The following is an 86,266-nucleotide window of genomic DNA, read 5'->3' on the forward strand; positions in this document are numbered from 1 at the left end:
GTGGGCGGGCTGCGCCTGGCGAGCCAGTTCGCCCACGTGCGCGACCTGGAGACCGGCGCCCATCTCGACCGCATGGCGCGCTATGCCCGTCTCATCGCCCGCGAGATCGGACCTTCCCACGGCAAGACGGACGACTACGCGGAAAACATCTTCCTGTTTTCCGCCCTGCACGACATCGGCAAGGTCGGCGTGCCCGACCGCATCCTCCTGAAGCCCGGCAAGCTAGACGACGCCGAACGCGAGGAGATGCGCCGGCACGTCATCGTCGGCCTGCAGATGGCCGAGCGACTGATCAACGACTTCGGCCTCGCCTCGCTGTCGAACATCGACATGCTGCGCAACATCGTCATCGCGCATCACGAGCGCATGGACGGCAGCGGCTATCCGCACGGCCTCACCGGCGACGCCATCCCGCTCGAAGCACGCATCGTGGCCACCGCGGACGTCTTCGACGCCCTAGCCTGCGCGCGCAGCTACAAACCCGCCTGGACGCTGGAGAACGCCTTCCAGGAAATCGAACGCATGTCGGGCACCCAGCTCTATGCGCCTGCGGTACAGGCCCTGCTCGACTGCCGCGAGGAAGTCGAAGCGATCTATCAGCGCTTTCAGGACGCCATCGTTACGCTATAATCCGGCCCGCGCCGGCATAGCTCAGTTGGTAGAGCAACCGCCTTGTAAGCGGTAGGTCATCTGTTCGAGTCAGATTGTCGGCACCAATCAAGTCAATGCGTTAGCCCGGTCAGTTTGATCGGGCTTTTTGCTTTCCGGGGCCCGTCGGCCGGCGCGACGTCTTCACTTCAGTGCCGCAGCTGCACGCGCTGGGCGCGTTCCGAGCGCCACGCTGCGAAGGCCTCGGCGCGGAGCGGCTCGCTGATGACGTAGCCCTGCGCGACGTCGCAGCCCTGCGCCGACAGGTGTTCCCAGCCGGCACGATCCTCGACCCCTTCCGCGACGACCTCCAGTTCCAGGTCATGCGCGAGATCGATGGTCGAGCGGACGATGACGTTCGAGTCGGTGTTGGACAGCATGTCCTGCACGAAGGACTTGTCGATCTTGATCGCGTCGACGGGCAGCCTCTGAAGGTAGGCGAGCGAGGAGTAGCCGGTGCCGAAGTCGTCGATGAACAGGGCGGTGCCGAGATCCTTCAGGCGCTGCAGGCACTCCAGGCTGCCCTGCGGGTCCTGCATCAGCGCGCTTTCGGTGAGTTCGAACTGGATGTCCTCGGGCTCGGCGCCCCAGGTCGCGAAATGGTTGCGCACGCGCTCGATCAGCTTGGGATCGCGCAGGTCGCGCGCGGAGAGGTTCACGGCCACCGGCACGCTGAGCCCGTCCTGGCGCCAGACGTAACTCTGGCGGAAGGCGGCCTGCATGACCCAGTCGGTGAGCGGGCTGATGAGTCCGCTGTGTTCGGCGAGGCTGATGAACTCATTGGGCCACAGGGTGCCGCGCTGGGGATGCTCCCAGCGTACCAGCGCTTCGACGCCGCACAGCTCGCCGCTGGCAAGCCTGGCCTTGGGCTGGCAGTAGAGGCGCATCTCGCCGTTGTCGATCGCGCGGTGCAGGTCGCCAATGAGTGCGAGCCGGCGCGCACATTCGCGGTCGCGCCCACCGGTGTAGAGCGCGTGCCCGTGACCCTGCTGGCGCGCCTGGTGCATCGCGACGTTGGCGCGGCGGATCAGTGCGTCCGCCTCGGTGCCGTGGCCGGGGAACACCGCGATGCCGATGCTGCCGCCCGCGTCGAGCATGATCTCGCCGATCGTCACGGGTTCGAGCAGTTCGGTCAGCAGGCGTTGCGCCGTGCGCGACGCGGCGGCGGCATCCGAACGGGGCAGCAGGATCGCAAACTCCGATTCGCCGACGCGGGCGATGGCGGAAGCGTCCTGGACGACGCGCCGGATGCGGGTGGCGACCTCGCACAGCATCGCGTCGCCCTGCTGGTAGCCGAGGGTTTCGTTCACCTCCTGGAAGTGATTCACACCCAGCACGAGCAGCGCCAACGGACCGCTGTGCGACTTCGCGGCGTCGATTTCGGTGCCGAGGCGCATGCGCAGCCTCCAACGGTTCGGCAGACCGGTGAGCGCGTCTTCCTCGGCCATGCGCTTGATCGTTTCCTGCGCTTGGCGGCTCCGTTCGCGCAGGCGCAGCGTGGCGATGCCGAAGGAGAGATCCTCCGCCAGCTCGCCGAGCAGGCTGGCTTCGGCCTCGTCGAAGGCGTCCTCCTCGGTCGCGGCGATCGTCAGGTTGCCCAGGATCTCGTCTCCGTGCCGCAACGGAAATGCGCTGACTGCCGCAATGCCGCGCCGCAGGTCCTCGTCACGCCACGGAGCCAGCGCTGCGTCGCTGCGGATGCTGCGGCCGATGCTGGGTTGGCCGGTACGGATCGCCACGCCGGTGGCACCATGTCCGCGTTCGCCTTCCCCCCATGTGAGACGCTGCCACTCGAGGAAGGCGCGATCGATGCCATGAAAGGCCATGATCGCGACGCTCTTCGCTTCGTCGTGCTGCGCGTAGCCGACCCACGCGAAGCGGTAACCGCCATCCTCGACGATGATCCGGCAGATGTCCTGCAGCAGCCCCTGCTCCTCGGTGGCGCGCACCAGCGCGCGGTTCGCCTCGCTGAGCGTCTTGCGTGCGCGGTCGACGCGGCGCAGGGCCTCCTCCACCACGGCGTGACGCTCGGCCCAGCGCAGCACGACCATGCCGTAGGCGAGTGCATTCGCCGCCTCCTGGAGGAGGTCGACGGAGCCGGCAGTGAAGTCGCCCACGCGCGCGGACACGATCTGCAGCACGCCGAGCACCTGCGTCGCATCACGCAGCGGCAGCAGTGCAAGAATCGACGCCTGCCCGGCCGCGACGAGGAAGGGTCGTCCGGCCTGCAGGGCTTCACGCGCGGCAAGGCCCCACGGCGAATCGTCGAGCTGCGGGGAGCTGCTCTCCCCGACGTCGTCGGGCAAGGGGACGGAGGATGCGACGCGCTGCAGCGTGCCGCACTCCGCATCGGCTCGAGCGATCGCCGCGTATCGGAAGGCGGCCACATCGACAATCGCCTGGCAGACATCACGCACCAGTCCGGGTTCGTCCATCGCGGCCTGCACGGCGGCGTGGGTCACGCGCAGCACGGTCAGGGCGCCGCTCGGCTCCGACCCTGCCGCCGAAGGAAGCGTCGGCGGCATCTCTTCCCTCTCCGACAATTGCTCGTCCATCGCCATGGCACGCCCCTGTCAGCCGCTGGCCGCCCATTCGCGGATCAGCGCCAGATTTAGACACTTCGTGCGCCGCAAGGTTGATGCGACCGCATCGCGGCAATGGCCCACGGACCACAGCCACCGAGGCGCGCGATCGCCGCCGTTACCGCGCTCAGAGCTTGTAGCCGATCTGCCGCAGCAGCTTCTTGCGCGCGTCGATCTTCTGCTCGTCCTCGATCCCGAGCGGCGGCGAGCCGTCCACGACGCCGATGATGCCCCGCCCCTGCCCCGTCTCCGCCAGCAGGACCTCGACCGGATTGGAGGTCGCGCAGAAAATGCGGCACACCTCGGGCACCTGCTTGATCGCGTTGAGGACGTTGACCGGATAGAAACCTTCGCCGAGGAAGACGATGAAGCTGTGACCCGCGGCGATGGCGCGGGCGTTGGCCTGGGCCAGCAGGACCATCGCGTGGTCCGTGCCAGACCAGCGGATCAGGCAGTCGCCCGATGCCTCGCAGAACGCGAGTCCGAAGCGGATGCCGGGCACGGCATTGACCAGGGCTTCGTGAATGTCCTCGACCGACTTGATGAAGTGCGTCTGGCCGAGGATGAAGTTGATCGGTTCGGGTTTGTCGATCCTGACTGCTATCAGATTCATGATGTCTCGCCTCCCCGATATGGGGCCGCGCCATGTCGTCATGCGTGAACGATGCCTGCGGGCGCGGCCATCCATTTCACCATAGCACCCGGCCGGGCCAGGCGCGGGCCAGCCGCGCAAGCGCCGGACGGCCCCGGGTGATCAAGCGCGGGCGAGCCAGCGCCCGAGCAGTCCGTTCAGTTCGTCGGGCGAGAACGGCTTGCCGAGAAAGTCGTCCATACCAGCCTCTCGACAGCGTTGCAGGCTCTCGTCGCGCTCGCCGGCCGTAAGTGCGACGATCGCCGTGGGCGTCTGGCCGCGTTCGCGCTCGTGCTCGCGCCATGCCCGACTGGTTTCCCAACCGTCCATGCCGGGCATGCGGCAATCCATCAGCACGAGATCGAGATTTGCATCGCTGCGTGCGACTGCGAGCGCCTCTTGCCCCGACGCGGCCACCTTGACCTCGCAGCCCAGCGCTTCGAGCAAACCACAGCTCGCTTCGCGGATACCCGGATCGTCATCGACGAGCAGCACCCGCCCGGTGAACTCCGCCACCGCCGGCGGCTTCACCGCCTCGCGCCGCAGCCACCTGACGAGCGTCGCGAGCAGGACGTCGCGATCGACGGGCTTCGACAGGTAGTCGTCCATGCCGGCCTCGATGCATTTTTCGCGATCCCCAGTCATCGCGGACGCGGTGAGGGCGATGATCGGCGTGCGGCGTGCCGGATCCTCGACCAGACGGATGCGGCGCGTCGCCTCGTAGCCGTCCGTACCCGGCATCTGGCAGTCCATCAGGACCAGGTCCGGCCTCCATTCATGCACCAGCGCAACGGCCTCGTCGCCGTTGCGGGCCGCCTGCACGACACAGCCGCCGGCGCGCAGATATTCGCCGAGCACCTCCAGGCTCACTTCGACATCGTCCGCGAGCAAGACGCGCACACCCGCCAGTCGCGTGGCGACCGCGTGCGGCACCGCTCGCGGCACGGGCGCGGGAAGCGGATCGCCCGGCAGCAGAGGCAGCTCGAACCAGAATGTGCTGCCCCTGCCCTCGTGGCTATTGACTCCGAGTTCGCCGCCCATCAGTCCCACCAGCTGGCGGCAGATCGTCAGCCCCAGGCCGCTGCCGCCGAAGGTGCGGGTGGTCGAAGCGTCGGCCTGCGCGAACTTTTCAAAGATGTGCTCCTGACAATGCCTCGGGATCCCGATCCCGGTGTCGCGCACCTCCACCCGGAGCCGTCCGCCGGCAGCATCCTCCGACTGCCACCCGACGTTCAGGGTCACGCCGCCGGACGGGGTGAACTTCACGGCATTGCCCAGCAGGTTGTCGACCACCTGTCGTATCCGCACCGGATCGCCCTGCAACAGTGGTGGGACGTCCCCGCTCCAGGAGATCCTGAAGCGCAGGTTCTTCCGCCCTGCAGCAGCCTCATGGATCAGCGCGACGTCGCCGAACAGCGAACGCGGCTCGAAACTCTCCGGCCGGATCGCGAGCTTGCCGGCCTCGATGCGCGAAATGTCGAGAATATCGTTGACGATGTCGAGCAGCTGCCGGGCGCTGTCGTTTGCCAGGCGGACGTACCGGTCCTGCGTGTCGGTCAGGGAAGTGTGACGCAGCAGATCGAGCACGCCCAGGATGCCTGTAAACGGGGTGCGGATCTCGTGGCTCATGTTGGCGAGAAACTCGCTTTTTGCCCTGCTGCACGCCTCCGCTCGCTCGCGCGCACCGCGCACTTCGGTTTCGGCGGCCTTGCGCTCGGTGACATCGTCGAAGGTCAATACCACACCGCGACCGAGATCCGCGGGATCGATCGCCTTGCACGACAGTGCGCACCAGAACACCTCGCCGCTGCGACGCCGCATCTGCGTTTCCATTCGCAGCACTTCGCCTGCCATGAGCCCGGGCAGCGCCCGGCTGGCAACCTGTTCGTGGGTTGCCGCATCGGGAAACAGGTCCGCCGTCCTGAGGCCGATCAGGCCGCCTTCCGAATGGCCGAAGATCTCGGCCATCTGGCGGTTCGCGCGGGTGATGCGGCGGTCAGCAGGATTGCTCGCGTCCACGTAGGCGATGCCGACGGCGGCCGCATCCAGGGTGGTCTGCTGGACGGCCTCGAGCTGGTCCTTGGCGCGTCGCAGGCCGAGCTCGGCCCGGCGCGCATGCAGCAGGGCCCAGCCGAGCACCCACATGAGCAGCGCGAAACCCGCGATGATCGCGCCGATGATCAGCCGCATGCCGTCCATCCGTTCGGCGAGTTGCGCGTTCAGGGAGGACAGCATGCCCCAGCGGTCGAGTTCGGCCGCCTCGAAATCGTCCGCGAGCCGGTGCACCTCGACGGTGGCCTTGGCAAGAAGCTGGTCCGCGGACTCGCGGTCGAGGAGCGCGACACGTGATACCGCTTCGTGGATCGGGGCGATACGGGCAAGCAACTCGCGACGCAATCCGGGAGCCTCATCCAGCCCTTCCGCCCCGTAACTCTCGGCAAGCGCGAGCGCTTCCGCAGCCCGAGCGAGATGCTCGCTGCGCTTCAGGACGTCGTCGTCGGCACGCTCGATGCGCTCTTGCGCATGGCCCAGGAAGTAGCGCGCCTTCAGCAGCGTGCGCGCACCATGCACGGCGTTGAAGTTCGCGCCGAGAAACTCCTCGTGCAGGGTATTGAATCGCGCGAAGCCGATGATCAGCATCACGCCCGCCAGGACCGCCACGATGTAGATGATGAGCGGCAGGCGCTGCGCGCCCTTCGAATCGTCCTTCAATCTGAACATCCCTTATGTTCCGGGCAGGCGCGGAGCTCGCAGGTTGTACCCGGTGAAAACCCCTTTTATTATCACGGCTATTTTCCGCTCAGGATACCCGGATGGACAATACGCGCGACGCCGGTTTTCAGCCTGCGAAGCCCGCGCGCCTGCCGCGCCGCATCGGCCTGTTCGCTGCCGCAGCCTTTGGAGCGATGGCCTGCTGCAGCGCCGGGCCGGCCACGGCCGCGATTTCGGACGACGAAGTGCGCGTCGGACTCCTCGCGGACATGAGCTCCATCTACGCCAACATTTCCGGCCACGGCTCGGAGACCGCCGCACGGATGGCGATCGAGGATGCCGGAGGGCAGGTCGCCGGCCGGCCGATCAGGCTTGTCGTCGCCGACCACGGAAACGATGTCGTGCAGGCGGTCGAAACCGCCCGCCGCTGGCTGGACGACGACGGCGTGGATGTGATCGCCGACGTTGTCGCCTCGCCCGCAGCACTCGCCGTGCAGGAGCTGAACCGTTCGCGCGGCGCGGTAGTCTTCTACAACGGCGTGATGACTTCCGACCTCACCGGCTCCGCCTGCGCCCCCACCGGCATTCACTGGATGTACGACGGCTACGCCTTCACGACCGCGATCGGGCGCGAGCTCACGCAGCGCGGGGCGCGTTCGTGGTATTTCGTCACGGTCGATAACGCGTTCGGCCAGAACGTGCAGGCCGACCTGACCGCAGTGATCGCGGCCAACGGCGGACACGTGATCGGCGCAACCCGGCACACGCTCGGGCAGGAGCAGCTCTTCGCCCAGCTCCGTCAGGCCGCACAGTCGGGCGCCGACGTGATCGCACTGGTCAATGCCGGCGACGACATGATCCGCGCCGTGCGCCAGAGCTACGACCTGCTCAGCGTCAGCAAGGGCCAGACGGCGCTCGCCGCGGTCGCGACGACGCTCAACGACGTGCACCTGATGAAGCCCCAACTGGCTCAGGGGCTCAAGCTCGCGCACGCCTTCTACTGGAACCGTGACGCCGAGGCGCGCGCCTGGTCGGAGCGCTTCCGCGCGCGCACCGGGGCAATGCCGAACGACATGCAGGCCGGGGTGTACTCGGCCCTCACGCATTACTTCAAGGCCGTAGCGGCGAGCGGCAGCGACAAGGGCACGACCGTGGTGGCGAAGATGCGCGAACTGCCGATCCGCGACCCCATCGTACGCAATGCCAGCCTGCGCGAGGACGGCCGCATGGTGCACGACACCTACCTGATGGAAGTGAAGAAGCCCGCCGAGATCACCGTCCCGTGGGACTACCTGCGCATCCTGCGCACCATTCCCGCAGAAAAGGCATTCAAGCCGCTCGCCGAGGGCGGCTGCCCCCTCGTCAAGCACTGAACGGCGATCAGCTGCCCCCGTTACCGCCGCACGGCGGCAACGGGGGGAGCGACTACTGCCGCTATTCGGTCAGTTCGACCCGATCGCGGAAGAACCCGAGCGCCTCCGGATTCGCGAGCGCCTCCAGGTTCTTCACCGGCCGGCCATGCACCACGTTGCGCACCGCGAGTTCGACGATCTTGCCGCTCTTGGTGCGCGGGATGTCGTCGACCTGCAGCACTTTCGCCGGCACGTGGCGCGGCGTGGTGTTGTCCCGGATGGTCTGCCTGATGCGCGCGACGAGGGCGTCGTCGAGCACGAGCCCCTCGCGCAGCTTCACGAACAGCACCACGCGCACGTCGTTCGGATTCTGCGGCGGCCAGTCCTGCCCGATCACGAGCGACTCGACGACTTCCGGCAGGCGCTCGACCTGGCGGTAGATCTCGGCGGTGCCGATGCGCACGCCGCCGGGGTTCAGGGTCGCGTCCGAGCGGCCGTGGATGACGAGACCGCCATGCTCGGTGATCTCGCAGAAATCGCCGTGACACCACACGTTGGGAAAGCGGTCGAAATAGGCGGCGTGGTACTTCGAACCGTCCGCGTCGCCCCAGAAACCGATCGGCATCACCGGGAAGGGCCTGGTGCAGACGAGTTCTCCCTTGGCCTCGCGCAGCGGCCTGCCCTCGTCGTCCCAGACGTCGACCGCCATGCCGAGCCCGCGGCATTGGATTTCCCCGCGCCACACCGGCAGCACCGGCGAGCCGAGAACGAAGCACGAGATGATGTCGGTGCCGCCGGAGATCGAAGCGAGCTGCAGATCGGCCTTGATGTCGCGATAGACGTAGTCGAAGCCTTCCGGCACGAGCGGGCTGCCGGTGCTCATCATCACACGCACGGAGGCGAGGCTGTGCGTCTCGCGCGGCTTCAGATTGAACTTCGCCGCAGCGTCGATGAACTTCGCCGAGGTGCCGAAGTGCGTCATGTGCTCGGCGTCGGCGTAGTCGAAGAGGATCTGGTTGTCGGACGCGAAGGGCGATCCGTCGTAGAGGAGCAGCGTCGCCCCCGCGGCGAGGCCCGACACGAGCCAGTTCCACATCATCCAGCCGCAGGTGGTGAAGTAGAACAGGCGGTCGCCGGGCTTGACGTCGGCGTGCAGGCGATGCTCCTTCAGGTGCTGCAGCAGCGCCCCGCCCGCGCAGTGCACGATGCACTTCGGCACCCCGGTCGTGCCCGAGGAGTACATGATGTAGAGGGGATGATCGAAGGGCAGCTGCTCGAAGGCGATGTCGTCAACGAAATGGAACGGCGCGATGTACTCGGCCCACATATGCGCATGCGGGATGCCCTTCAGATCGTGTTCGGCGTGGACGTACGGCACGACCACCACATGCTTCACGGATGGCAACTGGCGCACGATGTCGCCCAGCTTGCCGAGGATGTCGATGGTCTTGCCGCCGTAGAAGTATCCGTCGCAGGCAATCAGCACCTTGGGCGCCGTCTGGCCGAAGCGGTCGAGCACACCCTGCACGCCGAAGTCGGGCGATGCGGACGTGAAGATCGCACCGATGCTCGCCGCGGCCAGCATCGCGATCACCGTCTCGGGCATGTTCGGCATGTAGGCGGCGACGCGGTCGCCCTTCTGCACGCCCATGTCGCGCAGCGCCGCGACGAAGTGGGCGACGGCACGGTACATCTCGCCGTGGGTCATGCGGTTCTGCACGCGGTCCTCGCCCCAGAACACGAGCGCATCGTGAGCGTCGCGCGAGCGCAGCAGGTTCTGCGCGAAGTTGAGGCGCGCGTCGGGGAACCACCTTGCACCGGGCATGCGGTCGCCATCCACCAGCACGCGTTCGCCGCGCTCGCCGATCACGCCACCGCCGGTCTTGTCACCCTCCCAGACGCTCACCCAGAACTCCTCGGGCGAAGCGACGGACCACGCATGGAGCGTATCGTAGTCCGGCAGCGACCGCCCCCAGCGTTTCTCGGCGGCGAGGCGGAAGGCCGTGACGCCGGCGGATGCGATGCGTTCGGCGGAAGGGGTCCAGAGCGGAGCGGCAAGTTTGTCGGTCATGGGAAGCACCATCCGTTTTAGTGTCACTCCATTCTATCCTTGCAGCATCACATTGATTATCCCGGCGATCAAATACCTTGCGGGCTGAGCCCTTCGACGCGGCTCAGGACGAACGGAGGTGATTGATCACCGCCTTGATTGCACCGCACCCGATCAGGAGACGAGCTTCGCGACGGTGTTCTCGATGCGACCGAAGATGCTGCGGCCGGCGGCGTCGAACATCTCGATGCGCACGGTGTCGCCGTCGCGCATGAAGGGCGTTGCGGGCTTGCCCTGCTCGATCGTTTCCCAGGTGCGGACTTCGGCGAGGCAGCAGTAGCCCACGCCCCCGTGCTCGATCGACGAGCCCCACAGGTTGCCGGCCTTGTTCGAGACGGTGCCCGAGCCGATGATCGAGCCGGCTTCAAGTTCGCGCGTCTTCGCGACGTGCGCGACGAGCTGGCCGAAGTTGAAGCTCATGTCGACGCCGGCATTCGGCTTGCCGAAGAGGCGCTCGTTGAGATGCACGACGAGCGGCAGATGCACCTTCGCGTCGCGCCAGGCATCGCCCAGTTCGTCGGGCGTCACCGCGACGGGCGAGAAGGCCGAGGCCGGTTTCGACTGGAAGAAACCGAAGCCCTTCGCGAGCTCGTTCGGGATCAGGCCGCGCAGCGACACGTCGTTCACCAGCATGACGAGACGGATCGCCTTCGCGGCCTCGTCCGGCGTCGCGCCCATCGGCACGTCGCCGGTCACGACCGTGACTTCGGCCTCGAAGTCGATGCCCCAGCTCTCGTCGGCGACGACCTTGTCGCGCGGGCCGATGAAGCTGTCCGAGCCGCCCTGGTACATCAGCGGGTCGGTGTAGAAGCTCTCCGGCACGTCCGAGTTGCGCGCCTTGCGCACGAGCTCGACGTGGTTCAGGTAGGCCGAGCCGTCTGCCCACTGGTAGGCGCGCGGCAGCGGCGAATGGCACGCGGCTTCGTCGAAGGGCTGCGCATCGACGGCGCCGCTGTTGAGCGCCTCATACACCTGGCGCAGCTGCGGCTCGCAGTCGGACCAGTTGTCGAGCGCCGCCTGCAGCGTGCGGGCGATCGCGGGAACGGCGCGGCAGCGGGCGAGATCGCGGCTGACGACGACGAGGGTGCCGTCGCGCCCGCCTTGCTTGAGGGTCGCGAGTTTCACTTGAACATCTCCTTGTAGCGTCCGTCGTGCATCCAGGCGGCGTGCTTCGGCGCGCGCTTAGTCTGCGCCCATTCTTCCAGCATGTCCCATTTGACCTTGTCGAGCGCCTCCAGCATCTTCGGCGAACCGGTGTTGGCGGCGAGTTCGAGCCGGTGGCCGTTCGGGTCGAAGAAATAGATCGACTTGAACAGTGCGTGGTCGGTCGGTCCGATCACCTCGATGCCGGCGGCTTCAAGGCGTGCCTTGGCGGCCATCAGCACATCCATCGACTCGACCTGCAGCGCGAGGTGCTGCGTCCACGCCGGGGTGTTCTCGTCACGCCCCATCCTAGGACGGGTCGGCAGCTCGAAAAACGCGAGCACGTTGCCCATGCCGGCGTCGAGGAAGATGTGCATGTAGGGGTCGGCCTCGCCCGTGGAGGGTACGGCATCCTCGGCGATCGACAGGATCAGCTTCATGTCGAGGTGCTTCTCGTACCAGCGTGCGGTTACGAGCGCGTCGTGGCAGCGATAGGCCACGTGGTGGATCTTCTGGATCAGCATTCCGGTCTCCGTAGCGTTTGTCAGGCGCCTTCGCGCGCGATCTGCATCGCCTCGCGCAGCACCGAGATGTCGCCGATGTGGTTCGCGAGCAGCAGGATCAGGCGCGCATTCACCATCGCGCTCTGCTCGTCCGTAAGATCGCGGTGGGTGTCGATCAGTGCCTCGTAAAAATCGTCGCCTGGCGAAAAGGCGCGGAAATGGCGTTTGCCGGGTTCGTGCAGGTTCGGTTGCGTGTTTAGGGCCATGGCAGTCTCCATCAGGCGTTGCAGGTGGCGCGCGCCACGGCGGCACGCACTCGGGCGACGTCCAGCACGCGCCAGCGGGCGGCCACGTGCTGGTCCGGGCGCAGTAGGTAGCTCGTGCCTTCGCGCAGGTCGTAGCGCTCGCGCACACGGCCCTTTGCGTCGATCAGCGTCTTCAGGCCGGCCGGCGCGGTTCCACGCTCGGCGACGACTATCGCCTCGACCGGGATCTGCGCGTCGACGAGGCTGCGCAGGGCCTGGGCAGTCGGCGCGTCGAGTGCGCTTGCGTCCGGGATGTAATGCAACAGTTGGAAGCGGTTCCCGACGGCGCGGAGCAGCCATTGCGTGCCGTCGGCCATCGCGACGGGGGCGTCGTCCATCGGTGCTCCGGGGATCATGGTGCCGGCGAAGACATCGCTATCGGCCGTGTTCAGGCGCGAACCGACAAGGAAGCTCGGCACCGAGAGGCGCCCGGAATTGACCAGCGCACGGGCGAACGGGAATTGCTCCGCCAGCCCCAGCACCGCATTGCGGAAGGTCGTGCTCACTGTGCTTTTCGGCGTGATGAAGTCGGTCGAGCGCGTCGAGTTCATGATGTTCTCGTCGGCGGCGTAGCAGCGCTCCTCCGAATAGGTGTCGAGCAGCGTCGCCGGCGCCTTGCCGTCCATCACGAGCTTGAGCTTCCACACGAGGTTGTCGGTGTCCTGGATGCCGGAGTTGGCGCCGCGCGCACCGAAGGGGGAGACCTGATGCGCGGCGTCGCCGACGAAGAGCACGCGGCCGTGGTTGAAGCTGTTCATGCGACGGCACTGGAAGGTGTAGACGCTGACCCACTCCAGCTCGAATTCGCGATCATCACCCAACATCGCCTTGATGCGCGGGATCACCTTTTCCGGCTTCTTCTCTACCTCCGGATCGACGTTCCAGCCGAGCTGAAAATCGATGCGGAACACGTTGTCCGCCTGGCGGTGCAGCAGCACCGACTGGTTGCGATGGAAAGGCGGGTCGAACCAGAACCAGCGCTCGGTCGGGAAATCCGCCTTCATGACGACGTCGGCGATCAGGAAGCGGTCCATGAAGATCTTGCCGTCGATGTCCAGGCCGAGCATCGTGCGGATCGGGCTGCGTGCGCCATCGGCGACGATCAGCCAGTCGGCACGCACCGTGTAGGCGCCGTCCGGCGTCTCGACGCGCAGGGTCGCGCGGTCGTCGGCCGGCGTCACGCCGATCACATTGTTCTTGAAGCGGATCTCGAGGTTCGGCAGCTGGCGTGCGCGCTTGATCAGGTCGTCTTCGAGGTAGTACTGCTGCAGGTTGATCATGCCCGGCCGGTGGTGGTCCGGCTCGGGGCAGAGGTTGAAGTTGAACACCTCCTCCTCGCGGAAGAAGGTGCGCCCCACGTTCCACGACACGCCCTTTTGCACCATCTCGTCGGCGCAGCCGAGACGGTCCAGCACTTCCAGCGTGCGCTTCGCGTAGCACACGCCGCGCGAGCCGATCGACACCGTGTCGTCATTGTCGAGCAGCAGCACGCTCTGGCCTTGCTGGGCGAGGTCGATCGCGGCCGAAAGGCCCACCGGGCCCGCGCCGACGATCACCACCGGGTAGTAACCCTCTTTACCTTCGGCGATCTCCGGCGGGCGGACGTATTCGAACTTCGGGTACTGGAACGTGCTCAGCACGGGTGTCTCCTCCATGTGTTTCGTCGCTCCGGCGCCGCATCTGGACGTGCGTTGGGCCGGAGTCCTGCACCGGTGAAGGTGCGACTTTGATCGGCTGATTGCTCAGCCCTGAAAATCGGGGATCGGAGCCGTCAGCGGGCGGACGGCCCCGCAACCATCACTCCTGCAGCGAGTGCCACATCTGCTGGTCGCGCTCGGCGGTCCAGATGCGCGGATCGCGGATGCCGCTCGCCTCGTCGTGGGCGCGAGTGACATCGAAGGGCAGGCAGTGCTCGTAGATGAAGACCTGGCCGAACTTCGGGTCCATGTTCTTGCGCGTGTGCGCCATCGTCGCCTTCAGGTCGAAGCCCTGCGCAACCGCCTCCTGCGCACTGCGGTACAGCGTCGAGACGAAGTCGCGCGTGTAGGCGAGACCGGCATCGACCGCCTCGCGGCCGATCAGCGCGGGGCCGCGGCCCGGGACGAGCTTGTCGAATTTCATCGCGGCGAGCCTGTCGAGCGTCTGCGGCCAGTCGGCGAGGTAGGCGTCGCCGGTGTAGCAGGCGGCATCGGCCTCGACGAGGTCGCCCGAGAAGCAGATGTTCTGCGACGGCAGATACACGATGGTGTCGCCCTTCGTGTGGCCGCGGCCGACCTGCTTGATCTTCACTTCGAGCTTGCCCAACCAGACCGTCATCTCGCCTTCGAAGGTGATCGTCGGCCAGGTCAGGCCCGGCACGCTCTCGACGGCCTGGAAGAGGCGCGGGAAGCGGCCGATCTCGGAATCCATGTCCTGCTGTCCGCGCTCGACGATCAGGTCCCAGGTGTCGCGGCTCGCGATGATCTGTTCCAGGCCTTCGCTCTTGTAGCCCGACGCGCCCAGCACGCGCACCGCGTGGTAGTGCGTCAGCACGACGTACTTGATCGGCTTGTCGGTGATCTCGCGCACCTTGGCGATCACGCCCTGCGCGGCGACGGGGGTCGCGGTGGCGTCGATGATCATCACGCCGTCGTCGCCGATGATCACGCCGGTATTCGGGTCACCCTCGGCCGTGTAGGCATAGGCGTTGTCCGAGAGCTTGTCCCAGCTGATCTTCTTTTCTTCGAGGTCGGCCTGCGAGGCGAATTTCTTGGTGGTCATGGTTTTGGGGTCTCTGTGGGTGTGGGGGACGATTTGAATCCTAGACACAAATTCGTCTATGGTCAATTGCTTCGGTATTATCGAATCGCAGAATGCAGTCACCGCTGACTCGTGCTCCCACTGTCCGCTCGAGGACGTGCGAACGCCGATCACTGTTGTAACGTGATCAGCGGTATCGGGTAACACAGGGAGAGGGAGACGGAGCGTCTCTCACCGACTGGCGGCAGGACGCCGGCACCGGACGCGGTCACGACCTTCGTCGCGGCAGTCCGGGCGCAAGGATGCGCTTTTGACCTCCGACGGCGCGGAGGCAAATCGGAGGATGTTGCGTGTGCAGCCGGGACTTCGGACGCGGGCCCGATCCAGGAACGGATCGTGCCGCGCAAACTCCGACTCAGGCCGCCTTGTTCAGGTGACGATACTTCGCAACGGACGATGCCCAGGCCTCACCGGCTTCGCCGAATGATCCCGCCGCGGCTGCGGAAAGATCCCTCAAGCTGCGCTCGAAGAGATTGAACGCCCCTTTCCAGGCTTCCGGCGCCGGGAACGTCATCGCGGGGATGGCAAGCTGATAACCGAGCAGTCGCGCAGACTCGAGTTGTGCGGCCGTCACCGTCTCGTAGCTATCCTTGGCAAGCGCCAAGGTCTTCTCCAACAGTGACTGCCCTAACGCCAGTGGCAAGCCGGCCGGGTCAGCGGCGGGTTTTCCGCTTGCGGCGGCTTTCGTCGCCGCAACACACTCCTCGAGCGCTGCGCGCGAAACCGCAAGGGTGCTGCGAGTGAGATGCTCGGTGCAATCCAGATAGACGCGGGACGATGCCATGAAGGCGTCGACCGTGTTCGCGAAGGATCGCTCAATGCTGGTGTGGGGTTTGGTGGTCATTGTGATTCCTTTCTTGAATCTTCCGGCAACAAGCAACCCTGACATATGACTTGTCATTGATCCTGCTGCTCGGGATGTGCCACTCGCAGGCGGATGCCTGCGGCGGATTTGGGGGATAAATCGAGTATGGCCCTTTACTACTGCGAGTCCACCATTTGTTTGTAACGCCGGCAGACGGTCGAATCCGCGGCAAGCTCAAGTGTCGGAGACTCGTTTCCGCTTCTGCTCATACATCAATTGATCCGCACGCAGGAGATACTCCGACAGGCTCAGTTCGGAGCTCGGATCACATTGCACGATCCCCGTGCTGAATGAGATCCGGTAGGAACAATCCGGCCGCGGCGTGAAGTCTGCGAGGCTCTGTCGTATCCGGGCCTGGAGCACGTCGGGCTGCGAGGTATCGATCGTGAACACGGCAAATTCGTCGCCGCCGATGCGGGCAAGGACGTCGGCATCGCGAAAGCACCGCTGCAGTATGCGCGCCACATCTTCGATGAGATCATCTCCGACATCGTGCCCATATGCGTCGTTGATCGCCTTCAAGCGATCGATATCGATGAAGACGAGAGCACTTGGCACCCGCTGGCGACGGGAAAGCTTGAAACTGCGCTCGGCGTGAAGGAAGAAGCCGCGCCGGTTCAGGAGGCCCGTCATCATGTCGGTCACCGAGATCCTGTGGATTTCCTCTTCCACGGAGTCCCGCCTCAGCAACTCGACCGCATGAAGACGGGCGGCTTCTGCAATCTCGGTCGACTTTGTCTCGATCCGGTCTTCGAGCGTTTTCCGGAAATTGACGTTGCCGAGTGCGGCTCCCGTGATCTCACCAAGCAGGCGCAAGGTCGGAACCAGCCGTGCGAGTTCCTTGCGGTACCCCTGCCGATACCACACCGACACCAGCGCCCCCATCGGCCTGACGGGCGGGAACGGATATGCGATCAGGCTTGCGATGCCAAGCGCAGCGAGTTCGTCCTCGCGCATGCCGGAATCCGGTGCAATATCTGGAAGCAGGATCGGTGTCCGGTCGGCCATTGCGCGTCGCGCAATCCGCAGCAAGGCCGACGCTTCCTGCGTCGGCATGGGCCGTCGGTGATGGCCGAATTCCGTGACGAACTCGCGCTCGCCGTCATGAACGACCAAGAGGCTCCCGTCCGAATGGAGAAGATCGGGGATGGCCTGCCCCGCAAGTTCGAGGACTTCCCCGAGGTCGGATGCCTGCAGGAAATCACGTCCAAGGGCAAGGAGACGTCGCAGCACCACGGAGCTCTCCGCCGGTCCCTGTGCCATCGCAGTTCCCCCTCAATGATTGCCCCTCGACGTCGAGCGACAAAGGCCGGTCCGGACTACCCGCCTGCGGCTGCAATGGGTCAGGACTTGATCAACGTTAGCAGAATATCCGCGTACCAGGCGCAGTTCAGGCCCAGCGCCTCGTCCTGAGCGAGATCGCGCGTCCCGACGTCGAGCCTCGCCGAATGCACACCGAGCAACATCCACGGCAGATCGCCATAGCTCGCTGGCGGATTGGCCACTCGCATCACCACCGGCGCACCGCTGGTGCCGCGGTGGGTGCGCGCATCGGTCAGGAAATAACCCTCGCCCTTGAAGCGTAGTCCGAACGACGACGCGACGACTGCGTGGCGCACCACCGGCATGTGATGCAGGGTGTCGTGAAAGCCGAGCGGGAAGCCCACCACCAGCAGCGAAGTGCCGATTTCGACGCGGTCGAGCAGCCCCGGCAGATGCGCGGGCATAAAGGCGCGGTAAACCAGCTGTGCGGGGAGCGCCCCACGCTCGACTTCGAGAACTGCCACGTCGATATTGCCCGCGGCGTCGAATCCCTGGCGCCACAAGGCTCGACCGTTGCGGTACAGCGGCATCGAGAAGCCCGTCGATTCCGCGAGGTTGTCGGGATTGTTGTGCAGCTCGAGTTCGATGCGGTCCGGGAAGTGCCGGGTCGGCTTGTCGAACAGCACGTGGCGGCTGGTGACGACGAACAAGCGCTGATCCATCGCGAAGAAGAACCCGCTCGCATTCGTCAGTGGCCGCTGCCGATCGAAGGTGACGATGGGCACGGTCGTCAGGAGCAAGGATTCGATCATTCGCAGGGCACCGTCATGGATCCAGGCTGGCCGCCGCCGGACCCGTGCAGCGATTTCGATCGCGAAACGACCGGCGGGCGGATTTCGATCTACTGCAGCATACGCCACAATGGCCGACGGGCCCGGGCGCGCAGTCTCGATCGAGTGCGCGTCCCGGGCCCGTCCATGCCGCAAACGCGGATCAGGCCGCGATCGCCTCCAACGCCGGATAGTCGATGTAGCCTTCCGGGCCGGGCGCGTAAAAGGTCTTGGGGTTCGGCGCGTTGAGCACCGTGTCGTGCCGCAGGCGATGCACGAGATCCGGGTTCGCGATGAACAGGCGACCGAAGGCCACCGCGTCCGCCCTGCCCGACTCGACCGCGTCGATCGCCATCGCGCGGTCGTAACCGTTGTTCGCGATGTAGGTGCCCTTGAAGGCCTTGCGCGCCCAGGCGAAGTCGAAGCCCGGCACGTCACGCGGCCCGCCCGTCGCGCCTTCGACGAAATGGATGAACGCGATGCCGCGCTTGTTCAGTTCCTCGACGAGATAGCCGAAGACCGCCTGCGGCTTGCTGTCCGACAGGTCGTTGGCGGGCGTGACCGGCGACAGGCGGATGCCGACGCGGCCCGCGCCGATCTCGGCGACCACCGCGTCGATCACTTCGAGCGCGAAGCGCGCGCGGTTCGCGACCGAGCCACCGTACTGGTCGGTGCGCTGGTTGGCACCGTCGCGCAGGAACTGGTCGACCAGGTAGCCGTTCGCGCCGTGGATCTCGACGCCGTCGAAACCCGCGCGGATCGCGTTCGCCGCGGCGCGGCGGAATTCCTGCACGACTTCAGCGATCTCCGCGACGCTCAGCGCACGCGGCACGGGCACTTCCATCTTGCCGTTGCGCGTGTAGGCGACGACGTTCGGCCTGATTGCCGAGGGGGCGACCGGCTGCGCACCACCGGTGAGATCCGGGTGCGTGACGCGCCCGACGTGCCAGATCTGCGCGACGATCTTCGAGCCGGCTTCATGCACCGCCTGGGTGATCGGTTTCCAGCCCTCGACCTGTTCGTCCGAGTAGATGCCTGGCGTTGCCATGTAGCCCTTGCCCACGGGCGAGACCTGCGTGCCTTCGCTGATGATCAGGCCCGCGTTGCTGCGCTGGCGGTAGTACTCGACGTTCATCGGGCTGCCGGGAATGTCGCCGGCGGTCTCATCGGCGCGGCTGCGCGTCAGCGGCGCCATCACGACGCGGTTGGCGACCTCGATGTCGCCGATGCGTGCGGGCTGGAACAGTTTGCGGGTGTCGGATTCGCCGCCATTGCGGGCGGCCTGCGGGTGCGGAGCGTTCATGCGGGGATGTCCTTCGTTGACTGCAATCGAAAACCGGATCAGTCGCCTGATCGACTTGCTGCGATTATGTCCATGCCTGATCCGATGGAGTAGCCAGCAGTAGTGATAGCATCTATTCCCTACAGGAATACACCGGAGCCGCGATGGACCGCATGCGCCTGATGGAAACCTTCGTCCGCGTCGTCGAGACGGGCAATTTTTCCGCCGTCGCGCGCGAGGCGCGCACCACCCAGTCGGCCATCAGCAAGCAGGTGCAGGCCCTCGAAGCGCTCGTCGGCGCGCCGCTGCTCGTGCGCTCGTCGCGCAGCCATTCGCTCACCGAGGCCGGTCAGCTCTACTACGAGCGCTGCCGGCAGGTGCTCGACACGCTGGAGGAAGCGCACATCGAGGTGCGCCGCACCGAGCATGAAGTCGGCGGCGTGCTGCGCGTCGCCGCCCCGGCCGCGTTCGGGCGGCTGCACATCGTGCCGCGCCTGCGCGAGTTCTACGCGCGCTACCCCCGCCTCAAGCTCGACCTGCAGCTCGACGACGGTTTCACCGACCTCGTCACCGCGGGCATCGATGTCGCCTTCCGCGTCGGCGAGCTCAAGGACAGCCGCCTCGTCGCCCGCCGCATCGGCACCGCCCACCGCGCCACCCTCGCCTCGCCCGCCTACCTCGAAACCCACGGCGAACCGCAGCACCCGGACGAGCTCGCGCAGCACAACTGCCTCATCTACACCGGACTGGCTACGCTCAACGAATGGAACTACCGCGACGGCGAGGAGCGGCCGCACGCCATCCGTGTCGACGGCAACTTCCAGTCGAACAGCTCGGAAGCGATCCGTCAGGCGACGTGCGAGGGGCTAGGCATCAGCTACTCGCCGCTATGGACCTTCGGCGAGGACCTGCGCGCCGGCCGCGTGAGAGCCATCCTCACCCGCTACCGCCCGCCCTCGCTGCCGCTCAACGTCGTCTTCCAGCCCGCGCGCCGCCCTTCGCTGAAGGTGAACAGCTTCGTGAACTACTTTTCGGAAGCGTTCAGCCGCGATCCGGACATCGCGCAGATGCTGACTGCCGACCCGGACACGGCAGATGCGGCCACCGACGCCCTGCCGGGTTCCAGACTGCGGAGATGACCGCCCCGACCGGCGCCGCTTGATGACGCCGATTGCCCCGCCCCACACGCCTCGACCGCCCGCTCATCACGCTCGACATCGAACCCGCCCGAGTCCCTTGACTTCAAGGGCCCGATGCCGGAACGTCCGCCCATGACGATCCTGACCCGCGAAAAGCTCGTCGATGGCAGCTTCCGCAACGGCCTCGACATGCCCTCCGATCTCACCTGGAGCGACGCCGAGCTCGATCTTTCGCTCGCCACGACCCTGCAGGCGCGGCCCGGTGGCGCGATGTGGATCTTCGCCTATGGCTCACTGATGTGGAACCCGCTCATCGCCTTCGACGAGCAGCGCATCGCGACGCTCGATGGCTGGCATCGCAGCTTCTGCGTGCGCTCGATTTCCTATCGCGGCACGCCGGAGCGGCCCGGTCGGGTGCTCGCGCTGGAGCCGGGCGGACAAGTCCGGGGCATGGCGCTGCGGCTGAATGAGGACCAGGCCGCCACCGAACTGCGCCTGCTGTGGGCGCGCGAGATGTGCAGCGGCGTCTACCGTCCGCTGTGGGCGCCGCTCCTCCTCGACGACGGCCGCACGGTGACGGCGATCGTCTTCGTCGTCAATCCGACGCAGCCGCTCTACGAGCCGGATGCAACGGTTGCGTCGGTCGCCCGGATCGTCGCCGATGCCGCCGGCGTGGTCGGCTCCAATGCCGACTACGTCCATGCGCTCGACACCGCTCTGGCGGACCGCGGCCTGCGGGATCCGTATATCGAAGCGATCGTCGACGAGATCGGGCGCGACAAGGACGGAGCTGCGCAGCCCGGCGCATGAAATCATCGGCATCGTCACGAGGGGCGCTCTGCGTCATCTGTGGGCTTGACGAGCAGCCGACAAGCGATCGCACCAATATATTGACGTTTACGTCAACGTAATTACAATCATCGGAACAAACAACGCGGGGCACGGCGACTCAGGATTCACCTCCGGTCGTCCGCGGAATGCACCCAACCAGCCCAACCGAGAGAGCCCTCTAAATGACCGACCTGAACACCCCCGGCATCCATTCCTGCGACCATTGGATCGAGCATCCGCAAGGACGGATCTTCGCCCGCTCCTGGACGCCAGCGGGCGCGGCGGGCAACCCCCGACCGCAAAGCCCGATCGTGCTGTTCCACGATTCCCTCGGTTGTGTCGAGCTTTGGCGCGACTTTCCCGCCGCACTCAGCGCCGCCACCGGACGCCGGGTCCTCGCCTACGACCGGCTGGGCTTCGGCCGTTCCGATCCACGCCGCGACCTGCCGGCGCTGGACTTCGTCGCCGACGAAGCAGCAAGCTATTTCCCCATCGTGCGCGAGCAGCTCGGTATCGGGCGATTCGTCGCGTTCGGGCACAGCGTCGGCGGCGGCATGGCCGTGAACTGCGCGGCCGCCTTCGGCGCGGTGTGCGAAGTGCTGATCACCGAATCGGCGCAGGTCTTTCCCGAAGAGCGGACGCTGAGCAGCATCGCCGAGGCGAAGGAGCAGTTCCGGGACGACATGCAACTGAAGCGGCTCGAGCGCTATCACGGCGACAAGGCGAGATGGGTTGTCGATGCCTGGACCGAAAGCTGGCTGCATCCGGAGTTCGCCGCATGGACGCTCGAAGGCGTGCTGCCGCGCGTGACCAGCCCGGTCCTGGCGATCCACGGCATCCACGACGAATATGGCACCACGACCCATCCGGAAATGATCGGCAACCTCAGTTCCGGGCCGTCGCGCGTCGAGATCCTGCCAGACACCTACCATGTGCCCCACCGTGAGCGCCCCGCGGTTGTGCTCAATCTGGTGGCCGAGTTTCTCGACTCGATCGGATAGCGCACAAGAAAGCAGGGCGGATGAGCCGCGCAGCGGCTTCATCCGCCGAATGCGCAGCTCGTTCCGTCCCGGGACCCGCCGCCCGATTACGTCCGGAACCGCTCCCGCAACTCGCGCTTCAGCAGCTTCCCCGACGCGTTGCGCGGCATGTCCTCGACGAAGTACACCCGCTTGGGCACCTTGAACGCGGCCAGATTCTCGCGCACGTGCGCGATCAGCTCGTCGGCGCTCGCCGTGGCGCCCTGCTTCAAGGCAACCACCGCCGCGACGGCCTCGATCCAACGTTCGTCCGGCAGGCCGATCACCGCGACCTCGCCCACTGCCGGGTGAGTGTACAGGCACTCTTCCACCTCGCGGCTCGCCACCACCACCCCGCCGGTCTTGATGATGTCCTTGATGCGGTCGGTGATGTAGAGATACCCGCCCTCGTCGAGGTAGCCGACGTCGCCGGTGCGGAACCAGCCGTCGGCAAACGTGCCGGCCGTCTCTTCCGGCTTGTCCCAGTAGCCGCTCATCAGCTGCGGCGAACGATGCACGATCTCGCCCATCTCCCCGGGCGCGACGTCCTGCATGTTCACATCGACGATGCGCGTCTCGACGTTGAAGATCGGCCGCCCCGCCGAGGCCGGGCGCTCTGCGTGCTCCTCGGGACGCAGCACGGTCGCAAGCGGTGCGATCTCGCTCTGGCCGTAGCAGTTGTAGAGCCGCAGCCCCGGCAGGCGCGACGCGAGCTCCTGCAGCACCGGCACCGGCATGATCGACGCGCCGTAATAGCCCTTCTGCAGCGAGGCGAGGCGCGCCGCGTCGAAACCCGGATGACGCAGGAAGGCGATCCACACCGTCGGCGGCGCGAAGAAGGACGTCACGCGCTCGCGCTCGATCAGCTCGAAGCAGCGGTCCGGCTGCGGCGCCTGCACCAGCCGCGTCGTGCCGCCGACCAGCAGCTGCGGCATCAGGAAGACGTGCATCTGCGCCGAGTGGTAGAGCGGCAAGGCGGCCAGCGAGACGTCCTCGCCGCGGATGTCGGTCGCGAGCAGCGTGCTCGTGTATTCGGCCAGCAGCGCGCGATGGCTCATCATCGCCCCCTTGGGCGCGGCGGTCGTGCCGGAGGTGTACAAGAGCTGGGCGATGTCCTCGTCCGTCGTGTCGATGTGCGGCGCCACGTCATCCCCCGCACCCTGCGACCACTCCAGCACGTCCCGCCCGCTGCCGCCGTGCAGCGTCCCGCGCCATTCGCAGCCCAGCGTCGGCCCGAGCGCCTCGACGTGCACCGCCATGTCGGCATCGCAGAACAGCGCACGCGCGCCCGACTGGTCGACGATGTAGCGCAGCTCCGCGTCGAGCAGCGCGTAGTTGATCGGCACATGGATGAGGCCGGCCTTCACGCAGCCCAGCCACAGCAGCACGTAGGCATCGGAATTGCGCCCGTACGCCGCGACGCGGTCGCCGGCGACGAGGCCCAGCCCCAGCAGCCGGTTGGCCACGCGATTGGCCGCGCGGTCGAGCTCGGCGTAACGCCAGCTGCGCGCCTCGAAACGCAGCGCCTCGCGCTGCGGGTTGCGGCGCACCGATCGCGCGAATGCATCGCCGATCAGGTTGCGCGCCGCCCGGCGCGCGTTCTGGTTCAGGTCGTCGATTTTCACGGCACTCATCCTCTCGTCTCCATTCTTGTACCGGGGCCTCGGCTGCACCCCTGTTCGTGTGCTTACTTGCGTCGTCGCTTCAGATCCGTTCGATCACCGTGGCCGTCGCCATGCCGTGGCCGATGCACATCACCTGCAGGCCGAACTGGCCGCCGCGATGCTCCAGGCCGGCGAGCATCTTCGCCATCAGGCCCGCGCCGGTGCCGCCCAGCGGGTGGCCGTGGGCGATCGCGCCGCCCCACGGGTTGAGCTTGTCGAGGTCCGGCGCAAACTCGCGTGCGAAGCACAGCGCGACGCTGGCAAAGGCCTCGTTCAGCTCGATCCAGTCGAGGTCGCGGAAAGACAGCCCGGCGATCTCCAGCGCACGGCGCGCGGCGGGGATCACGCCGGTGAGCTGCATCACCGGGTCGGAACCGACTGCGACGCGCGCACGGAAACGCGCCCGCGGTTTGATGCCGAGCGCCTCGGCGGCCGCGCGGCGCCCCACCAGCACCGCCGACGCGCCGTCCGACATTTGGCTCGCGTTCGCGGCGGTGACCCCACCTTCGCCCGGCTGACGGAACACCGGCGCCATGCCGCGCATGCGGTCTACGTCGATCGATGCGCGGATGCCTTCGTCGTGAGCCAGGGTAATCGCCGCCCCGTCCTTGTCCACACCGTGCACCGGCAGGATCTCGGCGTGCAGGCCGGCGGCCCGCGCAACTTCGGCGCGGCGATGGCTCTCGATCGCGAATTCGTCCATGTCCGCGCGCGACAGCTTCCACTGCTCGGCGATGCGCTCGGCGCTCTCCACCTGATGCGGGATCGCGTAGCGGCGCAGGATGTCGGGATGCAAGCCGTCGAAGCCGCGGAAATCGCCCTTGCCCAGCGTCAGGTCGAGGAACATCGGCACCCGGCTCATGCTCTCGACGCCGCAGCCGATTGCGAAATCGAGATCGCCCGCCGCCACCGCCTGCGACGCGGCATGCACCGCGAACTGGCTGGAGCCGCACATCCTGTTCATCGACACGCCCGGCACCTCGGCCGGCAGGCCTGCCAGCAGCGCCGCCTGGCGGCCGATGTTGGCGCCCTGCTCGCCCGCCTGGCTCACGCAGCCCGCGAGCACGTCGCCGACGCGCTCGACCGGCAGGCCGGTGCGCTGCAGAACGCCGCCGATCGCCGTCGCCAGGAGTTCGTCGGGGCGGGTCTCGCGCAGCGCGCCGCCGCGGCGGCCGAAGGGGGTGCGGACGGCGCCGAGGATCAGCGCTTCATTGGGGTGGGATTGGGTCATCGATTGCTCCTGTCGTTCAAGCCCGCTGCATTTCCCGGGCGATGATGTTGCGCTGGATCTCGCTCGTGCCTTCGTAGATCTGCAGCACCTTGGCGTCACGGAAGAGTTTTTCCACCGGATACTCGGTCGAGTAGCCCATGCCGCCGAAAATCTGCACCGCCTCGGTCGCGGCCCACATCGCCGCGTCGGCGGCGAAGGCCTTGGCGATCGAAGCCTCGATCGTGTTCGGCCGCCCCTGGTCCAGCAGCCACGCCGCCTGGTAGGTGAGCAGGCGCGCCGCCTCGAGCTTCATGCGCATCTCGGCGAGCTTGTGTGCGACCGCCTGATGCTCGATCAGGCGCCTGCCCATGCTGCGGCGCTCCGTTGCGTAGGCCAGCGCCTCGTCGATGCAGCGCTCGATGAGCCCGACCCCGAAGGCCGCGACCATGGGCCGCGAGTGGTCGAACACCGCCATCGCAAGCTCGAAGCCGCTGCCCTCCTCGCCCAGCCGGTGGTCCTCGGGCACGAACACCTTGTCGAGGAAGACCTCGCAGGTCGGCGCGGCGCACTGCCCGAGCTTGCCCAGCGGCTCGCCGACCGACAGCCCCTGGCTTGCGCGCGGCACGATGAAGGCCGTCATGCCCCGGTGGCCCGCATCCGGTGCGGTCTTGGCGAAGACGACTAGGAACTCGGCGACGTTGGCGTTCGAGATCCAGATCTTGCTGCCCGTCAGCATGTAACCGCCGGACACGCGCTCGGCGCGCGTCCGGATACCGGCCACATCCGACCCCGCTCCCGGTTCCGTCATCGCAAAGCTCGCCAGCGCCCCCTGCGCCGCCGCGGCGAGATAACGCCTGCGCTGCGCCTCGGTGCCCGCAATCACGATCGGCTCGGTGGCCAGCGCATTCACGCACAAGGCAGTGCCGATGCCGAGGCAGCCGCGGCAGAAGGCTTCGGTCACCAGCACCAGCTCGAGACAGCCCAGACCGCCGCCCCCGACCGATTCCGGCAGATTGATGCCGAGCAGGCCCAGCTCCTGCGCGCGTTGATGCACCTCGACCGGGAAGGCCTTGCTGCGGTCCGCCTCGGCCGCACGCGGCACGATCTCGCGGTCGGAGAAACGCCGCGCAAGCTCGCGGATCTCGCGCTGCTCCGCGTTCAACTGAAAATCCATGATCTCTCCTCGAAACCGCCCCCTCGCGGGCGGCGGGCGCATCTGTGCTTTAATTGCCAGAGCGTGACGCATCGTCGCGTCAATCGCCGCACCGGCAACGGCTTAAATGTTTCAGATGTCTCGATTTGCGATCCATACTATTGCGTATGGTGACGTTTGTAGATGGCAGAAAACGCCCATCGATTGACATTTTCTGCCACCCATTCGCCGACTCAAGTGGAATCACGAAAGCATGAACCGGCCATCCGTCACCGTTCCGATCCACATGATCGGACAGCTCGTCGAGCGGCTCGGAGAGCGCCGGGCGCTCGCCTGGGACTGCATCGCCCGCGCCGGCATCGCACCGGCGCTGCTCGAACAGGAATCGGCGCGCGTCACCGTCGAACAGTTCGCGCTCTTCTACCGCACGCTCGCGGTCGAACTGGATGACGAGACACCGCTCTTCTTCTCGCGCCCCCTGCGCGCGGGCACGCTCAAATTCCTGTGCCTGTGCCTGATCGACGCCGCCAACCTGCGCGTCGCGCTGCACCGCTTCTGCGGCTTCTTCCGGCTGATGCTGGACGACCTGCAGTTCGAGATGCACGACGATGACGGCCTCACGCGCATCGCGCTGGTCGAGCGGACCGACCTAGGCGAGGCACGGGTGCTGATCCTGGAACTCATGCTGATGCTCGTGCAGGGCATCGCGTCGTGGATGATCGACCGCAAGCTTCTCTTAGCCCGCGTCGACCTCGCCTACCCGCCCCCGCCGCATGCCGGCGAATACATCAACATGTACGCCGGCCCGGCGCGCTTCGACCGCCCGCTCACGGCGCTCCACATCGACCCGATCTTCATGGATGCCCCCGTCCGCCAGGACAAGACCTCCCTCGCCGCCTTCCTGCGCAGCGCCCCGATGGACTGGATCCACGTCTCGGTAAGCGAACGCCTGGTCACCCACCGCGTGCGCGACCTGCTCGAAGCGCGCCTCGGCACGCCGCAAACGGTGGAGGACGTCGCCCGCGCCCTGCACATCTCGCCGCGCACCCTCGCCCGCCGCCTCGACGCCGAAGGCACGCACTTCCAGGCGATCAAGGACGCGCTGCGCCGCGACGTGGCGATCGCGCGCATCTCGCGCTCGGATGAATCCATCGCCAACATCGGGGCCGAGCTGGGCTTCGACGACCCGGCCGCATTCAACCGGGCATTCCGGCAGTGGACGGGAACACCACCCGGAACTTATCGACGGCGCGGGGCGGATCCGCGCGCGGGTTGAGCTTCCCGGAACATTGCCACCGCCCTTCGACCAGCCTGGCCTGAACCCAGCCCAAGGGCTCAGGACGAACGGAAGTATTCAATTGCCGGGTTAATCATGCGCCGGCCGCCGCGCCAGGATCCCGAAGTGGTACGGCGCGGCGTCGCCCAGCTCGACCGGCCGGACCGCATCGAACCCGGCCTCGACCATCCAGGCGGCACACTGATCCGGCCGAGGACGAATCGCCAGGGGCGGACCCCGCGGCGTTTCGATGTCGCTGCGCCAGTGAATCACGGACAGGACGCCGCCCGGCTGCAGGCTTCGATAAGCCTCGCGCAGCAAGGCGACGGGGTCTTCGATATGCAGCAGGTTGAAGAGCATGGCATGGCCTTGCGAGCCATCCGGTACGCCCGTGCCGTGCTCGACGAAGTCGCGCAGCTCCGCCCGGATGTTCGATAGACCGGCACTCTGCGCGCGTTGTCGCACCAGGCTCACCATGCCCGGCTCGATGTCGAGTGCGGTTACCAGGCCCCGTGTCCGGGCGGCAGCAGGCAGGGTGAAGGTACCGTAGCCGCAACCCAACTCCACCAGGTTGCGGCCATCCCCCCGGGCAGGCAGAAGGCGATCCAGGATGCGCACGGGGTCGAAGAACGAAGCCCAGTACGCCTCGTCGGGCATGCCGCTTTCGCGTCCTTTCATGGCTCGACCTTCGATGCTTGGCTCGCGCCGCTCAAAACACCAGCACCTTGTCGGCAGCGGCCGTCCATTCTGCGAGTTCCTTCAGGGTGCTGCGCCGCACGCCTTCGACCAGCTGGTCGTCGCCCAGGCCGCGAGCGTCCATGCAGGTGCCGCATAGCGCCACCTCGCCCCCCACCATGCGGACCATGTCGCCGGCGTTGTAGTACCCGTCGGGCACTTTCTGGCCGCTCTTGGCGCAGCCGACCGCGTCCCCCATCAGGAACACGCGAACCGTCTCGCCCTCCATCCTACCCAGCGTACGGGCCAGGCGCAGTGCGTTGTAGCTGCGCTCCGTTCCGTAGGGTCCATCGTTGAGAATGAACAAGGTGTTCATGGCAACCCCCTGGCTTCTGCGTTTGAGTTCAGTTCTCGACAGGCAAGCCGTTTGCGCTCCACTCGGTCACCCCATCGGAAATCTTGTGCGCACTGAAACCACGCTGCCGCAGCAGTCGGACGGCTTCGTCGGACATCAGGCAGAACGGTCCGCGGCAATAGGCGACGATTTCCTTCCCGGCCGGCAGCTCGGCCAGCCGTTTTTCGAGTTCGGCGAGCGGCATCGAACGGGCATGCGGGAGGTGCCCGGCGGCATATTCGGCCTCCGGCCGGACGTCTATGACCACGACGTCGCCGCTGCGGGCCTTGGCAAGCAAGGACTCCCGGCTCTCCGAGGTGAGCGCATCGGGGGCGGCGGCCATCCGCTCCAGCGCCACGCGCAGTTCGACCAGATGCTCCTCGGCCACTTCACGGACGTTGAGCCAGAGCCGAGCGACGTCCGGACCGCTCAGCCGGTAATGGATGAACTTGCCCTCCCGGCGTGTTTCCACCAGGCGTGCTTCGCGCAGCGCACGCAGATGGGCACTGGCCAGCCGCATGTCGATATGGGCCTGTTCGGCGAGCAGCTCGACCGTCTTCTCGCCCTGCGCCAGCAATTCGATGAGCTCCAGGCGCTTCGGGCTGGAGATCGCCTTGCCGATGCGGGCGACGTGCTCGTAGAGGGATGACTTGGTGACAGCCTGATTCATACGCACAATCTAACGATTATTGGATTGTACGTAAAGCGCTTCAACCGGAGCACACGGTGCTGACCAATAGCTACACCGTCACCCCTTGCGCAGTTGCGCACACACGAGATCGACCACGTCCGCGTCGATCGTGTGCCCGACCTCCGGCAACAGGTTGAGTCCGACCTCGGCGCCGATCGACGCGAGGCGGTCCGCCGCGGCGATGCTGTAGCGCGGGTCGATTACCGTGTCGTCCTTGCCGTGAATGAGCTGCACGGCCGTCGCGGGCCGAACCCTGGGCGGCTGCGCGAAACGCCCGGCGATCGCGATTACCTGCGAAGCAAGTCGATCGGCGGTCTGGGTCGATTCGAGGGCCATAATCGCGCCCTGCGAGAAGCCGATCAGGGTCGTCGCGTCCGGCCCGACGCCGGATTGTTTCTGCCAGTCACGCACGGTTTCTACGAAGCGCGGCATCGCGGCGGCGACACGTTCGAGGCGGTTCTCCTCGGTGACGCCACGCACGGCAAACCACTGCCAGCCGATGCCGAAATCACACGGATCCGGCGATCGCACGCTCACGACGCATGCGGAGGGATCGGCGTGCGCAATGGCGTCGGCGAGCGGCAGGAGGTTCTGCGGCGTCGCGCCGACGCCGTGGAACAGCAGCACCAGCCGCCGCGCGGCGGCCGGTTTCCGGACGAGGACGGTATCGTCGTTCATGTTTGTGTCCCGGTTCAGCTGCGGGAAGGAATCAGTGCTTGTCGTCCGACGATGCCAGCACGGCGTCGAGGGAGGCCCGGCCCGCGCCGCTGAACGCGAGCGAGATCGAGACCGCGAGCAGCGCCAGGCCGAATTCGTAGCCGTTGTTCTTCATGAACAGCCCGTTGGCCGCATGCACGCTGAAGATCGCGACCAGCATCGCGAACGCCAGCACGGCCGACGCGGGGCGCACGAGCAGGCCCACGATCAGCGCGAGGCCGCCGAAGAACTCCGCGCCGCCCGCCAGCAGGGCCATCAGCTGGCCCGGTGCGAGACCGATCGATTCCATCCACTGCCCCGTGCCCTGCAGGCCGTAGCCGCCGAACCAGCCGAAGAGTTTCTGCGCGCCATGCGCTGCGAAGATGATGCCGACTGGAATGCGCAGCGCCAGGGGACCCCAGGCGGCTTTGGTAGCGAGAAGGCGATTGACGAAACCGTTGCTCATTTTTCTTTCTCCATTGATTGGGGTTGGGGCTGGCCGCATGTCTTCGTACCGCTTGCTGACCGTGGAACGAACTGTACGCGGCGAGACAGTTGAGTCAAATAGCTCTAATTGAGAATTTATGTTCCATTATTTGCAACAATAATCTTGTGAGAACGATGTCCGCGAAGCACCCGCATTCGTCATCAATGCGTACGTTTTGTTCTTGTTCGGGCAACAGTCATGCCCCCTCGTCGCTGTTTATCTTCCACGTCGCATCCCATACCTTCTCGCCCATAGGGCAATGCCCACAACAGAGAGAGGACAAGAACATGCTCGTGAATGGCAAATGGGCGGAAAAGTGGCAGCCGGTGCAGCAAAGCGACGCCGACGGGCGCTTCATCCGCCAGCATTCGGGTTTCCGCGACCGGATCGGCCCCGACAGCGCGAAGGGCTTCGCCGTCGAAGCGGGCCGCTATCAGCTCTACGTCGCCTACATCTGCCCGTGGGCATCGCGGACACTGATCGCGCTGCACCTGAAGGGACTCGAGAACGTGATCGACGTGTGCGCGGTCGACCCGCGCCTGGGCGATCAGGGCTGGGCCTTCACCGGACGCGACGACAGCGACCTCGACCCCGTCAACGGCGCGAGCTACATGCACGAAATCTATACGCTGGCCGACCCGACGCACACCGGCCGCGCGACGGTACCGGTGCTGTGGGACAAGAAGACCCGCACCATCGTCAATAACGAGTCGTCCGACATCGTCCGCATCTTCGACAAGGACTTCGGCGCCCTTGCGACCGGAGACGTCGATCTTTGTCCGCCGGAACTGCAGAAGGAGATCGACGCGGTCAACGAGCGCCTGTACATGAGCTTCAACAACGGCGTGTATCGGGCCGGCTTCGCAGGCACGCAGAAGGCCTACGAGGAAGCGGTCGCCGACGTGTTCGCGACGCTGGACTGGATGGAAGGCCGCCTCGCACGGGCGGACTGGCTGGTAGGCGACCGGCTTACCGAGACCGACATCCGCGCCTTCGTGACGCTGGTGCGCTTCGAGCTCGCCTATTACAGCCTGTTCAAGTGCAACCTGCGCCCGCTGTCGGCCTACCCGGCTGTACGTGCCTACCTCGTGCGCCTGCTGGCGATCCCGGCCTTCGCGGCGAGCGTCCGCCCCGACCACATCAAGGCGGGCTATTACTCGATCAAGGCGCTCAACCCCACGGGCATCGTTCCCGTCGGCCCCGAACTGGACTACCTCGAAGCGCTGGGCGCCGCACGCGGCGATCGCCCCGCCCGGTCCGCGGCATAGGCGCCGCACGACGCGAAGCCGCGCGCCCGGGCCGCGGCTTCACACAGAGTCTTACAAAGCAGTCGTGCGCGACGGTGCACGGTGCCTGCCGGCGGCGCGTTGACCACTCACAAGGAGGTCAATCATGGCTCGCTTACTTACTGCAATCCTCGTTGCCACGCTGCTCGGCGGCTGTATCGTGCTCCCCGTCGGCCACGGCGGCTACCGCCACCATGACCATTCCTGGGGCGAACGCCATCATGACGGCGGCCACCGCTACTGGAGCGACCGCGACGGTTCCTGGCGCTATCGCGAACGCCGCTAAGCCTTTATCCCTCGCCCGCGGCAAGGCGGCGCGACGCGGCCGGATCCCGAAACACCAGCGGCATCGCCGTGCCCTCGCCCCGCTCGGCTCTCGCCAGCGCCTCCGTCACCAGGTGGTGGGCTGGCGACTTGTCGCACACGGGGTCGGCCGCCGCCGGGTCGCCCGCCAGCATCCAGGCCTGGCAGCGACAGCCGCCGAGGTCCTTTTCCTTCTCCGGGCAGGTGCGGCAGGGTTCCTTCATCCAGCCATCGCCGCGGTAGCGGTTGAAGCCTTCCGACTCGTACCAGATCTCGCGCACGCCCATCTCGCGCACGTTGGGAAAGGCGAGCCCGGGGAGCATCTTCGCCGTGTGGCACGGCAGCGCGGTGCCGTCGGGCGTCACCGTGAGGAAGACGTTGCCCCAGCCGTTCATGCACTTCTTCGGGCGGGTCTCGTAATAATCGGGCACGACGAAGAAGATGCGGATGCGATCGCCGTATTTCTCGCGGTATTCGTTGGTGATGCGCTCGGCACGTTCGAGTTGCTCGCGCGTCGGCAGCAGCTGATCGCGGTTGAGCAGCGCCCACGAGTAGTACTGGTTGTTCGCGAGTTCCAGGTATTCCGCGCCGAGCTCGACCGCCATCTCGATGATGCGGTCGATGTAGTCGATGTTCAGGCGATGGATCACGCAGTTCATCACCATCGGCCAGCCGTTGTCCTTGATCATCGCCGCGACGCGTTGCTTGAGATCGAAGGTGCGGGTGTGCGACAGGAAGTCGTTCAACTCGCGCGTCGAATCCTGGAACGAGAGCTGGATGTGGTCGAGGCCCGCGGCCTTCAGCGCCGCCGCACGTTCGGGCGTGAGGCCGACGCCGGAGGTCAGGAGATTGGTGTAGAAACCCAGTCGGTGCGCCTCGGCAACGAGCACTTCGAGGTCGTCACGCTGCATCGGCTCGCCGCCCGAGAAGCCGCACTGCACGCTGCCGGCGGCACGCGCCTCGCGCAGCACGCGCAGCCAGTCGTCGGTCGACAGCTCCGGCCCGCTCGTCGCGAAATCGACCGGGTTGTAGCAGAAGGCGCAGTGCAGCGGACAGCGGTAGGTCAGCTCCGCCAGCAGCCACAGCGGCGGGCCCGGCTGCGGCGCGGCATTCGGTCCGGACATCGCGAGTCCCTCCACTACGTTTCGATCCACTGCTGGGCGCGCGCCATCGCGAGGAAGTTCGCGACGTCGTCGGCAAGCCCGCTTGCGCCGAAGGCATCTTCCAGCTCCGCGACGATCGCCGCCTCCGTGCGGCTACCGTCGCAGCGGCGCAGGATCTCGCCCGCGCTCTGGTTGAGCTTCACCATCCCTTCAGGATAGAGCAGCACCCAGGCATTCTGTGCCTCTTCCCACTGCAGGCGGAAGCGGCGCGACACGCGCGGGCCGGGCTCGGCGGCGCTCATGCCTTCGGCCCGGTGATCTCGACCCTGCACTCGCTCAGCATGATCGCATCCGCCAGCGCCCACAGCACGTCGAGCTTGAACTGCAGGATCTCCAGCGCGCGCTCCTGCAGCGCACGGCTGCGGCTGAAGTAGTCGAGCGTGAAGCGCAGGCCGTGGGCGACATCGCGCCGCGCCTGCGTGAGGCGGTTGCGGAAGTACTGCAGCCCCTCGGTATCCACCCACGGATACATGTCGGGCCAGGTGTCGATGCGCTGCTGGTGGATGTGGGGCGCGAAGAGCTCGGTCAGGCTCGACGCGATCGCCTCCTGCCACGGACGCTGACGCGCGAAATTGACGTAGGCGTCGACGGCGAAACGCGCCGCCGGCACGACATGACGCAGCGAGGTGACGTCGTCGCGCGTCAGCCCCACGGCCTCGCCGAGGCGGATCCAGGCTTCGATGCCGCCCGGATCCTTGATGCCGCCGATCTCGTAACCGTCATGATCGAGGATGCGCTGGATCCACTCGCGCCGGATCTCACGGTCCGGGCAGTTCGACATGATCGCGGCGTCCTTCACCGGGATCGCGATCTGGTAGTAGAAGCGGTTCGCGACCCAGCCCTGCAGCTGCGCGCGCGTGAGCTTCCCCTCGGCCATCATCACGTGGAAGGGATGATGGATGTGGTAGCTCGTGCTCTTGCCGCGCAGGCGGGCCTCGAACTCCTCGCGGCTCAGCGGCGGCTCGTTGGCCATGCCGGTACGGGCGGCGGCATCCTCGATCGCGACGTCGAAATCCATGCTTCTCTCTCCTTCCAGTGCCATCCGTCCTGGGACGTGGCGTGCTCTCAGAACGACAGCTCCATGCCGTCGAAGGCGAGCTCGATGCCGTGCGCCGCAAGTTGCGCGCGCTCGGCACTGTCCTCGTCGAGGATGGGGTTCGTGTTGTTGATGTGGATCAGCACCTTGCGGGTGCTGGCGGGCAGACGGTCGAGCCATTCGATCATCCCGCCCGGCCCCGACTGCGGCAGGTGCCCCATCGCGCGCGAGGTTTTCTGCGAGGCACCGAGGCGGATCATCTCGTCGTCGGTCCACAAGGTGCCGTCGACGAGCACGCAGTCGGCCATTTGCATCGCGGCCCACACGTGGGCCTCCATCTCGCCCAGCCCCGGCGCGTAGAACACCCGCCGCCCGCTCCTGGCATCGACGAGCGTCACGCCGATGTTGTCACCGGGCCGCGGACGGTCGCGGTGCGGCGAATACGGCGGCGCGTTGCTCGTGAGTGGCAACGCCTCGAAGCCGATGCCGGGCGCGCCGTGCATCGCAAAGGCGCCGAAAAGCGGCACCTCCTGCCAGTCGAGGCCGCAGTAATGCGACAGCACGTTGAAGAGCGGATTGCCGGCCGAGAGGTCTTCCCGCACCGCGGAGGTGCACCACAGCTGGTGCGCGGCGCGGTGCTCGCGCAGCATCAACAGCCCTGTCGTGTGGTCGATCTGCGCGTCGATCAGCACGATCGCGCGGATCGCCGTATCGCGCAGCGCACGCCCCGGCTGCAGCGCGGGGAACGCTCGGATCTGCTGCAGGACGTCGGGCGAGGCATTGAAGAGCACCCAGTTCTCGTCGTCGCCGCTCACCGCGATGGACGACTGCGTGCGTACACTGGCGCGCACGGTTCCGCGCCGCAGGCCGTCGCAATTGCGGCAGTTGCAGTTCCATTGCGGGAATCCGCCCCCTGCCGCCGAACCGAGCACCCTGATCTTCACGCTCTCACCTCCTCCTGCGACGGCACGAACCCGCATGTGCGGGCCATGCCGGGGACGCTCAGCGCGTCGCGATGTACATCGTGATTTCGAAGCCGAAGCGGAAATCGCAAGCCGAGGGGGTTTCCCATTTCATGATGTGTCTCCTGTGTCGTCGATTGTGGTTCGAGGAAGCGACCGCAGCCTTGTTGCCGGGTCGAAACAGAGGATGCTCCACCTCCTCGCAGTCGCGAATCCAAAAAGTGGGGAATTTCACCTAGCGATTTTCATGAGACCCAAGGCAGCCCCCGGCGCGTCCCGGCCCGGGCGTATTCCAGGCTCGGGGAATGCGCTAGGATCCCGTGCATGCAAGCCATCAACCCGCCCTCCGGACCCGCAGCATCGCCGCCTTTCCCGCCCATCGAACCGTGGCAAAGCGGCTGCCTGCCGGTCGGTGACGGGCATTCGATCCACTTCGAGCAATGCGGCAATCCGCAGGGACTCCCCATGGTCGTGCTGCACGGCGGCCCCGGCAGCGGCTGCTCGCCGCGCATGCGACAGCTGTTCGATCCCGCGCGCTTCCGCATCGTGTTGTTCGACCAGCGCGGCTGCGGACGCAGCACCCCGCGCGGGGAATGCGCGCACAACACCACGGCCGATCTCGTCGCCGACATCGAGCGGCTGCGCGGGCATCTTGGCGTGGAGCGCTGGCTCGTGACGGGCGGCTCGTGGGGGGCAGCACTTGCCGTCGCCTATGCCGCGGCGCATCGGGAAGCCTGCCTCGGTGCGATCCTGCGCGGCATCTTCCTGACCGGCCCTGCGGATCTGGAATGGTTCTTCGTCGGTGCCGGTGCATTGTTCCCGCAAGTCTGGCAAGCACTCGATGCGGCCACCCCCGGGGATCGGCAGCTTCCCCTGACGGACCGCCTGTTCGATGCGGTGCAGGGAAACGATGCGATCGTCGCGGCCGAAGCGGTGCGACGCTGGATGCAGTGGGAGGCGACACTCGACAGCGGTTGCCCTGCCCCGCTGCCGGTGTTTCCGGACGCAGACGCGCAGGCGGCGCTGCTTGCGAAGTACCGGTTGCAGGCGCATTACCTGCGCCGCCACTGCTTCCTTGGCGAGCCGCACCTGCTGGAACTCGCGGCAAGGCTCGGCGGGCTTCCGGTCGAGATCCTTCACGGCGAGAAGGATCTCGTATGCCGGGTCGAGAATGCGCGGCGCCTGCAGCATGCCGTGCCAGGCAGTCGGCTGCGGATCGTCGCGGACGCGGGGCACAGTCCCTTCGCGCCGTCGATGCAGCAGGCGCTGACGGACAGCGCCGTACGGTTCCTTCCCACTCAAGGCTGAAGCAACGCGGCGAAAGGTCCGGCGGCAGCATGTTGCTCGTAGGCTTGCCGGAGAAGACGGCGCGGGACCGCGTCACCGGTACAATCTCGCCTTCGCGACACCCGACAGCCCATGCGTCCCCGAACCGCCCCCGACTACCTCGCCGACCTGCTGCTGCGCAAGTACCCGCAGGCACACGAGGTGCGAACGGACAAGGCGCTGTACGACTACGTCCAGGACATCAAGACCGGCCATCTGCGCAACGCGGGACAACTCAGCAAGGTCGCCTTCGACAGCAAGCTGCACGTGATCCAGCACGCCCTCGGCACGCACACCCGCGTCTCGCGCGTGCAGGGCGGCAAGCTCAAGGCGAAATGCGAGATCCGCGTCGCGACCGTGTTCCGCGACATGCCGGAAGCCTTCCTGCGCATGATCGTCGTGCATGAGCTTGCGCACATCCGCGAGCGCGAGCACGACAAGGCCTTCTACCAGCTGTGCCGGCACATGGAGCCGGATTACCACCAGCTGGAGTTCGATGTGCGCGCCTACCTCTGTCACCTCGACGCAACGGGCAGACCGCTGTGGTCGGCCACTGCCTGAACGGGCTCAGTCGGTCAGCGCGCGCACCTTCACCGGCCGCCCCTTGAGCCTGCCCGCGGCCAGCCGCCGCACGGCTTCGCCGGCGATGTCGCGCACGACCGCGACATAGGTCGTCTGGTCAGTCACGGTGATCTTGCCGACCTGCTCGCGCGTGAATCCGGCCTCGCCCGTCAGCGCACCGAGCACGTCGCCGGGGCGGATCTTGTCCTTGCGCCCGCCGAGGATCTGCAGCGTCACCATCGGCGGCACCAGCGGCGAATCGTCACCGCTCTGCAAGGAACCCAGGCCGTGCCACTCCGGCTCGATGCCCGTCACCTGCGCGATGGTGGCCACGCGGCGCTTGTCAGCCGGGCTGCACAGCGTCAGCGCCCAGCCGTCCTCGTCGGCACGGCCGGTGCGGCCGATGCGGTGGATGTGGACTTCCGGATCCGGCGTGACGTCGACGTTGATCACCGCCTCGAGTTGCGCGATGTCGAGCCCGCGCGCGGCCACGTCGGTGGCCACGAGCACCGAACAGCTGCGATTGGCGAACTGGATCAGCACCTGGTCGCGCTCGCGCTGTTCGAGATCGCCGTGCAGCGTCAGCGCACGGAAACCCTGCTTGTGCAGCGCCTCCACCAGATCCCGGCACTGCTGCCGGGTGTTGCAGAACGCCAGCGTGCTGACCGGACGGTAGTGCCTGAGCAGCGTGCCCACGGCCTGCAGGCGTTCCTCATGCTTGATCTCGTAGAAGCGCTGGCGGATCTTGCTGCCCTCGTGCTGCTCGGGCAACTTCACCTGCTGCGGATTGCGCAGGAACTGCTGGGCGAGCCGCTCGATTCCCTCGGGATAGGTCGCGGAGAACAGCAGGGTCTGGCGCCGCGCCGGGCACCGGCTGGCGACGAACGCGATGTCGTCGTAGAAGCCCATGTCCAGCATGCGATCGGCTTCGTCGAGCACCAGCGTGTTGAGCGCATCCAGCCTCAGGCTGCCGCGATCGAGGTGATCCATGATGCGCCCCGGCGTACCGACGACGATGTGCGCGCCATGCTCCAGGCTCGCCCGCTGCGGACGCATCGTCGTGCCTCCGCACAGGGCCAGGATCTTGATGTTGTCGGCAGCTCGCGCGAGACGGCGGATCTCCTGCGTCACCTGGTCCGCCAGCTCGCGCGTCGGGCACAGCACCATCGCCTGCACCGCGAAGCGGCGCGGATTCAGGTTGGTGAGCAGCGTCAGCGCGAAGGCCGCGGTCTTGCCGCTGCCGGTCTTCGCCTGCGCGATGAGGTCGTGGCCGGCAAGCGCCAGCGGCAGGCTCGCGGCCTGGATCGGCGTCATCGTCCGGTATTCGAGCTGCTCCAGTGTCGCCAGCAGCGCCGGCGACAGCGGCAACTCGCCGAACGGCCGCCCGACTAGCGTCGGCCCCGGCGCGGCCGTGGTCGGGTCCGGGGCGGCCGCATCCGCCTGCGGCGGGGTCGATTCGCTCATGCTCACCTCGCGCCTCAGCCCTTGCGCCGACGCGCCGCGCTGGCCGGCTTGCGCCAGTGTCCCGCGCGCTTCCTTTCGGTTTCGACGGTCTTGGGCTTGGGCATCAGCAGGTTCTGGCCCGCCCCTTGTCCCGAAGCGCGGTGTGCAAGGATCGCGGCATTCAGTTGCTCGGCCGTCGGCACGACCGCGCCCTGCTCGCCCTGCGCGACATGCGCACCGAGCCGCTGCCTGACTTCGAAGATACGCTCGGCCGTATCGGCCTTCTTCGGCAAGCCGGTGACGATCGCCTGCGAGGCCGCGCTCAGCGTGAAGCGTCCCTCCTCCGCGCAGACGAGGCCGTTCGTCGCCAGGCGTTCGAAAGACTCGGCCAGCTTCGCCTCGGACGGAATCGCCCCCTGCAGCAGATCGACTGCGGCGATGGCTTCGACAAGCTCGGCGGGGCGCCGCTTCGAAGCGAGCGCCAGGGCAAGCAACAGGAGTGCGTCAATATCGTGAAGCGGGTGCATCGAATACCTTTGGAAAGCGGCGGGGAAATGAATCGGCGAGGAGCGCAGCGTACAACGGCCGCGATGCGGAAGAGCGCGGCAGACGCCAGAGACCTTCGGCAAGGGCGAGAGTGTAAGCGTTCGGAGCGCGCACGGCGCCAATAAGTTGCGAGCGCCGCAAGCGCCCCCTACCCCCTCAGCGCGGGGGAAAACGCACGCTGTCCGGCCCGATCCGTGTCATCTCCGGGCAGCCCAGCAGCGCCAACGTTCGATCCATCTCCGAACGCAGGATCTCCAGCGCCCGCGCCACGCCCGGCCTGCCCGCCGCCGCGAGGCCGTACAGCGTCGCCCGTCCCGACATCGCCGCATCCGCCCCCAGTGCGCGCGCCTTGACGAAATCGCTGCCGCGCCGCAGGCCGCTATCGATGACCAGCGTCATCTCCGGCCCCGCCGCCTCGCGGATCTCGGGCAGCACCTCGATCGGTGCAACGCAGGTGTCGAGCTGGCGGCCACCGTGATTGGTGACGACGAGGCCGTCCACGCCCAGCTGCTTTGCGCGCAGCGCGTCGTCCGGGCGCAGGATGCCCTTCACGAGCAGCTTGCGCGGCCACAGCTCGCGCAGCCACGCCACATCGTCCCAGTTCAGCGATGGGTCCATCTGGCTCGACAGGAAGGTCGCCGCGTTGCGCGCGCTGTCCTGCCCCGGCGGCAGGAAATCGCCGAGATTGCGGAAGCGCGGCATGCCGTGCGGGATCAGCACGTCGAAGAGCCAGCGCCAGCGCGTCGCGACATCGACCAGGTTGTCGACGTTGAGCTTCATCGGCGCGCGGTAGTTGCGCCGGTCCCACTCGCGATTGCCGAAGGCCGCGACGTCGGTCGTCAGCACGATCGCCTCGGAGCCCGCAACTTCGGCGCGTTTGACGACGCCGGCGAGGTTCTCGCGGTCCTTGAAGGGATAGATCTGCATCCAGTGGCGCACCCCGGTTTCGACAATGCGCTCCAGCGACACCGTCGACACCATGCTCTGGCACATCGGGATGCCGGCATCGCGCGCCGCCTCGGCGAGCATCAGGTCCCCCTCGTGCGACAGCAGGCCGTTGAAGCCGGTCGGCGCGATGATCGCCGGCATCGCGATGCGGCTGCCGAACAGTTCGCAGCCGAGGTCGCGCTCCGACACGTCGACCAGCGTGCGCGGCTGGAAGGTCACCGCGTCGAAGCTCGCGCGGTTCTGGCGCAGCGTCACTTCGTCATCCGCGCCGCCGTCGAGGTATTCGAAACAGAAATTGGGGATGCGCGCCGCGGCCATCGCACGCAGTTCGACGATATTCTGGGCGCGACGCGGATCGCCGCCCCGGTAGAGTTTGCGCATCGGCATCGCGCCCGTTCCCAAAGCAAAAAAGTCCGCCCCACGATACCGGAGGCGGACTTTGCTTGCCAGTCGTCCATCATGATACGGAACGCTCCACGCGCGGCACGCGACGATGAATCGCGCGCGCCGGGCTGCGGTTCACCCTTCCCGCACCAGCCTGCGCTCGCTCTTCGGCCGCGCCGGCAGCGGCTTCGAGCATTCGAGGAAGCGTCCACGTCCCTTCTGCGCCTGCGCCCTGCCCCCCACCCACACGACCTCGCCGCGCGAGATCGTCACGCCCGGCCAAGCCCTCAGATGCATGCCCTCGTAGGGCGTGTAATCGACGTTGTGGTGCAGCATCTCGTTGCGGACCGTCACATCGACATCGGTGTCCCAGATCACGATATCCGCATCGCAGCCCACCGCGATACTGCCCTTGCGCGGATACAGGCCATACAGGCGCGCGACGTTGGTCGAGGTCAGCGCGACGAAGCTCTGCGGATCGATGCGCCCCGTGAGCACGCCCTCCGAGAACAGCAGCGCCATGCGCGTCTCCAGCCCCGGGATGCCGTTCGGGATCTGGTCGAAGGACGCATCCTCGCCCGCCGCCTTCTTGCCCTGCGGATCGTCGAAGCGGAAGGGCGCGTGGTCCGACGAGAAGACCTGGAACACGCCGTTCTCCAGCCCGTCCCACACCACCTTCTGGTTGGCCTTGTCGCGCGGCGGCGGGCTGCACACGCACTTCGCGCCGTGCAGGTCGTCGCCCTCGAGGTGCTCGCTGGTCAGGAACAGGTACTGCGGGCAGGTCTCGCCGTACACCTGCAGGCCGCGTCCCTGCGCCCAGCGGATCTGCTCGACCGCCTCGCGGCCGGACACATGCACGATCAGCACCGGCACGTCGACGAGCTCGGACAGCGAGATCGCCCGATGTGTCGCCTCGCGCTCGACCAGCATCGGCCGCGATGCCGCGTGAAAGCGCGGCGCGGTGTGGCCGGCCGCGAGCAGCTGCTCGGTGAGCCACGCGATGCAGTCGGTATTCTCGGCGTGGATCATCACCATCGCCCCCTCGCGCCGCGCCACCGCGAGCGTCTCGAGGATCTGGCGGTCGTTGAGCTTGAGGTCGTCGTAGGTCATGTAGATCTTGAACGACGTGTAGCCTTCCTTGATCAGCTCCGGCAGTTCGCGCTGCAACACGTCGGGGGTGGGGTCGCTGACGATCAGGTGGAAGGCGTAGTCGATCACCGCCTTGTCCCCTGCGCGCGCGTGGTAGTCATCCACCGCCGCACGCAGCGACTGGCCCTTGAACTGGCACGCGAAGGGCAGCACCGTCGTCGTGCCGCCGCAGGCCGCCGAGAGCGTGCCGCTGTAGAAGTCGTCGGCCATCTTCGTGCCGTCGTTCATCGGCTGGTCGAGGTGGCAGTGCCCGTCGATGCCACCCGGCATCACGTAGCGTCCGGCCGCGTCGATTTCCTCGCGACCGGCGGGCAGATTCCTGCCCAGCGCGGCGATCACGCCGTCGCGCACACCGATGTCGCAATCGAACTCATCCGCCGCCGTCACGACGTGGGCGTTGCGCACCACCAGGTCGAAACTGTCCATTGTTGTCTCCATATTTATCGGGGTCTGGCCGGCGAATGCGATCTCCACTGTTGGGAACGACACGCCTGTCCAATATAAATCTGTATTTTGTCGACAATTTATCGATGTTTTATTAGACACGCAAGCAAAATTCATCGACCACGACCGACCCAGACAAGGCAGATCGGACTTGCGCACAAGGAAGCCAGTAGCTCGAACGTCGACTCAATAGCTTCGAAATGCAGACAGGCCGTGGACTTTTCTTGCCGCTCCATCCGCGCGAATCGTAGAATTCGGGCTTCGGCCCGGCTTTGCGGGCCCCTCAGGCGCAGGACGACAGGATGGAAAAAAAGACGGTCAAACAGCGCGGCAGCCGCGCATCGTCGCCCGCCCCCTTGCACGATGAACGGCCGGCGAACGAGGGCGAAGGCGGTGCGTCGGACCAGGAGATCTACGAGCGCATCATCACGTCGATCATGGAGCACCGCCTGCCGCCGGGCACCAAGCTCGGCGAGGACAAGCTCGCGAAGATCTTCGGCGCGAGCCGCGCACGCGTGCGCCAGGTGCTCGCGCGCCTCGCGCTGGAGCGCGTGGTCGTGCTGCACCCGAACCGCGGGGCCTTCGTCGCCGAGCCCACCGTGGAGGAAGCGCGCGAGGTCTTCGAAGTCCGTCGCCCGCTCGAAGCGCTGGTCGTACACCGCATCGTCGCGAAGAAGGACCCGGCGATCGTCGCCCGCCTGCGCGCCCACGTCGCAGCCGAGGAAGCCGCCCGCGCCGCGCGCGACCGCCGCGCCATCATCCGCCTCTCGGGCGAATACCACGTGCTGCTCGCGGAGCTCTCCGGCAGCACCCTGGCCGCGCGCCTGATGCATGAACTGGCGTCCCTCACCTGCCTCATCATCTTCCTCTACGACGCCCCTTCCGTGCCCGCCTGCCGCGACCAGGAGCATTCCGAGATCACGCAGGCGCTCGCCGACGGCGACGAGGCCGCCGCGATCCGCCTGATGACCGAGCATCTCGAGCACGTCGAGGCCTGCCTCGACCTTTCGCGCGGCCGCCCCGAGGAACTCGACCTGGAAGCCGCGCTGGCCGGCTGAGTTCGCTTCCCCGTCAGGAGAAGATCCGCTCCAGGTCGTCGTCCTCCTGCGCGGCGAGGCTGATGTCGAGCGACTGCTCGACGTGGTCGAGGTGATGCAGCATCAGCGCGGCGGCGGTCTCCCCGTCGCGTTTTGCAAAGGCCTCCACCAGGCGACTGTGCTCGTCTTCCGGACACGCCCGCCCCACGGGCGAGTCGTACAGGATGATGATCAGGCAGGTCAGCAGCGTCAGCTCGCGCATCTGCCGTGCGAGTATCGCGTTGCCGGCCATCTCCGCGATCTCGAGGTGGAACTCGCCCGACAGCCGGATCACCTGCTGGCGGTCGCGCTGCGCACGCGCCTTCTCCTCGGCAAGGACCAGCTCGCGCAGCCGCGCGAGCTGCGCGGGCGTCGCCGACAAGGCCAGCTTGCGCGCCAGCGCCGGCTCGATCAGCCGCCGCGCCTCGAACACCTCGCGCGCCTCCTCCACCGTGGGCTCGGCGACGAAGGCGCCGCGGTTCGGCACCAGTGTCACGACCATCTCGTGCGACAGGCGCGCCAGCACCTGCCGGATCATCGCCCGGCTCGCGCCGAACACCGCCGCCAACCGCTCCTCGACGAGCTTGCGGCCCGGCGCGAGGCGATGCTCGATGATCGCCGCAAGGATGCGGCGATAGATCGCCTCCGCGTCCGCACCCGCTGCTGCCTTCGACCGGCGCTCCTGCCCGAGACGCACCACCTTCGCGTCGCGGACGTCCTGCGGGCGCTCTCGCGCGCCCGAACCATTCTGAACCATCTGTCGAGCCCCCATTCCGCCCTCTCATCGGGTGCAAATTCATTGTTAGCGAACTATAAACTTTTTTGTCTACAATTCGTTGACTTCATGTTGGCAGCAGCCCTATAGTTCATCGCACGACGGTAACGAGTCATTCCCGAACGGCGATCTATCCGGTCGACACTTCGGGCCTGAACCGGCAACCAGAAAAAGAAATGGTGCGAGGCCGCGATCCGGCACTCGCTCCCCGTAGGCGGCATCAAGCCCTTTGGAGGCGCCGGCACGGTCACATGGTCGTGGCGGGATAGCCAAAACTCATCCAAGCTGTGGAAAGGAGACACCACATGAAAGCTGAAATCGCCCTCGACCGGGCGGCAGCCGTACCGGAAACGCAGACGAAGGTCCGCTGGCGGATCTTCCTGATGATGCTGTTCCTCATCTCGATCAACTACATCGACCGGGCCTCGCTGTCGGTCGCGATGCCGATGATCGCCGCGGAATTCGACATCGGGCCCGCGACGCAGGGCCTGCTGCTGAGCTCCTTCTTCTGGACCTACGCCTTCATGCAGATCCCGGGCGGCATGCTCGCGGACAAGTACGGCCCGCGCCACGTCATTGCGGGCGCCACCCTCGGCTGGGGCTTCTTCCAGGCGATCGCGGGGGTCTGTACCGGCTGGGTCAGCCTGCTGATCACGCGCCTGGGCCTCGGCGCCGCCGAAGCGCCGATCTACCCTGCGGGCGGCAAGCTCAACGCCATCTGGATGACGCAGAACGAACGCGGTCGCGGCGCGACCCTGCTCGACGGCGGCGCCCCGCTGGGCGCGGCGCTCGGCGCGATCCTGATCTCGGGCCTGATCGCCGTGATGGGATCGTGGCGCGCAGCCTTCGTGATCGCCGGCGTCGGCACCGTGATCGCCGGTTTTTGGGCCTGGTCCTACATCCGCAACCATCCGCGCGAGCATCCGGGGGTCAATGACGCCGAGGCCGACTACATCGAGGAAGCGCACGCGAAGGAACTCGCGGCATCGCCGAAGGTGACCAGCGGCAAGATCATGGAATTCTTCCGCTACCGCTCGGTGTGGGGCATGTTCTTCGGCTGGATGTGCTTCAACGCGCTGTTCTACGGCCTGCTGACCTGGATGCCCAACTACCTGTCCAAGCAGCACGGCTTCGACATCAAGCAGATGGGCGGCGCGGTGTTCATCATGTTCTTCGCCGGCTTCGTCGGCGAGCTGATCGGCGGCTGGATCGCCGACAAGTGGAAGGAAAAGGGTGCCTCGCAGGGCAAGGTGCTGCGCACGCTGTTCGGGATCGCATCGATCATCGCCACCGTGTCGATCTACAGCGTCGCGAAGATCACCGATCCCGTCACCGTCGTCGTGATGCTCTCGGTCACGCTGTTCTTCCTGCGCTGGTGCGGCCTGTTCTGGTGCGTCCCGTCCATCCTCGGCACGCGCAACCGCGTCGGCTTCCTCGGCGGCGTGATGAACCTGGGCGGCAACTGCGCGGGCATCGGCGTGCCCATCCTCGTCGGCCTCATCGTCCAGGCGACCGGCTCGTACTACATGGCGCTGATGCTGTTCGCCGCCGCCGGCGCCGGCCTGTTCATCTGCTCGACGATGCTGATCGACTACGACAAAAAGATCCCGGTCTGATCTCCCCCCGGGGCGCCGCGGTCATCCCTGCCGCGGTGCCCCACCCTCCCCGACCGGACGCCAACGAGAATTCCCATGAGCAAACGCATTCGCCTGGGCGTGCTGACGCCCTCCTCCAACACCTCCCTCGAACCGCTGACCAGCGCCATCGTCGCCGAAGTGCCCGGCGTATCGGCCCACTTCTCGCGTTTCACCGTCACCGAAATCTCGCTCAAGGACCAGGCCCTCGGCCAGTTCGACGACACGAAGATCCTCGAAGCGGCAAAACTGCTCGCCGACGCCCATGTCGACTCGATCGGCTGGAGCGGCACCTCCTCCGGCTGGCTCGGTTTCGAGCGCGACGTGCAATTGTGCCGCCGCATCACCGAAGTGACCGGCATCCCCGCGACGACCTCGGTGCTCGCGCTGAACGAGATCCTCGCCAAGACCGGCACGAAGAAGCTCGGCCTCGCGACCCCCTACGTGCCCGATGTGCAGGCGCGCATCGTCGCCAACTACGCGACGCTCGGCATAGAGGTGCCGTCCGAGCAGCACCTCGGCATCAGCGTCAATTTCGACTTCGCCGAAGTCGCCGAGGACACGCTGCGCACGATGGTGCGCGAAGTCGCCAAATCCCGCCCCGAAGCGATCACGACCTTCTGCACCAACCTGCGCGCCGCCCAGCTCGCCGACGAGCTCGAAGCCGAAACCGGCATCCCGCTCTACGACACGGTCTCGACCGTCGTGTGGAAGCAGTTGCGCATGGCCGGCATCGACACGCGCACGATCAAGGGCTGGGGTCGCCTGTTCCGCGAAGTGGCCTAAAGTGAAATCGGATGAATCGAAAATGAAAATCCTGCTGCTGAATCCCAACACCTCGCAGAGCGTCACCGACCGCATCGCCAACGCGGCGAAGGGGGTGGCCGGCGCGCGCACCGAACTCGTCACCGCGACCGCTCCGCGCGGCGTGCCCTACATCGCGACCCGCGCCGAAGCCGTGATCGGCGGCGCCGTCGCGCTCGAGATGCTGGCCGAGATGCACACCGGCGTCGACGCGGCGGTGATCGCCGCCTTCGGCGACCCCGGCCTCGGCGGCGCACGCGAACTCTTCCCGATCCCGGTGATCGGACTGGCCGAAGCGGGCATGCTGACCGCGTGCATGCTCGGCAAGCGCTTCGCGATCGTGACCTTCTCGCAATCGCTGGAGCCCTGGTACCACGAATGCGTTGCGTGGCACGGCCTGCGCGAGCGCTGCGCCGGCGTGCGCGCACTGGGCGGCAGTTTCCGCTCGATCTCGGACGTACAGGACGAAAAGGAAGCGCTGCTGGTCGAACTCGCGCAGCAGGCGGTGAACGAGGACGGCGCCGACGTGGTCGTGCTCGCCGGTGCGCCGCTCGCGGGGCTCGCCCGCCGCGTACGCGACCGCATCCCGGTGCCGGTCGTCGACTGCGTCGAGGCTGCGGTCAAGCAGGCGGAAACGCTGGTCGCGCTGAATCCGCGCAAGGCCGTTCAGGGCACCTTCGCACGTCCCGGCGCGAAGCCCTGCGTCGGCATCGCCGAGCCGCTAGCGCGCTGGATCAACCATGAGTGAGGCCCGTCGCGCGGACGCGCGCAGCCTCCTCGCCCTTCAAGGAGAATGGCTGTGAAACTCGTTCGCTTCGGAGCTCCCGGCACGGAGCTCCCCGGTCTGATCGACGCCGAAGGCAGGATCCGCGACCTGTCGGGCGTGCTGCCCGACATCAACGGCGCGGCCCTGTCGCCGTCCAGCCTCGCGCGGCTGCGCGGACTCGATCCGCAAAGCCTTCCCGTCGTTCCGGCCGGGACCCGACTCGGGGCGCCGCTCACGGGCATCGGCAAGATCGTGTGCATCGGCCTGAACTATGCCGATCACGCGCGCGAAGCCAACCTGCCGATCCCGCAGGAACCGATCATGTTCATGAAGGCGCAGACCGCGATCTGCGGCCCGAACGACGCGATCGTCCTGCCACCCGGCTCGGAGAAGACCGACTGGGAACTCGAACTGGTGATCGCGATCGGCACGACGGCGCGACGCGTGGCGGTCGGCGACGCTCTCGGCCACGTCGCCGGCTACCTGGCCGGGCTGGACATGTCCGAGCGCTATTGGCAGCTCGAGCGCGGCGGGCAATGGACCAAGGGCAAGAGCTTCGACACCTTCGCACCCATCGGCCCGTGGCTCGCAACCGCCGACGAGCTCCGCAGCCCCGGCGAGCTGGCGATGCAGCTCGCCGTCAACGGCGAGCGCATGCAGGACAGCAACACCGCCAACATGATCTTCAGCCCCGCGCAGATCATCAGCTACGTCAGCGGCGTGATGACGCTGGAGCCGGGCGACCTCATCTTCACCGGCACCCCCGCTGGTGTCGGCATGGGCATGACGCCGCCGCGCTACCTGCGTGCGGGCGATCGCGTCGACGCGTCGATAGCAGGGCTGGGCGACCAGCAGCACGCAGTCGTCGCCGACTGAGCGTACCGAGCATCAATCGCCACGCCGTGAGCGCGGCGGCGATTTTCCCTGTGGGAGCGGCTTCAGCCGCGAAGCAGCGTTTCCGCCGGAAGTGAGGCCCCATTCGCGGCTGAAGCCGCTCCCACGGACGGGGCCTCGCAGGAAGTTACTCCCGCACGGCCGCTACTGCGGCCTTATGCCACCGGTGACGCCGCTCAGCGCAGCATCGCGTTGAGCGCCTCGAGCGCCTTGCTGCCCGGGCACAGGTAGGCATCGCCCAACTGGTTCAGCGGCTTCTCCACCGTATTGAGGTGGGTGTGCATGTCCTGCCCGCTGCTGTCGACGTACAGCAGTCCGGTCACGATCTCGCCCAGCGCCTGACGCTCCTGCAGGTGGTTCATCGCACCGATGCGGTCCGAAGGGTCGTAGTCGACGCCCACCTTGCGCAGGTGCAGGATCGACCCGTCGTGCTGCACGACGCGGCGCAGGCTGCCCGGCGGGTAGGAGGCCTCGATCTGCGCCTTGGGCAGGATCACGTCGATGCGGTTCACCGCCGCGTTGTGCTCGCGCACGTAGTCGTAGCTCTTCGTCGACCCGCTGTGGTTGTTGAAGGTCACGCAGGGGCTGATGACATCGATGAAGGCGGGCCCGCCGTGGCGCAGCGCGCCCTTAATGAGCGGCACGAGCTGTTCCTTGTCGCCCGAGAAGCTGCGGGCGACATAGGTGGCGCCCAGTTGCAGCGCGAGCGCGGCGAGATCGATCGGGTTGTCGCTGTTGATGACGCCCTTCTTGCTCTTCGAGCCCTTGTCCGCGGTCGCCGAGAACTGCCCCTTGGTGAGGCCGTACACGCCGTTGTTCTCGACGATGTAGGTCATGTTCACGCCGCGGCGCATCGCGTGGGCGAACTGGCCGATGCCGATCGAGGCCGAGTCGCCGTCGCCGGAAACTCCCAGGTACAGCAGGTTGCGGTTGGCGAGCGCCGCCCCGGTGAGCACCGAGGGCATGCGCCCATGCACCGAGTTGAAGCCGTGCGAGTTGCCGAGGAAGTAGTCCGGCGTCTTCGACGAGCAACCAATGCCGGAGAGCTTGGCGACCTTGTGCGGTTCGATGTCGAGGTCGAAGCAGGCCTGCACGACCGCGGCGCTGATCGAGTCGTGGCCGCAGCCGGCGCACAGCGTCGAGATCGCGCCCTCGTAGTCGCGGCGGGTGTAGCCGAGCGCGTTGCGCGGCGCGTCGGCCGCGAGGAGCTTGGGTTTGGCGAGATAGGTCATGAGGCCACCTTGCGCTGGGGTTGTCCGATGGGGCTCACCTTGCGGTCGTTCAGGGCGTCGGCGATCTTGCCGGCGATGAAGCGCGCCGTGATCGGCGAACCGTCGTAGTGCAGCACGCGCACGAGCTTCTTCGGATCGATCTCGCCTTCGTTGACCAGCAGCGTGCGCAGCTGCGCGCTCTCGTTCTGCTCGACGACAAACACCGCGTCGCGCTCGGCGATGAACTGCATCACCGCGTCGCTGAAGGGGAAGCCGCGTACACGCAGCGTATCGACGTGGATGCCGTCGGCCGCGAGCAACGCGCTGGCCTCGGCCATCGCGGGCGCCGTGGAGCCGTAGTAGATGACGCCGACGTGTGTGGGCTGCTCCGCCTTCGTCAGGATCGGCGCCGGCACGAGATCCTTGGCTGTGTTGAACTTCCGGCGCAGGCGCTCCATGTTGTACACGTAGTCGGTGCCGACCTCGCTGTACTTCGCATACGGGTTGCGCGTGGTGCCGCGCGTGAAGTACGCGCCCCGAGTCGGATGGGTGCCCGGGATGGTGCGGTACGGAATGCCGTCGCCGTCGACATCGAGGTAGCGGCCGAAGTCCTTGCCGGCCTCGAGCTCGTCGTAGGTCATGAGCTTGCCGCGGTCGTAGCGCCGGCTGTCGTCCCAGTCGAACGGAGCACAGAGCTGATCGTTCATGCCGATATCCAGATCCGACATCACGAACACCGGCGTCTGCAGCCGCTCGGCCAGATCGAAGGCCTGCGCGGTGAGGCTGAAGCACTCGTAGGCGTCCTGCGGGAACAGCAGCACATGGCGCGTGTCGCCGTGCGAGGCGTAGGCGCAATTGAGCAGGTCCGACTGCTGTGTGCGCGTGGGCATGCCCGTCGAGGGGCTGCCGCGCTGCACGTCGACGATCACCGCGGGAATCTCGGCGAAGTACGCCAGACCGAAGAATTCCTGCATCAGCGAGATGCCCGGCCCCGAGGTCGCGGTAAAGGCGCGCGCGCCGTTCCAGCCGGCGCCGATGACCATGCCGATGGAGGCGAGCTCGTCCTCGGCCTGCACGATGGCGTAGCGTGCTCGGCCGTTGTCGGGATCGGTGCGGAACTTGCGGCAGTAGCTCGAGAAGGCTTCGATGACCGAGGTCGAGGGCGTGATCGGATACCAGCCCGCGACGGTGGCGCCGCCGAACACGGCACCGAGGCCGCAGGCGCTGTTGCCGTCGATCATGATGCGGTCGCCCACCGCGTCGGCGCGCTTCACCCGGAGCCCGATGGGGCACGGCAGGTGCTGCCGCGCGTAGTCGTAACCCAGGCGCAACGCATTGACGTTGGCCTTGATGAGCTGGTCCTTGCCGCGGTAACGGTCGACGATGAGCTGCTCAGCCGCGGCGAACTCCATGTCGAGCAGCGCAATCAGGGCACCGACGTACATGATGTTCTTGAACAGCTGGCGCTGGCGCGCGTCCTCGTATTCCGCATTGCACATCGCGGTGAGCGGGATGCCCAGCACGGTGATGTCCTCACGGAACTTCGACGGCGGGAGCGGCTTGGTCGAGTCGTAGAAGAGATAGCCGCCGCGGTCGATCGCGGCAAGGTCGCGGTCCCAGGTCTGCGGGTTCATCGCGACCATCATGTCGCAACCGCCGCGCGCACCGAGCCAGCCGGCTTCCGAGACGCGCACCTCGTACCACGTGGGCAGGCCCTGGATGTTAGACGGAAAGATGTTGCGCGGGGCCACCGGCACGCCCATGCGAATGATCGCGCGCGCGAAGAGTTCGTTGGCCGAGGCGGAGCCCGAGCCGTTGACGTTCGCGAACTTGATCACGAAGTCGTTGGTGTGTTGAATCGCTGGGGTAGTCATCTCAAACCTCCGCGCCGGCTTGCGCGATGTTCACCTCGAATTTCTGCATGTCCCAGGCGCCCGTGGGACAACGTTCGGCACACATGCCGCAGTGCAGGCAGACGTTCTCGTCCTTGACCATCACGCGCCCGGTCTTGAGCCCCTCGGCGAGGTACAGCGCCTGCTCCCGCTCGCGCGACGGCGCCTTGAGGCGGCCGCGCAGCTCGTCTTCCTCGCCGTTCTGCGTGAAGGTGATGCATTCGGTGGGACAGATATCGACACAGGCGTCGCATTCGATGCACAGCTTGGGCTTGAACACGGTGGCGACGTCGCAGTTGAGGCAGCGGGCCGTCTCCGCACAGGCGAGCTTGAAGTCGTAGCCGAGTTCGAACTCCGACTTGATGTCCTTCAATGCCTCCTCGATCGACCTCACCGGCACCTTGCGGCGCGCGTCTTCCGACACCTGGTTGTCGTAGCTCCACTCGTGGATGCCCATCTTCTGGCTCACGAGGTTCATCGTCGCCGGCGGCCGCTGCGTCAGCGGCAGCTTGCGGCAGAAGAGATCGATCGAGATCGCGGCCTCGTGGCCCTGCGCGACCGCGGTGATGATGTTCTTCGGCCCGAGCGCCGCATCGCCGCCGAAGAACACGCGCGGCAGCGTCGATTGCAGCGTCTGCGGATTCAGCACCGGCAGACCCCAGCGGTCGAAGTCGAGGCCGATGTCGCGCTCGATCCACGGGAAGGCGTTTTCCTGGCCGATGGCGATGAGGACGTCGTCGCATTCCATATGCACGTCCGGCTCGCCGGTCGGCACCAGCGAACGACGGCCCTGGTCGTCGTATTCGGCGCGCACCTTCTCGAACAGCACGCCGGTGAGGCGCCCGTTGCCATGCGTGAAGGCCTTCTGCACGAGGTAGTTGTGGATGGGGATGCCTTCGTGCAGCGCGTCCTCCTTCTCCCACGGCGAGGCCTTCATCTCCTCGAAGCCGCTGCGCACCACCACCCGCACGTCCTCGCCACCGAGGCGGCGCGCCGAGCGGCAACAGTCCATCGCGGTGTTGCCACCGCCGAGCACGATCACGCGCTTGCCGATCGAGGTGACGTGGCCGAAGGCGACGTTCGCAAGCCAGTCGATGCCGACGTGGATGTGCGCCGCGGCCTGGTTGCGTCCCGGCAGGTCGGCGTCGCGCCCACGAGGGGCGCCGGTGCCTACGAAAACGGCGTCCCAGTCCTGCGCCAGCACTTCGCGCAGGCTGCCGATCCAGTGATTGCGGCGCACTTCGACGCCCAGCGCCTCGATGTAGCCGCACTCCTCGTCGATGACGCTGTCGGGCAGGCGGAACTTCGGGATCTGGCTGCGCATCATGCCGCCGGGCGACGAGCCGCTGTCGAACACCGTGACCTGGTAGCCCTGCACCGCCAGGTCGCGCGCCACCGTCAGCGAGGCCGGCCCGCCGCCGATGCACGCGATGCGCTTGCCATTCTTCTTCTCGGGCGGCCGCGGCAGGCGGTCGTGGATGTCATCCTTGAAGTCGGCCGCGACACGCTTGAGGCGACAGATCGCGACCGGCTCCTTGTCGACGCGCCCGCGCCGACAGGCCGGCTCGCACGGACGGTCGCACACCCGTCCGAGAATCCCCGGAAAGACGTTGGAGCGCCAGTTGATCATGTACGCAGTGGAGAAATCACCCGCTGCGATCTGCCGGATGTATTCAGGCACGGGCGTGTGGGCCGGACAGGCCCACTGACAGTCGACGACCTTGTGCAGGTAATCGGGGTTGCTGATGTCGGTCGGTTTCAAGTGCGTCCTTCCTGTCTCGGGAAAAGCGTGCGTATGAACGCGCCAATCAATACATGCATCATTGTGCACAAACTGCACTCAAATGCACGCTGCACTGCAACATGCATCATCCGATTCCATGCGCAATGAGCAATCGTACATTTTCCGGACAATTCCCGTATCACACCTGCGTCTCTTGTCGCATTTCCGGACAAGTTTTGCGGTGGCCACGGCCCAGGGCCGCGGACTTCAGGAACGGTTCACCTTCGCTTTCGCAGAATGTGTCCCATGCCACCCCGGCATGCATCGGAAACAGGAGACCGCCATGAACATCCGTCACTTCACCCTCGCCGCTGCCGCCCTGCTGATCGGAACCAGCGCTTTCGCCGACCCAACGTGCACGGCCGCCGCGAAGGATCCGCAGCCCGCCGCAAACTCGATGCGGACGTTGGTCGATGCAGGCTTCAAGTTCCAGAAAGCGAAGGTCACCAAGAGTGACTGCTACGAACTGAAGGGAACGAACACCGTCGGCGACCGCGTCGAGATCTATCTCAACCCAGCAGACGGCACCAACGTCAAGACCGAGACCAAGCACAACAAAAGCTGAGCCCGTAAAGGGCCGGTGGTGCGGACGAATGCCTCAGGCCGCCCCACCCTCGACGGGACAGCCTTCGGCGCGCCACCGCAGCATGCCGCCGGCGAGGTTGGCCACCTCGCCGAATCCCGCCCTCTGCAACAGCACGACGGCCTGGGCCGAGCGCGCGCCCGAGCGGCACACGGCGACCACGGGCCGCGCCTTGTCGATCTCGCCGCTGCGTGCGGCGAGCTGATCGAGCGGAATGAGTTTCGCACCGCCGATGTGGCCGAGCGAGCCGTCGAACTCGTCGGGCTGACGCACATCGATCACCTGCACCCTGGCCCCCGCCTCCTCCAGCACGTGCGGCTGGATTTCCCAGATGCCGCCGAAGGTGAAGGTGAGCGGCGCCCACGTCGGATCGCCCGCACCGACCAGGCCTTCAGCCGGACGTCCGCAGTTCAGGTTGGCCGGCACGGCGACGTCGATCTGCTTCGGGTGCGGCAGCCCGAGGTTCTTCATGTAGCCCGCAAAATCGTCCGCGCTGCTGTCGCCACCGATGCGTGGGTTCCAGTTGCGTTCCTCGTCCACGCTGGTGACGGTTAGCCCGCGGTAGTCGTGCGCCGGATACAGCAGGCAGCGGCCGGGCAGCGAGAAGATCTGCTCGTGCACCGAGCGGTACATCGTCCCCGCGTCGCCCTGCTGGAAATCGGTGCGGCCGCAGCCACGGATCAGCAGGCAGTCGCCGGTGAAGGCCATCGACTGGTCGTCCAGCACGTAGGTGAGGCAGCCGTTCGTGTGCCCGGGCGTCGCACGCACCTCGAGATGGCGCCCGCCGAACGCGATGCGATCGCCGTGTTCGAGCAGCCGGTCCGCGCCGTGTGCGCCGCTGCGGCAGGACAAGGCGATGCGGCTGCCGGTGCGCTGCCGCAGCAGCCATGCGCCGGTCACGTGGTCCGCATGCACGTGCGTTTCCAGCGTCCAGCGCAGGCTCAGGCGCAGTTCGTGGAGCAGCGCGGCATCGCGCCGCACCTGCTCGAAGACCGGGTCGATGAGGAGCGCGTCGCCACTCAGGGCATCGCCCAGCAGGTAGGTGTAGGTCGAGGACGGCGCATCGAAGAGTTGCCGGAATATCAGCATGCTGTTTCCTCCCTGTCGTTCTTGTCCGGCGCAGCGGGCAAACCGCCGCGGGCATCGTCTTCGATTGCCGCGGCGGAGGGAGGTTCAGCATGCCACCCGGCACGGCCGGGCGATAGCGTCGCTCAGTGGCCGGCCTGGACGGGCTTCCAGCCCGGATGGTCGAAGTACTGGCCGTAGTTGTTGAGGGCATTGACGATATGGACGACGCCCTTGCTGCGGTCACCGGCAGCCTGCTTGCCACCGACGACTCCGGCGCCGTCCGCCAGCTCCGCGATGACGTTGTGCAGCACCGCGTCGGCTTCCGGCGCGAGCTTGCAGTTGCCGACGATGTAGGCGAGTTGCTCGTCGACCGCCTTGCCCATCGCCTCGTACTGCGCCGTCGTAAACCGGCCACCGTGAATCGCGTGGAGCTTCGGCTCGACGTTCGCACGGATCTTCACCATCCCCTCGCGCAGCGGTGCATCGGTCTGCCATTTGCTGCCCGCATTGAGCTTGAGCGCCGGCGCGTTCGCGCCGTGGTTGTGGGCGTCCGCAGCGAACGCCTGGGGTGCCCCGGCCAGTGCCGCGGCGGTGATCGCGCAGGCGGTGAATAGTCCTCTTGCCGATACAGTCCTCATCATCCGAATCCTCATTTAACATCCTTGATTGAATTGCGCGGCATCCCGCCGCCCGGATACTGCGGACGCCCGCACGGTCGTGACGGCGTCCGCCAATTGGCGCGACAAACCCGTCACCGCGCCGAAACTTCCAGCGTTTCGTCCAATGCGCGCCACCCCGGATGGGCGAACATCGTCCCGTACAGATTCAGTGCCTGGACGACCTTAAGCAGCCCCATGCGGCGCGCATCGGCGTGGGCAGCACGCTGCATCAGCGCGATGCCATCTGCCATTTCCACGAGCAGCATGTGCAGGTGGCGCGATGCAACTCCATCCTTTGTGCAGCACGCGATCATCGCGGCGACGCGCAATTCGAACGTGTGACCCAGCTCGGCTAGCCGCACCGCGTCCGTCGCCGCCTGCGTTCGCGGCGACGCGTTCGCGTCGATCGCGGCGCGCATGTCGTCGATGCCGCTGCGCACACGCTCGTCGGGGCGCCAGTTGCGGGCGGCTTCGGCCGTGATTGGAGCGAGGTTTGCGGGGACGAACGCTGCGGAACCAGATGTGGCCGCGACGACGGTGGAAGCAAGGGCAAGCGCCGTGGCGACGGCAGGCACGACCAGGTTCGGGCGCATGGGTGATCTCCTGAGTGTTCAGGCCCTTACCCTATGCCTCTGAAGATGAACACAAACTGAATGAAATCATGCCAGCGCGGCCCCAACCTCACCTGCTAGATTGAATCAGAGGGAGCCTTCACTGCCAGTTGCAGGAGAATCGCCATGACCAATCGCTACATTTCCGAGATCGTTCGCGAGCAGGATCCGCTGATGCTGCCGCCCGATGCGTCGGTCGCACAGGCTTGCGAGCGCATGTGCGCGCGTCACGTCGGTGCGGTGCTGGTTGCCGACAGGGCGCATCACCTGCTCGGCATCTTCACGGGACGCGACGCGGTGCGCGCGCTGGGACGGGGCTGTGACGCCAGGCACACCCACCTCGACGCGGTGATGACGACGGGCCCGGCGACGATCAGGCCAGACGCCCACGCGATCGACGCGTTGCGACTGATGAGCGACGGGGGCTTCCGTCACCTTCCCGTCGTGGAAAAGGGAAAGGTGATCGCGATCGTCGCGCGCTCGGATTTCGAAGGCCTCGAGCTGGATCGCTTCGAGGAGGAGAAGGCGCTGTGGGAGCACATCGGCTGAGGTGCCGGCAGCTCCCGGGCAGCGGCGGCGCGATACGCCGCCGCTGCCCGGCCTTTCAGATGTAGGTCGCGGGCTTCTTCGGTGCGTGGCGCATGTGCAGCGACAGCCCCAGCGCGGCCATATGGAGCGAGTTGCGGCCGAGAATGGTCTGCGAAAGGGGCAGGAACTCCTTCTCCTCGAAGTCGGCATGCGCACGGTAGCGCGTCACCAGGCGCTCGACCTCGGCAGCGTCGAGGTGGCTGTCCTGCCCCTTCGCGACGCGCTTGAGCTCGGATTCGAGGCGTTTCCAGATCGTCTCGAGTTCGCGGTGCTCGTCGGTGAGGCGCTTGGCGAGCGCCTGCACCTTGTCGTGCTCGGCGCCCTTCTCCGCGCTCTGCAGCACTGCCGGGAAGAGCTCGCGCTCTTCATCGAGATGGTGCTCGAAGATCGCCTCGCGGAAGAATTCCAGCGCGGTCGCGGCGATCTCCCGCGCGCGGGCGGCGGGATCGAGCAGTGCAGGCAGCTCGCCCAGCATGTCCAGCTTCTTCAGGATGCCGGAGTGGCAATCGGAGAAGTCGTGGAGCGGTTCCTTCTTGGCAGCATCAGACGGGGTCGTCATGTGGGTATCCCCTGTGTTCGTTGTGTCGTCAGGCGGCTCATTTGCCGTTCATCATGGCCGGCAGCCAGGTCGAGATCTCAGGTACGGCGGCGATCGCGACGAGCACCATCATCACCGCTGCAAGGAAGGGAATCGTCGCGGCGAAGAGCGCCCCCATGCGGATGTCGGCCTGCACCATGGCGATGTAGAGGCCCGGGCCGACCGGCGGCGTGACGAGGCCGATCACCGTCGCGACCGTGCACACGACCCCGAAATGGATCGGATCGATGCCGAGGCTGGTCACGACCGGCATCAGCAGCGGCACGACGACGATCAGCACGCTGATGCTCTCGAGGAACATGCCGAGAACCAGCATCAGCACGATCACCAGCAGCAGGAACACGAAGGGCGAATCGGTCAGGTTCTTCATATACTCGACGACGAGATCGGGCACGCTCTGGAAGGCGAGCACCCAGCTCAGGACCGAGGCCGCGGCGATGAGGCCGGTGATGGTCGCGGTGTTGGTGCCGACGTCGAAGAGGATCTTGCCCAGATCGCGGACGCCGATCTCGCGATAGACGAAGCCCAACACAAGCGCCATGACCGCGGCAATGGCGCCCGATTCGGTCGGCGTCATCACGCCGGCCATGATGCCGCCGATGACGACGAGCGGAATCAGCGCCGGGACCAGGCCTTCGAGCAGAACCTTCACCGAGGCCGAGCGATCGCCGCGCTCGCCCGCGGGCAGGCCGGGACCGAAGATGCCGAAGCACATGATTACGAGCGCGAGCGCCGCGACGATCAGAAGGCCGGGGAGGATGCCGGCGATGAACAGCGGCGCAATGGGCTGCACCGCGACCACGCCGTAGATGATCATCAGCATCGACGGCGGGATGATCGGGCCCAGCAGGCCCGCCGACACCGTGACGGCGCCGGAGAACGCGCGGTTGTAACCGGTGCGCTCCATCGCCGGGATCATCACCTTGCTCATCACGCCGATCTGCGCGACCGCCGAGCCGAGGATGGACGCGGCCATCGCGTTGGTGAAGAGGTTGGCGTAAGCCAGCCCGCCCTTCATGCTGCCGACCAGCACCTCGGCGACGGCGATGAGGCGTTGCGTGAGGCCCGCCTTGTTCATGATCTCGCCGACCAGCAGGAACAGCGGGATCGCGAGCAGGCTGTTGATCTCGAGCGCGCCGTAGAGCTGGATGGGGATCGAATCGTACAGCACCGCGAGGTCGTTGGTGGCCATGAACACGACCGCGGCGATGAGGATGGTGCCGACGATGGGCAGGCCCGCGAAGAGCAGGCCGAAGAAGACGATCAGGGTGATCATTTGACGGCTCCCTTGAGGGCAGCGCGGGCGTCGCGCAGGATGGCGGCGAACTGGTGCCAGGCCATCACCGCCATCGCAGCGGGAGCACCGAGTAGTTGTACCAGCGGGGCAGCTGGGTGGTCGCGCCAAGCTCGACGCGCACCTCGGGACGGCTGACCCAGTCGAGGCCGAGCCAGCACACGAAGGCGAACAGGCCCAGCATGACCAGCCCCAGCACCGCGAGCAGCGCGTGACGCGCGCGCGGACGCAGTGCCTGCGGCAGGAAGTCGATGGTGACGAGCTGGCCGTGATGCACCAGCAGCGACAGGCCGAAGAGGGTCGCGAAGACGAGGAGCTGCACCGAGATTTCCTCGGCCCAGAAGATCGGGGCACTGAAGAAATAACGCATGAACACCTGCGCGACCATGATGCAGGCGATCGTGGCCGTGAGCGCGATCACCAGGCCGCGCTCGATCGCGGCGAGGCCTTTGTCGGCCTTCTGAATGTGAGCAAACATCGGATGGGTTCCCGTGTGGGGCGCGGCGAAGCGGAACGGCCCTCCCGGGCGGTTCCGCGCGTCGCTATGTGATGTCGATGAGTGTCCCGGAGGAGCGGATCAGAGATCCTTCGCCTGCTTGTAGAAGTCGGCGATCAGCGGGTTCTTCGCGACGTACTGGTCGCGCACCTTGCCGCCCACCGCCTGGAAGGAGGCGATGTCGGCCTTCACGATGTTCGCGCCGTCGGCCTTTGCCTTCGCCAGGTTGGCCACGTCGGCGTCGATCGCGGTCTTGTAGCCCCACTGCTCGGCCTCCGCGACGACCTTGGCGATCATGTCGCGCTCGGCCTGGCTGCGGGTATCCCACCACTTCTTCGATACCACGATCACGGCCGGGAAGGCCATGTGGCCGGTGAGCGTCAGGTTCGGGGCCTGCTGGTGGAACTTGAGGCCGACCAGCGCGTCGAGGTCGATGTCGACCGCATCGAGCAGCTTGGTGGTCAGCGACGGCGCGACTTCGGACAGCGGCATCGCCGTCGGCGCGGCGCCGTTGGCGTTCCACCAGTCGTTGTACACGGGGCTGGGGAAGGAGCGGATCTTCTTGTTCGCGAGATCCTTCGCCGAGGCGACCGGCTGCACCGACAAAACGTGGCGCATGCCCGCGAAGGTGTAGCCGAGCCCGATCAGGCCGTGCTGCTCCAGGCGCTTGAGCATCTCCTTCGCGGCGGGCGTCTTCGCGGCGCGCGTGGCGTGCGCGACGTCCTTGAACACGTAGGGCAGCGACCAGCCGAGGAAGGACTCCTCGCGGTTGGAGAGCCCGCCGACGGTGAACACGCCGAACTGTTGCGCGCCGGCCTGCATCAGGTTGATCATCTGCCCTTCGTTGCCGAGCTTCTGCAGCGGGCTCACGGCGATCTTCATCTTGCCGCCGGAGGCGGTCGCGAGATCGGCCGAGATCTTCTCCGACACCTGGTGCCACACATGGGTCGGCGGGGTGATGTGGCCGAGCTTGAGCGCCTGGGCCTGGGCACCGACCGCTGCGACGGACAGGGTGACGCCGGCAACCAGGGCGCGAACCATCTTCTTGATTTGCATTTCAGTCTCCTCGGGGTAACTGCTGTAACTGCTCGTTATCGGAATAAGGGGCTCACTTCGCGTCCGGCTGCAGGGCGGGGGCAGCGCGACGGAAGGCGTCGAGCTCGCCGCAGGCGCGGTCGATCGCAACGATGTTGGGATACGGCGTCAGGTCGACATTGAAGCGGCGGGCGCTCTCGACCTGCGGGATCAGATACACGTCGGCAATCGTCGGCGCGTTGCCGAAGCAGAAGGCCCCGCGCGACGTGTCGGCCGCGAGCAGCGCTTCCAGGGCGTCGAAGCCGGCCGTGATCCAGGTGCCGCACCACGCCAGCACCGCCGCCTCGTCGCAGCCCAGGCTCTTGCGCAGGTATTCGAGGATGCGGCGGTTGTTGATCGGGTGGATGTCGCAGCCGACGATCGCCGCCAGCGCGCGCACGCGGGCGCGCTCCTCGGCGTTCGCGGGCAGCAGCGCGGGCGTCGGGTAACGCTCTTCGAGCCACTCGATGATCGCCGGCGACTGGATCAGCGTGAGGTCGCCCTCAGTTGCCTCCAACGTCAGCGCCGGCACCAGCGCCTGCGGATTCACCGCCTTGAAGGCGGCACCGAGGTGCTCCTCGGTGCGGAGATCCACCGGCACGTACTCGTAGTCGATGCCCTTCAGGTTCAGCGCGATGCGCAGGCGGTGCGAGGTGCCGCTGCGGAAGAAGTTGTAGAGCTTCATCGACATTTTCCCGCTCAGTCCTTGGCGAGGCAGTTGTCGACATTCCAGCCGTACAGCCACTCCATCGCGTCGTAGAAGCGCTCCGGCGTGCGGCCCTTCCACAGGTCGTTGCGCACCAGGCGCTCGACGCCCTTGGCGTGGTAGATGCGGCCCATCTCGCGCGAGGACAGCACGATGCGCGCGGTACGGGCGATGCGCGAGCGCTGGTAGAGATCGAAGGCCTTCTCGAAGTCATTGCCATTGACGCGCAGCGCTTCGCCCAGCGTCACGGCATCTTCGAGCGCCATGCAGGCACCCTGTGCCATGTACTGCGTCGTCGGGTGCGCGGCGTCGCCCAAGAGCGTCACGCGGCCGAAGGACCACTGGCCGATCGGCTCGCGGTCGGCGGTCGCCCAGCGCTTCCAGCTCTTCGGCAGGTCGATCAGCTGGCGCGCCTTCGGGCAGATGCCCTGAAAGTAGCTCTGCACCTCCTCGCGGCTGCCTTCGGTGACGCCCCACTCTTCCTTCTCGCGGCTATGGAAGGTCACGACGACGTTGTACTGCTCGCCGCCGCGCAGCGGGTAATGCACGAGGTGGCAGTTCGGGCCGACCCAGATGCTCGCGGCATTCCACTGCAGGTTCTCGGGGAAGTCCTTCTTGTCGATCACGGCGCGATAGACGACATGGCCGGTCACGCGCGCCGGGTCATTGACGTATTGCGTCCGCACGACCGACTTCACGCCGTCCGCACCGATCAGCGCGACGCCGCGGAAGGCGTTGCCGTGCTGGTCATACACCGTGACGCCGTTCGCATCCTGCTCGACGCGCTGGACGTGGGTCGAGGTGCGGAATTCGACGCGACCGGTTTCCTGCGCGCCTTCGAGCAGCGACAGATGCACGTCCACGCGGTGAATCACCGCGTACGGGTTGCCGAAGCGCTTGCGAAAGGCCTCGCCGGTGGGGATGCGGCCGACGAGGGTCTCGTCGAGCGCGTCGTGCATGACCATCTCGTCGGTATACACCGCGCGGCCGCGGGCCTTCTCGCCGACACCCAGGGCGTCGAAGGCGTGGAAGGCGTTGGGGCCGAGCTGGATGCCGGCGCCGATCTCGCCGATCTCGGCCGCCTGCTCCAGCACCAGCACCTGGAAGCCCTGGCGCACCAGCGCGAGTGCGGCTGCGAGGCCGCCGATGCCGCCGCCGGCGACGATTACGGGAAGTTGTTGCTCGGTCATGTGTGTCTCCTCCATCTCGTTCAGTGGCGGCGGAACGGCACGCGCTCCGCCGGCGATTCCTTACTCGGCCGCGCCGATCGTCAGCTCGATGTCGCCGACCTGGTCGACGTGGCCGGTGATGCGGTCACCGCTCTTCACCGCGCCGACACCTTCCGGCGTGCCGGTGTAGATCAGGTCGCCCGGCTCGAGGTGATAGAACTTCGACAGGTCGGCGATCAGCTCGGGGATGCTCCAGATCAGCTGCGACAGGTCAGCGGTCTGACGGGTCTCGCCATTCACCTGCAGGTTGATCGCACCCGTGCCGAGCACGCCGAGATTGCCGATCGGCACGATCTCGGTGCACACCGCAGACAGTTCGAAGTCCTTGCCCAGATCCCACGGACGGCCCTGCTCGCGGGCCACCAGCTGCAGGTCGCGGCGGGTCATGTCGAGGCCCGCGGCATAGCCGTAGATCAGTTTTTCAGCATCGGCCTCGGCGACGCGGAAGCCCGGCGCACCGATCGCGACGACCAACTCCATCTCGTAGTGGTAGTTCGAGGTGCCGGTCGGGTACGGCACGGTCGCGCCGGATTCAACCAGGGTCGAGGCCGCCTTCGTGAAATAGAAAGGCTGGGCGGTGGCCTTGTCGACCGGACGCCCCATCTCGACGGCATGGGCGTGGTAGTTGCGGCCGACGCAGAAGATGCGCTTCACCGGGTAGCGGGCTTCGATGCCTTTTACCGGCAGGGAATAGACCGGCGAGGGCGGGAAGAGGTATTGGGTGTCGGACATTTGTTTAGTCTCTCGATGTCAGGACTTCGATAAGCCTGGTTGCAATTAAGAAAGTTGGAGCGCTGCGCGCCTGCTCCCTCCCCTTCATGGGGGAGGAACACGGCCGGCAACGGAATCCATCAGGCGCGCACTTCGTAGACGCCCAGCTTCTTGTGCAGCGGGCTTTCGTCGGCCACGAAGATGAAGGCCGGCTCGCTCGCGGAGCGGTTCTTCAGCGTCACCGGCGTATAGCCCGGTGCGCAGCAGGTATCCGCCGGCGACAGCGCGAAGCGGCTGGCCTCGATCGCGACCTCGGCGCTGCCCTCGATCAAGTGGAACACCATCGCCGGCGAGCGCGCGGGCAGGTTCAGCGTCTCGCCCGGGCGCAGCATCAGGGCGGAGAAACCGAGGATGTTCTGGCAGTCGGAGCCGTTCTCAGGATTCACATAGGCGACCTGCACAGCCTCGACGTCCGGTTGCGACTCGGCCAGGCTCAGCAGCGCGGCGCGGGCATCGGCCCAGGGGTAACGCAGCATCGGGTAGCGGCGCGCGCTGCCGCGCGAGAACACCGGCGAGGGCACGATACCGCCGCGGACGTAGCTGCGCTCGAGGCGCGTGCCGGTCACCTGCTGCTCCTTGCCTTCGACCGCATAGGACGTTTCCGTGTAATACACCAGCGGCAGGTCCAACACGTCGAGCCACACCACCGGCTCCTTGCCGTCGTGGCCATGCTCGTGCCACAGGCCGGTCGGAGTCAGGATCAGGTCGCCGCGGCTCATCGGGCACTTCTCGCCGTCGACCGTCGTATAGGCGCCCTCGCCTTCGACAATCATGCGCACCGCGTTCGGGGTATGCTTGTGCGACGGCGCCCACTCGCCCGGCAGCAGCAGCTGCATGCCGAGGTAGATCGCCGCGCTCGCCTGCATCTTCTCCAGCCCGTGGCCGGGGTTGGCGAGCACCAGCACGCGGCGCTCCGCCTTTTCGATCGGGGTGAATTCGCCAGCCTGCAGCAGCAGCGGGCGCAACGCCTCGTATGACCACATCACCGGCTGCGTACGACGCGAAGGCGTGCCCGGGGGCAGCACCGCGCGCAGGCTGGGCCACAGCGGCACCAGGTTCTGTGCGCCGAGGGACTCGCGGTAGGCGAGCGGCAGATCTTCGAGACGACCAAGTTCCTGCATTCCTGACTCCTCCATCGGGATATCGCCGCCGGCTAGGTGAAAAACCTTTGCGCTAAATCAAAGCGTGCAGCGATTCGTTGTGATGGAGCGCAATTTATCGATCGATAAATATTCCGTCGAGGCAATGCATGGAATAATATGAATTCGAATTTCGAATAATAATCGCGCGATGAACACCCCCGAGCTTCGCCTGCTGCAAGTCTTCGATGCGATCCACAAGACCCGGAGCGTGAGCCGTGCCGCGGAGTTGCTGGAACTGGGCCAACCCGCCGTCAGCATCGCGCTCGGCAAGCTGCGCGAGCATTTCTCGGATCCCCTGTTCGTACGCACCTCGAGCGGCATGGAGCCGACGCCGCTCGCCGACGAGCTGGTGCAGCCGATCCGCCATGCGCTCGATGCATTCGACGCGGCGCTGGGCCACCGCAGCAGCTTCGACCCCGCCACGTCGGAGCGGAGCTTCCGCATCTGCATGACGGACATTACCCACCTGGTGCTGCTGCCTCGCCTGTGGGGCCAACTGCGCGCCACCGCGCCGGGCATCCGGATCCAGATCTCGCCGCTGGACGACGACACCGGCCGCAAGCTGGAAGCGGGCGAAGCCGACCTTGCCGTCGGCTTCATTCCCGCGCTGGAAGCGGGCTTCTATCAGCAGGCGCTCTTCCGCCAGCAGTACGTGTGTCTCGCCAGCGCCGACCACCCACGCATCCATGGGGGTCTGACGCGCGAACAGTTCGAGGCGGAAGACCACGCCGTCTTCCGCACCACCGGCACGGGTCACCAAGTGATCGAGCAGGAAATCGCCCGCCAGGGCATCAAACGCCGCATCGTGCTCGACATCCCGAACTTCCTCGGAGCGGCCTTCGTCGTCGAGCACACCGACCTGCTGATGACCGTGCCGCGCAGGCTGGGGGAACTGCTGCGCGGTCGCGGCGAATTCAGCGTCCTGCCCGTGCCCTTCCCGCTACCCGATTACACGATCAAGCAGCACTGGCACGCGCGCTTCCACCACGACCCGGGCAATCGCTGGCTGCGCAGCCTGATCGCCAGCCTGATGTCCGAATCCGGCCTGCGGCCGCAGGAAGGCGACGGCCGCTAGATTCGAGCGAGCAAAGCCTCGAAACCCGGATACACGTCCGCCGCAATGGCGAACTTGCGTGCGTACGCACCGCGTTCGCCGCCGCTGCGCAGCGCATCGACAAAGCCCTCCCGATCATGCACCCAGCTTCCGCCCACCAGCGTCACACCACGGGCGAACAGCGCGTCGGGCAGGCAACCCGCGCTCGGCCCGATCATCGCGAACCAGCGCGCGTCGCCGCAGAAGCCCAGCATGTGGTCGAGGGTGTCGTTGAGCAGCAGCGTGCTGGTCGACAGCACCTTGCGGCAACCCGCCAGCTCCGCCGGATCGAGCGTCACGCGATAGCCATCCCGGTCGCCGGCCAATTCCGCCTTCAGCTCCACCACCGTGAGCTGCGCGCCGCACTTCAGGATGCGGCCGAGGAGGGGCGTAAACAGGCCTATCATGCCGATGCGCTCGCCCGGCTGCAGGTCCAGACCGCCGATCGAATCGGCGCTGGTATCCGGCCGGTACCCGGCGCGGTCGAAGAAGCAGCGCGTCACGGCGTTCGCAGCGGCGAAACCGAGCGTGCGCAGGATGCCGCTGCCGCCCGCGTAGGCACGGGCGAGTTCGAGCGCATCTGCCCCTGCGAGGGCAAAACCGTCCTCCCCGGCGCGCATGCGCGCCAGCGTGTCGTCGAGCAGCACGTAGGACAGCCCCAGCGAACCGTCCTCGAGCTCCAGCGCGCAGAACTCCCCGCGGTCGCCCGGTAGCGGATCGACGCTGGCCGGCGGCAGATGCAGCGCGCGCACCCGCGGCAGGGGTCCGCGTGCGGCGATGCGTTCGAGTTGAGCGAGGTAGGTTTCGGCAAAGTTCATGCGGAATTCTCCGTCTAAGGATCGCCCCGGCGCCGGCCCGCGCGCACTGCGGCGGAAGCCGTCGCCCCGGAGATCGTGGCATCTCGGTTCGCCTGCGTGCGCAGCGCCCCGGGGAAGAAGCGCGCGGTGAGGCTGTTCGATTCGAGCGGCGAATCCGTGTCGACGCCGCCATAGCGGCGCCAGTCGCGCACCCAGAAGATGTCGTCGGCCACTTCGAGGAAGCCGATCGTCTCGCGGTCGCCCACCAGCACCCCCTGCACGCGCAGTCCGCGCTCGCGGCGCATCGTGCGCAGGCGGGCGGCAAGATCAGGCGTCGCCCCGAACTCGCCATCGGACACGAGCACCAGGTCGGCCTGCTGCCAGCGCGCCTCCTCCAGCTTCGCCAGCGCCGCCTCGATCGGCCCGCACACGTCGGTGCCGCCGCGAAAAGCCTGGCCGAGGAAGCGGGCGAGCCGTCCGATGCCCTCGGCGTCGACCGGCAGCGTCATCCCGACAATTTCGCCCGGACCGCCGAAGCTGAACACGTGGCATGTACGTTTCTGCGCGTGAGCCGTGCGCACCGCCTCCAGCACCGCCGCCTTGGCGACCGCCTCGGCGCCACCGCGCATCGACCCGGAGGTGTCGACGCACAGCAGCATCGGCCCCATCTCGAGGCGCTTCCGCGGCTGCGGGCGCGGCGTCGGACGCTGCACGGCCTCCTCGTGCCGACGGATCTCCTGCATGCGGTCGTCGTCCTCGTAGCACAGCAGCGTCCGCTCCGCGCGCCGGGCATGCCAGACGAGCCGCAAGCGGGGGTGTCCGAGCAGCATCGCCTCGGCCGGCAACATGCGCGCGATGCGATCGGCGCGGTGGATCCCGCGCGTCTCGCCGGGCATGTCGGGAACGCGCACGGTGCTGCGTTCCGCGCGATGTGCGGTCGCCTCCTCGATCACCTGCACGGTGACGCGCCCAGCTTCGTCCGGCTCGTCCGTCTCCGCCGCGCGCCCGAGGCGCCGGATCAGCGCCGCGAGTTCGGGCAGGCGCTCGAGCAGCCGGCGGATGCGCACGACCTCCTGCCAGCCCTCGCTGCGCAGCAGCCCGCGGATGCGGTCCCAGCGCGTGCTCTTGGCGTCGTCGGGGATCATGCCGAAGACGTCCGCCAGCTCGTCCATGTCGCCGCAACGGTCCTGCCAGTCGGCGGCAAAGGCGTCGACGGCCATCCCGACCGCCCGCGCCTCGTCCGCACCGCGGTCGAGATAATCGACGATGAAATCGACATGGAAGAGGATGCTCATCAACACGGTGTCGGCGAGCTCGCCCTCATCCCGACAATAGCGCGCGAGGTCGAGGCCCTGCATCGCCTCGACCAGCCCGCGCGCGATCGCGGGCGGGGGCCAGCGCCACGCCTCGAACGGCGGCAGCCGGCCCGAGACGAGCGCCGCACGCAGCTCCGCAAGGGCCGCAAGCCGCGCCTCCACGCAGCCCTGCGCGTTCGTCAGCCCGCCCAGCCACAAGCCGCGCACGAGTCCGTCCAGCGCCGCGAGCCGGCTTTCCTGCAGCGCGAAGAGCAGCGGCGCGGGACCGGCAGGAGCGTTCATGCGCACTTCAGGCGGAAGAAAGCGGTTCGTGCAGCACGGGCGCAGGAGCCTCGCCGCCTTCGCCCGCCGGCAGACGCGGCAGCGCCTCGAAGCCGGCGCGTGCCGCGAGAATCCGCTCGCGCAGATCCGCCAGCACGCGCGCCGTCCCCGCGAGGCTCCCGTCCGCACGCCCCGCGAGCCCGGCATCCAGCCACAGGCTGCGAGATCGGTATTCGGCCAGGTCGCGACGCCGCGCGGCGAGCTCCGCCGCGTATGCATCGAGGCGCGCGACCAGCTCGTCGATCTGTCGCGTGCGCGCGCCGATGTGCGCCGGCCCGTAGCGGCGCTGCCGCGTGTGCGTCAGGCGCAGCGCCTGCGCCCCGCCCTTGGCGTCGCCGATCTCGTCGGCGAGATCGCCTGCGGAGAATCGCAGCCGGCCGCTCTCGTCGTAGTCGAGGTCGTTGGCATTGCGCTCGGCCTGCAGCTGCGCCTCGAAGGCCTCGACGACGCGCGTGACGCGCGGCGGCGCGAACGCCTCGCGTACCCCGAGCCGCGCGCACAGCCAGTCACCCAGCGCGGCCTGGCGCGGCGCGTCCGGCGCCGTGCACCAAGGCAGCAACAGCAGATCCCACAAGGACACGGCCCCCCGCCCCTCGCTCGCCGCAGCGACGCGCAACAGGCGCGCCGCCTTCACCCAGCGGCGGTCCGACACGTACACCGCTGCCGCGCCAAGATGTGCGCGCAACTCGGCGAACATCGCCGTCACTTCGGCAGGCAGCACCACCTGCCCTGCCACGGTATCGAGCGCGGCGAGATCGGCGGCGCCGAGCGCCTCCGCATGCCCTGGCGCCTGCCAGGCCCGCGACGGATCGGCACCCAGCAACTCCGTGAAACCGTCCGCACTCACCGGCGCAACCGTCACCCGCAGCAGGAAGCGGTCGAAGAACGCCTCCGCGACCTCATCCTCGGGCACTTCGTTCGTCGCGCCGATCGCGCTGATCAACGGACAGCGCTGCCGCCCCGCGCCGTTGTCGAATTCACGCTCGTTGAGCAGCGTCAGCAGCGCGTTGAGGATGGCGCTGTTGGCCTTGAACACCTCGTCGATGAAGGCGATCGACGCGTCGGGCAGGAAACCCGCCGTGTGGCGTTCGTAGCGATCCTGCTCGAGCGCCTGGATCGACAACGGCCCGAAGAGCTCCTCCGGCACCGAGAAGCGCGTCAGCAGACGCTCGAAGTAGCGCGCGTCGCGAAAGGCGAGATGCAGTCGGCGCGCAAGCTCGCTCTTCGCGGTGCCCGGCGGGCCGATCAGCAGGGTATGTTCGCCGGCGAGCGCCGCGAGCAGCGCGAGGCGCACGACATGGGAACGCTCGACGAGACCGTGCTCCAGCGTTGCAACGAGGCGAACGAGGCGGCAGTGGAGATCCGGAACGGGTGGGCGGTCGGAGGGCATTTGATGATCTTAGCGCGCCCCATCGGCAAGGGAATTGATCCCTGCGAAGATTACCCCGTCCGCTTCAATCGTCCTGCATCAGTTCGCGATGCACGCGCACCGCGGTGATCCGCGGCCGGATGACCCGCCCGCGCGCTTCCACGTTCGCGCGCGTGAACGCTGCGCCCAGCAACAGGATCAGCGACGAGTAGTTCACCCACATCAGCAAGAGGACCAGCGAACCGGCCGCCCCGTAGGTCGACGCGGTCGCGGTCGTCGACAGGTAGAGGGCGATCAGACTGCGTCCCACCGCGAACAGCAGCGCAGTGACCATCGCCCCGAGCCACACGTCGCGCCAGCGCAGCACGACGTCCGGCAACACGCGGAAGATCGTCGCGAACAAAAGCGTTACGACCAATAACGACACCCCCCAGTCGAGCCCGATCAGCAGCGGTGGCGGAATCGGCACCCAATCGCTCGCGAACTCGACCACCGCACGCACCGCCACGCTCAGCAGCAGCGACACCAGCAGCACGAAGCCGATCGCCAGCACGATCGTCATCGACAGCAGGCGCCCCTTCACGTAGATGAAGATGCTGCTGCGCGTCGGCCGCGGCGCCACACACCAGATCGCATTGAGCGCAGTCTGCATCTGCCCGAACACCGTCGTCGCGCCGAACAGCATCGCACCGAAACCCGCCAGGGTCGGAAGGATTCCGCTCTGCTGGATGCGGCTGGCCTTCACAGCCGTCTGCACCGCCTGTGCCGCCTGGGGGCCGATCGCCGCCTCCAGCTGCTGCGCCATCTGGCCCTGCGCCGCCGACTCGCCCAATACCAGGCCGACGATCGTCACCGCCACGATCACGACGGGCGCCACCGAAAATACCGTGAAGAAGGCGAGCGCCGCCGCGTGCACGAACACCTGGGCATCCAGCCACAGCTGCACGGTCCTCTTCAGCACCGCCATCCAGTAACGCACCCAGCTGCTCATCGCCCCGGCTCCCGCTCGATGATCCCTTTTAGCCCATCCGGATAAGTACGACAAGCTGACCGGCCATCGCGATCCCACCGATGCGGGCACTCATGCAGTGGTATGCTCCGCGCCGGCGAGCAGGCTGCGGATCACCGGATGATCGACCTTGCGCTGTGCGGAGATCGCATAGAAATGCTCGACCACGTCCGGACAGCGCCCCAGCAGCGCCAGGCCGCGCGAGCGCGTGAACTCGTCCGACGAGAGTTCCGGCGCAGGAAACGCCCCCAGCCCGCTCTCGCCGAAGGTTGCCAGCAAGGCGCTATCCTCGAATTCGCCGACGATACGCGGCCGAATACCATGACGCGCGAGCCAGTCGTCCAGGCGGCTGCGCACAGCCGAATCCGGTGTCGGCAACAGCAGCGGCAACTCGGCGAGGCATGCCGGAAAATCGCGTTCGATTTTCTCGGCGATGTCGGCCCGCACGTACCACGCAACCGACGACTTCCCGAGCCGGTGGCTGAACACGCGCAGGTTCGGATTCGCCGGGGCAGGCCGGTCGGCCAGCACGACATCCAGGCGATGCAGGGCCAGATCGGCGAGAAGGTCATCGAAATCGCCCTCCTGGCACTGCAGCCGAAGGTTGGGCGTCTGCACCGCCGGCTGCAGCAGGTGCCGCACCGCCGGCTTCGGCAACGCACCGGAAATACCCACCGCGAGACGCACGCCCTGGGCATTTGCCGCCTCCTGCACGGCAGCCGGCAATGCTTCGCCGAGCTGGAAGATCTGCTCGGCAAAGTGCGCCGCCGTCGCCCCCGCATCGGTGAGCTCGATCCCCCGCCCCACCGACTTGAACAGCGCGTAGCCGAGCGAACGTTCCAGTTCCCGCACCTGGGTGCTGACCGTCTGCACCGCCATCTCGAGCCGCTCTGCCGCCCGCGCGATCCCCCCTTCCTTCGCGACGACCCAGAAGTAATAAAGGTGACGATAGTTGAGCGGTTGCATTTAGCTTCCTTTTTCTCTGACTAAACGTACTTTAAATTCATCTTCCGCGGAAGTGCAAGTGCCCGTATCCTGCACACGTCGCATGCACCCTCCGGTGCGGCGGACCGCGCCCCTTCAGGGAGTCCGCGGGACAAGGATTGCAAACACTCAAAGGAGGCCCTGCCCTTATGAAACTCACCCGACTCCTGCTCACCGTCTGCGCGCTCGTCCTGAGCGTCGGCCTGACGGCGAACGACGCCGAAGCCAAGCGCCTCGGCGGCGGCAAGTCGATCGGCACGCAGAGCAGCACTGCGCAATCGTCGACCACCACCGCCCGCACGGCTGACACCCCGACCGCACCGACGGCCGCCGCCGCAGGCCAGGCCCCGCGCAAGAACTCGTGGCTCGGCCCCGTCGCCGGCCTGGCCGCCGGCCTGGGCCTGGCCGCCCTGGCGTCGCACCTCGGCATGGGCGAAGAGTTCGCCAACATGCTCATGATCGGCCTGCTCGTGATCGCCGCAATCGCCGTCTTCCGCCTGCTGATGCGCAAGCGCACGCAGCAACCCGCCATGCAGTACGCGGGCATGGGCGCCGGTGGCGGCAGCATCCCGATGCCGTCGCAAGCGCAACCGGCCTACGGTAGCGCCGCGCCCGCCGCCGCGCCCGCAAGCAACGCCCTGCCGGCAGGTTTCGACGCAGAAGGCTTTGCCCGTCAGGCCAAGGTGAATTTCATCCGCCTGCAGGCTGCCAACGACGCCGGCAACCTCGACGATCTGCGCGAATTCGTGACTCCGGAAATGTTTGCCGAGTTGCAGATGCAGATCAGCGAACGCGGCACGGCTCCGCAGCAGACCGAAGTGATGGAGCTCAACGCCGAAGTCGTCGAATGCGTCGAGGAAAACCGCCGGTACCGCGTCGCGGTGCGCTTCCGCGGCCTGATCCGCGAAGAGGCCGGTGCCACTCCGGTCAACTTCGACGAGTTCTGGCACCTCACCAAGCCGGTCGAAGGCACCCAGGGCTGGCAAGTCGCGGGCATCCAGCAACTGAACTAAGAAAAGAACCAACCCCACCGAGAGAAAAGGGCGACCAGCCGCAAGGCGGTCGCCCTTCTTCATGGGCGACGCGATTCAGCCCTGCCCGTCGCGAAACCGGATCTCCCCCGCTTTCTCGGGGTGCTTGCCCCGCCGCCCTGCATAGAACTCCCGGATCACGGCAAGATCGCGCTCCACATCACCAGTGAGCGTCACCCACGCCCCGATGCCCGCCTCGCACCGGTCGTAGTCGATCAACACCAATCCGAGCGGCACGCCCGCCTCGAGAGCCAGGTGATAAAACCCTGACTTCAGGTGCGGCACATGGCCGCGCGTTCCCTCCGGCGCAATCGCAATCAGGAGGCTCTCGGACTCCGCAAAGCGACGCACCAACTGCCCGACGAACCCCGTGCTCACGCGCCGATTCACGGGAATGCCGCCTAGCCAGCGGAACAGCGCCCCGAACGGCGGACGAAACAGCGAATCCTTGGCGACGTACGAGATCCTCAAACCGGACGCCGAACGTGCGAGCACGCCGATCGGAAAGTCCCAGTTGGACGTGTGCGGATACACCATCACGACCCCTTTCGGGCCGGGCGGCGGCACCAGCACCACGCGCCAGCCCGCCAGACGCAACAACAACCGCGCCAGCATCGAAGCTCCCCCACAGGCATCCGAAACCGCTCAAATTGCGGACAATCAAGCTTCCGCACCAAGCCACGGCACTATCCGGCAATTCCCCCGAAGCGACAACCGGCACACATCGCCGAAAAGATCGGCGCAAAAAAATTCTTGCATACGGGGATGAAGTTGGCTATAGTTCTGTTTCTCCGACGCGGGGTGGAGCAGTCTGGCAGCTCGTCGGGCTCATAACCCGAAGGTCGCAGGTTCAAATCCTGCCCCCGCAACCAAACAAATCGAAGGCCCGCACTCGTGCGGGCCTTCGTCTTTTCGGGCGTCGGCCGATTCAACGGCAAGGCCCCTGCTCCTGCCGCCTTTCCGTTCCGCTAACGGAACAGTGCTCACGGCGAGCCCCTCCGGAGCTTCTCCTCACCCGCGATTCCCCTCATTGCGGACGGTGCTCGCCTCCTGCGCGAGCGACTCGCGCTCCGCGCTCTCAGGACACCCCCCATACATCCGACGCGTGCGCGGCACATACTTGGCCGGGATGACTTGAAACTATCGCACCGATGCATAGAAATCGATAGAAAGTGCAATGCTGGGCGGCTAAGGTGAGTAACGCTTCTGCCCCACTCACCGTCGCAAGGAGAACTCACGCATGAACAACGAGAACAAGTGTCCCTTTACCGGCATGCATGGCGGACGTACAACGGTTGGCGTTCGGTCGAATCGGGACTGGTGGCCGAACCAGTTGAACCTGAACATCCTTCACCAGCACGCACCGGCTTCCAACCCAATGGGCGCCGACTTCGACTACGCCACCGAGTTTCGGAAACTCGATCTGAGCGCGCTGAAGAAGGATCTGCACGCACTGATGACGGATTCCCAGGACTGGTGGCCCGCCGACTGGGGGCACTACGGCGGCCTGTTCATCCGCATGGCGTGGCACAGTGCGGGCACCTATCGCACCGCCGATGGCCGGGGTGGTGGCGGCACCGGAAACCAGCGCTTCGCGCCGGTCAATAGCTGGCCGGACAACGGCAATCTGGACAAGGCACGCCGCCTGCTCTGGCCGATCAAGCAGAAGTACGGCAATAAGATCTCCTGGGCTGATCTGATGATCCTGGCGGGGAACTGCGCGCTCGAATCCATGGGCTTCAAGACCTTTGGCTTCGGCGGCGGACGCGCGGACATCTGGCAGCCCGAGGAGGACATCTACTGGGGCAACGAGGACACCTGGCTTGGCGACAAGCGTTACAGCGGGGACCGCGAACTGGCCAATCCGTTCGCCGCGGTGCAGATGGGCCTGATCTACGTGAACCCGGAAGGCCCGAATGGCAACCCGGATCCGGTGGCCTCCGGTCGCGACGTACGCGAGACCTTCGCCCGCATGGCAATGAACGACGAGGAGACCGTGGCGCTCGTCGCCGGCGGACACACCTTCGGCAAGGCCCATGGCGCCGGCGACCCGGCCCTCGTCGGCCCCGAGCCCGAAGGAGCCCCCATCGAAGCGCAAGGCTTGGGCTGGATCAACCGCTTCGGTTCCGGCAAGGGCGGCGACACCACCACCAGCGGCATCGAGGGCGCGTGGAAACCGAATCCGACCACGTGGGACAACGGCTACTTCGACATGCTCTTCGGCTACGAATGGGAACTGACCAAGAGCCCGGCCGGGGCCCACCAGTGGGTGGCAAAGGACGTCAAGCCGGAACACATGGTTCCGGACGCGCACGACCCGGGGAAGAGGCATCCGCCGATGATGACCACGGCCGACCTGTCGCTGCGCTTCGACCCGATCTACGAGCCCATCGCGCGCCGCTTCCATCGGGATCCGCAGGCCTTCGCCGACGCGTTTGCGCGCGCGTGGTTCAAGCTGACCCACCGCGACATGGGGCCCAAGATCCTCTACCTCGGCCCCGAAGTGCCGGCCGAAGACCTGATCTGGCAGGATCCGGTTCCCGCCGTCGATCACCCCCTGATCGACAGCGCGGACATCGCCGCGCTGAAGGCCAGGATCATGGCCTCGGGACTGTCGGTGGCCGAACTGGTTTCCACCGCCTGGGCCTCGGCGTCCACCTTCCGCGGCTCGGACAAGCGCGGCGGCGCGAACGGCGCGCGCATCCGTCTGGCACCGCAGAAGGACTGGGAGGCGAACCAGCCCGATCAGCTGGCCCGCGTCCTGGCAACGCTCGAGGGGATCCAGCAAACGTTCAACGGCGCCCGGACGGACGGCAAGAAAGTCTCGATGGCGGACCTGATCGTGCTGGGCGGCTGCGCTGCTGTCGAAGCAGCGGCCAAGGCTGGCGGGCATCCGGTGGACGTGCCATTCACCCCGGGCCGCGGGGACGCATTGCAGGCGCAGACCGATGCGGAATCGTTCGCCGTGCTGGAACCGTTCGCCGATGGTTTCCGCAACTACCGGAAGCCGGCCTGCACGGTGTCGGCCGAGGAGATGCTGGTGGACAAGGCGCAACTGCTGACCCTGAGCGCCCCCGAAATGACGGTGCTGGTCGGCGGCCTGCGTGTCTTGGGTGCCAATGCGGGAAATTCGCCGCACGGCGTATTTACCCTGCGGCCTCAGGTGCTGACCAACGACTTCTTCCTCAACCTCCTGGACATGCGAACAGAGTGGAAACCGACCTCGGATGCAGGCGACTGCTTCGAAGGGCGTGACCGCAAGACCGGTGTGCCCAGATGGACAGGCACCCGCGTGGACCTGGTCTTCGGCTCCAACTCGCAGCTGCGCGCATTGGCGGAAGTCTATGCACAGGACGACGTGCAGGAGAAGTTCGTGCGCGACTTCGTGGCGGCCTGGAACAAGGTGATGAACCTGGACCGCTTCGACGTGAAGTGATTCGGCGAAGACGTTCCGGGGGCTCCCGGCCTCCGGAACGCCGATGAAGGTCCTGGCGAGGGCTACAAACGGGCGGCGCCAAGGCTTTCAGGCACATCGACTCCGGCCACGCCCCCTCCCCCCATTGCTGCAATTGGCCAGCAGCCCACGGGCCGTCATGCAGCGGAATGTCGTGCCCCTCCGATGGATGAACTCCGAGCGCCCGGTTCCGTGCACGCGCAAGGGTGACGGAACAATCCACATGAACCAGCCCCACCCCGTCAGCTCCGGGGCCTCGCAATGATCGCGGCTACCAATACCCCGGGAGACGTGAATTGCGGCCCCTGGAAAGTATCGCCCCGACCGACGACAACAAATCCATAACATCGGTCTGCTATCTAGACGGACGTGCACCTGCGTCGCAGGCTCGCACCGGGGTTCCCACCTGCTGTCCACCGATTGCCACTGGAGTAAGCAATGATCGCCACCGCAGAAAAAATCGTCGATTCCGGCAAGGCCGGTCTCGACACGATGACCGCCGTGTTCAACATCGCCTTCGACACCAGCGCCCGTCTGATGGCGTTGAACCTCGGGACTTCTCGCACCCTGTTGCAGGATGGCGCCAGCCGGGTCACCACGATGCTGGATCCGCAGAAGGCGGGCGAACTCCTCACGCACGACATGGGGCTTGGCCAGTCGGCGATCGACAATGCGACCGCGTGCGTCCGCGGCGCCTACGAAATCGTCAGCGAGGGACAACAGGCGATCCTGCAGCTCATGGAGCCGCGAATCGCCGAATTCAACCGCGAACTCGCGACCAGCATCGACAACGCGGCCCGCTCCGCACCCGCCGGCACGGACCTCGCCCTGGCCGCCGTGATGTCCGCACTCCAGCTCGCCAAGCGTGCGACCGGCGCGAGCGAACCGGCCAGCGAAGGCCCGACCGAAGCGAATGAGGAAAGCTCGCGCCGGGCAAGGAAATCGGCATAGGGCACGATCCCATCCACCGCTCACCGTCTGAGGCGGTAACCACCCGCAAGCTTCCCGGGCACCACTGACCGTGCTCACGTCGATCCCTGCGCACCCGATGGTGGTGCGCAGGGATTTTTTTCGCCGAACTCGGAGAATCCCCACTACACGTCTGCGCCGCAATGTCACGACGACCGCCCTTGATCTCGCGATAAAAGCGTATAAACTGTTTTAACGATATAAACCGCCATCAGCCGGACGATGCAACCGGGACGATGAAGCGCGCGCAGGACAGGGCTGATCTCAGCAACCAGACGCAGACGGGAAAGGAGGGTGTGACGAGGCGTCTGCAAAGGCTTCGGCGGCTTGCCGTCGCGGCCCGACCTCCCCGGCCGGCTGGCCGCGGTTCCACACGCAAATGATGCTCACGGTCATCGACGGCAACGGGGCGGGAATGCGCCCTGCCAACCGCCACCAGAAGATCCTCGAAACCGCTCGTCACATCGAACAACACGTTCGCGCGGGGCATTTCAACGTCGGGCAATCCCTCGCGCAGGCACTCACACCGATAGAGCGGGCGGTTGTCACCGAGAGGCTGTTCCGCAACGGCTTCGGTGAAGACATCGTCGTGCGCGTGCTCGCACCGTAGAGCCTGCGCGGAAACGTCGCCGGCAGGAACGCAACGGCAGCACGCGCTATTTGGCCGGGCGCCCGGTCTTGATCCGCTCCACGCCATCGAGCGCCGCGAGGAAGGCCGCGTCCGGCATCGCCACTAGGACAGCCAGCCCCGCCCGCAACAGTTCGCTCTTCTTGATTTCGCGACCGGACTTGAGTGCACGCTGCTTGAGTTCGCCGAGCCGTGCATGATCGGCTTCGGGAAACGTGAAACTGTCACGCACCAGCTTCGGTTTCCTGAGGCCGTTCCTCTTGCCTTTCCCTTCCTTTGCCGCCGCCTCGTCCGCAACGGCCGCGGTCGGCGTACCGCTCGCCGCGACGGGGGCCGGGATCCCTTCCACGCCCTTCCCACTCGAACGCACATCTGGTGCTGCGGCCCGATCGGCGCGGCTGCGGCCTCGTGCGCCGGAAGATACTTTCATCAAAGACCTCACTCGCAACCGTTGAAAACCGTATAAACACATTATGCGGGATTGACCGATGTAACAAGGCACCCCCGCTCACGCCATATCCTGGCGGGTTCGCTCCGACGAACTCGCCGAGGACCAGTCCGCGGCATGGCCCTAGACGACCGCGAACGCTTCGAGGCGTACCTGTACCCGCGGAGGCACGCCTTGCTGCAGACTCTCCTGCCAACGCCCGACGTGCGCATCGATCGGCAGGCGCAGCAACTCGAGTTCCTGCATGCCTTCATCCGGATCGCAAACGGCCCGTGCGTGAAGCGGCTTCGGCAGCCCCCGGCGAGAACGGGACCGGACATCGTCGTCTCGCCGATCCCCGATTTCAAACGTGCGCTGTTCGAGCGAACCAGGAAACGTCGCACACTTGCCGACGACGCGAACCGAATTCAATTTGCGACCATATTGCAATGCACCAATGAAGGTGTATTTCTTTGCTAGAATTCGGGTTTATCGCAAGGGGGATCGAGGGCATGGGGCAAGAAATCGAGCGCCGGTTTCTCGTTCGGGATCCGCAGATCCTCGATGGCAGAGTCGGCAAGCGCATCGTCCAGGGCTACGTGGCAAAGGAATCCGGTGCGATGACGACGCGCGTGCGGATCCACGGTGACCGTTCCTATCTCACGCTGAAGGGTCCACGCCAGGGCTTCGTGCGCGACGAATTCGAGTACCCGATCCCCACCGACGATGCCTGGCACATCCTGCTCGAGCACTGTGGCAATCGCATCATTCAGAAGACGCGGTATTTGATCGAATACCTCGACCATCTGTTCGAGGTCGACGTGTTCGAAGGCCGCCACACCGGGCTCGTCATTGCCGAACTCGAGCTCTCGCACGTGGGGCAGAAAATTGCCCTGCCCTCCTGGATCGGAGAGGAGATCACCGGAGACAAGCGCTTCGGGAACTTCTTTCTCGCACTGTTCGAAGGACCGGTTCGCCCGGAGGACAAACCGGTGGGACCATCGCCCGCCGTTTGTTCCCATTGCTTGACGATGCACTAGGCGCCGGTTTGTTGCTCCGGAAGCAAACGACCTGAGAGACGCGCCCGGCCTTACTTCGCCGGGCGTCCGGGACAGGCGCTCGAGCTCAACTCATCCGCTCGACCTGAGCAGCGCTCGAGCATGAGCAAGCAGCCCCCTATCGAGAAGCAGTCGCCGCATGCTGTTTGCCAGCACGGACGGCAACTGCGCATCGGCGGTCCAGGCAAAAGCGTCGATCTCGGGAACCTGCCGGCCGGTTTCGTAGTGCGCGAAGTAGCTGGAGCACCGGCAAAGCTCGGGCCGGATCTCGTTCGACATGGCGCCGACCGCAAACAGGTGCAAGTCCTTGCCCCGGTAGTAGGCGTGGCGACCGATATCGACGAGGCGATCGGCTGCGAACTCGAGACCAAATTCCTCGCGTGCCTCCCGGAGTGCGCAGCTCGCCGGCGCTTCTCCCGCCTCGATGAGCCCCTTGGGCAGATCCCAGTGACTGCTTCCCGTCGAGTGGCCGAGAAGCAACTCGGAGCGCTCATTGACGACCAGTAGGCCGCAGGAGAGTTGCTTGATTGTCATGGTCGCAGAAGCTTTCATCGTGAAACGGTGAAACGGAGAAAAAAAGGTGCATACGTATCGCTTCGGACCCGCGACAAAGGAATACGGTTTCCGATGCGGTGTTGTACGATGCTTGCAATCCGACCGGCGCGCCCGCCGCGGTCCGGCCGGCAACCCTGCCGTTACACGATACGAGGAATAACCATGACCATCATCGTCGCTTATGCCCCTCGCCCGGAAGGCCGCGCCGCCCTCGATAAGGGAATCGAGCTCGCGCGCCGTTTCCAAGAGCATCTCGTCGTCGTCAATGCCGGCCCGGGCGGCACTGCGACCGACCCCTCGCTCGCCGATTCCGCCGACGCCGAGGACATCGAGAAGATGCTCGCGTCGTCCGGCATCGACTCGGAATTCAAGCAGTTCGTGCGCGGCAAGAGCGCAGTCGAGGAAATCGAGGAAATGGTCGAAAGGCTGCAGGCATCCCTGGTCATCATCGGTTTGCGCAGACGCTCGCCGGTGGGCAAGCTGTTCCTTGGCAGCACCGCGCAGGATCTCCTGCTGAAGGTGGACTGCCCCGTGCTCGCGGTCAAGGCCGGCTGACGCGCGGCAATCACCGCGCGACGCGAAACCGGGGCGGGCCCTCGCCCCGGTTTTCCGTAGGCGCCGCAGAGCACTAGCGCTGGAAACAGGTTTCGTTTCCGAAGTTTCCGCCCTTGAATTCGGGCTGGTAGTAGTACTTCGTGAACATCCACTTGCCGTTCTTGCCCTTTGCGAACGACGCCAGCCCGGTGCCGTAATCCTTGGGCAACGGATCGGTGTTCGCGAAGAAGATGCCCATCTCCCTGCCCTTCGCCGCAGCGTGGCCGGGGTACTCGCCATATCCGGGCACCTCGAGCTTGAAGCGATAGGCGCCATGCTCGCCGTTGCTCTGCGACGGCACGAGCTCCAGGGTCACGACGCCGTTGTACGGCCCTTCATGGCTGTCCATGCCGCGGCAGTCATAGACACCGCTGTAATCCGTTCCCTTGAACGGCACTGGCGCCATGCGCATCGATGCGGGCTTCGCGGCGGTTGTCGTCTGCGCCAACACGGGCGCCGAACACAGCAGCAGGACGAAAAGAGCGGACGAAGGAATTTTCATGGAAGCACCGGGTCGATGAGGGTTCGATATTCTAAATGCGAAGTTGCGCAAGACTTCAGCGTCAGAATTGAACGTCGAAGGAGATCCCGATGAGCGACAACACCTACACACCACCACGAGTCTGGAAGTGGGAAGCCCCCAGTGGTGGCAAGTTCGCCAACATCAACCGCCCGATCGCGGGCCCCACGCACGAGAAGCCGCTCCCGGTCGGCAAGCACCCCTTGCAGCTGTATTCGCTGGCGACACCGAATGGCGTAAAGGTCACGATCATGCTGGAGGAACTGCTCGAATGCGGGATCGCCGGGGCCGAGTACGATGCCCACCTGATCCGCATCTCCGAAGGCGACCAGTTCGGCAGCGGCTTCGTCGCGCTGAATCCGAACTCCAAGATTCCCGCCTTGCTCGACTGCAGCGTCACTCCGCCACAGCGGGTGTTCGAGTCCGGTGCGATCCTGCTGTACCTCGCGGAGAAGTTCGACGCCTTCGTGCCGAAGACGCTCGCCGGGCGGACCGAGTGCCTGTCGTGGCTGTTCTGGCAGATGGGCAGCGCCCCCTTCCTGGGTGGCGGCTTCGGCCATTTCTACGTCTATGCCCCGGAGAAGTACGAGTACCCGATCAACCGCTATGTGATGGAGGCCAAGCGCCAGCTCGACGTACTGAACCGCCAGCTGGCCGAACGACGTTACGTCGCCGGCGAGGACTACACGATCGCCGATATCGCGATCTGGCCGTGGTACGGCGGGCTGGTGTTGAACCAGGTGTATGAGGCGGGGGAATTCCTCGAGGCGCACACCTACACGCATGTGCTGCGCTGGGCACGGGAAATCGCCGAGCGCCCGGCCGTCCAGCGCGGCCGCAAGGTCAATCGCACCTGGGGCGAACCCGGCGAGCAGCTTCACGAGCGGCACGACGCGAGCGACTTCGAAACCCGCACGCAGGCCAAGCTCGCGACGGGGCAGAACAACTGAGGTAGGTCCCTGCGCGAGGAACCCTCGAGAGGCGCGTGCTCAGGCTGCCGCAGGCCCCTCCGCGTTGTTGCGCGTCTTGCGCGTCGGCACGGATTTCGGGTCGCAGGTGATCGGACGGTAGATCTCGACGCGGTCGCCGTCCTTGAGGGCGGCGTCGAGCTTGACCACCCGCGCATAGACGCCGACCTTCTGCAGCTTGAGGTCGATGTGCGGGAACAGCCCGAGAATGCCGGAACGCTCGATGGCGTCCTTGACGTTGCTGCCTTCGGGTAATTCGACCAGCAGCGATACCTGCTGGCCCGGTTCCGAATACGCCACCATGATCTGCATCGACACACTCCTTCAGCCTTGCGCCACGGGCACCGCTGCGGCCGCCCGCGCCCGCCGCCCCTCGAACACACGCTTCGCCGCGAGCAGCAAGCCGAGCACGGCGAAACCGCCGGGCGGCAGGATCATCAGCAAGGCGCCCTCATAGGCCGGCACGCGCATTTCGAGGAAAGCGAAGCTCGGCCCCAGCAGCAGGCTCGCCTGTGCGAACAGCGTCCCGGCGCCGAACAGCTCGCGGATCAGGCCGATCACGGTGAGGGCCAGCGTGAAGCCGAGCCCGGTCGCCAGGCCGTCGACGGCGGACGCGGCGACGCCGTTCTTGCTCGCGAAGGCTTCCGCGCGCCCGAGGATCGCGCAATTGACGACGATCAGCGCGATGAAGAGCCCCAGCACCTTGTACAGCTCGTGCGCCCACGCGTTCAGCGCCAGATCGACGATCGTCACCAGCGTCGCGATCAGCACGACGAAGACCGGGATGCGCACCTGCGTACTGACGACATCGCGGATGAGCGACACGAGCATGTTCGACACGACCAGCACGGCGGTCGTCGCCAGTCCCATCGCGAGGGCGTTGGTGCCGGTGGTCGTCACCGCCATGGTCGGGCACAGCGCGAGCATCTGGGAGAACACGACGTTGTTCCCCCACAGTCCCTCGCGCAGGATGCGTGCGTGGCTCATGAGCGACCTCCCAGGATTTCGGCGCGCTGCGCCGAGAAGAATTCCAGCCCGGCGCGGACCGCCTTCACCACCGCGCGCGGCGTGATCGTGGCGCCGGCGAAGGCGTCGAACACGCCGCCGTCCTTCTTCACCGCCCACTGCGCCGGCACCAGCTCGGTGAGCGACTTGCCGGCGAAACCGTCGATCCATGGAGACTTCGCGCGGTCGATCTTGTCGCCCAGTCCTGGCGTCTCGGCGTGCTTCAGCACGCGCACGCCGAGGACGCGCCCGTCCGCATCGACGGCCATCAGCAGCGCCACCTCGCCGGCGTAGCCGCGCTCCGCCATGCGGAAGACCGCGCCGACCGGAGCGCCCGCGCGCCGGGCGACGTGCACCCGCACCGGCCCGCGCGTACCGTCGACCTCGACCACATCCGCCAACAGGTCGTTGTCGGCAAAACCCTTGGGCATGACCTGCGCGAGCGTGCTACGCAGGTCGCTCGCTTCGGCGGCCGCGATGGGCGCCTTCGTCGCGCCATGCGCCCACGTGAGCGCAGCACCCGCCAGCAGGGCGGCAAGGGCGAGCAGGACGGGCTGATAGCCGAGCCGCTCGCGGATCGCGGCGATGCCGCGCGGTGTTTCGGGAGCAATCATTCGGCACTCCCTTGCGTGGCCCGGATCGGCGCACCGCGCCGCGTCCGCCCCATGATCCGCGGGCGACAATAGCGGTCGATGACCGGCGTCAGTGCATTGAACAGCAGCACCGCGAAGGCGATCCCTTCCGGATAACCGCCCCAGCTGCGGATGATCCAGGTCAGCAGACCGATGCCCAGCCCGTAGAGCAGCTGCCCGGAGGCCGTATTCGGCGACGTGACGTAGTCGGTTGCGATGAAGAAGGCGCCCAGCACGACGGCGCCGGAGACGAGATGCGTCGTGACGGGAAGGTAGTGCCCCGGATCGATCGCGTGCGCCACCGCGGCGGGCAGCGCGAGCCCCGCGAATACACCGAGCGGGATGTGCCAACGGATCACGCCGCGCACCACCAGGTAGAGTCCGCCCAGAAGTAGCAGCAAGGCCCCAGTCTCGCCGAGGCTGCCCGGACGGGAACCGTGCCATGCCGAAAGCGTGCCGCCGGCCGCGTCGAGCGCCTGCGCGAGATCCATGCCCCGCGACAGCTCGGTCTTGGCATGGCCGAGGAGCGAGGCCGAGGTCACGGCATCGGGCACCGGCACCACCCCGAGCGTGATGCGCAGCCCTTCGATGAAACCCGGCGCCCCCGCCGACCCGAGCGGCAGCGGCGCCACCCAATGCGTCATCACCACCGGAAAGGACACGAGCAGCGCCACGCGCGCCACCATCGCCGGATTGAAGAGATTCTGCCCGAGCCCGCCGTACACCTGCTTGCCGATGGCGATGGCGATGAAGCCGCCGAGCGCGCCGATCCAGGCCGGCGCCCACGGCGGCAGGGAGAGCGCCAGCAGCCAGCCGGTGAGCAGCGCCGAACCGTCCCACAACCGGCTCTCGCAGCCGCGCAGACGCTGACAGAAAACCTCCGTGAGCAGAGCAGCCCCGACAGTGATCACGAACAGATTCACCGCCGGCCAGCCGAAAATCCAGAACCCGAACAGGGTGGCGGGCAGCAGCGCCAGCTGCACGCGGCGCATCGTGCGTCCGACGTCCGCCCCTGCGTGCGCATGCGGAGCCGCCGCCGGCATGAACTGATCGCCGGCGCTCATGCGCAGACTCCGGATTCCTCGTTTTCGGTCTCGGCAGCCTTCTCGACGGAGGCGGCCGCCTGCTTCACGGCCGCGGCCGCGGCCACCGTCGCAGCCGCGCGCCGCGCGAGTGCCTCGGCCTTCTCGCGTTCGTCGCGCTCGATCCGTTCGGCTTTCGCCCGCGTGAGGCTGCGGATCGTCTCATTCCGCTGCGTGCCGCGCGCCCGCGCCGCGAGCTCGCCCTTTGCGTGGTGGAAATACTGCACGAGCGGGATGCGCGACGGACACACATAGGCGCAGCATCCGCAGGCGATGCAGTCCGCGAGGCCGAAGCTCGCGGCCTTGTCCACCTCGCCCGCACGCACCCGCGCGGCGATCTCCAGCGGCAGCAGGCCGACCGGGCAGGCGCGCATGCAATCGCCGCAGCGGATGCACGGACCGCCGTCGCCCTCCCCGACCTCCGCCGCATCGAGCACCAGGATTCCGCCCGTGCCCTTGATCACCGGAACTTCGAGCGTCGACACCTGCATGCCGGTCATCGGCCCGCCCAGCAGCAGGCGCGAGGGGCCGCCATGATCGGCGCGCAGGCCGCCGCAGAAGGCGAGCACCTCCCCGGCGAGCGTGCCGATAGGCACTTCGACGTTTCCCGGCTCGCGCACGCAGGCGCCATTCACCGTGACGAGGCGCGATACCAGCGGACGCCCGAAGCGGACTGCGTTGCGCACCGCCACCGCGGTGCCGACGTTATGCACGACGACGCCGATGTCCGACGGACGCCCCTCGGCCGGCACCTCGCGCCCGGTCAGCACGAGGATGAGATGCTTTTCCGAACCCATCGGATAGCGCGTCGGGATCACCTCGACGCGGATGCGCGGCTGCCCGGCCACCGCCGCGCGCATCGCGGCGATCGCTTCCGGCTTGTTGTCCTCGATGCCGATCCGCGCCTCGCGCGCGCCCGTTGCGTGCAGCATGATCGCGATGCCATCGACGGCCTCCGCGGCACGGTCGCGCATCAGGCGGTCGTCGCAGGACAGGAAGGGCTCGCACTCGCTCGCATTGATGATCAGCAGCTCGACACGCGCGCCGAGCCCGCCCGAGAGCTTCACGGCCGATGGAAATGCGGCGCCGCCGAGGCCGACCACGCCCGCCTGCGCCACGCGACGGCCGATCTCCGCCGGGTCGAGCGCGAACGGATCGTCGCAGGTTTCCAGCTCGCACCACTCGTCGCGGCCATCGCTTTCAATGGTGACCCCCCGCACCGGCAAGCCGGACGGATGCGGCGCGACGATGTCGCCGATCGCGATCACGCGCCCCGACGTCGGCGCATGGATCGCTGCCGACACGGCCCCCATCGGCTCGCCGATGCGCTGCCCCTTTTTCACGAGATCGCCGACGGTGACAACGGCGCGCGCCGGGCTGCCGATGTGTTGCACCAGCGGCACGTACACGCGGGCCGGCGGCGGCATCACGCGCAACGTGGCATCCGCGGCCGGACGCTTGTGGTCATCGGGATGAACGCCGCCGCTGAAATGCGCCGCGCGCAGGAATCGATCGAGAATGCCCATGTCCGTCCCCTCCTCAGCCCTGCAACGCCGGTTTCGGCCAGAACCACTGCTGCAGCGTGACCGGCACGGGCTGCATCACCATCGCCTCGGTGGGGCATTGGTCGATGCACTGTGCGCAGCCGCTGCACGCATCACGCAGCACGTTATGGATCTGCTTCGGCCCACCCAGGATCGCATCGGTCGGGCACGCGCGGATGCAGCGCGTGCAGCCGATGCAGATCGATTCGTCGATGTCCGCGACCAGCGGCCCCGGATCGTCCGCGCCGCCGAGCTCGACGCTCACGCCCAGACGCTGCGCGATCGTCACCGCGAGCGATCGCCCGCCGGGCGGGCAACACGCCGGAGACGCGTCCCCCGCCGCGATCGCCGCCGCCGCTCCGGCGCAGCCGGGAAAACCGCACTGACCGCAGTTGGAACCGGGCATCAGCGCCTCGATTTCCTCGACCAGAGGATTGCCCTCCACATGGAAGAAGCGGTTCGCGATACCGAGCACGGCGCCCAGCACCGCTCCGAGGATCGTGAGACTGAGGATGGCGGCAAGCATGATGTGTTCTCCTCAGGCCGGGATGAGCCCGGAAAAGCCCATGAAGGCGAGGCTCAGCAGGCTTATGGTGATGAAGGCCGCGGGCGCGCCCGAAAAGGCTGCGGGCACGCTGGCGAGCGCGAGACGTTCGCGCAGGCCGGCGAAGATGAGCAGGACGATGGTGAAGCCGAGCGCGGAGCCGAAGCCGAACAGCACGCTCTTGAGGAATCCGTAACCCTGCTGCACGTTCAGCAGCGCCACGCCCAGCACCGCGCAGTTGGTCGTGATCAGCGGCAGGTAGATGCCCAGGCTCTCGTACAGTGCAGGACTCGTCTTGCGGATCGCCATCTCGGTGAATTGCACCGCGGCGGCAATAACCAGGATGAAGCTTAGGATGCGCAGGAAGCCGAGCTCGAACGGCGCCAGCAGCCAGTGTTCGAGCATCCAGCTCGCCGCAGCGGCGAGCGTGATCACGAAGGTGGTCGCCAGCCCCATCCCCAGCGCCGCATCGATGCTCTTCGAAACCCCCATCGTCGGGCACAGGCCGAGGAACTTCACCAGCACCACGTTGTTGATGAGCGCGGTCGACAGGAGCAGCAGCAGGTATTCGTTCATGCCGCGTTCCTCTGTCCGCCAGTGTCACCCGCAAGCGCGCTTGCGTGCCGCAGTACCCGTGGTCCCTCCGCCGCCCGCACGCCGGCCCAACGTGCAAGTGCGAGGCCCGCCGCCAGGCCGCCCGCCATCGCCAGGGCGATGATGTGGTCGCCGCCGCCCGCCATGTCCGCCAGCAGCGCCGCCCCCAGCATCACGGCCAACGGCAGCGCGTACGCCGTCAGCGCGGCCCGCGCCAGCGCATCGTCGCGCAGCCCGACGACGATCCTGTCACCGACGGCAAGCCGATCCGCCGCGACGGGGACGCAGCGCGCCGCCAGGCGCCCTG

The 86,266-nt window shown here is 66.7% G+C and carries 88 protein-coding genes and 2 tRNA genes (1 of these 90 running past the window's edge); 28 read left to right on the top strand and 62 right to left on the bottom strand.

The window, feature by feature from the left end; genetic code table 11:
• Window positions 1-630 carry the 3' portion of an HD-GYP domain-containing protein gene (locus tag GO615_RS04200; protein ID WP_169125794.1) on the top strand. The gene continues 531 nt to the left of window position 1, outside the view, so the window shows 630 of its 1,161 coding nt (coding positions 532-1,161); its start codon lies beyond the left edge, outside the window; the stop codon is at window positions 628-630.
• A 10-nt stretch (window positions 631-640) separates the two neighbouring features.
• Window positions 641-716 (top strand) — tRNA-Thr (locus tag GO615_RS04205).
• An 81-nt stretch (window positions 717-797) separates the two neighbouring features.
• Here GO615_RS04205 and GO615_RS04210 read toward each other — a convergent pair.
• The 3 genes from GO615_RS04210 to GO615_RS04220 form a co-directional block, all read right to left on the bottom strand.
• Window positions 798-3,173 (bottom strand): bifunctional diguanylate cyclase/phosphodiesterase, encoded by a 2,376-nt coding sequence (locus tag GO615_RS04210; RefSeq protein WP_169125795.1) that lies wholly within the window; start codon window positions 3,171-3,173, stop codon window positions 798-800.
• Between the two features lie 184 nt (window positions 3,174-3,357).
• Window positions 3,358-3,843 (bottom strand): adenosine-specific kinase, encoded by a 486-nt coding sequence (locus GO615_RS04215; protein WP_169125796.1) that lies wholly within the window; start codon window positions 3,841-3,843, stop codon window positions 3,358-3,360.
• 141 nt (window positions 3,844-3,984) lie between these two features.
• Window positions 3,985-6,582, bottom strand: a complete 2,598-nt coding sequence (locus tag GO615_RS04220; RefSeq protein ID WP_246262142.1) for a response regulator — start codon at window positions 6,580-6,582, stop codon at window positions 3,985-3,987.
• Between the two features lie 92 nt (window positions 6,583-6,674).
• Here GO615_RS04220 and GO615_RS04225 point away from each other — a divergent pair, with 92 nt between their 5' ends.
• Complete coding sequence (locus GO615_RS04225) at window positions 6,675-7,946, top strand: ABC transporter substrate-binding protein (protein WP_169125797.1); 1,272 nt, start codon at window positions 6,675-6,677, stop codon at window positions 7,944-7,946.
• A gap of 61 nt (window positions 7,947-8,007) precedes the next feature.
• Here GO615_RS04225 and GO615_RS04230 read toward each other — a convergent pair whose 3' ends face one another.
• The 10 genes from GO615_RS04230 to GO615_RS04275 all read right to left on the bottom strand — a co-directional run bounded on the left by GO615_RS04230 (window position 8,008) and on the right by GO615_RS04275 (window position 19,046).
• The gene (locus GO615_RS04230) at window positions 8,008-9,996 is read right to left on the bottom strand and encodes an acetoacetate--CoA ligase (RefSeq protein WP_169125798.1); all 1,989 of its coding nucleotides are present in this window, start codon (window positions 9,994-9,996) and stop codon (window positions 8,008-8,010) included.
• Window positions 9,997-10,149: 153 nt separating this feature from the next.
• Window positions 10,150-11,160: a fumarylacetoacetate hydrolase family protein gene (locus GO615_RS04235; protein WP_169125799.1), complete on the bottom strand. Its 1,011-nt coding sequence runs from the start codon at window positions 11,158-11,160 to the stop codon at window positions 10,150-10,152.
• Window positions 11,157-11,702 (bottom strand): VOC family protein, encoded by a 546-nt coding sequence (locus tag GO615_RS04240; protein WP_169125800.1) that lies wholly within the window; start codon window positions 11,700-11,702, stop codon window positions 11,157-11,159. The genes GO615_RS04235 and GO615_RS04240 overlap by 4 nt, the downstream gene beginning before the upstream one ends.
• Window positions 11,703-11,722: 20 nt before the next feature.
• A complete protein-coding gene (locus GO615_RS04245) occupies window positions 11,723-11,947 on the bottom strand; it encodes a DUF2783 domain-containing protein (protein WP_169125801.1) in 225 nt (74 codons plus the stop codon).
• An 11-nt stretch (window positions 11,948-11,958) separates the two neighbouring features.
• On the bottom strand, window positions 11,959-13,626 hold the full coding sequence (locus tag GO615_RS04250; protein ID WP_169125802.1) for an FAD-dependent oxidoreductase: 1,668 nt from the start codon (window positions 13,624-13,626) through the stop codon (window positions 11,959-11,961).
• 157 nt (window positions 13,627-13,783) lie between these two features.
• On the bottom strand, window positions 13,784-14,746 hold the full coding sequence (locus tag GO615_RS04255; protein WP_169125803.1) for an MBL fold metallo-hydrolase: 963 nt from the start codon (window positions 14,744-14,746) through the stop codon (window positions 13,784-13,786).
• A 394-nt stretch (window positions 14,747-15,140) separates the two neighbouring features.
• Window positions 15,141-15,629, bottom strand: a complete 489-nt coding sequence (locus GO615_RS04260; RefSeq protein WP_169125804.1) for a phasin family protein — start codon at window positions 15,627-15,629, stop codon at window positions 15,141-15,143.
• 195 nt (window positions 15,630-15,824) lie between these two features.
• A complete protein-coding gene (locus GO615_RS04265) occupies window positions 15,825-16,886 on the bottom strand; it encodes a GGDEF domain-containing protein (RefSeq protein ID WP_339380125.1) in 1,062 nt (353 codons plus the stop codon).
• Window positions 16,887-16,993: 107 nt separating this feature from the next.
• Complete coding sequence (locus GO615_RS04270) at window positions 16,994-17,725, bottom strand: S1 family peptidase (RefSeq protein WP_169125806.1); 732 nt, start codon at window positions 17,723-17,725, stop codon at window positions 16,994-16,996.
• Window positions 17,726-17,906: 181 nt separating this feature from the next.
• The gene (locus tag GO615_RS04275) at window positions 17,907-19,046 is read right to left on the bottom strand and encodes an alkene reductase (RefSeq protein WP_169125807.1); all 1,140 of its coding nucleotides are present in this window, start codon (window positions 19,044-19,046) and stop codon (window positions 17,907-17,909) included.
• A gap of 143 nt (window positions 19,047-19,189) precedes the next feature.
• Here GO615_RS04275 and GO615_RS04280 point away from each other — a divergent pair, with 143 nt between their 5' ends.
• The 3 genes from GO615_RS04280 (at window position 19,190) to GO615_RS04290 (ending at window position 21,996) form a co-directional block, all read left to right on the top strand.
• Window positions 19,190-20,164 (top strand): LysR family transcriptional regulator, encoded by a 975-nt coding sequence (locus tag GO615_RS04280; RefSeq protein WP_169125808.1) that lies wholly within the window; start codon window positions 19,190-19,192, stop codon window positions 20,162-20,164.
• Between the two features lie 132 nt (window positions 20,165-20,296).
• Entirely contained in the window at window positions 20,297-20,974 is a 678-nt protein-coding gene (locus tag GO615_RS04285; protein ID WP_169125809.1) for a gamma-glutamylcyclotransferase, read from the top strand.
• Between the two features lie 203 nt (window positions 20,975-21,177).
• Window positions 21,178-21,996 (top strand): alpha/beta fold hydrolase, encoded by an 819-nt coding sequence (locus GO615_RS04290; protein ID WP_169125810.1) that lies wholly within the window; start codon window positions 21,178-21,180, stop codon window positions 21,994-21,996.
• A gap of 86 nt (window positions 21,997-22,082) precedes the next feature.
• Here GO615_RS04290 and GO615_RS04295 read toward each other — a convergent pair whose 3' ends face one another.
• The 3 genes from GO615_RS04295 to GO615_RS04305 form a co-directional block, all read right to left on the bottom strand.
• Window positions 22,083-23,648 carry an acyl-CoA synthetase gene (locus tag GO615_RS04295; RefSeq protein WP_169125811.1) on the bottom strand — a complete coding sequence of 522 codons (1,566 nt, stop codon included), beginning with the start codon at window positions 23,646-23,648 and terminating at the stop codon, window positions 22,083-22,085.
• Window positions 23,649-23,718: 70 nt separating this feature from the next.
• Window positions 23,719-24,909: a thiolase family protein gene (locus tag GO615_RS04300; protein ID WP_169125812.1), complete on the bottom strand. Its 1,191-nt coding sequence runs from the start codon at window positions 24,907-24,909 to the stop codon at window positions 23,719-23,721.
• A 16-nt stretch (window positions 24,910-24,925) separates the two neighbouring features.
• Window positions 24,926-26,062, bottom strand: coding sequence for an acyl-CoA dehydrogenase family protein (locus GO615_RS04305; RefSeq protein WP_169125813.1), 1,137 nt, complete (start codon window positions 26,060-26,062; stop codon window positions 24,926-24,928).
• Window positions 26,063-26,294: 232 nt separating this feature from the next.
• Between GO615_RS04305 and GO615_RS04310 the strand changes: the two genes are divergently transcribed.
• Window positions 26,295-27,317 (top strand): AraC family transcriptional regulator, encoded by a 1,023-nt coding sequence (locus GO615_RS04310; RefSeq protein ID WP_169125814.1) that lies wholly within the window; start codon window positions 26,295-26,297, stop codon window positions 27,315-27,317.
• Between the two features lie 90 nt (window positions 27,318-27,407).
• On the opposite strand, the gene GO615_RS04315 is transcribed toward GO615_RS04310, so the two are convergent.
• From GO615_RS04315 to GO615_RS04335, 5 genes are all read right to left on the bottom strand, one after another.
• Window positions 27,408-27,995, bottom strand: coding sequence for a class I SAM-dependent methyltransferase (locus tag GO615_RS04315; RefSeq protein WP_169125815.1), 588 nt, complete (start codon window positions 27,993-27,995; stop codon window positions 27,408-27,410).
• A gap of 31 nt (window positions 27,996-28,026) precedes the next feature.
• Window positions 28,027-28,368, bottom strand: a complete 342-nt coding sequence (locus GO615_RS04320; RefSeq protein ID WP_169125816.1) for a DsrE/DsrF/TusD sulfur relay family protein — start codon at window positions 28,366-28,368, stop codon at window positions 28,027-28,029.
• A 28-nt stretch (window positions 28,369-28,396) separates the two neighbouring features.
• Window positions 28,397-29,056 carry an ArsR/SmtB family transcription factor gene (locus tag GO615_RS04325; RefSeq protein ID WP_169125817.1) on the bottom strand — a complete coding sequence of 220 codons (660 nt, stop codon included), beginning with the start codon at window positions 29,054-29,056 and terminating at the stop codon, window positions 28,397-28,399.
• 78 nt (window positions 29,057-29,134) lie between these two features.
• Window positions 29,135-29,755, bottom strand: a complete 621-nt coding sequence (gene ypfH, locus GO615_RS04330) for an esterase (protein WP_169125818.1) — start codon at window positions 29,753-29,755, stop codon at window positions 29,135-29,137.
• Between the two features lie 31 nt (window positions 29,756-29,786).
• The gene (locus tag GO615_RS04335) at window positions 29,787-30,239 is read right to left on the bottom strand and encodes a DoxX family protein (protein ID WP_169125819.1); all 453 of its coding nucleotides are present in this window, start codon (window positions 30,237-30,239) and stop codon (window positions 29,787-29,789) included.
• 308 nt (window positions 30,240-30,547) lie between these two features.
• On the opposite strand from GO615_RS04335, the gene GO615_RS04340 reads away from it, so the two are divergent.
• Window positions 30,548-31,528 carry a glutathione S-transferase family protein gene (locus tag GO615_RS04340; protein WP_169125820.1) on the top strand — a complete coding sequence of 327 codons (981 nt, stop codon included), beginning with the start codon at window positions 30,548-30,550 and terminating at the stop codon, window positions 31,526-31,528.
• A 124-nt stretch (window positions 31,529-31,652) separates the two neighbouring features.
• Window positions 31,653-31,832, top strand: coding sequence for a hypothetical protein (locus GO615_RS04345; protein ID WP_169125821.1), 180 nt, complete (start codon window positions 31,653-31,655; stop codon window positions 31,830-31,832).
• 4 nt (window positions 31,833-31,836) lie between these two features.
• Here GO615_RS04345 and pqqE read toward each other — a convergent pair whose 3' ends face one another.
• From pqqE to pqqA, 5 genes are read right to left on the bottom strand one after another with little or no spacing between them, the layout of a single operon-like run.
• Window positions 31,837-32,973 (bottom strand): pyrroloquinoline quinone biosynthesis protein PqqE, encoded by a 1,137-nt coding sequence (gene pqqE, locus GO615_RS04350; RefSeq protein ID WP_169125822.1) that lies wholly within the window; start codon window positions 32,971-32,973, stop codon window positions 31,837-31,839.
• 14 nt (window positions 32,974-32,987) lie between these two features.
• Window positions 32,988-33,254: a pyrroloquinoline quinone biosynthesis peptide chaperone PqqD gene (gene pqqD, locus GO615_RS04355; protein ID WP_169125823.1), complete on the bottom strand. Its 267-nt coding sequence runs from the start codon at window positions 33,252-33,254 to the stop codon at window positions 32,988-32,990.
• Window positions 33,251-34,030: a pyrroloquinoline-quinone synthase PqqC gene (gene pqqC / locus GO615_RS04360; RefSeq protein WP_211166946.1), complete on the bottom strand. Its 780-nt coding sequence runs from the start codon at window positions 34,028-34,030 to the stop codon at window positions 33,251-33,253. The genes pqqD and pqqC overlap by 4 nt, the downstream gene beginning before the upstream one ends.
• 47 nt (window positions 34,031-34,077) lie before the next feature.
• Window positions 34,078-34,992, bottom strand: coding sequence for a pyrroloquinoline quinone biosynthesis protein PqqB (gene pqqB / locus GO615_RS04365; RefSeq protein WP_169125824.1), 915 nt, complete (start codon window positions 34,990-34,992; stop codon window positions 34,078-34,080).
• A gap of 58 nt (window positions 34,993-35,050) precedes the next feature.
• Complete coding sequence (gene pqqA, locus GO615_RS29500) at window positions 35,051-35,125, bottom strand: pyrroloquinoline quinone precursor peptide PqqA (RefSeq protein ID WP_076601006.1); 75 nt, start codon at window positions 35,123-35,125, stop codon at window positions 35,051-35,053.
• Between the two features lie 209 nt (window positions 35,126-35,334).
• Here pqqA and pip point away from each other — a divergent pair, with 209 nt between their 5' ends.
• A complete protein-coding gene (gene pip / locus GO615_RS04375; RefSeq protein WP_169125825.1) occupies window positions 35,335-36,318 on the top strand; it encodes a prolyl aminopeptidase in 984 nt (327 codons plus the stop codon).
• A gap of 111 nt (window positions 36,319-36,429) precedes the next feature.
• Complete coding sequence (locus GO615_RS04380) at window positions 36,430-36,897, top strand: M48 metallopeptidase family protein (protein WP_169125826.1); 468 nt, start codon at window positions 36,430-36,432, stop codon at window positions 36,895-36,897.
• Window positions 36,898-36,903: 6 nt separating this feature from the next.
• Here the strand turns inward: GO615_RS04380 and dbpA are convergent, their stop codons facing one another.
• The 4 genes from dbpA to hydA form a co-directional block, all read right to left on the bottom strand.
• A complete protein-coding gene (gene dbpA / locus GO615_RS04385; protein WP_211166948.1) occupies window positions 36,904-38,361 on the bottom strand; it encodes an ATP-dependent RNA helicase DbpA in 1,458 nt (485 codons plus the stop codon).
• A 14-nt stretch (window positions 38,362-38,375) separates the two neighbouring features.
• Entirely contained in the window at window positions 38,376-38,867 is a 492-nt protein-coding gene (locus tag GO615_RS04390) for a hypothetical protein (RefSeq protein ID WP_169125827.1), read from the bottom strand.
• A gap of 175 nt (window positions 38,868-39,042) precedes the next feature.
• Window positions 39,043-40,221 (bottom strand): alpha-hydroxy acid oxidase, encoded by a 1,179-nt coding sequence (locus GO615_RS04395; RefSeq protein ID WP_211166949.1) that lies wholly within the window; start codon window positions 40,219-40,221, stop codon window positions 39,043-39,045.
• A 132-nt stretch (window positions 40,222-40,353) separates the two neighbouring features.
• The gene (gene hydA / locus GO615_RS04400) at window positions 40,354-41,793 is read right to left on the bottom strand and encodes a dihydropyrimidinase (protein ID WP_169125828.1); all 1,440 of its coding nucleotides are present in this window, start codon (window positions 41,791-41,793) and stop codon (window positions 40,354-40,356) included.
• A 320-nt stretch (window positions 41,794-42,113) separates the two neighbouring features.
• Here hydA and GO615_RS04405 point away from each other — a divergent pair, with 320 nt between their 5' ends.
• A complete protein-coding gene (locus GO615_RS04405) occupies window positions 42,114-42,869 on the top strand; it encodes a GntR family transcriptional regulator (protein ID WP_211166950.1) in 756 nt (251 codons plus the stop codon).
• A gap of 13 nt (window positions 42,870-42,882) precedes the next feature.
• On the opposite strand, the gene GO615_RS04410 is transcribed toward GO615_RS04405, so the two are convergent.
• On the bottom strand, window positions 42,883-43,644 hold the full coding sequence (locus GO615_RS04410) for a GntR family transcriptional regulator (RefSeq protein ID WP_246262143.1): 762 nt from the start codon (window positions 43,642-43,644) through the stop codon (window positions 42,883-42,885).
• Between the two features lie 323 nt (window positions 43,645-43,967).
• On the opposite strand from GO615_RS04410, the gene GO615_RS04415 reads away from it, so the two are divergent.
• From GO615_RS04415 to GO615_RS04430, 4 genes are all read left to right on the top strand, one after another.
• Window positions 43,968-45,278: an MFS transporter gene (locus GO615_RS04415; protein ID WP_169125830.1), complete on the top strand. Its 1,311-nt coding sequence runs from the start codon at window positions 43,968-43,970 to the stop codon at window positions 45,276-45,278.
• A gap of 75 nt (window positions 45,279-45,353) precedes the next feature.
• Window positions 45,354-46,082: a maleate cis-trans isomerase family protein gene (locus tag GO615_RS04420; protein WP_169125831.1), complete on the top strand. Its 729-nt coding sequence runs from the start codon at window positions 45,354-45,356 to the stop codon at window positions 46,080-46,082.
• Between the two features lie 22 nt (window positions 46,083-46,104).
• The gene (locus tag GO615_RS04425; protein WP_169125832.1) at window positions 46,105-46,848 is read left to right on the top strand and encodes an aspartate/glutamate racemase family protein; all 744 of its coding nucleotides are present in this window, start codon (window positions 46,105-46,107) and stop codon (window positions 46,846-46,848) included.
• A gap of 45 nt (window positions 46,849-46,893) precedes the next feature.
• Complete coding sequence (locus GO615_RS04430) at window positions 46,894-47,742, top strand: fumarylacetoacetate hydrolase family protein (protein WP_169125833.1); 849 nt, start codon at window positions 46,894-46,896, stop codon at window positions 47,740-47,742.
• Between the two features lie 194 nt (window positions 47,743-47,936).
• Here GO615_RS04430 and GO615_RS04435 read toward each other — a convergent pair whose 3' ends face one another.
• From GO615_RS04435 to GO615_RS04445, 3 genes are read right to left on the bottom strand one after another with little or no spacing between them, the layout of a single operon-like run.
• Window positions 47,937-48,992, bottom strand: a complete 1,056-nt coding sequence (locus GO615_RS04435; protein WP_169125834.1) for a 2-oxoacid:ferredoxin oxidoreductase subunit beta — start codon at window positions 48,990-48,992, stop codon at window positions 47,937-47,939.
• Window positions 48,989-50,845 carry a 2-oxoacid:acceptor oxidoreductase subunit alpha gene (locus GO615_RS04440; RefSeq protein ID WP_169125835.1) on the bottom strand — a complete coding sequence of 619 codons (1,857 nt, stop codon included), beginning with the start codon at window positions 50,843-50,845 and terminating at the stop codon, window positions 48,989-48,991. Before GO615_RS04440 ends, GO615_RS04435 begins: the two co-directional genes overlap by 4 nt.
• Window position 50,846: 1 nt before the next feature.
• Window positions 50,847-52,625: an FAD-dependent oxidoreductase gene (locus GO615_RS04445; RefSeq protein ID WP_169125836.1), complete on the bottom strand. Its 1,779-nt coding sequence runs from the start codon at window positions 52,623-52,625 to the stop codon at window positions 50,847-50,849.
• Window positions 52,626-52,929: 304 nt separating this feature from the next.
• Between GO615_RS04445 and GO615_RS04450 the strand changes: the two genes are divergently transcribed.
• The gene (locus GO615_RS04450; protein WP_169125837.1) at window positions 52,930-53,211 is read left to right on the top strand and encodes a PepSY domain-containing protein; all 282 of its coding nucleotides are present in this window, start codon (window positions 52,930-52,932) and stop codon (window positions 53,209-53,211) included.
• Window positions 53,212-53,244: 33 nt separating this feature from the next.
• Here GO615_RS04450 and GO615_RS04455 read toward each other — a convergent pair whose 3' ends face one another.
• The 3 genes from GO615_RS04455 to GO615_RS04465 all read right to left on the bottom strand — a co-directional run bounded on the left by GO615_RS04455 (window position 53,245) and on the right by GO615_RS04465 (window position 55,549).
• Complete coding sequence (locus GO615_RS04455) at window positions 53,245-54,318, bottom strand: MBL fold metallo-hydrolase (protein WP_169125838.1); 1,074 nt, start codon at window positions 54,316-54,318, stop codon at window positions 53,245-53,247.
• A 122-nt stretch (window positions 54,319-54,440) separates the two neighbouring features.
• Window positions 54,441-54,935: a hypothetical protein gene (locus tag GO615_RS04460; RefSeq protein WP_169125839.1), complete on the bottom strand. Its 495-nt coding sequence runs from the start codon at window positions 54,933-54,935 to the stop codon at window positions 54,441-54,443.
• Window positions 54,936-55,048: 113 nt separating this feature from the next.
• Window positions 55,049-55,549, bottom strand: a complete 501-nt coding sequence (locus GO615_RS04465) for a hypothetical protein (RefSeq protein ID WP_169125840.1) — start codon at window positions 55,547-55,549, stop codon at window positions 55,049-55,051.
• Window positions 55,550-55,693: 144 nt separating this feature from the next.
• On the opposite strand from GO615_RS04465, the gene GO615_RS04470 reads away from it, so the two are divergent.
• Window positions 55,694-56,116, top strand: coding sequence for a CBS domain-containing protein (locus GO615_RS04470; RefSeq protein ID WP_169125841.1), 423 nt, complete (start codon window positions 55,694-55,696; stop codon window positions 56,114-56,116).
• Window positions 56,117-56,171: 55 nt separating this feature from the next.
• Here GO615_RS04470 and GO615_RS04475 read toward each other — a convergent pair whose 3' ends face one another.
• The 8 genes from GO615_RS04475 to GO615_RS04510 all read right to left on the bottom strand — a co-directional run bounded on the left by GO615_RS04475 (window position 56,172) and on the right by GO615_RS04510 (window position 63,444).
• Window positions 56,172-56,714, bottom strand: a complete 543-nt coding sequence (locus tag GO615_RS04475; protein WP_169125842.1) for a hemerythrin domain-containing protein — start codon at window positions 56,712-56,714, stop codon at window positions 56,172-56,174.
• Between the two features lie 37 nt (window positions 56,715-56,751).
• Window positions 56,752-58,029, bottom strand: a complete 1,278-nt coding sequence (locus tag GO615_RS04480) for a TRAP transporter large permease (protein WP_169125843.1) — start codon at window positions 58,027-58,029, stop codon at window positions 56,752-56,754.
• Window positions 58,030-58,093: 64 nt separating this feature from the next.
• A complete protein-coding gene (locus GO615_RS04485; protein ID WP_246262144.1) occupies window positions 58,094-58,525 on the bottom strand; it encodes a TRAP transporter small permease in 432 nt (143 codons plus the stop codon).
• Between the two features lie 99 nt (window positions 58,526-58,624).
• Entirely contained in the window at window positions 58,625-59,599 is a 975-nt protein-coding gene (locus tag GO615_RS04490; protein WP_169125844.1) for a TRAP transporter substrate-binding protein, read from the bottom strand.
• A gap of 52 nt (window positions 59,600-59,651) precedes the next feature.
• On the bottom strand, window positions 59,652-60,302 hold the full coding sequence (gene maiA, locus GO615_RS04495) for a maleylacetoacetate isomerase (RefSeq protein WP_169125845.1): 651 nt from the start codon (window positions 60,300-60,302) through the stop codon (window positions 59,652-59,654).
• 14 nt (window positions 60,303-60,316) lie between these two features.
• Window positions 60,317-61,513 carry a 3-hydroxybenzoate 6-monooxygenase gene (locus GO615_RS04500; protein WP_169125846.1) on the bottom strand — a complete coding sequence of 399 codons (1,197 nt, stop codon included), beginning with the start codon at window positions 61,511-61,513 and terminating at the stop codon, window positions 60,317-60,319.
• A 60-nt stretch (window positions 61,514-61,573) separates the two neighbouring features.
• Window positions 61,574-62,284 (bottom strand): fumarylacetoacetate hydrolase family protein, encoded by a 711-nt coding sequence (locus tag GO615_RS04505; protein ID WP_169125847.1) that lies wholly within the window; start codon window positions 62,282-62,284, stop codon window positions 61,574-61,576.
• Between the two features lie 119 nt (window positions 62,285-62,403).
• Window positions 62,404-63,444: a cupin domain-containing protein gene (locus GO615_RS04510; protein WP_169125848.1), complete on the bottom strand. Its 1,041-nt coding sequence runs from the start codon at window positions 63,442-63,444 to the stop codon at window positions 62,404-62,406.
• A 169-nt stretch (window positions 63,445-63,613) separates the two neighbouring features.
• Here GO615_RS04510 and GO615_RS04515 point away from each other — a divergent pair, with 169 nt between their 5' ends.
• Complete coding sequence (locus GO615_RS04515; protein ID WP_169125849.1) at window positions 63,614-64,540, top strand: LysR family transcriptional regulator; 927 nt, start codon at window positions 63,614-63,616, stop codon at window positions 64,538-64,540.
• Here GO615_RS04515 and GO615_RS04520 read toward each other — a convergent pair.
• From GO615_RS04520 to GO615_RS04540, 5 genes are all read right to left on the bottom strand, one after another.
• Window positions 64,537-65,376: a Rossmann-like domain-containing protein gene (locus GO615_RS04520; protein WP_169125850.1), complete on the bottom strand. Its 840-nt coding sequence runs from the start codon at window positions 65,374-65,376 to the stop codon at window positions 64,537-64,539. The two genes, GO615_RS04515 and GO615_RS04520, sit on opposite strands and share 4 nt — an antisense overlap.
• Window positions 65,377-65,390: 14 nt before the next feature.
• Window positions 65,391-66,953 carry a VWA domain-containing protein gene (locus tag GO615_RS04525; RefSeq protein WP_169125851.1) on the bottom strand — a complete coding sequence of 521 codons (1,563 nt, stop codon included), beginning with the start codon at window positions 66,951-66,953 and terminating at the stop codon, window positions 65,391-65,393.
• Between the two features lie 7 nt (window positions 66,954-66,960).
• Entirely contained in the window at window positions 66,961-68,382 is a 1,422-nt protein-coding gene (locus GO615_RS04530; RefSeq protein ID WP_169125852.1) for an AAA family ATPase, read from the bottom strand.
• Window positions 68,383-68,446: 64 nt separating this feature from the next.
• Entirely contained in the window at window positions 68,447-69,352 is a 906-nt protein-coding gene (locus GO615_RS04535; RefSeq protein WP_169125853.1) for a YihY/virulence factor BrkB family protein, read from the bottom strand.
• A gap of 90 nt (window positions 69,353-69,442) precedes the next feature.
• Window positions 69,443-70,336: a LysR family transcriptional regulator gene (locus tag GO615_RS04540; RefSeq protein ID WP_169125854.1), complete on the bottom strand. Its 894-nt coding sequence runs from the start codon at window positions 70,334-70,336 to the stop codon at window positions 69,443-69,445.
• A 167-nt stretch (window positions 70,337-70,503) separates the two neighbouring features.
• Between GO615_RS04540 and GO615_RS04545 the strand changes: the two genes are divergently transcribed.
• Window positions 70,504-71,367: a Tim44 domain-containing protein gene (locus GO615_RS04545; protein WP_169125855.1), complete on the top strand. Its 864-nt coding sequence runs from the start codon at window positions 70,504-70,506 to the stop codon at window positions 71,365-71,367.
• Window positions 71,368-71,442: 75 nt separating this feature from the next.
• Here GO615_RS04545 and GO615_RS04550 read toward each other — a convergent pair whose 3' ends face one another.
• Window positions 71,443-72,000 (bottom strand): 1-acyl-sn-glycerol-3-phosphate acyltransferase, encoded by a 558-nt coding sequence (locus tag GO615_RS04550; protein ID WP_169125856.1) that lies wholly within the window; start codon window positions 71,998-72,000, stop codon window positions 71,443-71,445.
• Window positions 72,001-72,180: 180 nt separating this feature from the next.
• Between GO615_RS04550 and GO615_RS04555 the strand changes: the two genes are divergently transcribed.
• The 4 genes from GO615_RS04555 (at window position 72,181) to GO615_RS04570 (ending at window position 76,418) form a co-directional block, all read left to right on the top strand.
• Window positions 72,181-72,257: transfer RNA gene (locus GO615_RS04555), tRNA-Met, on the top strand.
• Between the two features lie 368 nt (window positions 72,258-72,625).
• Complete coding sequence (gene katG / locus GO615_RS04560) at window positions 72,626-74,821, top strand: catalase/peroxidase HPI (RefSeq protein WP_169125857.1); 2,196 nt, start codon at window positions 72,626-72,628, stop codon at window positions 74,819-74,821.
• Window positions 74,822-75,277: 456 nt separating this feature from the next.
• Window positions 75,278-75,790, top strand: a complete 513-nt coding sequence (locus GO615_RS04565; protein ID WP_169125858.1) for a phasin family protein — start codon at window positions 75,278-75,280, stop codon at window positions 75,788-75,790.
• Window positions 75,791-76,187: 397 nt separating this feature from the next.
• A complete protein-coding gene (locus tag GO615_RS04570; RefSeq protein WP_169125859.1) occupies window positions 76,188-76,418 on the top strand; it encodes a hypothetical protein in 231 nt (76 codons plus the stop codon).
• Between the two features lie 46 nt (window positions 76,419-76,464).
• On the opposite strand, the gene GO615_RS04575 is transcribed toward GO615_RS04570, so the two are convergent.
• Window positions 76,465-76,785: a hypothetical protein gene (locus GO615_RS04575; RefSeq protein ID WP_169125860.1), complete on the bottom strand. Its 321-nt coding sequence runs from the start codon at window positions 76,783-76,785 to the stop codon at window positions 76,465-76,467.
• Between the two features lie 216 nt (window positions 76,786-77,001).
• On the opposite strand from GO615_RS04575, the gene GO615_RS04580 reads away from it, so the two are divergent.
• Both GO615_RS04580 and GO615_RS04585 read left to right on the top strand, forming a co-directional pair.
• Window positions 77,002-77,343: a hypothetical protein gene (locus GO615_RS04580; RefSeq protein WP_169125861.1), complete on the top strand. Its 342-nt coding sequence runs from the start codon at window positions 77,002-77,004 to the stop codon at window positions 77,341-77,343.
• Between the two features lie 32 nt (window positions 77,344-77,375).
• On the top strand, window positions 77,376-77,903 hold the full coding sequence (locus GO615_RS04585; protein WP_169125862.1) for a CYTH domain-containing protein: 528 nt from the start codon (window positions 77,376-77,378) through the stop codon (window positions 77,901-77,903).
• Between the two features lie 90 nt (window positions 77,904-77,993).
• Here GO615_RS04585 and GO615_RS04590 read toward each other — a convergent pair whose 3' ends face one another.
• Window positions 77,994-78,455: an NUDIX hydrolase gene (locus GO615_RS04590; protein ID WP_169125863.1), complete on the bottom strand. Its 462-nt coding sequence runs from the start codon at window positions 78,453-78,455 to the stop codon at window positions 77,994-77,996.
• A 183-nt stretch (window positions 78,456-78,638) separates the two neighbouring features.
• On the opposite strand from GO615_RS04590, the gene GO615_RS04595 reads away from it, so the two are divergent.
• The gene (locus GO615_RS04595) at window positions 78,639-79,031 is read left to right on the top strand and encodes a universal stress protein (RefSeq protein ID WP_169125864.1); all 393 of its coding nucleotides are present in this window, start codon (window positions 78,639-78,641) and stop codon (window positions 79,029-79,031) included.
• A 73-nt stretch (window positions 79,032-79,104) separates the two neighbouring features.
• Here the strand turns inward: GO615_RS04595 and GO615_RS04600 are convergent, their stop codons facing one another.
• Window positions 79,105-79,572 carry a hypothetical protein gene (locus GO615_RS04600; RefSeq protein WP_169125865.1) on the bottom strand — a complete coding sequence of 156 codons (468 nt, stop codon included), beginning with the start codon at window positions 79,570-79,572 and terminating at the stop codon, window positions 79,105-79,107.
• Window positions 79,573-79,661: 89 nt separating this feature from the next.
• On the opposite strand from GO615_RS04600, the gene yghU reads away from it, so the two are divergent.
• Complete coding sequence (gene yghU, locus GO615_RS04605; protein ID WP_169125866.1) at window positions 79,662-80,540, top strand: glutathione-dependent disulfide-bond oxidoreductase; 879 nt, start codon at window positions 79,662-79,664, stop codon at window positions 80,538-80,540.
• A gap of 39 nt (window positions 80,541-80,579) precedes the next feature.
• Here yghU and GO615_RS04610 read toward each other — a convergent pair whose 3' ends face one another.
• The 8 genes from GO615_RS04610 to GO615_RS04645 form a co-directional block, all read right to left on the bottom strand.
• Entirely contained in the window at window positions 80,580-80,870 is a 291-nt protein-coding gene (locus tag GO615_RS04610) for an RnfH family protein (RefSeq protein WP_169125867.1), read from the bottom strand.
• A 12-nt stretch (window positions 80,871-80,882) separates the two neighbouring features.
• Window positions 80,883-81,545: an electron transport complex subunit E gene (locus tag GO615_RS04615; RefSeq protein ID WP_169125868.1), complete on the bottom strand. Its 663-nt coding sequence runs from the start codon at window positions 81,543-81,545 to the stop codon at window positions 80,883-80,885.
• Window positions 81,542-82,177 (bottom strand): electron transport complex subunit RsxG, encoded by a 636-nt coding sequence (gene rsxG, locus GO615_RS04620; RefSeq protein WP_169125869.1) that lies wholly within the window; start codon window positions 82,175-82,177, stop codon window positions 81,542-81,544. The genes GO615_RS04615 and rsxG overlap by 4 nt, the downstream gene beginning before the upstream one ends.
• The gene (locus tag GO615_RS04625; protein WP_169125870.1) at window positions 82,174-83,259 is read right to left on the bottom strand and encodes an RnfABCDGE type electron transport complex subunit D; all 1,086 of its coding nucleotides are present in this window, start codon (window positions 83,257-83,259) and stop codon (window positions 82,174-82,176) included. Before GO615_RS04625 ends, rsxG begins: the two co-directional genes overlap by 4 nt.
• Entirely contained in the window at window positions 83,256-84,803 is a 1,548-nt protein-coding gene (gene rsxC, locus GO615_RS04630; RefSeq protein WP_211166951.1) for an electron transport complex subunit RsxC, read from the bottom strand. The genes GO615_RS04625 and rsxC overlap by 4 nt, the downstream gene beginning before the upstream one ends.
• A 13-nt stretch (window positions 84,804-84,816) precedes the next feature.
• Window positions 84,817-85,347: an RnfABCDGE type electron transport complex subunit B gene (locus GO615_RS04635; protein WP_169125871.1), complete on the bottom strand. Its 531-nt coding sequence runs from the start codon at window positions 85,345-85,347 to the stop codon at window positions 84,817-84,819.
• A gap of 12 nt (window positions 85,348-85,359) precedes the next feature.
• A complete protein-coding gene (gene rsxA / locus GO615_RS04640; RefSeq protein WP_169125872.1) occupies window positions 85,360-85,941 on the bottom strand; it encodes an electron transport complex subunit RsxA in 582 nt (193 codons plus the stop codon).
• A partial coding sequence (locus GO615_RS04645; protein WP_169125873.1) for a SoxR reducing system RseC family protein occupies window positions 85,938-86,266 on the bottom strand: 329 nt, incomplete at its 5' end. The genes GO615_RS04645 and rsxA, both read right to left, overlap by 4 nt.

The organism is Aromatoleum evansii (assembly GCF_012910805.1).
GTDB classification, from domain to species: Bacteria; Pseudomonadota; Gammaproteobacteria; order Burkholderiales; family Rhodocyclaceae; genus Aromatoleum; species Aromatoleum evansii.

Bases quoted from the DNA above. Each gene is read 5' to 3' on its own strand.
- GO615_RS04335 (WP_169125819.1), bottom strand. From the start codon at position 30,239: ATGAGCAACGGTTTCGTCAATCGCCTTCTCGCTACCAAAGCCGCCTGG.
- GO615_RS04215 (WP_169125796.1), bottom strand. From the start codon at position 3,843: ATGAATCTGATAGCAGTCAGGATCGACAAACCCGAACCGATCAACTTC.
- GO615_RS04430 (WP_169125833.1), top strand. From the start codon at position 46,894: ATGGCTGTGAAACTCGTTCGCTTCGGAGCTCCCGGCACGGAGCTCCCC.
- maiA (WP_169125845.1), bottom strand. From the start codon at position 60,302: ATGAAGCTCTACAACTTCTTCCGCAGCGGCACCTCGCACCGCCTGCGC.
- pqqE (WP_169125822.1), bottom strand. From the start codon at position 32,973: ATGTCCGGACCGAATGCCGCGCCGCAGCCGGGCCCGCCGCTGTGGCTG.
- GO615_RS04315 (WP_169125815.1), bottom strand. From the start codon at position 27,995: ATGAAAGGACGCGAAAGCGGCATGCCCGACGAGGCGTACTGGGCTTCG.
- GO615_RS04275 (WP_169125807.1), bottom strand. From the start codon at position 19,046: ATGAACGCTCCGCACCCGCAGGCCGCCCGCAATGGCGGCGAATCCGAC.
- yghU (WP_169125866.1), top strand. From the start codon at position 79,662: ATGAGCGACAACACCTACACACCACCACGAGTCTGGAAGTGGGAAGCC.
- pqqC (WP_211166946.1), bottom strand. From the start codon at position 34,030: ATGGATTTCGACGTCGCGATCGAGGATGCCGCCGCCCGTACCGGCATG.
- GO615_RS04345 (WP_169125821.1), top strand. From the start codon at position 31,653: ATGGCTCGCTTACTTACTGCAATCCTCGTTGCCACGCTGCTCGGCGGC.
- GO615_RS04530 (WP_169125852.1), bottom strand. From the start codon at position 68,382: ATGCCCTCCGACCGCCCACCCGTTCCGGATCTCCACTGCCGCCTCGTT.
- GO615_RS04260 (WP_169125804.1), bottom strand. From the start codon at position 15,629: ATGACCACCAAACCCCACACCAGCATTGAGCGATCCTTCGCGAACACG.
- GO615_RS04625 (WP_169125870.1), bottom strand. From the start codon at position 83,259: ATGAGCGCCGGCGATCAGTTCATGCCGGCGGCGGCTCCGCATGCGCAC.
- GO615_RS04465 (WP_169125840.1), bottom strand. From the start codon at position 55,549: ATGCGCCCGAACCTGGTCGTGCCTGCCGTCGCCACGGCGCTTGCCCTT.
- GO615_RS04245 (WP_169125801.1), bottom strand. From the start codon at position 11,947: ATGGCCCTAAACACGCAACCGAACCTGCACGAACCCGGCAAACGCCAT.
- GO615_RS04590 (WP_169125863.1), bottom strand. From the start codon at position 78,455: ATGACAATCAAGCAACTCTCCTGCGGCCTACTGGTCGTCAATGAGCGC.
- GO615_RS04615 (WP_169125868.1), bottom strand. From the start codon at position 81,545: ATGAGCCACGCACGCATCCTGCGCGAGGGACTGTGGGGGAACAACGTC.
- GO615_RS04255 (WP_169125803.1), bottom strand. From the start codon at position 14,746: ATGACCACCAAGAAATTCGCCTCGCAGGCCGACCTCGAAGAAAAGAAG.
- GO615_RS04635 (WP_169125871.1), bottom strand. From the start codon at position 85,347: ATGCTTGCCGCCATCCTCAGTCTCACGATCCTCGGAGCGGTGCTGGGC.
- GO615_RS04485 (WP_246262144.1), bottom strand. From the start codon at position 58,525: ATGTTTGCTCACATTCAGAAGGCCGACAAAGGCCTCGCCGCGATCGAG.
- rsxC (WP_211166951.1), bottom strand. From the start codon at position 84,803: ATGGGCATTCTCGATCGATTCCTGCGCGCGGCGCATTTCAGCGGCGGC.
- dbpA (WP_211166948.1), bottom strand. From the start codon at position 38,361: ATGAGCGAATCGACCCCGCCGCAGGCGGATGCGGCCGCCCCGGACCCG.
- GO615_RS04210 (WP_169125795.1), bottom strand. From the start codon at position 3,173: ATGCCGCCGACGCTTCCTTCGGCGGCAGGGTCGGAGCCGAGCGGCGCC.
- GO615_RS04585 (WP_169125862.1), top strand. From the start codon at position 77,376: ATGGGGCAAGAAATCGAGCGCCGGTTTCTCGTTCGGGATCCGCAGATC.
- GO615_RS04415 (WP_169125830.1), top strand. From the start codon at position 43,968: ATGAAAGCTGAAATCGCCCTCGACCGGGCGGCAGCCGTACCGGAAACG.
- GO615_RS04525 (WP_169125851.1), bottom strand. From the start codon at position 66,953: ATGAACGCTCCTGCCGGTCCCGCGCCGCTGCTCTTCGCGCTGCAGGAA.
- GO615_RS04510 (WP_169125848.1), bottom strand. From the start codon at position 63,444: ATGCAGGAACTTGGTCGTCTCGAAGATCTGCCGCTCGCCTACCGCGAG.
- GO615_RS04390 (WP_169125827.1), bottom strand. From the start codon at position 38,867: ATGCACCCGCTTCACGATATTGACGCACTCCTGTTGCTTGCCCTGGCG.
- GO615_RS04270 (WP_169125806.1), bottom strand. From the start codon at position 17,725: ATGATCGAATCCTTGCTCCTGACGACCGTGCCCATCGTCACCTTCGAT.
- GO615_RS04455 (WP_169125838.1), bottom strand. From the start codon at position 54,318: ATGCTGATATTCCGGCAACTCTTCGATGCGCCGTCCTCGACCTACACC.
- GO615_RS04610 (WP_169125867.1), bottom strand. From the start codon at position 80,870: ATGCAGATCATGGTGGCGTATTCGGAACCGGGCCAGCAGGTATCGCTG.
- GO615_RS04535 (WP_169125853.1), bottom strand. From the start codon at position 69,352: ATGAGCAGCTGGGTGCGTTACTGGATGGCGGTGCTGAAGAGGACCGTG.
- GO615_RS04310 (WP_169125814.1), top strand. From the start codon at position 26,295: ATGAACCGGCCATCCGTCACCGTTCCGATCCACATGATCGGACAGCTC.
- GO615_RS04550 (WP_169125856.1), bottom strand. From the start codon at position 72,000: ATGCTGGCGCGGTTGTTGTTGCGTCTGGCGGGCTGGCGCGTGGTGCTG.
- GO615_RS04240 (WP_169125800.1), bottom strand. From the start codon at position 11,702: ATGCTGATCCAGAAGATCCACCACGTGGCCTATCGCTGCCACGACGCG.
- GO615_RS04595 (WP_169125864.1), top strand. From the start codon at position 78,639: ATGACCATCATCGTCGCTTATGCCCCTCGCCCGGAAGGCCGCGCCGCC.
- ypfH (WP_169125818.1), bottom strand. From the start codon at position 29,755: ATGAACGACGATACCGTCCTCGTCCGGAAACCGGCCGCCGCGCGGCGG.
- GO615_RS04600 (WP_169125865.1), bottom strand. From the start codon at position 79,572: ATGAAAATTCCTTCGTCCGCTCTTTTCGTCCTGCTGCTGTGTTCGGCG.
- rsxA (WP_169125872.1), bottom strand. From the start codon at position 85,941: ATGAACGAATACCTGCTGCTGCTCCTGTCGACCGCGCTCATCAACAAC.
- GO615_RS04490 (WP_169125844.1), bottom strand. From the start codon at position 59,599: ATGCAAATCAAGAAGATGGTTCGCGCCCTGGTTGCCGGCGTCACCCTG.
- GO615_RS04440 (WP_169125835.1), bottom strand. From the start codon at position 50,845: ATGACTACCCCAGCGATTCAACACACCAACGACTTCGTGATCAAGTTC.
- GO615_RS04580 (WP_169125861.1), top strand. From the start codon at position 77,002: ATGGCCCTAGACGACCGCGAACGCTTCGAGGCGTACCTGTACCCGCGG.
- GO615_RS04520 (WP_169125850.1), bottom strand. From the start codon at position 65,376: ATGAACTTTGCCGAAACCTACCTCGCTCAACTCGAACGCATCGCCGCA.
- GO615_RS04225 (WP_169125797.1), top strand. From the start codon at position 6,675: ATGGACAATACGCGCGACGCCGGTTTTCAGCCTGCGAAGCCCGCGCGC.
- GO615_RS04450 (WP_169125837.1), top strand. From the start codon at position 52,930: ATGAACATCCGTCACTTCACCCTCGCCGCTGCCGCCCTGCTGATCGGA.
- GO615_RS04460 (WP_169125839.1), bottom strand. From the start codon at position 54,935: ATGAGGACTGTATCGGCAAGAGGACTATTCACCGCCTGCGCGATCACC.
- GO615_RS04420 (WP_169125831.1), top strand. From the start codon at position 45,354: ATGAGCAAACGCATTCGCCTGGGCGTGCTGACGCCCTCCTCCAACACC.
- GO615_RS04515 (WP_169125849.1), top strand. From the start codon at position 63,614: ATGAACACCCCCGAGCTTCGCCTGCTGCAAGTCTTCGATGCGATCCAC.
- GO615_RS04565 (WP_169125858.1), top strand. From the start codon at position 75,278: ATGATCGCCACCGCAGAAAAAATCGTCGATTCCGGCAAGGCCGGTCTC.
- GO615_RS04285 (WP_169125809.1), top strand. From the start codon at position 20,297: ATGACGATCCTGACCCGCGAAAAGCTCGTCGATGGCAGCTTCCGCAAC.
- GO615_RS04395 (WP_211166949.1), bottom strand. From the start codon at position 40,221: ATGCCGATGCGCAAACTCTACCGGGGCGGCGATCCGCGTCGCGCCCAG.
- pqqD (WP_169125823.1), bottom strand. From the start codon at position 33,254: ATGAGCGCCGCCGAGCCCGGCCCGCGCGTGTCGCGCCGCTTCCGCCTG.
- hydA (WP_169125828.1), bottom strand. From the start codon at position 41,793: ATGGACAGTTTCGACCTGGTGGTGCGCAACGCCCACGTCGTGACGGCG.
- GO615_RS04410 (WP_246262143.1), bottom strand. From the start codon at position 43,644: ATGGTTCAGAATGGTTCGGGCGCGCGAGAGCGCCCGCAGGACGTCCGC.
- katG (WP_169125857.1), top strand. From the start codon at position 72,626: ATGAACAACGAGAACAAGTGTCCCTTTACCGGCATGCATGGCGGACGT.
- GO615_RS04470 (WP_169125841.1), top strand. From the start codon at position 55,694: ATGACCAATCGCTACATTTCCGAGATCGTTCGCGAGCAGGATCCGCTG.
- GO615_RS04305 (WP_169125813.1), bottom strand. From the start codon at position 26,062: ATGGATTTTCAGTTGAACGCGGAGCAGCGCGAGATCCGCGAGCTTGCG.
- GO615_RS04505 (WP_169125847.1), bottom strand. From the start codon at position 62,284: ATGTCCGACACCCAATACCTCTTCCCGCCCTCGCCGGTCTATTCCCTG.
- GO615_RS04480 (WP_169125843.1), bottom strand. From the start codon at position 58,029: ATGATCACCCTGATCGTCTTCTTCGGCCTGCTCTTCGCGGGCCTGCCC.
- GO615_RS04340 (WP_169125820.1), top strand. From the start codon at position 30,548: ATGCTCGTGAATGGCAAATGGGCGGAAAAGTGGCAGCCGGTGCAGCAA.
- GO615_RS04500 (WP_169125846.1), bottom strand. From the start codon at position 61,513: ATGACCGAGCAACAACTTCCCGTAATCGTCGCCGGCGGCGGCATCGGC.
- rsxG (WP_169125869.1), bottom strand. From the start codon at position 82,177: ATGATTGCTCCCGAAACACCGCGCGGCATCGCCGCGATCCGCGAGCGG.
- GO615_RS04230 (WP_169125798.1), bottom strand. From the start codon at position 9,996: ATGACCGACAAACTTGCCGCTCCGCTCTGGACCCCTTCCGCCGAACGC.
- GO615_RS04545 (WP_169125855.1), top strand. From the start codon at position 70,504: ATGAAACTCACCCGACTCCTGCTCACCGTCTGCGCGCTCGTCCTGAGC.
- GO615_RS04295 (WP_169125811.1), bottom strand. From the start codon at position 23,648: ATGAGTGCCGTGAAAATCGACGACCTGAACCAGAACGCGCGCCGGGCG.
- GO615_RS04300 (WP_169125812.1), bottom strand. From the start codon at position 24,909: ATGACCCAATCCCACCCCAATGAAGCGCTGATCCTCGGCGCCGTCCGC.
- pip (WP_169125825.1), top strand. From the start codon at position 35,335: ATGCAAGCCATCAACCCGCCCTCCGGACCCGCAGCATCGCCGCCTTTC.
- GO615_RS04320 (WP_169125816.1), bottom strand. From the start codon at position 28,368: ATGAACACCTTGTTCATTCTCAACGATGGACCCTACGGAACGGAGCGC.
- GO615_RS04540 (WP_169125854.1), bottom strand. From the start codon at position 70,336: ATGCAACCGCTCAACTATCGTCACCTTTATTACTTCTGGGTCGTCGCG.
- GO615_RS04475 (WP_169125842.1), bottom strand. From the start codon at position 56,714: ATGACGACCCCGTCTGATGCTGCCAAGAAGGAACCGCTCCACGACTTC.
- GO615_RS04220 (WP_246262142.1), bottom strand. From the start codon at position 6,582: ATGTTCAGATTGAAGGACGATTCGAAGGGCGCGCAGCGCCTGCCGCTC.
- GO615_RS04570 (WP_169125859.1), top strand. From the start codon at position 76,188: ATGATGCTCACGGTCATCGACGGCAACGGGGCGGGAATGCGCCCTGCC.
- GO615_RS04425 (WP_169125832.1), top strand. From the start codon at position 46,105: ATGAAAATCCTGCTGCTGAATCCCAACACCTCGCAGAGCGTCACCGAC.
- GO615_RS04325 (WP_169125817.1), bottom strand. From the start codon at position 29,056: ATGAATCAGGCTGTCACCAAGTCATCCCTCTACGAGCACGTCGCCCGC.
- GO615_RS04290 (WP_169125810.1), top strand. From the start codon at position 21,178: ATGACCGACCTGAACACCCCCGGCATCCATTCCTGCGACCATTGGATC.
- GO615_RS04405 (WP_211166950.1), top strand. From the start codon at position 42,114: ATGGAAAAAAAGACGGTCAAACAGCGCGGCAGCCGCGCATCGTCGCCC.
- GO615_RS04380 (WP_169125826.1), top strand. From the start codon at position 36,430: ATGCGTCCCCGAACCGCCCCCGACTACCTCGCCGACCTGCTGCTGCGC.
- GO615_RS04280 (WP_169125808.1), top strand. From the start codon at position 19,190: ATGGACCGCATGCGCCTGATGGAAACCTTCGTCCGCGTCGTCGAGACG.
- GO615_RS04435 (WP_169125834.1), bottom strand. From the start codon at position 48,992: ATGACCTATCTCGCCAAACCCAAGCTCCTCGCGGCCGACGCGCCGCGC.